Raw genomic sequence first — 114,390 nt, forward strand, 5'->3', positions numbered from 1 at the left:
TGTGGCTGGACCGGCCGAGGACCGTACTCCTGGCGGCGGCCCTGCTGGCCACCGTCGTGTCGCTGCACGCGCTGCCCGCCGTACTGGAGGCCGAACCGCGCTTCCCGACGGCCTGGCAGCACCTCGGCTTCATGGACTACATCGAACGGACCGGCACGGCGGTCCCCGACCTCGACGCGCGCTGGAGCTGGCCCGGCTTCTTCGCCCTGGCCACCTTCGTCGCCGAGGCGTGCGGCGTATCGGACATGTCGTCGGTGATCCGCTGGTGGCCGCTGGCCATGCAACTGCTCTACCTCCCCCCGCTGTTCCTGCTGACGCGTTCGATGCGGGCGAGCTGGCGGGCCAAGTGGGCCGGCGCGTGGATCTTCGTACTGAGCGGCTGGGTCGGCCAGGACTACTTCTCGCCGCAGGGCTTCACGTACGGGATGTACCTCGCCTTCGTCGCGGTCCTGCTGGTCTGGTTCCGTGAGCCACGGGTGCTGTGGACCAAACGGCGCCCGGGCGAGGCCGAGGTCAGGCCGGCCGGGCGGCGCGAGAAGGCGGTGCTGCTGCTGGTCCTGGCCGGGCTCTTCGCCGCGACCGTCCCCGCCCACCAGCTCACGCCGTTCGTGATGCTCGGGGTACTCGCCGTCCTGGTGATGGCGGGCCGCTCGACGCTGCGCGGACTGCCGATGCTGTTCGCCGTACTGGTCGCGGTCTGGATCGGCTTCTTCGCCGAGCCGTACTGGTCGGGGCACTTCGACGAGCTGTTCGGCGGCGTGGGCGGCGTGGGCGGCAATGTGACGTCGTCCGTGTCCGGCCGTATCGACGGCGGCAGCTCGACGCACAAGCTGGTGCTGTACGTCCGGGTGGCGATGGCCGGCGGTGTGATGGCCTTCGCGTGCTGGGGCTGGTGGCGGCGGCGCTTCGCCGGCTACAGCGAGCGCTCGCTGCTGGTGCTGGCGTTCGTGCCCTTCCTGGGCTTCGGCATGCAGTCGTACGGCGGCGAAATGGCCCTGCGCGTCTTCATGTTCGCGCTGCCGGGCGCGGCGTTGCTCGCCGGGTTGGCGCTGTTCCCGCGCACCGGCGCCACGGCCGCCGAGCGGGAGGCGGACCGCAAAAGCCTCGCGCCGCTGGCCGCGCTGGTGACGGGCCTGCTCCTGATGGGCGGCTTCCTGGTCTCGCGCTGGGGCAACGAGTCCTTCGAGCGCACCCGCGGCGGCGAGGTCGCCGCGATGGAGTTCGTGTACGCGCACGACGACCCGTCGGTGCGGCTGCTGTGGATGAGCAACGACCCCGTCAACGAGGTCACGCCCGCGATCCCGTGGGGCGCGCGGGACATGGAGAAGGTCAGCTACCTACCGACGCTCGCACCCGTGGACCCGGTGCTGGTGGCGGGCCTGGTCAAGTCGCTCAAGGACGCGGGCCCGAACTCGTACCTCATGGTCAACCGGAGTCAGTCGACGTACCTTCGGCTCGACGCCGGCTACTCGCCCACCTGGGAGAAGCGCCTGACCGCGAATCTCGACGAACGGCCCGAGCTGAAGAAGGTCCTGGCGAACGCGGACGTGTCGATGTACGCGCTGCGCGAGCAGCCCGACGGCCCGGTCGAGGAACCGTCCCCCGGCCCGACGGGCCCGAAGATCACCTGGACGCCGTGGTCGGTGGTGGGCGCCCTGGCCGCGCTGGCGCTGATCGTGCTGCTGGGGGCGCGGGAGGTCGTACGGGTGGCGGTGGCTCCGGGGGTACGGCAGTTGCAGTGGCTCCAGAGCACGTTCTGGTTCTCGCTGCCGCTGCTGGCCGTGCTGCTGGCCTCGCTGGTGCAGCGCTTCCTGACGATGTCGTGAGGAGGGGAGGGGGCGGAGCGGGGCGGCGCCTCAGCGACGCGCCAGCCACCTCACCTCGTACCCCTCCATGCCGAAGGACTTCCCGTCGATCTCGGCCTTGACGGGCCGGTCGAGGGTGTTCACGACGAGGACGGTCCTGTCGTCGGCGAGGACGCGGACATGGGGTACGCCGTCGGCGGCGACCCGCACCGAATCGTCGTACCGGGTGCCCGGCGGGAACTCCTTCGCGAACCGCGACAGCAGCTTCATCATCGGCAGCGCCCCGCCGCCGTCGGCCAGCTCGGTGGACCGCCACAGGCATCCGGCGCACTCGGCGCCCCTGTTCTGCGGATTCCAGTAGAAGGCGGTGCTCGCGCCGCCCCTGGCCATCGCCATCAGCCCTGCGGCGTGCACGGCGGCGCGGTGCGGCTCGCTCCAGCCGTCGCGGTCGTCATCGTCGTCACCCGGTTCGACGTAGTACTCCGCCCACCAGACCGGCAGCCCCCCGGACCTCTCGCGGACCCACTCGCTCACGGCGGTGAGCTTGTCCGTGGCGCGGAACTCGTCGGGCAGCAGCTCGTCGTCGCGGGTGTAACTGGCGCCGTCGACGACTACGAAGTCGGCGCCCTTCTTGTGCTCGTTCCAGTAGGCGTAGGCGTCCAGGACGCGCTGGTCGACACTCCCCCAGGGCCCCTTGAGCGCGGAGGCGTACGTCGTGTCGCGCGGCTCGTAACTGTCCATGACGAGGTAGGGGCCGCCGACGAGATTATCCTTGCCGACCTTCTTCAGCTCGGCGTGCACGAGGTTGTAGAGCTCGGTGTAGCCCTCGTAGTTCCAGCGTCGGCGGCCGTCGTCGAAGAAGCCCTTGAACTCGTTCCAGACGATGAAGTGCCGCACGTCGGGATAGCGCTTGGCGACGGTGCCGGCGAGCTTCGCGAAGTCCTTGTAGTGCTCGGGGCGGGGAGCGGTCTCCAGGGACCGCTTGCTCCAGTCGGTGTTGTCCGCCCCCGCCTTGCCGCCCTTCATCCAGTCGGGCGCGCAGCACAGGGTGATGACCGGGGTGCCGCCCGTCTTGCGGATCAGGTCGACGCGGCTGTCCAGCGCGTCGAACTGGTACCGGCCGGGAGACGGCTCCGGGTTCTCGGCGCCCCACCCCATGATGTGCTGGATCTGCGGCAGCGACTGCGCGGACAGGGTGCCCTCGGCACGGCGCAGGGCGTCCGCTTCGCCCTCGTCGGCGCTGTACTGCGTGTGCGTGAAGCCCCAGCCGAGCGCGGGCTCCGGTGCGGCGGTCGGCGGCACGGGGGTGCCGTGCACCTTGTCACCGTCGGCGGTGGTGCCCGCGTTGCCGTCGCGGCCGTTCGTGTCGGGAAGAGTCGCGCACATCGTCAGTACGAGGGCGATCACGGCCACGCCCACGCCGATCAGCGCGGTGAACCGCCACCGCCTTGCCCCCGGAGTCCCATCCATGGCGTCCCATCACCGACCAGCGTATCGGCGGGAGTTGCCATTCCGGCAGGTATCGCAGGAACAGGCACGTAACGGCACGCAGCCGCGTGGAAGGGTTGAACGTACGAAACCTGGGTGCACGGGACGGCCGCGTGCCGGATCATGGGCGCCATGTCCGCGAACCCTGAGGCCACTCTGCCGATCCGGCTGAACGTCGACGACAGCGATTCCCCGTCGGACGTCGTCGACGCGCTGTTCCTCGGCCGATTCGCGACGGGCGAGCAGCCGTACTCCCACAGCCGGTCGATCGACCGCGTCAAGCCCGGCGCCACGCTCCTGCCGCCGGCCGCGAAGGTCCTGCGGGCCGCGCGCGACGAGGACCGCAGCGCGACGCTCGCCGAGGGGAACGGCTGGACGCTGCTGATTTCGCGCTGGACGCGCGGCGCGGACGTCACGGTGACGGCCACCACGTCCGAGCTGGCGGAAAAGGTCCTGCAGCAGGCGACGGACGGGGCACAGGACGAACCCGAACCGCAGCCCGAGAACGTCGCGATGGGCTTCTGGTACGTCTCGCCGCGCCGGGGACCGCACCGCACCACCCGGCAGATCGCCGCCGGTACGTGGGACGAGGTGCGGTCCAACTACACCGAGCCGGTGGCCGAGGCCATGGACCGGCTGATGAAGGTGACACCCGACGACATCGCGGGCCGGCTGCTCCTGCTGCACGGCCCGCCGGGCACGGGCAAGACGTCCGCCCTGCGCACGCTGGCCCGCTCGTGGCGGGACTGGTGCCAGGTCGACTGCGTACTGGATCCGGAGCGGCTCTTCAACGACGTCGGCTATCTGATGGACATCGCGATCGGCGAGGACGACGGCTCGGCGAAGGGCCGCTGGCGGCTGCTGCTGCTGGAGGACTGCGACGAGTTGATCAGGGGCGAGGCCAAGCACACGGCGGGCCAGGCGCTTTCCCGACTCCTGAACCTGACGGACGGTCTGCTGGGCCAGGGCCGCAATGTCCTGGTCGGCGTCACCACCAACGAGGACCTGGAGCGCCTGCACCCGGCGGTGGTGCGGCCGGGGCGCTGCATGGCGCGCATCGAGGTGGGGTCGCTCACGCGCGCGGAGGCGGTGAGTTGGCTGGGTACGGAAGAGGGCGTCGGCCGCGACGGGGCGACCCTGGCGGAACTGTACGCGCTGCGGCGCGGCACGGGCCCGGCGTCGGTCCCGGCCCAGCCGGACGGCTCGGACGCGGGGCTGTACCTGTAGCGGCACCTGCGGCGGCGGCTTTTCCCCTACCCGCCCCTACCCGCGGCTGGGGCGGAGCCCCACACGCGGCGCAGCGGCAAGGTGTCACAGCGGGAAGGGGCGGGGTGGGGGAAAGCACCGCAGGCAACGCGCACCGCCCGCGCCGCCCGGCCGCTACCCCCCGTACGCCGCCCGTAGCGCGTCCTGTACCGCCGCCAACGCCTCCGCATGCCCGAGGCCGAGACGCTGGGCGCGCTCCGCGTAACCCTGGGCCGCGGCCGCGGCCTGCCGCTCCGCCGCGTCCCCCGCCGCAGCGACGAACGTCCCGTTCCGCCCCCGCGTCTCGATCACCCCGTCGCTCTCCAGCGCTCGGTACGCCTTCGCGACGGTGTTCGCGGCGAGGCCGAGATCCTCCGCGAGGCCGCGCACAGTGGGGAGCTTGTAGCCCACCGGCAGCGCACCGGCGCGGGCCTGCTCGGCGATCTGGGCGCGCAGTTGCTCGTACGGCGCGATGCCTGCGTCCACGTCAATGTCGATCTTCAAGGTCACGCGCCCGATTGTCCCCCACGGACAGAAAAAAATGGGAGGCGTCGGCACACGGCCTGCCCGTAACGTCCGCCCCATGACGCTGATCGTTCGCGACCTCGTTCCCACCGACCCGGCCGACACAGCGGGCTGGGTCCGAGTGCGTCGCGCCGCCGTTCCCTTCATGGTGACGACCGCGGAGGCCGTGGCCTTCGAACTCAGGACCGCGCACCCGGGCAAGAAGATGCGCATGCTGGTGGCCGAGCGGGACGGCGAGATCATCGGCACCGCCGCCGCCGGTATCGCGTACGACAGCACCGATCCGGGACAGTCGTACGTCACGCCGTACATCCACCCGGATCATCGGGGCCACGGCGGTGGTTCGCTCCTGCTGCGTGCGGCGGAGGAGCATCTCGGCGCGGAGGGCGCCACGGCCGTATACGCGTGGGTGCTGGACGCGCCCGAGTCCCGCGCGTTCGCCGAGAAGCGCGGCTACCGGCCGACCCGCCCCATGTACTTCCAGCGCCTCGACCTCGCGAACAGCGAGCTGCCTCCACGTCAATCGACGCTCCCCGCCGGAGTCGAACTCCGTACCGCCGCCGACTTCCTGGGCGCCCCGAGGCCGGTGTTCGAGGCCGACGCGGAGGCCACCGCCGACGAGCCGAGCGACATCAGCACGGACTTCACGGACTACGACGACTGGATCAACCACACCTGGAACCATCCGCTCCTCGACCACGGCCTCTCCACGGTCGTGGTGGCCGACGGCCGGGTCGCGGCGTACACGGCGGCCCACACGGACGGCCTCACCCGCTACTGGTCCGGCATGACCGGCACCGTACGCGCCCACCGCGGCCGTGGCTTCGCCAAGCTGGCCAAGAACGACTCCCTGCACCGCGCCCGCGCCGCCGGCTACACGGACGCGTACACGAGCAACGACGCGGACAACCAGCCCATGCTCACCGTCAACAGGTGGTTCGGATACCAGATCTGTGCCACGGAGGTACGCCATGTCCGCAAGCTCGGCTGAGTTCAGGAGCGGCGGGAGCGGCAGGAGCGAGGTCGAGATCGCCCTCGTCAAGGCCGGCCGTACGAAGATCCGCTACCCGGCGTCGGTGGTCTGTGACGACGGCACCCACCTGGTGGTCCGCGCGCCGTGGGCGGCCCCGGGGGTGAGGGACTTCGGCTTCGTACGGTTCGAGCCCGGCGACGTGTTCACGGAGCACTACTGGCGGGACCGGTGGTACGCCGTGAAAGAGGTCAAGTCCGGTGACGGCACGCTGAAGGGCTGGTACTGCGACGTCACGCGCCCGGCGGTCGTCGTCGACGGCCGGGTGGAGGTCGAGGACCTGGACCTCGACCTGTGGGTGTCGGCGGACGGCGCCACCGTCCTGCGCCTGGACGAGGACGAGTTCGAGGCGAGCGGCCTGGCGGACCGGGATCCGCAGGCGGCATCCGAAGCCCGCAGGTCCCTCGACGACCTCGAACTGCGCGCCCGTGGCGAGGGCTTCGCCGGCCTGCTCGGCCACTGAGGGAGCTCAGCCGGAAACGCCCACATCGTTGTTGGGGGCTCCGTCCCCCACCGGGGGCAGGTCGCCACGCTCCGGCATCTCGTCGGCCCCGGTTCCTTCAGCGCTCGCCGGGAGCACCTTGTCCAGCTCCTGGTTGTCGGCCCGGTGCGCCTTCTCGGCGGCGCGACGCAGGGTGGCACGGTCCACGGCGTTCGCGTCGCCGCTGATCCGCACCACGTGGCCGTCGTATGCCCGCGCGTACTCATGCGTGGCGGCTGCCGCGCGGTACCAGAGGTCGCCGTCGCGCTCGCACTCGACAGGCTCACCGGGCCCGGAGGAATCCACCGGCTGCTTCGCGCAACTTGCCTCGTTCAGCTTGCCCCGGTCGACCGACAGCCGTATCTGCCCGCCGGTACCCGCGGAGAAGTACGAGGCCGAGAAGCCGTCGTTCCCTATGACGCCGACAGATTGCCCAGCCAGCTCATACCCCGGCGCCTCGGTCACATAGATCAGCTCCATCGCCGACTCCCCGGCGCGTGCCTTGAGTTCCGCCGTCGGCGGGGCGGCAGCGTCGCTCTCCTTCTGGGCGCCGCAGGCACCGAGAAGGACCGGAAGCAAGAGAGCGGCGAGTACACGCGAGACACGAGGCATCCACACATCCTGCCGTACACGCGTCCGCGTTCTCAGGCCGCCGGGTCCGTCGCCGGGAGGTGAATCGCCCGCCGCTCCCGCTTTTCGTCGTAGGCGATCGAATCGCCGTCCTCGTGCCAGTGGACGACGAAGCGCTCCCCCGCCCGGTACGCGTCGAGGCCCGCGCGGCAGTACGCGACCATGTCGGCGGGGAGAGCGCTCAAGGGGTGCCAGACGAGCTCGGAGCACTTGTCCGGTTCCCGGTTGTACGGTTCGCCGCCCGCCCCGTACTCCGCCTCGAAGAACCACCCTGTTCGCGGGTCGCCACCAGGCCCGCGGTGCTGCATGACCAGGGCCACCCGCAGGTCGTCCGGGGCCAGGGAGATGCCGACCTCCTCCCCCGCTTCGCGGATCATCGCCGCCCGGACGTCCTCGCCGTCCTCGACATGTCCCGAGGGTCCGTGCAACAGGCCGTCCGCATACCCCGTACCGGCCCGGCGGGCGAGCAGCACCTCGTCCCCCCGGCGGAGGATGAGGTGCACGTCGACCACTTCGGTGTGGCGGGGACGCGGCGCGAGGCGGGCGACCAGCGCGTACCGGTCGTCGTCGACCGTACGGCCCCACAAAGCCGCGTCGGCGGACAGCGGTTCATGCCGTACGTGCGAGGTGAGCGGGGCCAGCGCTTCCATCACCTCGGCCGCAGGAACGCCCTCGCCCGCCCAGACCCCTTCGACCAGCAGCAGCCGCCCGCCGGGCCTGAGCAGCGAGCACCAGTGGCGCAGCGCGGCGTCCGCGTCCGGCAGGAGCCACAGCACATGGCGGGCCATCACCACATCGAACTTCCGCGCCCCTACCGGCGGCCGGAACGCGTCCCCGACGAGGACCTCGGCCCCCACCTCCGCCAGTTTGATCCGCGCGAGGTCCACCATCCGGGGCGAGCGGTCGAGGCCGGTCACACGGTGCCCCTGCTCCGCGGCGAGCAGCGACAGACTGCCCGTACCGCACCCGAGGTCGAGCACATCGGCCGGCCGCCCGTCTTCCGGGAGCCACGTCCTCATCCTCGCCGCCCACGCCTCGCGCACGGCGGGGTCGAGCAGCCCGTGGTCCGGCTCCTGGTCGAAGGAGTCCGCGGTCGCGTCCCAGTCGATCGTCGTCATGCGTCCGATCGTCGCAGCCGCCACTGACAACGTCATGCCGACACGTTACGGCGAGAGCGCATCACCAGCTTCTTCAGCCAGGGCCAGGCCAGCAGGAGCACGATCACGGCGTAAACCGTCACCGAGAAGGGGGTGTTGACCAGGCCCGTCGCGCTTCCGTCGCTGATCTGGAGCGCCCGCCGCAGCTGCTGCTCCGCCGCCGGGCCGAGGATGACGCCGATCACTGCGGGCAGCACGGGCAGTCCGTAGCGCCGCATGCCGAACCCGATCAGGCCGATGGCCAGCAGGATCACCAGGTCCAGCGCCTCGCCGCCCACCGCGTACGCGCCGACCGCCGCGAAGAAGAGGATTCCCGCGTAGAGGTACGGACGCGGGATGCGCAGCAGTTTGGCCCAGAGCGGCGCGAGCGGCAGGTTGAGCAGGAGCAGCAGCACCATGCCGACGAAGAGGGAGGCGATCAGGCCCCACACCAGGTCGGGTTCGCGCTCGAAGAGGAGGGGGCCCGGCTGGATGCCGTACTGCTGGAAGGCGGCCAGCATGACGGCGGCGACGGCCGTCGTCGGCAGGCCCAGCGTCAGCATCGATACGAGGGTGCCGGCCGCCGAGGCGGAGGCCGCCGACTCCGGGCCGGCCACGCCCTCGATCGCGCCCTTGCCGAACTCCTCCTTGTGCTTGGAGAGCCGCTTCTCGGTGACGTACGACAGGAAGGTCGGGATCTCCGCGCCGCCCGCCGGGATCGCGCCGAACGGGAAGCCGATCAGCGGGCCGCGCAGCCAGGACTTCCAGGTGCGCTTGACGTCGGCCTTGCCGAGCCACGGGCGGCCGACCGGAATGGGCTCGGCCACCGCGCGCCGCAGGTGCGCGGCGACCCACAGTGCCTCGCCGATCGCGAAGAGGCCGACCGCGACGATCACCACGTCGATGCCGTCGGCGAGCTGGAGCGAGCCGAAGGTGAGGCGCTGCTGGCCGGTCATCTGGTCGAGGCCGACCAGGCCGATGGTCAGGCCGATCAACAACGACGCCGCGCCCCTGATGCGGGACGAGCCGAGCACCGACGTCACCGCGATGAACGCCAGCACCATGATGGCGAAGTAGTCGGGCGCGCCGATGTCCACGGCCAGCGAGGCGACGGTCGGGGCCAGCGCGACCAGCAGGATCGTGCCGATCATGCCGCCCGCGAAGTGGCCGATGGCGGCGGCCGCCAGCGCTTGCGCGCCGCGCCCCGCCTTCGCCATCGGGTTGCCTTCGATGGCCGCCACCACCGCCGCGCTCTCGCCCGGGGTGTTGAGCAGGATGGAGGTCGTGGAGCCGCCGAACATCGCGCCGTAGTAGATGCCCGCGAACATGATGAAGGCGCCGGTGGGTTCGAGACCGTACGTCACCGGCAGCAGCAGGGCCACCGCCATCGCCGGGCCGATTCCCGGCAGTACGCCGATGGCCGTGCCGAGCAGGACGCCTATCGCGGCCCAGAGCAGGTTGATCGGGGTGAGGGCCGTACCGAAGCCGTCGACAAGGGAGTTGAGGGAGTCCATGACTCAGAGCACCTCCATCAGGGGGCCACCGGGGAGCGGGACTCCGAGCAGGTTGTTGAAGACGAAGAAGGTGAGGAGGGAGAGACCGGCCGCGATGAGCGGGTCACGGTCGTAGTGGCGGCTGCCCAGCGCGTACGCCGATCCCCAGAAGAGCAGGGCCCCGGAGACGGGGAAGCCGAGCGGGTCGATGAGCACGGCGTTGCCGAGGAAGACTCCGGCGAGGAGCAGGACCGTACGCCAGTCACTGGGCTCGCTGAGATCGATGTCCTCGCCGCCCTCGGCCTCGCCGCGGCCGCCGCGCAGCACGTCGACGGCGAGGAGTACGGCGACGAGCAGCAGGCCGATGCCGACGACGACCGGGACGGTCTTCGGTCCGACGGGGCCGCGCTGGGTGATGTCGACGTCCATGGTGAGGGCGTCGGTGAGGACGAGGACGCCGAGCAGCAACAGCAGCACGCTGACGCCGATCTCGGAGTGCTCGCGCAGCCATCCGCCGCGACGCGCGGGGGCGGGGGTTTCGGTTCCGGTTTCGGTGGTCACAGCCCCAGCTCCTTCAGCACCGAGTCCACGCGCTCGTCCTGCGCGTCGAGGAAGTCGCCGAACTTCTCGCCGGTCAGGAACGCGTCGTCCCAGCCGTTCTTCTTCATCGACTCCTGCCATTCGGGCGAGTCGTGCAGCTTCTCGACGAGCGTGACGAGCTTGTCGCGCTCGGCGTCGGTGAGTCCCGGCGGCGCCACGATGCCGCGCCAGTTGGTGAAGTCCGTGTCGAGGCCCGACTCGCGCAGGGTAGGGGCGTCGAGGCCCTTCACGCGCTTGGGCCCGGTGACCGCGAGCAGGCGCAGCTCGCCCGACTTGATCTGGTCGAGGTACTCACCGACGCCCGAGACGCCGAAGGCGACCTTGTTGCCGAGGATGGAGGCGAGCAGCTCGCCGCCGCCGTCGAACGGGATGTAGTTGACCGACTTCGGCTCGATGCCCGCGGCCTTCGCCATCAGCATCGGGGCGAGGTGGTCGGGCCCGCCGGGTGAGGAGCCGCCGCCGACGGGGAGCTTGGCGGGGTCCTTCTTCCAGGCGGCGAGGAGATCGTCGATGGTCTTGTACGGCGAATCCTTGCCGACGACGACGATGTCCTGCTCCTCGGTGAGCCGGGCGATCGGGGTCGTGTCGCCAAGTGTCTTGGGCGATTTGTTGGTGTGTACGGCGCCGACGACTCCGAGGCCCATCGACATGGCGAGCTTGCCGTTGCCGTGCTCGCCGACGAGCCGGGTGAGGCCGACGGTGCCGCCGGCGCCCGGCAGGTTGTAGACCTCGATGTTGTGGGTGAGCCCGGCGTCCTCGGCGTTCTTCGCGGCCGTACGGGCCGTGATGTCGTAACCGCCGCCGGGTGTGTTGGGAACCATGAAGCGCAGGCCGGGGATCTGCGTGCCGGTGTCGGCGCCGCTGCCTGTCGTGAGCAGCGGCGGCCCCACCAGTACGAGCAGTGCCGCCCCGAGCAGGGCGAGGGGAGTGCGCATGCGCACCTGGGCCACCACCTGTCCGTTTTAACGGGTTGAACTGGGGATTCACGGAAACTTGTGAAGTGGCCCACATGTTGCCCGCGCGTTAACAAGCTGTCTCCCTTCCGCAATCAACGGACGTTGTGGTCGTTGTGGTCGCGCCCTAGCCTTGCGCGGTGACCAAGGTGCTGGTGGTGGACGACGACTTCATGGTCGCCAAGCTGCACAGCCGCTGCGTGTCCGCGATGGACGGATTTACGGTCGTCGGAGTGGCGCACAGCGGCACCGAAGCGCTGCGCGCGGCCGAGCGACTTCGTCCCGATCTGGTCCTGCTCGACGTATATCTGCCCGATATGGACGGGATCAGTGTGCTGCGCGAGTTGCGTGCGGCGGAGGAGCAGGGCGGGGACAAGCACACCGTGGACGCCCTGTTCATCACGGCGGCCAGGGACGCGGGGGTCATCAGGGCCGCCCTGCGGGCCGGCGCCCTGCACTACCTGATCAAGCCGTTCAACCGGGCGGCTCTTCAGGAGCAACTGCGGCACATGGCGTCGATGCGTACCCGCTTCGACGAGCTCGCCGAGCTGGGCGAGGCACGCCAGGCCGATGTCGACCAGATCTTCGGGACCCGCCCGCCGGGCTCGCGCGAACTGCCGAAGGGCCTCGCGGCGCACACGGCCGAGCTGGTGGAGCGCACCTTGCGCGAGCACCCCGCAGGCCTTTCCGCCGCCGAGTGCGCCGAGTCCGGATCGCTGTCACGCGTCAGCGCGCGCCGCTATCTGGAGTACTTCGCGGGTACGGGCCGCGCCGAGGTGACGCTGCGGTACGGCGGGACGGGGCGCCCGGAGCGCCGCTACCGGTGGGTCGGCTGAGCGGTCGGGCGGCCGGCAGGCCAAAGTACCCTCGGTCAGGCGGATCAGCGGGCGGGGGTACCAGAGAAGTCTGTCGTTGTTCTGATCCGAGCGTTCATCGACTCCCACCGGAAATCATGCTGGACGCAAGCCGATTCAGGCGACGGCCGTTGTGCGGGGATCCCAGAATGGCCGCCGCAGCAGCGCGGTCTGCGAGCGGCGCTACGGGAAGAAGCCGAGCTAGTTACAAGGCCCGTGGCCGCACGGGCCGGTGTGCGAGCAGACCGGGCACGACGGAAAGCGCCCGGCTGAGAAATCTCAGCCGGGCGCTTGTCCGGGTCCCGCACTCCACTGACTGCCCATCAGCGATCAGTAGTCACGCGGTGCGATGCCGCGGACCCGGTGCTTCCTGTCCTGCCGCGGCGACCCGCTCACCGGAGGTGTTCAACAGGGGAGAGTGGTCTTGCCGGCAGCGCCGGTGGCGCCGGTGGTGCCGTCCGCGAACATCGTTGCGGCGGTGCCGTTGCCGCCGGGCTTGCCCGGGCACACCGGACTGGCCGCGCCGCCGGCGCCGCCCGTGCCGCCCGTGTGGCCGCCCCCGGCATTGGAGGCGCCGCCGTTGCCGCCCTTGCCACCGGCGATACCGGCACCGGCATTGCCGGCGCCGCCCACCCCGCCCTTGCCGCCGGTGCCGCCGAGCGCGGCGTCACCGCCGAAGCCGCCGCTGCCACCGTTGCCGTTGGCGCCGCCGGCGCCGCCCGTGCCCCCGGCCCCGCCGACGCTCGCGATGCCGGTGGCGTTGCCACCGGCACCTCCGTTGCCTCCGTTGCCGTTGGCACCCGCGGCGCCACCGGTGCCGCCGAGGCCGCCGATACCGCCGAGGATCCCGACGCCGTTGGCGCCGTTACTGCCGGGGGCCCCGACGCCGTTGTGAGTCCGGGCGCTGCCCGTACCGGGCTGGGCTGAGGCGAGGGCGGGAGTGACGGTGAGGCCGGCTACGGCGATCGCGGCGACCAGGAAGGTCCGGGCGGTGGCCGTGGTGCGCATGGAGCGCATGAGGTACTTCCTTCGGTTTGTGCAGGCGGAGAGATTCTCCGCCTGACAGCCCTCAACGTAGGGAAATACGACGCGCTGCGCACTCTGAAGAATGATCAAATGTCTTTAAATAGACTTAATCATCAAGCTTTGGCCGTAAAAGCCGGCCCTTAAGGCCGTGTTCTGCACGATGAGTTTGAGGAGGGAGGGTTGGCGTTCGTGGGGGGCTGAGCCGCCGATAGCCGGTCACCATGACATCGTTCGCTCGATCACCTACCTCCGCAACGTCCGAACTCTTCAATGCCCTCCAGGCCGGCCCGCCTCAGGACTCCCCACGTCTCGCAGACTGTGCGCGAGGCCGAGGATCTCGCCGTCCACGCGCCGCCCCGGGCGACACCGAGTGGCCTCACCTGGGCTCTCCCGGACGGTCGAACTCGGCGTCGCCGCTGGATGCGCTCGTGTGGACCCGTCTTCCTGAGGCCCTTCTTAGCGTCGTCTTAAAGGGACCATAAGGATGGCCATCACCCGCCCTCAGCAGGGGGTTTCGCAGATTTCTGGGGCTAGCGTGCTGATCGCCGGGGCGGAGTTCAGCCCGTCGGCGCCGCTGCATTTCGGGGGGCTGCGCCGCCGGGCCCGATCTTCGCCCCGTATCCCCGCACACGCTTCCCCATCGCAAGGAGAACGTCCCGATGACCGCTCGTCGCACAGCAGCCTCGATCGCCGCCCTCAGCATCGCGCCGCTCGCGCTGACCGCCCTGTCCGCCGCTCCGGCTTCCGCCCACGGTTCGATGACGGACCCCGTCTCCCGTGTGTCGGCCTGCTACGCGCAGGGCCCGGAGAGCCCCGACTCGGCCGCGTGCAAGGCGGCGGTCGCGGCCAGCGGTGTGCAGGCGTTCTACGACTGGAACGCGGTCAACATCGCGAACGCCGCCGGGAACCACAAGCAGCTGATCCCGGACGGCAAGCTGTGCAGCGCCGGCAACGACAAGTACAAGGGTCTGGACCTGCCGCGCGCCGACTGGCCGTCGTCGAAGCTCGCCGCCGGCAAGCACACCTTCCGCTACAAGGGCACCGCCCCGCACAAGGGCTCGTTCGAGCTGTACATCACCAAGGACGGCTACGACCCGACGAAGCCGCTGAAGTGGTCGGACCTGGAGGAGAAGCCCTTCGCCGACGTCACCGACCCGAAGATGGAGAACGGCGACTACGTCTTCGACGGCACGATCCCGAACAAGTCGGGCCGTCACCTCGTCTACAGCGTCTGGCAGCGCTCGGACAGCCCCGAGGCCTTCTACACCTGCTCCGACGTGGTCTTCGGCAAGGACACCGGCGGTTCGGGCACGGCCCCTGCCCCGGTCGCGTCCGCGCCCACCGAGGAGGACATCGCGGACGGCGCGGACGAGTCGTCGGTGGAGCACAACGGCCACGGCGACAGCGACCACGAGACCGGCGCCGAGGCGACTGCCCCGGCCGCCGGTCAGGACGACGCGGCTCAGGACGATGCCGGCGAGGCTGTTGAGAAGCCGGCGGCCACCGAGGAGCCCGCCGCCAACGCGCCGGAGGCGAACAGCGACGGCGCGCAGCCGGTCACCGCTGCCGCCGACGAGAACCTGGCCGAGACCGGTGGCGACAGCACCACCCCGTACATCGCCATCGGCGGCGCCGCCGCGCTCGCCGTCGGCGCCGCCGTGATGTTCGGCTCGCTCCGCCGCAAGGCCGCGCGCCGCTGACGCGCGCCGACAAGACCGCTGCCGCCCTCACCCCGTTTCCCGGGTGGGGGCGGCAGCCCCGTCTGCTCAGCCGACGGCTGACGCGCAGGTGGTCGGGGTGGCCCGGGCCGGGTCGAGCGCGTTGGCCACCTCATGGAACGCGATCCGGTCGATCAGGCCGATCGCCACATGCTCCGAGAGGTCTACGGGGCACAGGTCCTGGAGCAGGACGTTCCGTACGCCGGGACCGTCCAGGAACTGTGAGCGGTACGGGGTCACCACCTGGTCGTACCGCGTGGCGATGACCGTGTAGCGCACCCCCGGAACGGTGTCGCCGCCCTCGTTGAGCCTGGTCAGGAAGGCGGACCCGGCGACCTGGTCGGCGAGGGACGGGGTCTTGGTGGTCAACAGGTGACCGATGCCCGGGAAGTGGGGCAGGAGCTTGGTGAGCCCGAGAAGAGTGGTGCCGTGGTTGTCGGGCGCGATGCCGATGAGGGCGTTCACCTCGTCGGATCCGCCGAGGAACTTGAGGTAGTGGCGCGGCATCATGCCGCCCTGGGAGTGGCCCACCAGATCGGCCTTGGGGGCGCCGGTCGTGGCGAGCACTTTGTCGACGAAGGTGTCGAGCTGGGCCGCCGACTTGTCGATCGGGCCCAGGCCGTGGAAGAACGGCACGTCGGGGAGCTGCCCGTAGTCGAGGGAGAAGACGCAGTACCCGCGCTTGACCAAGTACGGGGCGAGGCCGAGCCAGTTGTCGACGGAGTTGCCGAAGGTGCCGTGGACGAGGACGACCGGGCGGGGGTGGGCGGCGGACGGCTTGCAGGAGTAGTTGTTCCACCCGCTGGTGGGGGCCTGGGTGGTGGCGCTCGCGGTGGCGGTGGGGGTGAGGGTGGCCGCGATCGCCAGGAGCAGGGCGGCGGCAGGTCTGAGTGCGCGTTTCCAGGGCAGCATCGGGGGATCTCCTTGCGGCTCAAGGGGAGTTGCGATGAGGTGCGCCCTGTGATCCGGATCACAAAGATGTCGTGCTCACGCTAAATTACGCGCGAGTAGTCGAAGAGTGAAGTGACGCGCCGGTAAAAACTGACGAAGAGTCAACCGAGCGGTTACGAGTGACTGCCCCCGTCAGGCAGCGGACCCGCCAGGCCGCCCCGTCAGGCAGCCAGCGACCCCGGAAGTACCGCCCGCGGCCCGAATTTCGCCCGCGCCCGGTCCGCCACCGCCTCGATCCGGCGCGCCTTGTCGTCCGCCGGGTCGAACGTCAGCTGGTGCGCGGCCCCTTCCGCCGAAGTCAGCCCCTCCGCGCGCAGCGCGACGGCGCGCACCCTGGCACGCTGCAGCCCGAGCGAGGCGTAGAGCCCGTACGCCGTGGCGGTCAGCGCCGCCGAGTGGGCCGTCGGCTCCGCCACGGTCCGGGTGCGGGTGGTGGTGGAGCGGTCGGCGTACCGCACGGTGAGGGCGAGCGAGCGGCACACCTGCCCTTCGCCGCGCAGCCTGACCCCCACCTCTTCGGAGAGGGAGAGCAGGGCGCGCCGGTGACGCACCGGGTCCAGCTCGTCGCGGTCGAAGCGCCGTTCGGCGGCGAGCGAGCGGGAGGCCGCGTTCGGGACGACCGGCGTACGGTCGATGCCGCGCGCCCTCTCCTGGAGTTCGCGCCCCGCCCGTACGCCGACGATCCGCTGGAGGGTGGCGAGCGGCGCGTCGGCGACCCTGCCGACGCTGTCGAGCCCGTACGAGCACAGGGTGCGGGCCGTCGCGGGCCCGACGCCGTACAGCGAGGCGACCGGTTTGCGTCCGAGGTACGCCGCGACGGCTTCCGGATCACCGGGTACGGCCAGGGTCTTCCCCGGCGGCGCGTCCTGCGCGGCGGCCCTGGCCAGCAGGGGGTTGGCGCCCACGCCGATCGTGCAGTCGGCGCCGCAGTGCGCGAGGGCGCGCACCCGCAGCAGAGCGGCGAGCCCGGCCGCGTCCCGCCCGAAGTACCGCTCTGCGCCCCGGACATCGACGAGCGCCCCGTCGGGCGGGAGCGCCTGGACGGTGGGGGTGATGTCCTCGATCAGCCCGAGCAGGGTGGGAAGCGCGGCCTCGGACAGCTCGGTCCCCGCCGTGTGGAAGCGTACGTAAAGGATCATCCCGCGCTCCCCGGGCTCGAGTGCCACAGCTTGCGGCCGGTCGGTACGCCTTCGCCCGCGGGCTGGAGGTCCGCCCAGGGGTTCATCTCGTAACCGGTGGGAAGGTGGATGCGCCGGCCGTCGACCTCGCCCTGTCCGGGGGCCTCTTCCACCGGCTCGGCGGGAGCCGCCAGCCGCGCCGCGACCGCGTCGAGTCCGCCCGTACGCCGCAACTCCACCAACTCCGCCAGGTTCCAGGCCGCCGAGCCGACCACGCTGAGGCTGCGCGGCCCGCGCCGCTGCACCACTCCGCGCACCAGCAGCAGCCAGGAGTGGAAGACGGTGTGGGCGCACGCCGCGTGGCTGTCGTCGAAGAAGGCGAGGTCGACCAGGCCCGTACCGTCGTCGAGGGTCGTGAAGATGACCCGCCGCCCCGAGCGGACCGGCGGAGTCTGGGTGGCGGCCTTGGCGCCCGCGACCAGGACGGTCTGTCCGTGTCCGGCCATCCGCAGCCGCTTGGCGGAGGTCGCGCCCAGCTCCTTGAGGAAGTCGTAGTGGTCGGCCATCAGGTGGCGGGAGGCGTCCATGCCGAGGACACCGAGTTCGGCGCTGAGCCGTTCCGCCTCACTGAGGTCGGGGAGCCCCGCCGACGCGGCCTTCTGCCCCTCACCGAGGGAGAGCTGGCCGCCGGACGCCCCGGAAGTCCGCTGCCCGGCGCGGAGTTCGGACAGGTGGAGCAGCAGGTCGCGGCGGTTGGCGCCGAACGCGTCCAGCGCGCCCACCTGCGCGAGCCGTTCGGCGACGGGCCGCCCGGGGCGGGCCCGCTGCCACAGGTCGAGCAGCGAGGAGTAGGGCCGGCCCGCCACGATCCGCGCGGTCTCGGCCTCGCTGATGCCGTGGACGTCCGCGAGCCCGAGACGGATGCCCCACGCCCCCTTCGCGCCTTTCATTCCCTTTCCGCCAGACACCAGTTCGATCTGATGAGCGGCCGCCGACCGGTTCACATCCAGCGGCAGCACCGGCACCCCGCGCCGCCGCGCGTCCGCGAGCAGCAGCCGCTTCGGGTACATGCCGGGGTCGTGCGTGAGCAGTCCGGCGTAAAAAGCCGCGGGGTGGTGAGCCTTGAGCCACGCCGACTGGTACGTCGGCACGGCGAAGGCGACCGCGTGCGCCTTGCAGAAGCCGTACGACCCGAACGCCTCGACGATCTCCCAGGTACGGGCGGTCACTTCGGGCGAGTAACCCCGCTGCCGCGTCCGCTCCGCGAACCAGGTCCGGATCTGCCCCTGGATGTCAGGTTCCGAGAGCCCGCGCCGCATCTGGTCCGCCTCGCCCCGGTCGCAGCCGGTCATGATCCGCAGGATCTCGATGATCTGCTCGTGGAAGACGACCACGCCGTACGTCTCCCGCAGCGCGTCCTCCAGGTCCGGGTGCGGGTAGCGGGCGGGCGCGCGACCGTGCCTGGCCTCGATGAAGGGCCGCACCATGTCGGCCGCGACGGGCCCCGGCCGGAACAGCGAGATGTCGACGACCAGATCGCCGAAGGTCGCGGGCTGGAGCCTGCCGACCAGATCGCGCTGGCCCGGCGACTCGATCTGGAAGCAGCCGAGCGTCTCGGTCGAGCGGATCAGTTCGTACGTCGCCGGGTCGCCCTGCGGCACCTGCTCCGGGTCGTCGAGGTCGAGCGTCACGTCCGCCGCCCGCCGCAGCTCCGCGACCGCGTGCGCCATGGCCGACTGCATCCGTACGCCCAGTACGTCGAGCTTGAGCAGCCCGAGCTCCTCCACGTCGTCCTTGTCGAACTGGGACATGGGGAAGCCCTCGCCACTGGTCGGCATGACGGGCGTGCGGCGCAGCAGCGAGGCGTCGGAGAGCAGTACCCCGCACGGGTGCATGGCGACCCCGCGCGGCAGCGCGTCCAGCGCCTCGACGAGCTCCCACATCCGCCCGTGCCGGTCCTTCTCGGCGGCCACCTCGCGCAGTTCGGGCAGCTCCTCCATCGCGGCGCGGGCGTCGCGCGCCCGGATGTGCGGGAACGCCTTGGCGATACGGTCCACCTCGGCCGGGTCCATGGACAGTGCGGCGCCCACGTCCCGTACGGCATGACGCACCCGGTACGTCTCGGGCATCGCGACGGTCGCGACCCGCTCGGCGCCGAAGCGGCCGATGATCGCGCGGTAGACCTCCAGGCGGCGGGCGGACTCGACGTCGATGTCGATGTCGGGCAGCGCGGAGCGCCGTTTGGACAGGAAGCGCTCCATCAGCAGGTGGTGTTCGACGGGGTCGGCGTGCGCGATGCCGATGAGGTGGTTGACGAGGGAGCCGGCGCCGGAGCCGCGCGCGGCGACCCGGATGCCCATGTTCTTCACGTCGTCGACGACCCCGGCGACGGTGAGGAAGTAGGAGGCGAAGCCGTGGTGGGCGACGATGTCCAGCTCGTGGTGCATCCGCTGCCAGTACTCACGGGCCCGCGGCCCGCGGTCGTAGCCGCGCAGCACCATGCCCGCGGCGGCCCGGGACTCCAGTACGCGCTGCGCGGTGCGGCGGCCGGCGCCGACGAGGTGCGGCTCGGGGAAGTGGACGGTGCCGAGCCCGAGGTCGTCCTCTGGGTCGACGCGGCAGGCGGCGGCGGTCTCCTCGGTCAGGGTCAGCAGCCGGTGGGCGACATCACGACGGAACCCGGCGGCCTCCGCGACCAGCTCGGCGATGCGCGCCATCTCCTGCGCGCTCTTGAGCGAGCGCTCCCCGCTGTCGAGGGGCCCGCGCGGATCGATGGGTACGAGTCTGCGAGCGGCATCCAGTACGTCGGCGACCGGACCGAGCCCCGGTTCGGCGTACCGGACGGCATTGGTGAGCACAGGCGGGACACCCTGTTCGGCGGCGAGGCCGAGGGTGCGGGCGGCCAGTCGCAGCGAGCCGGGGCCCGTGCCCGTACGGCCGTGGTGGACGACTTCGAGGCGCAGGGCGTCGCCGTAGATCTCCCGCCAGGGCGCGAGGAGCGTGGCGGCGCGGTCGGGGCGGCCGGCGGCCAGTGCCCGGCCGACGTCGGAGCCGGGGCCGAGGAGCACGGTGAGTCCGTCGCCGTGATTGCGCTCCCGGTCGAGGACGGGGTTGCGCCCGCCGGCTTCGTGGGAGGCGGTGATCAGCCGGCACAGATCGGCCCAGCCGGCGGCGCCGTCCCGGGCGAGGAAGGTGGCGCGGGGCGCGGACTCGTCGACGAAGGCCCCGCCGCGTACCGGCGTGCGCTGCCGCTGCGTACGCCCCTCTTCGCGGCTACGCTCCCCCGGCCCCAGTGCCAGCTCCGCGCCGAAGAGCGGCCGGATGCCCGCCTTCGCGCAGGCCTTGGCGAAGCGGACCGCGCCGGCGACGGTGTCCCGGTCGGTGAGGGCGAGAGCGTCCATGCCGTGCTCGGCGGCGCGCTCGGCCAGCCGCTCGGGGTGAGAGGCGCCGTAGCGCAGGGAGAACCCCGAAACGGTGTGCAGATGCGTGAACGCGGGCATCGCACCTCCTGAGTCCCCTGAATCAATCCTGCTCTCACCTCCCCCATCTCCACCATAGACCAAGTTTCGAACGTGCGTGCGATACCCGTGTCCTCAGCCATTCGGCCCGGCCCCACCTGCGCAAACTCCTCAGGCCGCCGAGCGTGGGGGCATGACTTTCGTCGACGAGGTGAAGAACGCCGTCACGCCACGGGCCGCACTGCTCGTGATCGGTGTGCTGGCGTTGCAGCTGCTGTTCATCGCGTCCTACGTGGGAGCGCTGCACAATCCGAAGCCGAAGGACGTCCCCTTCGCCGTCGTCGCGCCCGAGCAGTCGGCCGCACGGCTCGTCGAGCAGCTCCGGACCCTGCCCGGTGATCCGCTGGATCCCCGTACGGTCGCGGACGAGGCCGCGGCCCGGCGGCAGATCATGAACCGGGACATCGACGGCGCCCTGATCGTCGACCCGGCCTCGAAGACCGACACCCTGCTGGTCGCCTCCGGCGGCGGCACCGTGCTGTCCTCGGCCCTGACCGCGCTCGTCACCAAGGTCGAGGCGTCCCAGCAGCGGGAAGTACGGACCGTGGACGTGGCCCCGGCCTCCGCGCAGGACTTCGACGGGCTCTCCGCGTTCTACCTGGTCGTGGGGTGGTGCGTCGGCGGCTACCTCTGCGCCTCGATCCTGGCGATCAGCGCGGGCTCACGGCCCGCCAACGGACAGCGGGCCGTGATCCGGCTCGGCGTCATGGCGCTGTACTCGATCGCGGGCGGGATCGGCGGAGCGATCGTCGTCGGCCCGATCCTGGGCGCCCTGCCCGGCAGCATCATGGCGCTGTGGGGCCTCGGCGCCCTGGTCGTCTTCGCCGTCGGGGCGATCACGCTCGCACTCCAGGCGCTCACCGGCATCGTGGGCATCGGCCTGGCGGTACTGCTCGTGGTGATCGCGGGCAACCCGAGCGCGGGCGGCGCGTTCCCGCTGCCGATGCTGCCACCGTTCTGGGAGGCGATCGGGCCCGCCCTGCCGCCGGGCGCGGGCACGTGGGCGGCGCGCTCGATCGCGTACTTCAAGGGAAACGCGGTCTTCGGACCTTTCATGGTGCTGGCCGCCTGGGCGGTGGTCGGCAGCGCCGTCACCCTGGTGATGGCCTCCCTGCGCCGCAGCCCGGACGCATCCGATTCCCACCCCGTCGGCACTTGATCCAGCCCACCCGGCGTTTGAGAACCGGGGTTCGGGGCGGAGCCCCGGGATGCGGCGCAGCCGCGAAAGGCCCCGCCCGGCACGCACGCACGCGCACCGAACGGGGCCCCGGTCAGCCGACCGAGCCAGGGCCGGAGCCCGGGCCGGAGCCAGACGCTCAGCCGATCTCCGCCCCCAGCGCAGCAAGTGCCGCCGGCACCGGCTGGAAGAACGTCTCCCCGCCCGACGTGCAGTCACCGCTGCCGCCCGACGTGAGCCCGATCGCCGTGTCACCCGCGAAGAGCGAGCCGCCACTGTCGCCGGGCTCGGCGCAGACCGTGGTCTGGATGAGCCCGTTCACGATGTCGCCGTTGCCGTAGTTGACGGTCGCGTCGAGCGCCGTGACCGCGCCGTCGCTCACCTGCGTGGTGGAGCCGCTGCGCGTCACCGCCATGCCGACGGTCGCCTCGCCCGCCTTGGTGATCGGCTGCGTACTGCCGTTGTAGAGGTTGACCTCGCTCGGGTGCTCGACCCCGTCGTCGTACTTCACGAGCGCGAAGTCGTTGCCTGGGAAGGTGGACGCGGCCATCGTGCCGAGCGCGCCGCCCGTGGAGTCGGTCCACCGGCTGCCGGCCTGCCCGCAGTGACCCGCCGTGATGAAGTGCGGGGCCCCGTCCTTGACCACGTTGAAGCCGAGCGAACACCGCCCGCCGCCACTGAGAATCGCGTCACCGCCCGCGATGAGCGGCTTGAACTCCCCGGCCGACTTCTTCAGTTCCGCCTTCTCGCCAAGCGCGCCGACGACCTTCTCCAGCTTCGCCCACGCGTCGCCCTTGACCGTACGGTCGGCCGTCACGACGACCTTGTTGGTGACCGGGTCGGTGGCCCACGCGGTGCCGGGAATGGTGGCCTTGTCGGTGAGGGTGCTCCGTACGGCCGTCAGCTCGGCCAGCGAGTTCTCGACGATTCTGGCCTTGCCGCCCGCCTTCCGTACGCCCTGGGCGGCCGCCTCGTCCACGACGTTGACCACGAGCGCCTTGGACTTGCTGTCGTAGTACGCCCCTGCCGCGTCGCCGCCCAGGATCGAGTCGAGGTCCGAGGCGAGCCGGCCGGCTCCTGTCGCCGACAGCGTCTTGACGGTGTACTGAGGGGTTTCCTCGCTGGCGTTCGCAGTCTGGAAGGTGACTCCCGCTGCCACCATGGCCGCGATACCCGCTCCCGCGATTGCCACACGCCGCTTGGCTATGCGTCGGTGCTTCACGTAATGACCTCCTGTGGGGGGTTCGGCCCTGCAAAGTGGGGGGCAGGTCCGAGTACGCCCACTATTCCGAGGCTGATCGGTAGCACACAAGGTCGACTTCAGGACGCGCACACGACAACCTCCGCGCGCGCCCCATGTCTTTACAAGCCGGGCACAGCCTGTGCCGGTCACGTTCGCGAACACCGCGTGCGACCACCCGGGCAGCAGCGGGTGAGGACTAGTCCTGTCCGGTATTCGCCCCTGCGGACCGGATTCCGGCGGCACGGGTGCGAATTGCGGCAACTCATGTGGCGCCAGGGGCGGTTGTGGTGCCCGCACGCAACGATGAGTCCCCGCCCGGTCGACCGGGCGGGGACTCGTCTGCTGCTGGCTGCAGTATGCGGGCTCAGGTCCTCCTAATAGACGCTGACGCCGTACGCGCTCAGGGCTTCGGTGACCGGCTGGAAGAAGGTCGTACCGCCGGAGGAGCAGTTGCCGCTGCCGCCCGAGGTCAGACCGATGGCGCGGGTGCCGGAGTAGAGCGGGCCGCCGCTGTCGCCGGGCTCGGCGCAGACGTTGGTGCGGATCATGCCGTAGACGACGTCGCCGCCGCCGTAGTTCACCGTGGCGTTGAGGCCGGTGACGGAACCGCTGCGGGTGCCGGTGGTGGAGCCGCGGCGGGTGACGGACATGCCGACGGTCGCGTTGGCCGCGCTGGTGATGTCCTGGTTGCCGACGGTGCCCGGGTGCGAGAGCGAGGTGTTGCTGTACCGCACGAGGCCGTAGTCGTTGCCCGGGAAGCTGGATCCGGCCGTCGGGCCGATGCTCGTGGTACGGGAGGAGTTGGTGTACCAGGGCGGGTTGCCGTCGGTGCAGTGGCCGGCGGTCACGAAGAAGTACGTACCCGCGCTGTTGCGGACGTTGAAGCCCGCCGAGCAGCGCCAGCTGGTGGCGTATATCGCGTCGCCGCCGGCGAGAAGCTTGGAGAACTTGCCGGGGGTGCGCTCGACGCGGAGGGCGCCTGCGTTCGCCCCGGCTTCGCGCCTGATCTTGGCGATCTCGGCGGCGGAGACCGTGCTGTCGACCGTGACGACCAGGGCGTTCTTCGCCTTGTCGATATGCCAGGCGGTACCGGCGACATCGGCTTCGAGGACCGCGTCACTCGCGGAGGTGAGCTGGTTGGCGCTGTACGTACGGGTCGTGTCGGCGCTCGCGTTCGGTACGGCGAGCGCGGCTGCGGCGACGAACCCTGTCGTGACGGCGATCAGGCGGGATCGTCTCGCGATGCCGCTGCGGGGGGTAGTGCGCTTGATCCTCACTTTTCGTTCCTCCCGAGGGGAAGTAGGGAGCCCGCTCGTGGGGTGAGACGGGCCCGTGAGGCGCAGTCAGTGAACCGGTCCGCATTACGGACACGTTGTGCCCCTGACAAGCGCTGCTCGGGAGTATTGGGGCCGTCAACTGCTCGCGCAAGGGCGCCTTTCGGCCGACGGGCCCCACACGGCACCCGGCCCCGGCGGCGCGGGGCTGCCGGGGCGGGGCGGCGGTCGTAGGTACGCGGCCGGTACGTCGGTATGTCGCCGGTACGTCGCGAGGCCCCCGGGAGGGTCAGCGATCGCCCCCCGCACGGAGGCGCCGCTCCCCCGCCGGAAGCGCGACCGACAGCGTGTTGCCCGGCGGCGGGAACGGACAGATGAAGTGGTCGGCGAAGGCGCACGGCGGCAGCAGCGCCCGGTTGAAGTCGACGGTCACCGTGCCGTCGGCCGCCGGCGCGGGCGGCCGCAGGAAGCGGAAGCGGTACGTACCGTCTCCGCTGCTCGCGTCGGCGAAGACGGCCCAGAGCGAGCCGTCGTCCTCGATGGCGACCTGGAGCGTGTGCTCGCCGCCGTCGATGTCGAAGGCGATCTCCCCGGCGAGACCGAGCCCGCGCTCGCGCCCGTCCGCGTTCTCGATCTGGATGGTCGTGCGCCCTTCGGCGTACGGACGGAAGTGGCCCGGCAGCACCCACTTCGCGTCGTACGGCGTCACTTCCATGCCCGTGAAAGCACGCCGCGCCGGCGACTGGGGGTCGAAGACGCGGACCGCCCACAGTCCTTCGCGGCGCAGCACGACCAGCCGCCGTCCGGCGGCCTCGACGCGGGACTCCGGGATGGGCCCGGTGTCGGCGGTCAGCGGGACCTCGCCGGCCAGGGCCTCCCCGTCGACAGTGATCTTGTCCTCGGGCGAGGCGGACAGGACCACCTCGTCGCCGTCGGCCGTCCACTGGCCCGGCACGTCCGGAATTCGACCTTCCGGGTAGTCGGAGAGCCAGTGGGTGCCGGTGAGCGAGAGCGGACCGTACGGCGCGGAAACCGTCTCGGTGCGCTGCTCGTGCCAGTGCTTCCAGTCCTGCTGAGGATCTGTGCTCATGCGCCCAACCTTTCCACACGGGCGCTACGGGCAGGGGGAGCCCGAGGTGCTCGCGCAGCGCCGGCTTCAGCAGTCGCAGCCGCAGCACTCACAGCACCCGCAGCAGCCTTCACCGCAGCTCCCGCAATCCCCGCAGCATCCGCAGCAGTCCCCACAGCTCTGGAAGGGCGCCTGGCGGTTCTCGCGGGACCACGGGTCCTGATAAGTGCCGCAGCACAGCTGGCACGTACAGGCGAGGCCCAGCCACACAGCGCAGCCGGCGAGAGTGCCGCGCCGGTCACGCCGCGGCGGCTCCGGGGGCGGTGGGCCTTGCGGGCCGGGTCCCCCCGGACCCGGGGCGTACGGATTCGGGGCGTACGGACCAGGCGGGGCGTACGGATTCGGGACGTGCGGGCCGGGCGGGCCGTAGGGCCCCGGCTGGTGGGCGCACGTCGCGCCGAACGCCCGGTCCACGGACCGCCCCAGCTCGTGCGCCAGCAGTACGTGCGCCAGCCTGGCGTCCGTGAATCGCGCGTCCCGCAGCGCCAGCCGCACTCCACGCACCGCGTCGTCGCACAGCCGTCGCGCCTCCACCAGCCCCGTGCCGGTCGCGGTCAGCGGGTTCCACGCACCCGACGCGGCGTCAGCTTCCAGGTCCTCCACGGCATCCAGCAGATGTGCGAGCCGCCCGAAGAGGCGGCCCGCCTCCGCGAGCGGCGCCGCGTTCTCCGGCCGGCCCGCCAGTACGGCGGTGTGCGCGAAGGCAGCGGCGGTCGCCGTCTCGGCCGGCTCGGTGACCGTGAGGACGGAGGTGCCAGGCCCCGCCAGCGCCTCGATCCCGGTCTGCCGGTCCACCGCGTCGACCAGCAGCGCGGTGTCGAAGCCCAGCGAGGCGCCCGTACGCGCGCCCGCCCTGTCCCAGCTCGCGGCGACCCGCCGCGCGGCCGCGGCCACCGGCCTGCGGGCCAACACCCCGTCCCGGTCGGCGACGTGGTCCCGTACCTTCGCCGAGGCCAGTACGAGCGAGACGGCCGCCGCGAGCCTGGCTCCCTCGCCCTGGGCCACGGGAGCGGTGCGCATCGCGCGCAGTGGACAAGGACCGGCGGTGCGCCGCCACCCCGTTGCGCGCTCGGACTGAGCCTCCGTCAGAACCGAGACGATCAGGCCGTCGTAGTTGGTCACGACCCTCGCGAGCTGCCCGTGATCCCCGCGAAGTGCCAGGCAGAGCCCGCACAGATGAGCCATCCACTCGGTCCTGAGCCCCTCTGAGAGCCGATGACTGCAAGGCCTGACTATTCCGAACAAGGCGCTTCTCCAGGAGGCATGAGAGGGTGCGGCCCGCATCGTATCGAGGCGGTTTCGGTGGCCCGCGTTCACCCGTCCGTCCCCCTCGTCACCCGTGTGGCCCGACGGTCGTATTTTTCACTCTGTCAGCAGCCGGACACAGTAGGAACCTTGACGAATCGCCACAACTTCTGCACCAGTACCGTCACGAATCCCCTGCGCGGCGACTATCCACTTGGCGCGGAATCCGCATGATGGACGACCATAGGGGGAGCGGTACACAGACCGACCGCGGTGAAAGGAGGCGTCCCATGGGATCGGTGCGCAAGGCCAGTGCCTGGCTCGGGCTCGTCGAGGACAGCGACGACGACCGCTACTACGACGACGAGTACGCCGAGGGAAACAACGAGAGGGCCGAGCCCTGGGTCACGGACCCGAGGATCAGGGCCGTCTCCGAGCCGGCCGACGACAAGGCCCCCAGGATCGCCACCGTCACCCCGGACGGCTTCCGGGACGCGCGTGGCATCGGCGAACTCTTCCGGGACGGGGTCCCGGTCATCATGAACCTCACGTCCATGGAGCCCTCCGACGCCAAGCGCATCGTCGACTTCGCCGCCGGCCTCACCTTCGGCCTGCGCGGTTCGATCGAGCGCGTCGCGAACCGGGTCTTCCTGCTGAGTCCCGCCGACACCGAGGTCGTCAGCGGTGAGGCCGCGGGCCGCGAGTCGAGCGGCTTCTTCAACCAGAGCTAATGGGCGGGGCCGCTCACCGGAAGGCATCCAGGCCGGTGAGCGCCTTGCCCAGTACGAGCTGATGCATTTCGACGGTCCCCTCGTAGGTGAGCACCGATTCGAGGTTCGTCGCGTGCCGCATCACCGGGTACTCCAGCGAGATCCCGTTCGCGCCGAGAATCGTCCTGCTCGTACGGCAGATCTCGATCGCCTCGCGCACATTGTTGAGCTTGCCGAAGCTGACCTGCTCGGGCCGCAGCCGCCCCGCGTCCATGCGCTGCCCGAGGTGGTGGGCGAGCAGGATGCCCTTGTGGAGTTCGACCGCCATGTCGGCGAGCTTGGCCTGGGTGAGCTGGAAGCCGCCGATCGGCTTTCCGAACTGCTCACGCGTCTTCGAGTAGTCCACCGCCGCCTCGAAGCTGGCGCGGGCGGCGCCCATCGCACCCCACACGATTCCGTACCGCGCGTGACTCAGGCAGCTCAGCGGCCCCTTCAGCCCCGTGACATCCGGCAGTACGGCGTCGGCGGGCAGCCGCACCTCGTCCATGACCAGCTCGCTGGTGACCGAGGCGCGCAGTGACCACTTGTGCTTGATCTCGGGCGCCGAGAAGCCGGGGGCGTCGGTCGGTACGACGAAGCCGCGAATCCCGTCGTCCGTCTGTGCCCAGACGACGGCGACGCCGGCCACCGACCCATTCGTGATCCACATCTTGCGGCCCGTCAGCACCCAGTCGGTGCCGTCCTTCTTCGCGTACGTCCGCATCCCGGCCGGGTCGGAGCCGTGGTCGGGCTCGGTCAGGCCGAAGCAGCCGATGATCTCGCCCGCGGCCATGCCGGGCAGCCAGCGTTGCTTCTGCTCCTCGGAGCCGAAGCGGTGGATCGCGTACATGGCGAGCGAGCCCTGCACGGAGACCAGGGAGCGGATGCCGGAGTCGGCGGCCTCCAGCTCCAGGCAGGCCAGGCCGTACTGCACGGCGGACGCGCCCGCGCAGCCGTAGCCCTCCAGGGACATGCCCAGCGCGCCGATCGAGCCGAGCTCGCGGGCCAGTTCGCGGATGCCGGGGAGTTCGCCGCGCTCGTACCAGTCGGCGATGTGCGGCAGGACGCGGTCGGCGGCCCACGTGCGTACGGTCTCGCGGATCGCGAGGTCTTCGGGCGCCAGCAGATCGTCGATGCCGATCGGGTCGCTGGGGTCGAACGGCGGAAGCTTCGAGGTTGCGGACATTCCTGGCCCTCCGGCGGCTGCTCGGCTCACGATGCGCGGCGATGCGATGCGCGTAAAACTAGCAGTGTTAGTTACTGCTCGCCGCCGACGTTACGGGGTCACCGCGCGGCCCGTCCAGACCCGGCCCGCTCGACGTGCTCCCGGGACGCCGGCACCTTCACCTGCGGCGAAGGCCCCTTCCCCGCTTCCCGTCCCTCTTCCCGTGCTCCGCAGTCCATCAGCCGCGGCAGTCTCAGCGCGGCCAGCGCGCCGAGCAGCAGCAGGCCCGCGCTGACGAAGAGCGTCACATGCAGGCCGTGGACGAATGCGTGCCGCGCGGTGGAGCGCAGCGCGTCGCCGGCGGCTCCGCCGATCCGGTCCGCGACCGTGTACGCCTCGCCGAGCGAGTTCGCCGCGCCCGCGCTCTCGGCCGAGGAGACCCCGGGGATCGCGGCGACCCCGGGCGCGTAGGCGGCGTTCATGACGCTGCCGAGCAGCGCGATGCCCATGCCCGCGCCGAGCTGGTAGGAGGTCTCGCCGATGGCGGCGGCGCCGCCCGCGTGCTCGGCCGGGGCCTCGCTCAGCATCGACTCGTACGCCCCGAAGAGCGTGGTCTGGAGCCCGAAGCCGAGCAGCACGAAGCCGACGGCCAGCAGGGCGGGCCGGTCGTGCTCTCCCATCAGCGTCAGTACGAGCACGGCGGCGGCGGTCAGCGCGAAGCCGCACGACACCATGGTGCGCGGACCCAGACGCTGGAGCGTGTACGAGCCGGTGGCGCCGGCCGCCATCGCGGCGAAGGTCAGCGGCAGCAGCCGCAGCCCGGTCTCCAGCGGGCTCAGTTCGAGCACCAGCTGGAGGTACTGGACGGCGATCAGCTCCAGACCGACCAGCGCCAGCATCGCCAGGACGATGCATCCGACGGAGGTGGAGAAGGCGGCCCTGGCGAACATCGTCACGTCGATGAGCGGATGCGTCCGCGACTTCTGCCGCCGTACGAAGAGGACGAGCAGGGCCGCGCCGACGAGCAGCGGCAGCAGCGTCTTGGCGTCGGCGATGCCCTCGCCGCCGCCGGCCCGCTTCACTCCGAGGACCACGCCGAGCACACCGGCAGCCGCCATCAGCGCGCCGAGTACGTCCCAGGGACCCTGGCCGCTCCCCCGGGATTCGGGCAGCAGCCAGCGGCCGACGGGCAGGATCAGTGCCATCAGCGGGATGTTGATGAGGAAGACCGAGCCCCACCAGAAGTGCTGGATGAGGAAGCCGCCGAGTACCGGCCCGGTGGCCGCGCCTATGGCCGCGACCGCCGTCCAGATGCCGATGGCGACGGCGCGCTCGCGCCGGTCGGGGAAGACCTGGCGGAGGATCGACAGCGTCGCGGGCATGATCATCGCGCCGCCGACGCCGAGCAGGGCGCGGGCCGCGATGAGGACGTGCGGGGAGTCGGCGAAGGCGGCGAGCGCCGACGCGCCGCCGAAGAGTCCGTAACCGAGCAGGAGGACGCGGCGACGCCCGACGCGGTCGCCCAGCGTGCCGAAGAGGATCAGCAGCGAGGCGCAGACCAGCGGATAGGCGTCCACGATCCAGAGCAGTTCCATCGCGCCGGGGCGCAGGTCCTCCGAGACGGCCGGGACGGCGATGTGCAGAATCGTCGCGTCGAGGGCGACCATCAGAAGGCTGACGCACAGGACGACCAGCACGGACCAGCGGTTTCCGGCGACGGCCCGCACGTTCCTCACGTGCGGCCGATGCCCGGGGGCGCCCGCAGACCGCTGTGTTCCGGCCGTGGTCGTCCCTGACATGCACGTCCCTCCCAGTGACATCCCTCGCGCTCGGCGGACCGGCGGGACGGCGTTGTCCAACGTCCCTGCGGGCCCGGCATCGACGGGCGAGTGAGCCGTCAGAGTACGCGAGTTCACACCTGTGCCGCGTGGTGCACCTCTCACCGGGGCGGGCGGCGGGGTGTGGCGTGCGCCACGTGGCCGGGAGCGCGCCGGGGACCTGCCGGGGGGCCACCAGTGATCTTGAGGGCCTCATGAGGGAGCGGGAAATTCCATGTTGAGTTCCGGTGAACACAATTCATCGGCGTACATTCACTCTTACGAGCGGGCCTCCGAATGAATTGCGCACCAGGCCGCCCCGCATTCCCGAACGGCCTGGAATTACCCTCTCGATGAGACACACCCCACATCACATCGTCATCACAAAGATGCCGGATGGGCCGGGCTTGTCACTCACCCGCTGTAACGTCGATTCAGTGCGTACCGACCAAATCTTTGCCCGGCTGGACCGGGAACCGGAGCCGCCGAAGATAGAGATCCCCGGGATGAGCCGTACCCGTACGGCCCTCTTCGGTTCGACGCTGGCGTTCTACATCGCCATCGTCTGGGCCGTGCTGATCACGTCCTGGCTGGTGGCCCTCGACTGGAAGATCATGCTGTTCCGGCCGTACGAGCAGTGGCCGGAGCTCCATGCCTTCCTGGACTACTTCGTGGTGCTCGGGCAGCGCGGACCCACCGCCGTGATGGTGGCGGCGTGGCTCGGCTGGCGCTCCTGGCGTCAGCACACACTGCGCCCGCTGCTGACGCTGGGCGCCTCGCTCCTCCTGCTGAACGTGACGGTGGGCGCGGTCAAGCTGGGCCTCGGCCGCCTGGGCCCGCACTACGCGACGGAGATCGGCTCGGCCGAGATGTTCGCGGGCGGCGATATATTTCCTTCCGGTCACACCGCCAACGCCGTGGTCACCTGGGGCATCCTGGCCTACCTGGCCACCACCCCACGGGCCAGGCGCTGGCTTTCGGTGCTCTCCGCCGTCGTCGCCCTGGGCGTCGGCGCGACGACCGTCTACCTGGGCACGCACTGGGTGAGCGACGTGCTGCTCGGCTGGGCGGCGGGGCTGCTGATCCTGCTGAGCCTGCCCTGGTTCGAGCCGCTGATCGGCCGCACCGAAGCCTGGGTCTTCGCGGTGCGCGAGGCCTGGCGCGCGAGTCGCAGGCTCGGCGCCGCGCGGCCCGCACCGGCCGGCGGCCGGCTGTCCCCGGCTCTCTTCCCGCAGCGCCACCCCACCAGGCAGGGCGACCAGCCGGCCCGCGAGCCGGTGGGCGCGGGCAGCGGCCGCTCCACGAGCAGCACGAGGACCACCGTTCACCTCACCCAGCGGCCCCACCCGGTCCGCTCGGAGCGGACCCCCGTCACCCCGGCCGGCAGCCGCCGCCCGCCGCACGCCGACCGTACGGGCGCGGCGCGCCCCGGCACATCGCCCCGGCCGGTGGCCGGCAGCTGACCGCCCGAAGGACGGCGGGGACGGTACGCACAGGCCTCGCCCCGCACACGAAGGCCCCGGCGGCTCCCATGGAGCGGCCAGGGCCTTCGTCGCGTTCCAGGTCCGGTCCGGGCCGGTTTGGTCGGGTCCGGTCGGGTCCGGGTCAGCCCTTCCAGCAGCGGATGACCCGGTTCTCCTCGACCTCGAAGTTGAGGCGTCCCGTCAGGAACTCCATGGTGATGATCGAGCCCGGCGGAAGCGCCCTGACAGTGGTCCAGCCTCGCTCGCGGGCCAGCCGCTCTGCGCTGGTGGCGTCGAGGCCGACGTACGCCTCCGGGGCGTCGTCGGGCTGTGCGGAAGGAGTCGGTAGGGGTGCCATGAGACTCACCGTAGGCCGCCCGGGACGGGGAAGGAAGCGCGGGGGCCGAGCTGTGTGTCACCGCACCACATACCTCAGCGGTCACACTTGTGTCACAGGATCACGACGGGCGTTTGACATCAACGCCTTCACCCGAAAGGGCAGTCGGGTGCCCGCGGGAGATTAATTGCGGACCTCTGGAATGATCACGCAATAACAGGTTCTGAATTCATTCCCGGCTTCCCGGAGGGCGCTCAGCGACAATTCCCCCGGCGACTCCCCCGGGAGAACTGACGGGCCGTCGCGAATTCACGGTTTCCCCACAGAATCCGCACCGGGCGGAGTGCGCCCCCGGACCCCCGGGGGCGTATCCGGCCGCGTACGCACCCTGTCGGACCGGGGCCCGACGCGAGCATGATGTGTCTCCAGCCTGCTGCCTGAAGCCCGATGGGGGCAAAGCGATGGGGACGGAGACGGACACCGCCGCGGCGGTCGCGGGGCCCGCACGGGAGCGGCGGCGCGGCCGCGTGATCGTGGACTGGCTGACGACCACGGACCACAAGAAAATCGGGCATCTCTACCTGATCACGTCGTTCGTCTTCTTCCTCGTCGCCGGGCTGATGGCGCTGATGATGCGCGCCGAGCTGGCCAGGCCGGGTCTCCAGCTGATGAGCAACAACGAGTTCAACCAGGCCTTCACGATGCACGGCACGATCATGCTGCTGCTCTTCGCGACCCCCACCTTCGCCGGCTTCGCCAACGAGATCATGCCGCTCCAGATCGGCGCGCCCGATGTCGCGTTCCCCCGGCTGAACATGCTCTCGTACTGGCTGTTCCTCTTCGGCGGCCTCATCGTGCTCGGCTCGCTGCTCGTCCCCAGCGGCCCGGCGAACTTCGGCTGGTTCGCGTACGCCCCGCTCAACGGCCTGGAGCGGTCCCCGGGCATCGGCGCCGACCTGTGGATCATGGGCCTGGCGCTCTCCGGCTTCGGCACGATCCTCGGCGCGGTCAACTTCCTGACCACCATCATCGGGATGCGCGCCCCCGGCATGACCATGTTCCGTATGCCGGTCTTCACCTGGAACGTCCTGTTCACCTCGATCCTGGTGCTGGTCGCCTTCCCCGTGCTGGCGGCGGCCCTGCTGGTCCTGGAGGCGGACCGGCGCTTCGGATCGATGGTCTTCGAGGCGGAGTACGGCGGGGCGCTGCTGTGGCAGCACCTCTTCTGGTTCTTCGGCCATCCCGAGGTCTACATCATCGCGCTGCCGTTCTTCGGCATCATCACCGAGATCATCCCGGTCTTCTCCCGCAAGCCGATCTTCGGTTACGTGATGCTGGTCGGCGCGACCATGGCCATCACCGGACTCTCGCTGGTCGTCTGGGCGCACCACATGTTCGCGACGGGCGCGGTGCTGCTGCCCTTCTTCTCCTTCATGTCGTTCCTCATCGCCATCCCGACCGGAGTGAAATTCTTCAACTGGACGGGGACGATGCTCAAGGGCTCGCTCTCCTTCGAGACGCCGATGCTGTGGGCCGTCGGCTTTCTCGTGAGCTTCCTCTTCGGCGGCCTGACCGGTGTCATCCTGGCCTCACCGCCGCTCGACTTCCACGTCACCGACTCGTACTTCGTCGTCGCGCACTTCCACTACGTCGTCTTCGGCACGGTCGTCTTCGCGACCTTCGCGGGCTTCTTCTTCTGGTGGCCGAAGTTCACCGGGAAGATGCTCGACGAGCGGCTCGGCAAGATTCAGTTCTGGACCCTGTTCATCGGCTTCCACACCACGTTCCTGGTCCAGCACTGGCTGGGCGCCGAGGGCATGCCGCGCCGGTACGCCGACTATCTGGCGGCCGACGGCTTCACGGTCCTCAACACCATCTCGTCCATCGGCGCGTTCCTGCTCGGCCTGTCCACGCTGCCGTTCCTCTACAACCTCTGGAAGACGGCGAAGTACGGGACGAAGGTCGACGTGGACGATCCGTGGGGCTACGGCCGTTCGCTGGAGTGGGCGACCTCCTGTCCGCCGCCCCGCCACAACTTCGTCACCCTCCCCCGCATCCGCTCCGAGTCGCCCGCCTTCGACCTGCACCACCCCGAGTTCGCGGCGATCCAACGAGCCGGCCAGGTCACTCCGGCGCCCCTCGATCCAGAGAGCGCGCGAGGAGATCACGGGCCCACCTGATCCGGTCGGTGAGCTCCGGCGGCTCGACCACGTCGAAGTCGAAGCCCGTCAGCATGATGTGAATGATCAGCACATCGAGGCTCGCCGCCCCGGTGCGCAGCAGACAGCTGTGCTCGTCGACCGCTTCGAGCGCACCGGCGCTCGGCGAGACCACCTGCCGCGCCTCGTCCAGAGGCACCCGCAGCCGGACCACGGCCGTCGCGGCGTACGCCCCGGTGGAGATGCCTTCGGAGACGTACGCCGCGAGGTCCTCGGCCGGGGGATCGCGCGGGACGAAGCGCGGCCCGTGCGGGGGCGTCGGGGTGATCCGGTCCGCCCGGAACGTACGCCAGTCAAAGCGGTCCAGGTCCCAGGCGACGAGGTACCAGCGCCGCTCGGTGCACACCAGGCGGTGCGGCTCGACGGTTCTGCGCGACGAACTGCCGCCGTGATCGCGGTACTCGAAGCGCAGCCGCTCGCTGTCCCGGCAGGCGTTGGCCAGCTCGGTGAGCACCGAGGCGTCGACGGTGGACGCTCCCGGGCCGCGCAGCATGGGGACGGTGAAGGCGTTGAGCGCCCCGACGCGGCGGCGCAGCCGGTTCGGCAGCACCTGTTCGAGCTTGGCCAGCGCGCGTACGGACGTCTCGCCGATGCCCTCGATGCCCTGGCCCGCGGCCGTGCGCAGACCGACGGCGACGGCCACCGCCTCCTCGTCGTCGAGCAGCAGCGGCGGCAGTTCGGCGCCCGCGCCGAGCTGGTAGCCGCCGCCCGTGCCGGGGCTGGCGTTGACGGGGTAGCCGAGCTCGCGCAGCCGGTCGACGTCACGGCGCACGGTGCGCGGCGTGACGCCGAGCCGCTCGGCCAGGTCGGGTCCCGACCAGTCGCGGTGGGCCTGGAGCAGCGAGAGCAGGCGCAGCAGACGTGCCGAGGTCTCCAACATGGAGGCGAGTCTGCCAGGGCTTGCGGACAGTCAGTGTCCGCAAGCCCCCGCGCTCCCGTCACTTGGGGGTGTCGAGCCGCACGCTGAGGTCGTTGTCGACGGTGAAGTACGGGCAGGCCGTGGTCGGCCGGGACACCCTCGGGCCCTCGACCGGCAGCACCGGATAGCGGAAGACGGCCTTCTTGTCCCAGACGTCGTCCAGGATGCGCCCGACCCGTATCCCGGCCGCCTGGCCCGGCTCCGCATCGGCCTGGCACAGCCACAGGTCCCACAGCCGCTGCTCGTCGCCGCGCCCCTCGGCCAGCGGCTCGTACGCCAGGGTGAAGGTGAACGTGCCGTCCTCCCGGACCGTCACCGGCGCCCGGTGCACGTCCTTCTTGGCGCCGCGCAGCCTGGCCTCGACGACCGCGCCCCCGCCGAGCCCGGCGCCGTACAGCCGCCCCTCCAGCGTCATCTCACCGTGCGCGAAGGTGATGGCCCCGGCCTCCGCGTGCGGCGCGCGCAGCCAGCTGCGCACGGCGAGCTTGCCGTCGACGGTCGGGTACGGGATGCGTACGGCGACCTGGGCGCGCCCGGGGTCGGGGGCGCGGTCGACGAGCGAGCGCAGGTCCCTGATGCCGGGGACGAGACGCTGTTCCCCGGTCTCGTCGCCGTGGGCGGTGAAGGCGTCCCAGCGGCCCTCGGCCAGCTCGACCGTGCTCGGCAGCACCGCCCGCAGCCGGCCCTCCCCCGTGGGCGTGAGCGGCAGGCGCATGACGTCCGCGGCCGTTTTCCCGCCGCGCCGCCGCAGCACGAGCACCGCGCCCGGCGACGCGTCACCCACGATGTCGAAGGTGACGCCGCCCGCGGAGTCCGCGATGCAGTCGGCGCGCGGCGGCTCCGCGCGGGTCGAGGTGCTGGTCATGCGGTCTGCCCTTTCCGGAGCACGGAGGCGGCCTTGTAGCGGAGGGAGTACGCCCCGTCGAGCACCGCTCCGCGGGAGAGGTACAGCGCGTCGTGGACCCGGCTGCGCGAGCGGCCGTGGGCGCCGCGCGAGACCAGTTCGGTGAACAGCGCCTCGTGGCGCTCGGCGATGTGGCCCGGGTCGAAGCGGGCCGAGCTCTCGAGCGCGGCCGCGCCCATGGCGCGCCGCAGCTCGTCGTCGTTGATGAGGCCGAGGAGCGCGCCGGCGACCGCGTCGGTGTCACCGACCGGCACGAGCCGTCCGTCGGAACCGTCGGTGATGATCTCGCGGGGCCCGTGCGGGCAGTCGGTGGAGACGACCGGCAGGCCGGAGCGCATCGCTTCGACGATGGTCATGCCGAAGGACTCGTGGCTGGAGGTGACCGCGGCGATCGAGCCCTTGACCCACTCGGGTTCGATGGGATTGGCCGGTCCCATCAGGAAGACGTGGTTGTGCAGCCCGAGTTCACCGACGAGGGCGTGCAGGGCGGCCTTCTCGTTGCCGCTCGCGTCGCCGCTGCCGTAGATGCGCAGCCGCCAGTCGGGGCGGGCGGCGACGACCTTCGCGAAGGCCTCGATGAGCAGGTCGTACCGCTTGACCTTGGTCAGCCGGCCGGCCGCGACGACCCACTTGGCGCTGGAGTCGGCCGGCGCGACGAGGGGCGCGGGCACGCTGTTGGGCACGGCCTCGATCCGTACGCCCGGCAGCTTGAGGCGGCTGCGGTAGGCGTGGGCGTCGGCCTCGGTGACGGTCGTGATGGCGTCCAGCAGGCCGTAACGGTGGCTCAGCTCGCGGCGCAGGCGGTAGCTGTGGCCGGCGAGGGTGAGGTGCTCCTGGCCGACGCGCACGGGGCCGCGCCTGGTCTGCCTGGTGATGTGCACGTTGAGTCCGGGACGGGTGCCGACGACGACATCCGCCTCCGTGGACTTCAGATGCGTGGCTATACGCGCATCGGTGAGGCGGCTGTACTGCTTGTGGCGGCCGTCGCCGGCCGGGAAGACTCTGGCCGGGAGGGCGAACCGCTCGTCGTCGCCGTCGTACCCGTGGCTCTTCTTCCGCAGGTCCACCAGGTAGTCCAGCCGTACGTCGGCGGGAGCCCCCATCGCCGGCTCGTCGCGGTGGCGGAAGACCGAGACGATCTCGACATCGTGTTGCTCGGCCAGTGCCTGGGCGAGGTTGAACGTCGTACGGATCGTCCCGCCGATGCCGTACGCGTTGTGGAGCAGGAAAGAGATGTGCATACGCCGACGCCGACCCCCAGATCTTCGGCGGACTGGTCTGCGTCCGCCTGCTTTCAGAAATGGACTGTACTGGGCGGAAACTGATTGGTCTGGGCCGCATCGAATCGTTCCAATACGGTTGTGACATCGATAGCGCGAGCAGGCAACCAAACCGCTGTTCCATGCATCAGGGCATGAACTGCGCGGCGGAGCCGTCGTGTTCAGCGGTCGTGTTCAGTCCGACGGAATCACCAGCATGACACCGGTGCGGATCCGGTCCGGATTACGCCCGATCACCTTCGCGTTTGCCCGGTACAGCGCCTTCCAGCCGCCCTTGACACGGTAGCGGCGGGCGATCGAGGCGAGCGTGTCACCGGCCTTCACCACATGGGCGCGGCCGGCGAGGTGGTAGCGCTTCGAGCAGGCGGGCCACGCCCTCCACCCCTGAGTGGCGAGCACCGCTTCCGCCACCGCGATCTGCTCCGCCCGGGTGGCGAGGTCCGCGCGCGGGGCGTACGCGAGCCCGCCGTGCTCCACCCACGTCGGCTGCCAGAACTGCAGTCCGCCGTAGTAACCGTTCCCCGTGTTGATGTGCCAGTCGCCGCCGCTCTCGCACTCGGCGAGGCAGTTCCAGGGCCACTGAGTGGCAGCGCAGTCGCCCACGGGCGGTGTTCGAGGGCCGGGCGCGGGCGACGGCAGAGCGGCCTGGGCCTCCGCCGGGCCCAGGGCCAGCAGTACGGCGAGCAGGGCGACCGGCACGTAACGGGACTGCGGCAGCTTCGGCATCGCGCCACGCTAAGCAGGCACGTTCGCATCGGCTCACGTGCCGCGCGGCGGACCCCGAAGCCCCACCCGGTCGGCCGACGGGCGTTGACGGGACGCCGCCCCGGCTGGTTGGTTCGATTCCGTTCCCCTCTTCGCGTGACCCCGGCGACAGATCACCCGTTGTCTTCTTGACGAGCCGGGAACCTCCCGGCACCCGCACCGAGTCCGAGGAGTCCCCCGTGCCGCGCATGCTCGACGTCAGCGACGACGTACGCGCCGAGATCGGCAACGAAGAAGCCGACCGCCTGCTCGCCGGCGAGAACGCCCCGGGCAGTTACGACTGCACCTCCTGCCGCACGCAGGGCGACTCCGAACTGGAGCGCACGAGCACCGTCCTGTTCGTCGGAGACGAGACAGCCGTGCTCGCGTTCGCCCACGCCACCTGCATCCCCTCGCAGGTCGTCAAGGTGGCCGAGGATCAGCTCCAGGGCGCCGTACGCAGCATCACCGGCGGCGGCCCCGACCTTCCGAGCGCCGAGGAGTACGGCGGCTCGCCCGGTCAGGCCGTGCTCGGGATCACCAGCGGTCTCGTACTGATCGACGACCAGCTGCACCCGGCTCTGGTGGTCGAGCCGACCGGCCCGGTCGCCCGTCCCGGCTCCAACGGCACCACCGACGAGTTCCTGCCGCTCGTCACCGAGCAGGGGTTCCAGCCGGTCACCGACATGTCCGAGGTGCCCGCCGCGCTGCCCGGCTGGTCGGTCCTGCTCGCCATGGGCCAGCTGCACGCCGTACTCCAGCCCGGGACCGGCGGCGGAAACCCGGTCTCCTGGTGGCAGGCCCACCAGCCGCTCCAGGTCACCGAGGGCTGGCGGACGGCGGCCAACAAGTCGAGCACCGTCCTCGTCTACACCGCCCCCGCCGGCTCGATCGGCCAGCAGCCGCGCGAGGACCTGCTGCGCAACGCGCTGGAGCGGGCCGCCGCCCGTGGTGTGCTGGCCGCCGCCGCCATGCCGCTGGCCGGCACCTGACAGTCACGGGCCGGCACAACGGGCCCACGGGCAGCGCGCACCCCCGCCGAGCAGGGAATTCCCTGCTCGGCCCGCATCCGACGGGCGCTGGGGTCGTTGGCACATACGTGCACTCATACGACCCCTCACGCCATCAGCCGTACCAGAGCCAGATCCCCGCGATGCGTCCCTCGCGGGAGACCCGGACCGAGCCCTCGCACACCCCGATCTACGACGCGCTCTACTCGGAGTACCTCAGGTCGTTCCGGGCACTGCCCGGCGACCGCAGCGGCGAGGAGGAACTGGGGTTCACGGGCTTTGCCCAGGGGGCGCGCCACGGTCAGGGCCCCGGCACCACGAGTCACACCGGTCAGGGAACGCACGGCGGGCACACCGGTTTCTGGCGCGTCACGAGCACCGACAGCAGCAGCACCCCCAACAGCAACGGGCGGCAGCACACCGGGAATCACTTCCCGGCCGCGCTGCCGCCCGCTCCCCGTCGGGGGTTCTAGGCCCGCCTACATGCCGTCCGGCGTCACTTCTTGCGGCCGCGCTTCTCGCGCACCCGCACCGAGATGTGGATCGGCGTGCCCTCGAAGCCGAACTCCTCGCGCAGCCGGCGCTCGATGAACCGCCGGTAGCCGGCCTCCAGGAAGCCGGAGGCGAAGAGCACGAACCGCGGCGGCTTGGCTCCCGCCTGGGTCCCGAAGAGGATGCGGGGCTGCTTGCCGCCGCGGACCGGGTGCGGGTGGGAGGCGACGATCTCACCGAGGAAGGCGTTGAGCCTGCCGGTCGGGATGCGCGTCTCCCAGCCCGCGATCGCCGTCTCGATCGCCGGGACCAGCTTCTCCATGTGACGGCCGGTCTGCGCCGAGACGTTCACCCGGGGCGCCCACGCGACCTGGGCGAGCTCGGTGTCGATCTCGCGCTCCAGGTAGTAGCGGCGCTCCTCGTCGAGGGTGTCCCACTTGTTGTACGCGATGACCAGTGCGCGGCCCGCTTCGACGGCCATCGTGATGATCCGCTGGTCCTGCACGCTGATGGACTCGCTGGCGTCGATCAGTACGACCGCGACCTCGGCCTTCTCGACGGCGGCGGCGGTACGCAGCGAGGCGTAGTAGTCCGCGCCCTCCTGGAGGTGGACGCGGCGGCGGATGCCGGCCGTGTCGATGAACTTCCAGGTGATGCCGCCGAGCTCGATCAGCTCGTCGACCGGGTCGCGGGTGGTGCCCGCGACCTCGTTGACGACGACACGGTCCTCGTTCGCCACCCGGTTGAGCAGCGACGACTTGCCGACGTTCGGACGGCCGATGAGCGCGATACGGCGCGGGCCGCCGATGGCCGTCCCGAAGGACTGGGCCGGGGCTTCCGGCAGGGCCTCCAGGATGGCGTCCAGCATGTCGCCGGTGCCACGGCCGTGCAGCGAGGAGACGGGGTGCGGCTGGCCGAGGCCGAGCGACCACAGGGCGGTCGCGTCCGCCTCGCCGCTCAGACCGTCGACCTTGTTGGCGCACAGCACCACGGGCTTGCCGGCCTTGCGCAGCAGCCGTACGACGGCCTCGTCGGTGTCGGTGGCGCCGACGGTGGAGTCGACGACGAAGACGACCGCGTCGGCGGCCTCGATCGCGTACTCCGCCTGGGCGGCGACGGACGCGTCGATGCCTAGGACGTCCTGCTCCCAGCCGCCGGTGTCGACGATCTTGAAGCGGCGGCCCGCCCACTCGGCCTCGTAGGTGACGCGGTCACGGGTGACGCCCGGCTTGTCCTCGACGACGGCCTCGCGGCGGCCGATGATGCGGTTCACCAGGGTCGACTTGCCGACATTGGGGCGGCCGACGACGGCGAGGACCGGCAGCGGGCCGTGACCGGCTTCACCGATCGCGCCTTCGACCTCTTCGGGGTCGAAGCCCTCCTGCGCGGCGAGCTCCATGAACTCCGCGTACTCGGCGTCGCCAAGTGCTCCGTGCTCGTCGCCGGAGTGATTCTGGTCGTTCATGAAGTCCGTTCCTCGTTCATCATCATCGATGGACCACCCGATTCGCGCGGTCCACTACTCAAGTCTCGCCCGGCGCCCGGTGAAGCGCCTGGCACTTTCCAGGTGGACGGTCAGCCGCTCCTGGATACGTACGGTGGCCTCGTCCAGCGCCTTGCGCGTGCGCCGTCCGCTGCCGTCCCCGGCTTCGAAGGCATCACCGAAGACGACGTCCACGCGGCTGCGCAGTGGCGGCAGCCCCCGTATCAGCCGGCCGCGGCGCTCCGTACTGCCGAGCACCGCCACCGGGACGATCGGCGCCCCGCTGCGTACGGCGAAGTACGAAAGACCGGCGCGCAGCGACGCGAAGTCGCCCTCGCCCCTGGTGCCCTCCGGGAAGATCCCGAGGACACCGCCGTCCGCCAGCACGCCCAGCGCGTTCGAGATCGCCGTACGGTCGGCGGTCGTGCGGTCCACCTTCAGCTGACCGATTCCGCGCAGGAACGGGTCGAGGGGGCCGACGAACGCCTCTTTCTTGATCAGGAAGTGCACCGGACGAGGGGCGGTCCCCATCAGCATGGGGCCGTCGATCATGTGCGAGTGGTTCACGGCCAGGATCACCGGACCGCTCATGGGCACTCGCCAGGCACCCAGCACACGGGGCTTCCACAGCCCGTACATGAGCCCGATGCCGATGCCGCGTCCGACGGCCGCACCACGCAGTGTGGGTGCGGTCACTTCGCGGCCCGCTTCCCCTCGACCAGGGTAACGACACACTCGATGACCTGCTCCAGCGTGAGGTCGCTGGTGTCGACCTCGACCGCGTCGTCCGCCTTGGCGAGCGGCGACGTCTTGCGGCTGGAGTCGGCCGCGTCCCGCTTCAGCAGGGCCTCACGGGTCGCGGACACGTCCGCGCCCTTGAGCTCGCCGCTGCGGCGGGCGGCGCGCGCCTCGGGAGAGGCGGTCAGAAAGATCTTGAGGTCCGCGTCCGGCAGCACGGTCGTACCGATGTCGCGTCCCTCGACGACGATGCCGAGCGCAGCGCCCTTGGCGATGGAGCGCTGGAGGTCGGTGATCAGGGCGCGCACCTCGGCCACCGCGCTCACGGCGCTCACCCTGGAGGTGACCTCCTGGGTGCGGATCGGCCCGGAGGCGTCGATCCCGTCGACCGTGATCGTGGGAGCGGACGGGTCCGTGCCGGAGACGATCACGGGCTTGCCCGCGGCGTCCGCGATGGCGACGGGGTCCGTGACGTCGATGCCGTTGTTCAGCATCCACCAGGTGATCGCCCGGTACTGGGCGCCGGTGTCCAGGTAGCTCAGGCCGAGCTTGGCGGCGACGGCCTTGGAGGTGCTGGACTTGCCCGTGCCGGAGGGGCCGTCGATGGCGACAATCACTGCTGCCGGGGCGGTCCGGGCGGCGGTTTCCACGGTGTAGGACACCTTCCTGGTACACGGGCTGAGGCGGGCGAGGACCCAAGGGACCCCACACAAGGTTACCGAGTCCCCGGGCCCGCCCTCGACGCCCCTACGAAGCCACCACAAACCGGACACCGCATCGGTGCGCGAAGGCCGCTACTGGCGGATCGACCAGCCCCGCTCGCGCAGCGACGCGCTCAGCCCCGGCGCGGTCGCCGGTTCCACCATCAGCTGGACCAGGCCCGCCTGCTGCCCTGTCGCGTGTTCGATGCGTACGTCCTCGATATTGACGCCCGCACGGCCCGCGTCCGCGAAGATCCTGGCCAGCTCGCCGGGACGGTCGCTGATGAGGACCGCGACGATCTCGTACGCCGCCGGGGCGGCCCCGTGCTTGCCCGGTACCCGCTCGCGGCCGGCGTTGCCGCGCCGCAGGACGTCCTCGATGCCGTCGGCTCCGCCCCGCCGCTTGTCGTCGTCGGCGGACTGGAGCGCCCGCAGCGCCTGGACGGTCTCCTCCAGGTCGGCCGCGACCCCGGTGAGCACGTCCGCGACGGGCCCGGGGTTGGCGGAGAGGATCTCGACCCACATGCGGGGGTCGGAGGCGGCGATGCGGGTGACGTCCCTGATGCCCTGACCGCACAGCCGTACCGCCGTCTCGTCCGCGTCCGCGAGCCGCGCCGCGACCATCGAGGAGACGAGCTGCGGGGTGTGCGAGACGAGCGCGACCGCGCGGTCGTGGGCGTCCGCGTCCATGACCACCGGGACGGCCCGGCACAGGGCGACGAGCTCCAGCGCGAGGTTCAGGACCTCGGTGTCGGTGTCGCGGGTGGGGGTGAGGACCCAGGGGCGGCCCTCGAAGAGATCGGCGGTCGCGGCGAGCGGGCCCGAACGTTCCTTGCCGGACATCGGGTGCGTACCGATGTACGCCGTGAGGTCGCAGCCCAGTGCCTCCAGCTCGCGGCGCGGTCCGCCCTTGACGCTGGCGACGTCGATGTACGCGCGGGCGACCCCGCGCCGCATGGCGTCGGCCACCGTGGCGGCAACGAGCGCGGGCGGTACGGCGACGACGGCCAGGTCGACGCGGCCCTCGGGCGCCTCGTCGGTGCCGGCACCGAGGGCCGCGGCGGTGTGGGCTTGCGCCGGGTCGTGGTCGGTGAGGTGGACGGTGACGCCGCGCCCGGCGAGGGCGAGGGCCGCGGAGGTGCCGATGAGGCCGGTTCCGATGACGAGTGCGGTTCTCACTGGGCGATGTCCTTGCGGAGGGCGGCTGCGGCACCGAGGTAGACGTGCGAGACCGCGGACTTGGGCAGGTCCGACTCGACATGCGCGAGAATCCGTACGACACGGGGCATGGCGCCCGCTATGTCCAGTTCCTGTGCGCAGATCAGCGGTACGTCGACGATGCCGAGCTTGCGTGCGGCGGCGGCCGGGAAGTCGCTGTGGAGATCGGGGGTGGCTGTGAACCAGATGCTGATGAGGTCGTCGGGAGTGAGCCCGTTGCGCTCCAGGATGGCCGAGAGCAGCTCACCGACCTGCTCGTTCATGTGCCCGGACTCGTCCCGCTCCAGCTGGACGGCCCCACGCACCGCTCGTACTGCCACGTCGTGCTCCTCGCTCCGTACCTCATCCACCCCTGCATGATTCAGCGTAGTTGGGTCGCGGGGCTGGTCCCCGCCCTCCCCGCCCTTCCCGCTGCGCGGACGGCTGCGCGGGCGGCCGTACGGACTGGGCTGTCAGACGTACAGCCGCCGCGTGATGTGGCATTCGCTCCTCCGGTGCTTCTTCTCCGGGGCTTTCGGCGCGAAGATGCTGCTGCTTCATGGGACGACTTGAGGAGCACGTGATGGGCAAGGGCACGAGCCGCCGGACGGTCCTCGCGGCCGCCACCGCGGTGGCCGCACTGGCCACTGGCTGCGGCGGGAACGGCGACGAGAACGGCGGCGGCGAGGAGACCCCGGCGCCCTCGGAGCCGTCCGCGCCGTCCGCGGATTCACCGACCGCCGAGGAGACGCCGGGCGGCGGGCGGGCGCTCGCCAGTACCTCGGAGATCCCCGTGGGCGGCGGCACGATCTTCAAGGACGAGAAGGTCGTGGTCACGCAGCCGGAGGAGGGGACCTTCAGGGCCTTCTCCGCGGTCTGCACCCACCAGGGGTGCACGGTCGGCAGCGTCGAGGGCGGCACGATCAACTGCCCCTGCCACGGCAGCAAGTTCCGGATCGCGGACGCATCGGTCGCGCAGGGCCCGGCCCGCAAGCCGCTCCCGCCGCGGCAGATCACTGTGGAAAGTGGTTCGATCCGGCTGCCCTGACTGCGGCACAATCCCGAGCATGATCCCGCCGACGCCCGAAGACCTCGTACGCCATCACACGGTGTACTCCTGCGTGATGGGCTCGCGCGCCTTCGGCCTGGCGACGGACGGCAGCGACACGGACCGGCGCGGCGTCTTCGTCGCACCGACACCGCTGTACTGGCGCTTCGAGAAGCCTCCGACGCATGTCGAGGGACCGGCGGACGAACAGTTCTCCTGGGAGCTGGAACGTTTCTGCGAGCTGGCCCTGCGCGCCAATCCCAACATCCTGGAGTGCCTGCACTCCCCGCTGGTCGAGCAGGTGGACCCGACCGGCCGCGAGCTGCTCGCGCTGCGCGACGCGTTCCTCTCCCGCCGGGCCCACCAGACGTTCGCCCGGTACGCCGCCGGCCGGCGCAAGAAGCTGGAGGCGGACGTACGGCAGTACGGCGCCCCGCGCTGGAAGCACGCCATGCACCTGCTGCGGCTGCTCGGCAGCTGCCGCGATCTGCTGCGTACGGGCGAGCTGGTCGTCGACGTCGGCGAGGAGCGCGAGCGGCTGCTGGCGGTGAAGCGCGGCGAGGTGGCGTGGCGGGAGGTCGAGCGCCGGATGGAGGATCTCGCGGCGCAGGCGGAGGCGGCCGAGGCGAAGAGCCCCCTCCCGGCGGAACCGGACCGCCCCCGCGTGGAGGACTTCCTGATCCGCACGCGCCGCGCTTCAGCCTGCTGAGACGGGCACCGGCACGCCCGCGCCGCGCCCGAGCCGCGCCCGTACGACAAGCCGTTCAGCCGCTCGTACGCCACCGCCTCCGCCTTGGCCGCGATCAGCTCAGCCAGGTACGCCGCAGACGCTTCTCGTACGCGCTCATGGATCAAGCGTCCCAGAGCGCGCCGAGGGCCAGCAGCTCATTTCCGTACTCGATGCGCTCCGCCCACTCGGCGGGCCACACCCCGGCGCCCAGGTGCGCTCCCGCGAACGCCCCCGCGAGGCAGGCGATCGAGTCCGAGTCGCCCTTCGTGCACGCGGCCCGCCGCAGCGCGGTGACCGGCTCCTCCGGGAATTGCAGGAAGCACAGGAGGGCGGTCGCGAGGGCCTCCTCCGCGATCCATCCGTCGCCCGTCGCCAGGCACGGATCGGTCTCGGGGGACGGCGAGCGCAGTGCCTCCGCGAGGCGTTCCAGTATGGCCAGGCACTCGTCCCAGCCGCGTGCCATGAACGCCTCCGGTGAGGCGTCGTGGGCGTACGTCCACAGGTCGCCGAGCCAGCGCTCGTGGTACCGGGTGCGGTTCTCGTACGCGTACGAACGGAGCAGCCCCACCAGACCCGTCGGCTCCGCGCCCTGCGCCAGCAGATACACCGCGCGGGCCGTCAGGTCGCTCGCCGCCAGCGCCGTCGGATGCCCGTGCGTGAGCGCCGACTGCAACTGCGCGGCCCCCGCGCGCTGCTCATCGCTGATCCCCGGTACGAGCCCGACCGGCGCGACCCGCATATTGGCCCCGCAACCCTTCGAGCCCAGCTGGCTGGCCTGCTGCCAGGGCAGGTCGCTGTCGAGCAGCCCGCAGGCGACGAGACAGGTGTTGCCGGGGGCCCGGTTGTTCTCCGGCGAGTGGTACCACGCGACGAACTCGTTGCGCACGAGTTGCGCGAACCGCTCCGGACCCGCGACCCCGCGCTCCGAGGTCGCGCGTATCCCGCGTCCGAGCGCGAGCGTCATCTGCGTGTCGTCCGTGACGATCGCGGGGGACGGCAGCTCCATCTCCCGCCACGGGCCGCACTTCGCGAGGATCGAAGGTACGTCGCTGAACTCGGTCGGGAAGCCCATCGCGTCCCCGAGCGCCAGCCCCACGAGGGCACCGGTGGCTGCCTGCTTCATATGGACCGTTCTCCTTCGGGTCGTCGTTCGGGTCGTCGTTCGGGGCGTTCGGGGCGCAGAAGTGGTGGGTGCAGCGCGGCGGCGGTTCCGGCCCGGTAGAGCGCGGCTGGCTTCCCCCGTCCGCCGGTACGCCGGGGCGCCCCTTCCACCGGCTCGACGAAGCCGGGCGAGGCGAGCACCTTGCGCCGGAAGTTCGGCCGGTCGAGCTGCACGCCCCAGACCGTCTCGTACACCTGCTGGAGCTCGCCCAGGGTGAACTCGGGCGGGCAGAAGGCCGTGGCCAGGCACGTGTATTCGAGCTTGGCGCGGATGCGCTCCCCCGCGTCGGAGATGATCCGCGCGTGGTCGAAGGCGAGGTCCGGCACGCCGCCGACGGGCATCCACTGCGCGTGCGCCGCGTCGCCGCCGCCGCGCGGTTCCGGCAGGCCGGGCACGAGCGCTGTGTACGCGACGGAGACGACGCGCATCCGCGGGTCGCGGTCGGGATCGCTGTACGTACGCAGCTGCTCCAGGTGCAGCGCGGCGGCGGACTCCTGCGACAGGCCGGTCTCCTCGGCCAGTTCGCGCCGGGCGGCGTCCTCCGCGCACTCGCGGGGCAGTATGAATCCGCCGGGCAGCGCCCACGCCCCGGCGTACGGGTCCTGTCCGCGCCGGATCAGCAGGACGTGCAGCCGGTTCTCGCGCACGGTGAAGACGGCCAGGTCGACAGTGACGGCGAACGGCTCGAAGGCGTGCGGGTCGTACCTCGGCGTTCGGTTCGTCTCGTGGTTCGTCTCTTCGTTCGTCTCTTCGTTCATCGCTTCTCCGGAAGAGGGTCGGTGAAGCCCCACCCCTCGGCGAGCAGCGCGTCCACGGCGGCGACGGCGGCCGCGAGCCGCTCCTCGTGCGGTCCGCCGAGGGTGAGGAATGTGCGCCCTGTACGGGTGAGTTCCTCGCGGAAGCGTTCCGTCATCCAGGGCCGCAGGTGTTCGCCGTCGCGCAGGCCGTCGTCCTCGAAGGGCACGCCCGCGTGGTCGGTGAGCAGCCACAGGTGCTGCCGTCCCCGGGCGGCGATCCGTGCGACGTCCGTACTGGGGCCACCAAGGTAGCGCTCGTGCCACACCGTGGTGGCGAAGGCGTCGGTGTCGCAGAACACCACGGGCGAGCCCGTCCCGGCTGCCGTGTCCTCGTCGTCGAACTGCCTCTGTGCGATCAGCGGGAAGTCGTCCGTACCGAACGCGACGTCCGTCCAGTCGGCTCCGGGCCGTTGTTCGCGCAGTGCGGCGAGTTTCCGCTCGCTGAACTCCCGGCCGTACTCGGGAACGCACTGTGTCCGTTCCCAGACGCCGCCGCGGCCCCGGTAGTGCTCCGTGAGCGCCCGCGCCATGGTCGTCGTCCCGGTCGACTCGGCCCCCAGGACGACCACGCGCCGCGCGAGTGCGGCTCGTACAGGCGCCTCCAGGTGGCCCCAGTGACGGGCAGGATCGGCGCGTACGGCCGTTCCCGAGACCGGAAAGGCCGCACGGCCCGGGTCGACGCACACGGCCTCCGCACCGAAGCGCCGGCCCAGCTCTTCGCCGTACGCCTCCGAGGTGAAGACGGCGTCGACGGGCTCGGGAACGGCCGCCAGGAAGACGGCCATGTGCGCGTCCCACACGGCGGGGTCGGTGATGTCGACCGGGATGTCGTCCACGGCGCCGACGACATCGGCGTCCGGGTGCACGGCCCTCATCCACGCCACCCTGTCGGCGAGCGGTACGGACTCGACGGACGAGGCGCACACGAGAACGGTGAGCCGTTCGCAGTGTTCCTGTGCGGTGCGCACGAGATGGTGGTGACCCGCGTGCGGCGGATAGAACTTCCCGAGCACGAGTCCGTGCTTGTACGCGGTCATGCCGCGGCCCGCACAACGTGCTGTTCCCTGGAACGCTCGTCACGCCGCCAGTTGAGCAGCCCGAGAACGCACAGTGCCATGAAACCGACGTACAGCAGGGACGTCAGATACAGCTCCTTGTGGGCGTACAGCGGGACGTACACGACGTCGGCCGCGATCCACAGCCACCACGATTCGAGGCGCTTCCTGCACTGTCCGTACGTCGCCATGAGGGACAGCGCTGTCGTCAGGGCGTCCCAGAAGGGAACGGTCGAATCGGTGGCACGGTCGAGCAGCAGCGTGAGGGTGACGGTCCCCACCGCCCCCGCCGCCAGCAGCCAGGTCCACTCGGTGCGGCTCGTGCGCCGTACCGGGAGGGACGAGGAGCCTGGTCCACCCCCGTGGGTCCAGGTCCACCAGCCGTAGGCGGCGAGGGTGATGAAGACGACCTGCAGGCCGGCGTCGGCGTACAGGCCCGCCTGGGTGAACAGGAGGACGAAGAAGAGGTTGTTGGCGATGCCGATCGGCCAGTTGGCGATGTGCTGCCGGGCGACGAGCCAGACACAGAGCGCGCCGCTGCCGAACCCGAGGACTTCCGTCCAGCTCACCGGGGTGTCCAGGACGGTCACCAGTGGCCGCTGCAGGGGTTCGAGTATGTCCGCGAGACTCACGCCCGCCTCCTTTATGGTCATGGTGACTATAAAGGGTTGAAGCCCCGCTCCACAAGCGGCAAAAAGCCCCGGCCGGTTCCTGTGCGTACGGGAACCGGCCGGGGCTTCGGCGAAAACGGGGCGTCGGTTACAGGCCGACTTCCTTCATCAGCATGCCGACCTCGGTGTTGGTTAGGCGGCGCAGCCAGCCGGACTTCTGGTCGCCCAGCGGGATCGGCCCGAAGGACGTCCGCACGAGCCGCTCGACCGGGAAGCCGGCCTCGGCCAGCATGCGGCGGACGATGTGCTTGCGGCCCTCGTGGAGGGTCACCTCGACCAGGTAGTTCTTGCCGGTGTTCTCGACGACCCGGAAGTGGTCGGCGCGGGCGTACCCGTCCTCCAGCGCGATGCCGTCCTTGAGCCGCTTGCCGAGGTCGCGCGGGAGCGGCCCCTGGATGGCGGCGAGGTAGGTCTTCTTCACGCCGTACTTCGGGTGCGTGAGACGGTGGGCCAGCTCGCCGTGGTTGGTGAGCAGGATGATGCCCTCGGTCTCGGTGTCCAGCCGGCCCACGTGGAAGAGACGCGTCTCACGGTTGTTCACGTAGTCGTTGAGGTTCTGGCGGCCGTCCGGGTCGCCCATCGTGGCGACGACACCGGCCGGCTTGTTGAGCGCGAAGAAGAGGTGCGACTGGGTGGCGACCGTCAGGCCGTCGACCTTGACCTCGTCCTTGTGCACGTCCACGCGGCGGCCCTGCTCGGTCACGATCTCGCCGTTGACCTCGACGCGGGCCTGCTCGATCAGCTCCTCGCAGGCACGCCGCGAACCCATGCCGGCACGGGCGAGAACCTTCTGCAGGCGCTCACCCTCCTGCTCGGCTCCCGGGAACGTCTTGGGCGTCTTCACCTGGGGCTTGCTGTGCCGCTCCCGTACGCGCTCCTCGAGCTTGGCGTCGAGCTCGCGCGGCCGGGAAGGGGCACTCTGCGGGCCACGGCGCAGACCGGGGGTCCTGAAGCCGCCCTGCGGGGCCTTGGGGCCGCCCTTGGCGCCACCGCGCGCGGACGCGCCACGGCTGCCGGTACCGGAGGCGCCGCCGGCGCTGCTGCTGCCGCCACGCCCCGCGCCCGCACCGCTGCCACCACGACCGGCTCCGGCGCCACCGCGACCGGCACCCGCACTGCTGCCGCCGCGACCAGCGGGGGCTCCACCACGGCCCGCACCGCCACCACTGCCGCCACGACCGGCGCCGCTGCCACCACGCCCCGCACCCGCACCGCTGCCACCACGGCCGGCGCCGCTGCCGCCGCGACCGCCGCCGCCCGCTCCGCCGCCGTCGCGGGCGCCGGGGGCGTCACGGCCGACGTCGTAACGGCGCTCCTCCGGACGGGGACTGTCCGGACGGTCGGTGCGCTTCTGCTTGTCGTCGCGTCCCTTGCCCGCGCCCCGCTGATTCCGGTCGTTGCCGCTTCCGCTGTTCCTGCCGCTGCTGCTTCGCATCAAAATTCCGTCTTGTCGTCTGCGTTTGTGTCCGAGGCGTACGGGGCGTCCGCATCGAACGACGGCACACCCTCTAGCGTCTCAGCCTCGATCGCGTCCGCCTCCGGGAGGAATGGCGCGAGCTCCGGGAGCTCGTCCAGGCCACGCAGGCCCATCCGCTCCAGAAAGTAGTTCGTCGTCCTGTACAGGATCGCACCTGTTTCAGGTTCCGTGCCCGCCTCCCCGACCAGACCCCGCTGGAGGAGGGTCCGCATCACGCCGTCGCAGTTCACGCCGCGTACGGCCGAGACCCGTGACCGGCTGACCGGCTGGCGGTACGCGACGACCGCGAGGGTCTCCAGGGCGGCCTGAGTGAGACGGGCCTGCTGGCCGTCCAGTACGAAGCTCTCCACCGCCGCCGCGTACTCGGGCCGCGTATAGAAGCGCCATCCCCCGGCCACCAGCCTGAGCTCGAACCCACGCCCCTGTACGGCGTACTCGTCGGCGAGCTCCCGCAGCGCGTCCGCGACGGCTCTGCGGGGCCGCTCCAGCACCTTCGCGAGGTGTTCCTCGGTGGCGGGCTCGTCGACGACCATGAGGACCGCTTCCAGGGCGGGCCTGAGGCCGAGGTCCGCGACCGCACCGGGCTCGCTCACGATGTCTCCTCCACCACTTGATCGAATTCGTCCGTGACGACGGGCTGCGCCGCCTCTCCGCCGGTCCACCGCACCATGAGCTCCCCGAGGGCCTCCTCCTGGTCCAGGACGACGACCTTTTCCCGGTAGAGCTCGAGCAACGCGAGAAAGCGGGCAACCACGGTAAGGGTGTCGGAAACGTCCTCGGTCAACGACTCGAACGTCGCCTCCCCCACCTCGCGCAGCCGCGCGACGACCACCTCGGCCTGTTCCCGTACGGACACGAGAGGCGCGTGGATGTGATCGACGTACACCTGCGGCTCGGCCCTGGGCTGCATGGCCTTCACGGCGAGCTTGGCGAAGCCGTCAGGGCCGATGCTGATGACGACCTCGGGCAGCAGTGCGGCGTGGTGCGGCTCCAGACCGACGGTGCGCGGGTACCGCCGGGCCTCGGTGTCCAGCCGCTCGCTGAAGATGTCGGCGATGCGCTTGTACGCGCGGTACTGCAGCAGCCGCGCGAACAGCAGGTCCCGCGCCTCCAGCAGCGCGAGGTCCCCCTCGTCCTCCACCTCGGCGGCGGGCAGCAGCCGCGCGGCCTTGAGGTCGAGGAGCGTGGCGGCCACCACGAGGAACTCGGTGGTCTGGTCGAGGTCCCAGTCGGGCCCCATGGCGCGGATGTGCGCCATGAACTCGTCGGTGACCTTCGAGAGGGCGACCTCGGTGACGTCGAGCTTGTGCTTCGAGATGAGCTGAAGCAGCAGGTCGAAGGGTCCTTCGAAGTTGACCAGCCGAACGGTGAACCGCCCGTCCCCCGCCGCGACGGCCGCCGCTCCGGAGGAATCGGCGTCCCCGGTGGCCGGGCCGGTCACGGGCGCTGCACCGAAAGGGCCGGCGTCCTGGGTGCCCGGGGGCTTGCCCGGCGCCGATACGGGAACAGCCGTCTCCGGTACGGGGGACGGCCCACCGGACTGCCGCGGCTCCGCCGCGCGGGACGCTCCCGGCCCGCGCCCCAGACGACGGCGTGGGGCGCTGGCGGGCTGGGCGGGGTCGTCAGCGTCGTCGGTGGGGTGCATCGCGGGTCCAGGTACGGAAAGACGAACAGGGGGCAGCGCAGGCTACCCTCCGGACCGGTCAGCGCCCGCGCAGGCGCCGTACGAGAATGCTCGCGTCGCCGCGCGACTCCAGGTCCGCGAGTACGACGGCGACCGCCTCCCGCACGATCCGGCCCCGGTCGACAGCGAGCCCGTGCTCCCCGCGCAGCACCAGCCGCGCGTGTTCGAGGTCCATCAGTTCCTCGGCCGAGACGTAGACCGTGATCTTCTCGTCGTGCCGCTCGCGGCCACTGGGGCGGCGGTTCGCCCCGCGCCCGCCCCGGCGCCGCGGCTGGGCCCCCGTCGCCGGGCCCGCAGAACGCTGCTGGGCGGCCGACTGTGAGGGCGCCTGACCTTCGGGTGCGCGACGGGCCTTGGCGGCGGCAGCGGCCGCCTGGTCGCCCTCCACGGCCCTGCTGCGATGCCCGCCGGCCTCCGCGTCGGCGGCGGCGTGCTCCGTTCCGGCACGGCCTCCGGCGGCTGCACCGTTTACACCGCTGGCGGCCGGCGCACCCTCGGACTGCTCGGCCGCCGCCCCGGAGTCGCCCTCCGACGCCGGCGCCGGTACCCGCGCCTCACCGTTGACGGGCGGGCGCCGCGGGGACGACGACTGCAGCGCCATTCCCCCGGTCGTGCGGAACAGTTCGTCGGCCCCCGGCAGACTCACTCGGCGTGACACCGGGCGAGCACCTCCCTGGCGAGCTGGCGATAAGCGGCCGCACCGACCGAGTTGGAGGCGTACGTCGTGATGGGCTCACCGGCGACCGTGGTCTCCGGGAAGCGGACGGTACGCCCGATCACCGTGTGGTAGACGTGCTCGTCGAAGGCCTCGACGACCCTGGCCAGCACCTCACGGCTGTGCACCGTACGGGAGTCGTACATCGTGGCGAGGATGCCGTCGAGCTCCAGGTCGGGGTTGAGCCGCTCCTGGACCTTCTCGATCGTCTCGGTCAGCAGGGCCACACCGCGCAGCGCGAAGAACTCGCACTCGAGCGGCACGATCACCTTGTGAGCCGCCGTCAGGGCGTTCACGGTGAGCAGACCGAGCGAAGGCTGACAGTCGATCACGATGTAGTCGTAGTCCGCCATCAGCGGCTTGAGCGCCCGCTGAAGTGTCGACTCACGGGCGACCTCGCTGACCAACTGCACTTCTGCCGCCGACAAGTCGATATTGCTCGGCAGCAGGTCCATGTTGGGCACCGCGGTCTTCAGGAGCACCTCGTCGGCCGACATTCCCCGCTCCATGAGCAGGTTGTAGACCGTCAGGTCGAGCTCCATCGGGTTCACGCCGAGACCGACCGACAGGGCTCCCTGCGGGTCGAAGTCGACGAGCAGGACCCGGCGTCCGTACTCCGCGAGAGCCGCACCCAGATTGATGGTCGACGTCGTCTTGCCGACGCCGCCCTTCTGGTTGCACATGGCGATGATCTTCGCGGGGCCGTGATCGGTCAGCGGGCCCGGGATCGGGAAGTACGGCAGCGGCCGTCCGGTCGGGCCGATCCGCTCACGGCGCTGGCGGGCAGCGTCGGGGGCGAGAGTGGCCGCGTACTCGGGGTCGGGCTCGTACTCGGCATCGGGATCGTAGAAGTGCCCCTCGGGCACCTCGTCGAAGTCGGCGAAGCGGGTGGTGGACTTGTCCCCACTCTGGTCGCCGGCCATGGCGTTCACGTGTAGGCCGTCCATGCTCTGGTGGGCTGTCGTCATGTGCTGATGGGTGGCGAAGGTGCGGACAGCGACGGAGCCGACAGCCTCGAGCCCCGATGGGCCCTGGCCCCGTGCAGGCATTCCTGGTTGACCACCCCCGGGAGTAAATGTCGACTCATTCACAAGTCGTCTTACCTCCTTGGACGTGACCAGGAAACTTATCGATAGGTCAGCGTGGCACCATGCCGACGGTTGGCGACTCTATGGCGTGTCACCGGTCCGCAGCAACACAATCGGCCGGACACGGCCCGATGTGTCGGCAACGGAACACCCCTGTGTCAAGGGTGCACGGGCGTAAAACAGAGGCACTGACCGCGCGTTTCACAGGGTCGCGAAACGGTTAAAGGGTTACGTTCGCGGCGAGTTGAACCGGTCCGCGCAAGGGTGCGGACACGCGTCCGGCCGGACCTTGGTCGACAAGGTCCGGCCGGTTGCGTGAGGTTGACGACTTTCGTTGACGCGTCAGCCGAGCAGCGTGCCCAGTTCGACGTGCGGCAGCGCGTGGGCCTCGGCGACCTCGCGGTAAACGACCTGGCCGTCGTGGGTGTTGAGGCCCTTGGCGAGGGCGGCGTCGCGGCGCAGCGCCTCGACCCAGCCGCGGTTCGCGAGCTCGACGATGTACGGCAGCGTGGCGTTCGTCAGCGCGTACGTCGAGGTGTTCGGAACGGCGCCCGGCATGTTGGCGACGCAGTAGAAGACCGAGTTGTGGACGTTGAACGTCGGCTCGGCGTGCGTCGTCGCGTGCGAGTCCTCGAAGCAGCCGCCCTGGTCGATCGCAATGTCGACAAGGACACTTCCGGGCTTCATCTTGGCGACGAGCTCGTTGGTGACGAGCTTCGGGGCCTTGGCGCCGGGGATCAGGACCGCGCCGATGACGAGGTCGGCCTCGGTGACGGCCTTCTCCAGCTCGAAGGAGTTGGAGACGATCGTCTTGACCTTGGTGCCGAAGACCTTGTCGGCCTCGCGCAGCTTGTTGATGTCGCGGTCGAGCAGGGTCACGTGGAAGCCCATGCCGACGGCGATCTGCGTGGCGCTCCAGCCGGAGACGCCGCCGCCGATGACGACGGCCTCGCCGGCCGCCGTACCCGGGACGCCGCCCGGGAGCACACCACGGCCGCCGACCGAGCGCATCAGGTGGTACGCGCCGACCTGCGGGGCCAGCCGGCCCGCGACCTCGGACATCGGGGCGAGCAGCGGCAGGGCGCGGTTCGCGGTCTCCACCGTCTCGTACGCGATCGCCGTGGTGCCGGACTCCAGCAGGGCGTCCGTGCACTCACGGGAAGCGGCCAGGTGCAGGTAAGTGAAGAGCGTCTGGTCCTTGCGGAGGCGGTGGTACTCCTCGGCAATCGGCTCCTTGACCTTCAGCAGCAGGTCAGCGGTGGCCCAGACCTCATCGGCGGTCGCCAGGATCTGCGCACCGGCGGCGACGTACTCACCGTCCGTGATCGAAGATCCGACGCCGGCGTTCTGCTCGACGAAGACCTGGTGGCCGTGGCGCACCAGCTCGTGCACGCCTGCGGGGGTGATGGCCACCCGGAACTCGTTGTTCTTGACCTCGCGGGGGATGCCGACCTTCACGTCGATCACGGTCCTTGGCTCAGGGGGAATAAATGGGTCAATGCCATACATACCCAGGTACGCACGGCACACCCGGGCAACACCGCAGCATGACGCGGCAGAGCCAGTCTAATGAAGGATTTCCCGCTGTCTAGCCTTACAAAGCATCAATCTCTCGGCGAACCACTGCGGATTTCGTAGGCGGAACCCTCGTCTCCCAGCAGTCTTTCCGCAGCGTTCCTGTGCAGCCGGGCCGCCGCCGGGTCCCCCAGCCGGTCGAGTGTGTCCGCGAGCCGCAACTCCAGTGCCGCGTGCAGCCGTACGTCCTCGGCCTGTCGCGCCCACTCCACGGCCTCCCGGCAGGTACGCAGCGATTCCTCGGGCCGCCCCGCGTACTCCTGCACCCTGGCCACTTCGCTCAACGCCCTTGCGTGGCCCGGCAGATCACCGACCCGGCGGTGGCCCGCCGCCGAAGCCCGCCAGTTGCGCAGCGCCTCGCCGTAACGCCCGGCATAGGTGTGTACGGCCCCGAGCCGCCCGTACAGCCGTGCCGCGTCCGCGCGTTCGCCCCGCGACAGCCGCTGTTCCAGCGCCCGGCCGTACCAGTCGGAGGCGCGCTGCCAGTCACCCAGTTCCTGGTACGTACCGCCTACGGATTCCATCGCGCGGCCCGTGGCGTAGGGGTCACCGGCCGCCCGGCCTGCGTCCAGTGCCGCCCGGTAGCGCGTCAGCGCCTCCTCCGCACGCCCGGTCCGCGCGTCCAGATCCGCGAGATTCAGCAGCGCGGCGGCCTTCTCCCGGTGCAGACCGCACCGCTCGGCCACGTCGAGTACGAGCCGGTGCAGCCCGTACAGCTCGGGTGCCGCCGCTTCGGTGCCCCGGTGCGCCGCCAGCGCCCGTACCAGCGCGGCCACCAGCCGCCTCGCCAGGGTGTCGAGCTCACCGTCCTCGACCGCGATCCGGGCCGAGGCGAGGAGCGCGGGCTGCCGGATCCGCAGCCACTCGGCGGCGGCCGGGACGTTCGGGAAGCGCAGGGCGCGAGGCAGTCCCGCCAGGTTTTTCCGGGCCGCGGAGCCGTCGGGCTCGGTGATCGCCCGGCAGGACTGGAGCAGCCGTACGGTCCGCTCCAGCATCCTGGCCCGGGCCAGCTGCACCTCGGCGGGCCGGTCCCGGTCCGCCATCAGCGCCTTCAACATGGGCGCGAGGCAGCCGGGCACCTCGTACTGCCGATCGCCCGCCCTTCGCAGCAGGCCGAGCGCGGCGAAATCGTCCAGTGCCGTCTGGGCCCCGGACACCGAGCAGCCGGCCAGCGCGGACGCGGTGTGCGCGTCCACGACGCCAGCGGGGGCGAGGGCGAGCAGCCGCAGCATCCGTGCCGTGGGCTGCGGCAGCGACTCGTACACGAACCGGAACGTGCGGGCCAGCGGCCTGCCGCCGGTGGGCTGCCCTGGGTCGACGGGCATGTCGTGCAGCCGCTTCGTCACATCGGCGACCGACGCCTTGGGGCTGGCGGAGAGCCAGCCGCCGATCAGCGTCAGCGCGGCGGGCTGCCCCCCGCACTCCTCGGCGAGCGAGTCGGCCGCCGTGGGGTCGACGGTGATCCTTACCGCGCCCGTGAAACGGCCGAGCAGTTCGACGGCCGAGCCTGTGTCCAGGCCGCCGATGGTGCAGGGCCGGACGCCCGGGATGCCGGTGAGGGGGCCGCGGGCCGTGGCCACGACCAGGCAGTCCGGGTTGTCGGGCAGCAGCGGATCGACCTGCTCGGCGTCGGCGGCGTCGTCGAGGACGAGCAGCACGCGCCGTACGCCGAGTGCTGCGCGGACCATCTCGGACAGCTCGTCGTCACCGGCTCCGGGCGGGACCGGGACCGCGAGGTCGTCGAGCAGCGCGCGGGCGGTGCGCTCGGTGGGTACGCGCTCGCCGCCGGGGTCGGTCAGCCGGGCACGGAGCGTGCCGTCGGGGTAGTCGTCGGCGAGGCCCCCGGCGAGTTCGGCGGCGAGGGCGGTACGGCCCGAGCCCGGGCGGCCCGCGATCAGCAGCACGCGGGCCCTGGGGGCCTTGCGGCCGGCGAGGGTGTCGAGGCCGGCCCGCTCGATGTCGTCCCGCAACTCCTTCAGCTCACGCGCTCTGCCGAAGAACTCGCCCGTTGTCCGCTCAGCCGCGGAGCCCGCCGCCGTGCCGCTGGTGTCCACCACCTGATCCGTCACGGGCCACGCTCCCGTCCGCCTGCGCACAAGCCCGCCCGCGACTGCGGTCGGGGCTTCGAGCGTAGTTCACGCTCTGCTACGAACCGTGCGGAGCGCGGCGGGGTCGTCCCCCGATCGGATCAGCTGTTTTTCACTCCCACCCCGCCCCTTCCCGTTGTGACATTGGCGGCTACGCCGCGTGGGGGCGAGCCCCGGACCGGGACGCCGTACGGGCGTGTCCTCACACGCCGGACGGGCTGGACTTTCCCGCTCAGAGGCAGTGCCCCCACAGGACCTCGCCTAGGCCTCGAACGGGCGTGCCGGCCACGGCGCGTCGGCCGGGCGCAGTGCCTCGACCCCTTCACCCGCGAGCACGGCGGTCAGCGCCAGAACCCCCACCACCAGGCAGGTGTTGTGCAGCTCCCCCGCGAGCGCCCCCCGGACGAGCTCCGGAAGCGGCACGCGCGCGTGCTCCATGTCCGCCTCTTCCTCCTCGACCTCGAAACGCTCGCCCTCGACGTCGGAGAGATCGCGGGCGAAGAAGATCCGTACAGCCTCGTCACAGCCCCCCGGTGTCGGGTAGACATCGGCCAGTACGCGCCACTCCTCCGCCTTGACGTGCGCCTCTTCGTACAGCTCCCGCTGAGCCGCGCTCAGCGGATTCTCACCGGGTACGTCGAGCAGGCCGGCCGGGATCTCCCAGAGCTTGTGGCGTACGGGGTGCCGGTACTGGCGGATGACCAGGACACGGTCGTGCTCGTCGAGGGCCAGGACCGCCACGGAGCCGGGGTGCACCTGGTAGTCGCGACGCACCACGCTGCCGTCGGGCATGACCACGTCGTCGGTACGGACGCTCGTCTTGTTGCCCTTGAAGGGAACCGCGGTCGCGGTGACCTGCCACTCCTCGGGGGTGTCCTTGATGGCCATGAAGCGTCCTCCCAAAGCAGAAAGCAGAAAACCGGGGTACCGGCCCCGAAAGGCCCGTACCCCGGCAACCGTATCTCTTGCGACTACTTGCCGGACGTGCCGGTCTTGCGCTCCACAGCCGCCTTGACCAGGCCCGCGAAGAGCGGGTGCGGGCGGGTCGGACGCGACCGCAGCTCCGGGTGCGCCTGGGTGGCGACCAGGTAGGGGTGCACCTCGCGCGGGTACTCGACGTACTCGACGAGCTTGTTGTCGGGGGACGTGCCGGAGAAGACCAGGCCGGCCTTCTTCTCCAGCTCCGCGCGGTAGGCGTTGTTCACCTCGTAGCGGTGGCGGTGGCGCTCGTCGACGTACGGCTGGTCGCCGTAGACCTCACGCACGATGGAGCCCTCGGCGAGCTTCGCCGGGTAGAGGCCCAGGCGCATGGTGCCGCCCAGGTCGCCCGCGCCTTCTACGTACGCGAGCTGCTCCTCCATGGTGGAGATCACCGGGTGGGAGGTCGCCGCGTCGAACTCGGTGGAGTTGGCGTCCTCGATGCCGGCGAGGTTGCGCGCGGCCTCGACGACGATGCACTGGAGGCCGAGGCACAGGCCCAGCAGCGGGATCTTGTTCTCGCGGGCGTACTGGATGGCGCCGACCTTGCCGTTGACGCCGCGCTCGCCGAAACCGCCCGGAATGACGATCGCGTCGACGTCACCGAGCTGCTTCTGGGCGTCCGCCTGCGTCTTGCAGTCGTCCGAGGTGACCCACTTGACCGTGACGCGGGCCTTGTTGGCGAAACCGCCGGCGCGCATGGCCTCGGTCACCGACAGGTAGGCGTCGGGCAGGTCGATGTACTTGCCGACGAGCGCGACCGTGACCTCGTGGTCGGGGTTGTGGACGCGGTCCAGCAGGTCCTCCCACTGGGTCCAGTTCACATCGCGGAACGGCAGGTCCAGCTTGCGGACGACGTACGCGTCCAGACCCTCGGTGTGCAGCACCTTCGGGATGTCGTAGATCGACTTGGCGTCGATCGCGGCGACCACCGCGCCCTCGTCGACATCGCACATCAGCGAGATCTTGCGCTTGATGGACAGCGGCACCTCACGGTCGGCGCGCAGCACGATGGCGTCCGGCTGGATACCGATGCTGCGCAGCGCCGAGACCGAGTGCTGGGTCGGCTTGGTCTTCAGCTCACCGGACGGGCCGATGTAGGGGAGCAGCGAGATGTGTACGACGAAGACGTTGTCGCGGCCGACCTCGTGTCGTACCTGACGGACCGTCTCCAGGAACGGCAGCGACTCGATGTCGCCGACCGTGCCGCCGACCTCGGTGATGACGACGTCGACGTCGTCGGTCGCCATGCGCCGGATGCGGTGCTTGATCTCGTTGGTGATGTGCGGGATGACCTGCACGGTGTCGCCGAGGTACTCGCCGCGCCGCTCCTTGGCGATGACCTGCGAGTAGACCTGGCCGGTGGTGACGTTGGCCGAGCCGTCGAGGTCGACGTCGAGGAAGCGCTCGTAGTGGCCGATGTCCAGGTCGGTCTCGGCGCCGTCGTTGGTGACGAACACCTCACCGTGCTGGAACGGGTTCATCGTGCCGGGGTCGACGTTCAGGTACGGGTCGAGCTTCTGCATCGTGACCCGCAGGCCCCGCGCCTTGAGCAGCGCACCCAGACTGGAGGCCGTCAGGCCCTTACCGAGGGAGGAGGCGACACCCCCGGTGACGAAGATGTGCTTGGTCGTCATGGATTTGGGCGGCATCGCCAAGAGGGGGCTCCCGTGGTCGCGAGGTGAGGTGCGTACCGGCTGCCGGCCCGGAATCCGGGTGGCGCCGTCGCTGCGGTTTCGGGGCGCCTGATCGTCACAGACTGGCCACCGGTCCACGGGGTACCAGGGTATCAGCGACGGGAGGAGGCCGCTTCCGGCCACGCGCCGCGTCTCCCGCCGCACGTGGCGCCCCCGCACCCGCCGTCCCCCTGCCGCTCGTCCGAACCCCACACAGAACTCACCCTTGGCTCACCCGTTCGGCCGACTCGTGTTGCCGGTACCGTCGCGCAGAGCACTTGGCTGCGACGTATCCTGCTCGGATACATCGCTGCGAGCCGGCCGGCGAAGGCACCATCCCCGCCCGCTCCCGGGACCAAGAGCTCGTCGAAAATCCCCTGACCGCAAGTGCCCCAATGGGGCGAACGTGGCCGTTCGACTGGAGATTGCAACGTGGCCGGGCGCATCGAGGACTACGCACTTATCGGAGACATGCAGACCGCGGCACTGGTCTGCAGGGACGGCACGGTCGACTGGCTGTGCCTCCCCCGCTTCGACTCACACGCCGTTTTTGCCGGACTGCTCGGCACCGAGGAACACGGTTTCTGGCGGATCGGCCCCGCTCACGCGGCCGACGCGGGACCACCGGCGGCTGCCCGCCGCCGCTACCGCGGGGACTCCCTCATCCTCGAATCCGAGTGGGACACCCCCCGCGGCACGGTCAAGGTGACCGATTTCATGCCGCCGCGCGACGGCGCGCCCCAGCTGATCCGGATCGTCGAGGGCGTCAGCGGCCGGGTGCGGATGCGCTCCGCACTGCGCATGCGTTTCAGTTACGGACGTGTGGTGCCCTGGGTCCACAAGGTCGACAAGCGCACGGTCGCCGTCGCCGGACCCGACTCGGTCTGGCTCGACACCGACGTCGAGACGTACGGCAAGGACCTGACGACGTACTCCGACTTCACCGTCGCGCCCGGTGACCGGATCGCCTTCACCATCAGCTGGCAGCCCTCGCACAAGGCGGAGCCGCCGCTTCCGGAGCCCGAGGCCTCGCTGGAGGCGACCGCCGAGTTCTGGAGCGACTGGGTCGAACAGTGCACGTACCACGGGCCCTACCGCGAGCCCGTGATCCGCTCACTGATCACCCTGAAGGCGCTGACGTACGCCCCGACGGGCGGCATCGTCGCCGCGCCGACGACGTCACTGCCGGAGGAGATCGGCGGCGTACGCAACTGGGACTACCGCTACACCTGGCTGCGCGACGCCGCGATCACCCTGTCGTCGCTGCTGCGCACCGGCTACCGCGAAGAGGCGCGCGCGTGGCGCGAGTGGCTGCTGCGCGCGGTCGCGGGCGACCCGGAGAACCTGCAGATCATGTACGGGATCGCGGGCGAGCGCGAGCTGGGCGAGGCCGAGCTGGACTGGCTGCCGGGCTACGAGAATTCGACTCCGGTACGGGTCGGGAACGGCGCGGCGCACCAGTTGCAGCTGGACGTGTACGGCGAGGTCACCGAGGCGCTGCACCTGGCCCATATGACCGGCCTGACCCGCAACGACTACGCCTCCCTTCTCCAGCTCAAGCTGATCCGCTACCTGGAGGACCACTGGAACGAGAAGGACGAGGGCATCTGGGAGGTTCGCGGCCCGCGCCGCCACTTCGTGCACTCCAAGGTGATGGCCTGGGTCGCCGTCGACCGGACCATCAAGCTGATCGAGATGGGCGACGCGGACGGTCCGGTCGAGAAGTGGCGCGAGCTGCGCGACGAGATCCACCGCGATGTGTGCGAGAAGGGCTACGACCCGGAGCGCAACACCTTCACGCAGTCGTACGGTTCGAAGGAGCTCGACGCCTCTCTGCTGCTCATTCCGCAGATGGGTTTCCTGCCGCCCGACGACAAGCGGGTCATCGGCACGATCGAGGCGATCCAGCGCGAGCTGTCCACGGAGGACGGTTTCGTACTGCGCTACCCGACGTCGGGCGACGACGCGGGCGTGGACGGCCTGGAGGGCGACGAGGGCGCGTTCCTGGCGTGCTCGTTCTGGCTGGCCGACGACCTGGCGATGATCGGGCGGGTCGACGAGGCACGAAAGCTCTTCGAGAAGCTGCTGGGACTGCGGAACGACCTGGGGCTGCTCGCCGAGGAGTGGGACTCCAGGCTGCAGCGCCAGGTCGGCAACTTCCCGCAGGCCTTCAGCCACGTGCCGCTGATCGACACGGCACTGCGGCTGACGGCGAGTGGTGCGTACGGCGGCTGACTAGGCGATCTTGCCGATCACCTGACGGGCGGCGCGTTCCCCTTCGGTCGCGCCGCCCTCCATGAAGCCCTGGAAGTCGTAACTGCAGTGCTCGCCGCCGATGTGAACGTTCCCCTGTGCGGTGCCTTCGTAGCCGGCGTACCGGTGCAGATAGCCGATGGGCCAGTAGGAGTACGCACCGAGGGCGTACGGGTCGCGGTGCCAGGCGGACAGCTGGGCCTTCCCGGTCCACGTTCTCGACGTTCCCGGGAAGAACGCGTCGACTTCACGGGAACGGCGCGCGGCGAGGTCGCGTACGTACGGGTCGGACTCGGTGGCGAAGGGCGTGCCCGGGACGAGCGCCTTGGCGAGCCGGCCGCTGCCGTACTGGATGAGGATGCCGCCGGTCCCGGGCTGGAGCTTGGTGGTGTCCCAGGTCTGCTGTACGTCGGTGTCGGTGAAGCAGTCGCCCGCCGACACCCCGGGCCAGGCCCCTTCGCCGCGCCACGGGCGCGCCGAGAACTGCATGTTGAGCTTGGTGCAGTTGCCCATCCGGGCATCGCGCACCAGGTTCGTCATGAGCGGGTCGAAGCCGGCGGCGGACAGATCGAGGCGCTGGAGTACGGGCAGCGGCACGCACAGGATCGTGTGGTCCGCGGTGACGGTGGTCGTGGTTCCCGCGTCGGTGAATGTAAGGGTCTGGGTGCCATTGCCGTTGGCCCTTACCGCCGTGAGCTGTTTGCCCATCTGGATCGTGCCCGCCGGCAGGCACTTCGCGATGGCGCGCGGGAGCTGATCGTTGCCGCCGGTGATGTGGTACCGCTCGTTGGACAGCCCCCAGACATTGAAGTGACCGGGGTTCGGCTGGTAGCCCATCAGCAGCACCAGCGCGAGCGCCGACTGTTCGCTGGTCTCGGCGCCGTATTCGACGTTGTAGGCGACGTCGATGAACCGCCCGAGCGGCGAGGAGTGCCCGCCAGGCACACGTGAGTCGATCCACTCATAGATCGACATGTTGTCGAGGGCGGTGCCGACCGGGGTGGTCTGGTTCCACTTCACCTCGCCCGCTTCCTGGAGGTCCCGGTGGAGGGCCTGGAAGACGTCCTTGAAGTCCTCGTCGGCCTGCTTACGCGGGTAGTACGCCCCGTTGAACCAGAGCACCTCCTCCGCGCCGTTCGGCCCGCCGCCCAGGAAGTCCTCCGTCGGGAGACCGAAACGGCGGCACAGTTCGAGGATCTTCTTGTGGCTGGTGTCGATCAGCTCCCCGCCGATCTCGGAGGTCTGGCCGTACGCCCAATGGCTGCGCTGGGTCCACATCCGGCCGCCGACCCGGTCCGGGTTCGCCTCGTAGAGCGTGCAGCCGAGGCCGGCGTCCTTGAGGGTCAGCGCGGCCGTGAGGCCGGCTATGCCCGCGCCGACCACGGCGATTCTGGGCGTCCCCGCGGCCTGTACGGCGGCCCGGGCAGGCGCCGCCCGGGCGGAGACCACGGGACCGGCCAGGACCGTACCGAGGCCGAGAGCGGCGGCCCGGCCGAGCAGCTCACGGCGGCTGGAGCCGCGCACCTCGGCGGCGGGCATGCGCAGCCTGCGGGCGGCGGCGTGCTGCGCGGCGAGTTGCCGCAGTGCGTGCATCATCTGCGTACGGGACATGGGAGAGCTCCTCAGACGGTCGCGGCTGGCTGACTGGTGTGGCTGTCGTCGGTGCGCTCGGCCGCGTCCTCGAGGACGATCCGGCCGATGATCTCGTAGCGTTCGGGCCTCTTGGCCTTGAGGTAGAAGCCGAGTCCGAGGCCGCCGAAGAAGACCAGGCCGACGATCCACGGGATCAGGTCGAAGAAGAGGGAGTCGGCGGCGAGTCCGGCCGCGGTCTCCATGTTGATCACGAGCAGTACGACGACGGCGATCATGCCGATGCCGCCGAGGAGCGGAGCGGTGAAGGTCTTGAACCAGTGCCGGTCCTCCGGGTGGTTCTTGCGGAAGTAGCCGATCACCGCGAAGGAGCACAGCGTCTGGACGATGAGGATCGCCATCGTGCCGAGGATCGCCAGCAGTGTGTACAGGTGGATGTACGGGTCCTCACCGGCGAGCCAGAAGGCGGCCACAAGAAGGGTGGCAATACCTGACTGGACGTACGACGCGATGTACGGCGACCCGTGCGACCGGTGCGTACGCCCGAGGGCGGGGTGCAGGAAGCCCTCGCGGCCGATCGCGTACAGGTAGCGCGACGCGCACTGGTGGAACGCCATGCCGCAGGCGAACGAACCCGTGAGCAGCAGCCACTGGAAGGCGTCGACGGCCCACGCCCCGATGAAGGCCTCCGTGGGATCGAAGAAGAGGTCGAGCGGGGAAGCCGACGACGAGACCTTGACCGAGCCGTCGAGTCCGTTGCCGGCGATGGTCATCCAGGAGACGTAGATGTAGAAGAGGCCCACTCCGACCACCGAGATCAGGGTCGCGCGCGGGATGACGCGCTTCGGGTCGCGGGACTCCTCGCCGTACATCGCCGTCGACTCGAAGCCGACCCACGACCAGAAGGCGAAGAAGAGACCGAGCCCCGCCGACGTGCCGGTGAAGGCGTTCACGGGATTGATCGGTTCCACGGGAATGCCGTCCGGACCGCCGCCCGCGAACAGTACGGCGGTGGCCACAGCGAAAAGAACGGCTATCTCGGCGACGAGCATGATGCCTAGGGCCTTGGCCGTGATGTTGATGTCGAAGTACGCGAGAACGCCCGTCACGGCGAGCATTCCGGCGGCGTACACGATCCACGGAATGTCGACACCGAGCTGGTCGGCGACGGTCGTCTGGCCGAAGTAGGCGAAGATGCCGACGATCGAGGCCTCGAAGACGATGTACGCGAGAACGGCGAGCATCCCGGACGCCATGCCCGCGATGCGGCCGAGGCCGTGCGAGATGTAGCCGTAGAAGGCGCCGGCGGCGGTGATGCGCTTGGCCATGGCGACGTATCCGACCGAGAAGACGGTCAGGACCAGCGTCGCGAAGAGATAACCGGCGGGAGCGCCGGTCCCATTGCCGAAGCCGACGGCGATGGGGAGATTTCCGGTCATCGCGGTGATCGGCGCCGCGGTGGCGACCGCCATGAAGACCACGCCCACCAGTCCGACGGAATTCGCCTTGAGCCGCTGGACTTCACGTGCGGGTTTGTCAGACATGCCGCGCCCTCTCTCTATGTACGGGGGCGACAGTCTTGGTCCGAGTGACGTAGACCACAATCGACATGGGGTCACTCAAAAGCCGTGCAGGGGCGACGACTTGTCGGGCCGCGGGACGACGCGATGTGTCCCGTAACCGCAGGGTGATGTTCCTGGAACGGACACGCGGGTAGCGTCCACCGAATGCGGTGCCTTCCTGGGGCACGGCGGGAACAACGTCACGAGGTACATCGCAGTGGAAACGCAAGGCGGCATCACCGTGCAGCGGGCGCTGGAGCTGCCGGGGCTCCGCGGCGGTCTTCCCGAGGTCGTCGCCTGCGCCGACCGGCTGAACCGCACGGTGCGCTGGGTGCACGCGGGCGAGGTGCCGAACATCGCCTCGCTGCTCAAGGGCGGCGAGCTGCTCCTGACGACCGGCCTAGGCCTCGGTACGCGCCCGGCCGAGCAGCGCGCTTTCGTACGCCGCCTGGCCGACCGGGGCATCGCCGCGCTCGTCGTGGAGCTGGGCCCGCGCTTCAGCCGGCTCCCCTCAACCATCGTGGAGACCGCGCGGGCGGCCGGACTGCCGCTCGTGCAGCTGCACCGCGAGGTGGCGTTCGTATCGGTGACCGAAGAGGTCCACACCGAGATCGTGAACGGCCACTACACACTTCTGCGGCGCGCCGAGGAGGTACACCGGCGCTGTACGGAGGCGCTGCTCGGCGGCGGCGGGATTCCCCAGGTCCTCGGCATCCTCGCGGACTTCACCGCCAACCCGGTCTTCCTGGAGACGGCGGACGGCCAGCTGCTCTACGCGGCGGCGCCCGAGACGGGCGAGGCGTGCGCCGACCCCCTCCAGGTGTGGGAGGGCCTGCGCGGTCAGCGGGAGGCGCGCGAGGAGGGCCCGCCGGCGAACGGCGTGCTGGTGGACGTACCGGGCGGCGGCCACGGCGCAGCCGCCGTACGGGCCAGGATCGCGCTCCTCGCGGTCTCTGCCCCGCTCCTCCCCGTCCACCGGATCGCGGCCGAGCGGGCGGCCGGAATTCTCGCGGTGGTCCTGATGCAGGCACGGCAGGAGGAGGAGCTGGCCGCTCGCGGCCGCGGCGACTTCCTCACCGACCTCGCGGAGGGCCGCATCGCCGCCGAGGACGCACCCGCGCAGGCCAGGGTGCTCGGTTTCAAGCCGGGCGAGGGCCCCCTCCTCCCCGTCGTGATGCGGCTCGCGGCCGAACTGGCACCGGCGGGCAACTGGGCGGTGCTGGCGCGGGCGGTCCTGGAGGAGCTCTCCGCGGTCGGCGTGCCGGTCCTCCTGGGCGTACGCCCCGTAGAGGGCCGGGTGCCCCTCCTCCTGGGCCTGCGCTCCGAATCGGAGCGTACGGCGGTCGCCGACCGCGTGGCAGCGGCCCTGCGCGCAGGTGTCGAACGAGCTGGCCTGGAACGCGCGGGCGCGCATCCTCCCGTGGTCGTCGTAGGCGTAGCCGGCAGCTGGACAGCGGCGTCGGCGGGCCTTCGCCACGCGGCGGAAACCGCAACAGCGGCGCAGGGCCTCACCGACCGCCCCTGGTACGACGCCCGCCGCCTCGACATCGACCTGCTTCTCTGGCGTCTGCGCGAGCACCCGGACCTGGCGGCCTTCGTCGACCGGGCGATCGGCCCCCTCCGCGACCATGACCGCACGTCCCGCCCGCCCCTGCTCCCCACCCTTCAGACGTACCTCGCACACGCGGGCCGCAAGGCGGAAACAGCCCGCGAACTGCACCTCAACCGTCAGACCCTCTACAACCGCCTGGCCCGCATCTCCGAACTCCTCGGCACGGACCTGGACGACCCCCAGACGGTCCTGGCCCTGAGTCTCGCCCTGCGCGCGCGCCGCCACACCACTTAGGAAGTCAACTCGTCGTACACGCTCAGCACCTGCGCCACCGTCTCGTCCTCGGTCGGCCAGGTGGCGGCCTCTGCCCTGCCCGCCTCGGCCAGCCAAGTCCGCCTGGCCGGGTCGCCCAGCAGCCGGACAACGGCGCTCGCGAGCGCCTCACTGTCCCCGTACGGAACCAGCTCGGCCGCGTCACCCACCAGTTCCGGCACCCCACCGACCGCCGTGGCGACAAGCGGAACCCCAACCCGCAGCGCCTCCTGGGCCAGTACAGACCGCCCCTCCCACCGGCTGGCGAGCACCGCGACATCGGCGGCCGCGAGCAGCTCCCCGATGTCCTCACGCCTGCCGATGAGCCGTACGGGCAGCGATTCGGCCTCGATACGCCGCTGCAGGGCGCCCCGCTCGCTCCCTTCACCGGCCACGACCAGCAGGGGCGTAGGAACCAGGTCACGCCATGCCCGAGCCGCGTCGAGGAGGTCCCCGTACCCTCGGCCCCGTACAAGACTCCCGACGGCCATGATCAAAGGTCGGTCCACGGCCCCGAGGTCGGCTCGCGCCTTGCTCTCCGGAGCGTTCACGGGCGGACGCGGGGCGGGCACGGTGACGGGCGCGAGCCGCGCGTCACGCGCACCCCGGCTGCGGGCCCGGTCGACGAGATCGGACGACGTCCCCAGCACCACGGCGGCCGCCCTGGCCGCCCTCCGCTCCAGCAGCCGCACGAGGTGACCGCGCGGACCGTCGTCGTCCGCCCGGGTGTGCCAGGTGACCACGAGCGGAATCCGTCGCCCCCGCAGCGCCAGCGTGCTCCGCACGGCGGCGTGCAGACCATGCGCGTGCACAAGGTCGGCCCCGGAACAGGCCGCGCGCAGCGCCGCCACAGCGGCGGGATCACTGCGCCGGGGTACGGAAACGAAGCGTGCCCCGGAACCACCGAAGTCGTACGCCGGCTCAAGCCCCGCGGGAGCGCAGACACTCACTCGCAACCCACGCGCGACAAGGCCTTCGGCCAGCGACCTGACGTGCGCGCTGCTGCCGGCGCTGCCGCCACCGAGGACTTGGACCACGCTCAGCGGCGACTGGCCGTACGGCGGGACCGGGGTGCTGCTCACGTCGGTCGGAGCTCCTGAGTCGGCGTCGAACGGCGGACGTACTGCGCCGCCCAGAATGCCAGCCCGCACGTGCGTTCCGGCACCACGAAAGGGTCGAACCCCTGGTCGCACTTCACCGCCATCACCCACACGGGTGATTAGGGGTCAATGCTCCCGCGCACGACGTCGGTGACGGAACCACCACTCACGGGAGGAGGCGGGACGCGCAGGGGGCGGTGTTCGGAACGTAAAGCGTGATTTGTGGGCAGGGCGCCGGTTCCTCACCAAACCCCGCGCGGCGCCTGAATCATGCAGTTCCGAACATCGCCCCCGGAGCGGCACGCCCCCGCACGAGCAACACAACCGCAACTCACCGGCCGCACAACCCGCTACGCATCACTCCGAGCCGCGGCCAGCAACTCCTCCGCATGCGCCCGAGCGGTCTCCGAGTCCTCCTGCCCCGCCAGCATCCGCGACAGCTCCCGCACCCGGTCCTCGCCCTCCAGCACGGTCACCCCGCTCCTGGTGACGGACCCGTCATTGGTCTTCTCCACCAGCAACTGCCGGTCGGCGAACGCCGCGACCTGCGGCAAGTGCGTCACGACGACCACCTGCGCCGACTTCGCCAGCTTCGCCAGCCGCCGCCCGACCTCGACCGCCGCCTTGCCGCCCACACCCGCGTCGACCTCGTCGAACAGATAGGTCGGCACCGGATCGGACCCGGCGAAGACAACTTCCACCGCCAGCATCACCCGGGAGAGCTCACCCCCGGAAGCCCCCTTGGCGATCGGCCGGGCCTGGGCGCCAGGATGCGGCGCGAGCAGCAGCTCGACCTCATCGGCCCCGGAGGCCCCGTACGCCACCAGCCGCCCACCGACCTCCACCCCCTCAGGGTCCTCGGTCTGCCGGACATCGATCGTGACCCGCGCATGCGGCATGGCAAGCGACGCCAGCTCACCGGTGACGGCATCGGCGAACCGCTCCGCCGCCTCCGTACGAGCGTCGGTCAATGCCTGCGCCAGCGCCCCCAGTTCGTCCCGCAACCCGTCGCGCTCAGCCGTCAGCTCACCGATGCGGTCGTCGTCACCCTCCAACTCGGTCAGCCGCGCGGCACCGTCCTGGGCCCACGCGAGCACCGCCCCGACGTCCTCGCCGTACTTGCGCGTGAGCTGAGTGAGCGCCGCCCGCCGCTCCTCCACCGCCGCCAGCCGCAGCGGATCGGCGTCGAGGTTGTCGGCGTACCCGGCCAGCTCCCCGGCCACGTCACCCAGCAGGATCCCGATCTCACCGATCCGCTCAGCGAGCACAGCGAGCGCCGGATCATGCGCACGCACCGCGTCCAGCGCCCGGTGCGCCCCGGCGACGAGCGTGTTCGCGTCGAGGCTCTCGAGGTCCTCCGGATTCCCGGCGAGCGCGGCGTGCGCGACGGACGCCGCCGAGGCCAGCGCCTCGGCATGGCCCAGCCGCTCCGCTTCCGCGGCGAGTTCGACGTCCTCGCCCGCCAGCGGTTCGACCGCCGCGATTTCATCCAGCCCGAAACGCAGCAGATCCGCCTCCTGCGCACGCTCACGCGCCCGCGTGGTCAGCTCGTCCAGTTCCACCGCGACCGCCCGCAGCCGCCGGTACGCGGCCGCGTACTTCGCATGAGGGACGGCGACGGCGTCACCCGCGTACCGGTCCAGCGCCTGCCGCTGCCGGGCCGGCCGCAGCAGGCCCTGCTGATCGGTCTGCCCGTGTACGGCGACGAGGTCGTCGGCCAGCTCCGCGAGGAGCCCCACCGGAACCGACCGACCGCCCACATGGGCACGCGAACGCCCCTCGGCCGAGATGGTCCTGCTGACCAGCAGCGCCCCGTCGTCCAGTTCGGCGCCGGCCTCCTGGGCCCGTACGGCGGCCGGCCCGTCTGCCGGGACGGTGATCCGCCCCTCGACGACCGCCGATTTGGCCCCGATCCGTACGAGGGCAGGGTCGGCGCGCCCGCCGAGCAGCAGCCCGAGGCTGGTGACGACCATGGTCTTGCCCGCGCCGGTCTCACCCGTCACCGCCGTGAACCCAGGTGACAGCTCGACGACGGCGTCATCAATGACGCCCAGCGACCGTATCCGCATCTCCTCCAACACGGACACGACCTTACGAGGTCCCGGGCCCCCATTGCGACGGCCCCCGCACCGACACTCCCCCGCACGCCCCCTCACTGCCCCGCGTTTGTCTTCGCCGGGGTGCGGAAAACCCCACCCCAGCCCGGGCGATCACCCCATGGCGCACCACGCGCCCCGCCCTCCGCCATGAATTCATGAATTCCGGATTGACACGATCAGCTTTGCGCGGCGGCGGTGGTGAGCGCGGCCACGATGGGTACGGCGGTGGCCCAGCACCCGGCACCCACGCTCAGTGCGGCGCCCCCCGCCACCCCGACACAGGAAGGGCGAACTTGGCGACGAGCCGGTCGGTGAACGACGCGTGGTGCAACCGCGCCAGCCGTACGGGCACGGCGCCCCGCCGCACCACCACTCGCGCCCCGGCGGGCAGTTCCACGGTCCTGCGGCCGTCGCACCACAGCACGCCGTGCGGCGTGTGCGGCTGCACCTCCACCGCGAGCACCGAATTCGGCGACGTAACCAGCGGCTTGGCGAACAGCGCGTGCGCACTGATCGGCACCATCAGCAGCGCCTCCACCTCCGGCCACACCACGGGCCCGCCGGCCGAGAAGGCGTACGCCGTGGAGCCGGTCGGGGTGGCGCAGACGATGCCGTCGCAGCCGAACCCGGTCACCGGCCGGCCGTCGATCTCCAGGACGACTTCCAGCATCCGCTCCGGCGAGACCTTCTGCACGGCGGCCTCGTTGAGCGCCCAGTCCTCATGCACGATGTCGCCGTTGTTGTGCACGAGGACGTCGAGCGTCATGCGCTCCTCGACCTCGTACGCACGCGTGACGACCCGGTCGACGACCTTGTCGAGGTCGTCCCGCTCCGCCTCCGCGAGGAAGCCGACGCGACCGAGGTTGACGCCGAGCATCGGCACCCCGGAAGCGCGCGCGAACTCGGCGCCGCGCAGCAGCGTCCCGTCCCCCCCGAGGACGATCAGCAGTTCGCAGCCGTCGAGTACGGCGGGCGAGGCTTCCGCCACCGTCTCGACGGACGGTGGCAGCGGCAGATCGGCCGCCTCCGCCGCCAGCACGCGCACGCCGATGCCGCTGCGCAGCAGCCCCTGTACGACCAGTTCCGCGCTGCGGATCGCCGCGGGGCGTCCGGTGTGCGCGAGCAGGAAGACGGTTCGTGCTTCTCCGGAAGACGCGGCAGATCTGTCTGTCGTCGTCGCTGTCGTTGTCGTCGTTGTCAACTCGGCCCCTCCGCCACTGCACGGTCAACATCCGCCGGGTCGAGCTCGGGAGCTCCGGCCCGGAGCCACAGAAAGTACTCGACATTCCCCGAAGGCCCGGGCAGCGGACTGGCGGTGACGCCCCGTACGCCCAGGCCGAGCCCCCAGGCCTGCCCCGCCACGGCCCGTACCGTCTCGGCCCGCAGCTCGGAGCTGCGTACGACGCCGCCGCTGCCCAGGCGGTCCTTTCCCACCTCGAACTGCGGCTTCACCATCATCACGAGATCGGCGTCCGGCGCGGCACACCGCACCAGCGCCGGCAGCACCAGCCCCAAAGGGATGAAGGACAGATCACCGACGATCAGGTCGACCGCCTCCCCGTCAATCGTCTCGAGTGTCATTTCCCGCACGTTGGTACGGTCCTTGACTCTCACGCGTTCATCGGACTGCAGCGACCACGCGAGCTGGCCGTATCCGACGTCGACGGCGACGACCTGCCGGGCCCCGGCGCGCAGCAGCACATCGGTGAATCCACCGGTCGAAGCCCCGGCGTCGAGCGCCCGCCGCCCCTCGACCTTCAGCCCCAGCGGTACGAACGCCTCCAGCGCGCCGGCCAGCTTGTGGCCGCCCCGCGAGACGTAGTCGGGGTCGTTGTCGTCCTTGAGCACCACGACTGCGGCGCTCGTCTCGACCTGCGTGGCGGCCTTGGTCGCGACGGCGCCGCCCACCTTCACCCGCCCTGCGGCGATCAGCTGGCTCGCGTGCTCCCGTGAGCGTGCGAGGTTCCGGCGGACCAGCTCGGCGTCGAGGCGTCGGCGCGCGACTCCTGCCACGATCGGTTCAGCTCCTGTTGTCGTACGAGGAAGGGGGCACCGGGGGTCCCGGTCGTGCGTCCAGCGCGGTCAGCGCTTCGCGCAGTCCCCCGTGTACATCCTCGTACACCTCGATGTGCCCGTCCGCCGGGAGGTGGTCGGCGTCACCCAGCCGCTCGAGCAGCGCGTCGACGTCGGCGTGCCCGGTGGGGGTGCGCTCCACCCCGAGGGGCGCCAAGGCGGCCGGGTCGTGCACCGCGGCGGCAGCGCCCCCCGCCGGCTCCTCGGCGTTGTCCTCGACGTCCTCGACGGCCTGGACGTCCTCGACCTCATGGTTCATGCCCCGACGCTACCCCGAAGCCCTGGGGTACCGTCGATCCCGATGGCAACGATGGAAGAGTGCCGCAGCGCACTCGACAAACTTTCGGACAACCTGGCTCAGGCCGAGGACGGCGTACGCAGTGCCGCCTCGCTCGACCGTTCCCTGAGCTGTCACATCACGGATCTGGACGCCACGTTCACCGGCCGCCTCGCGGACGGCCGGATCGACGTACGGGACACCTTCGACGGGCCCCCGCGCGAGCGCGCCGAGATCCGCCTGGCCATGACCGGCGACGACCTGGTCGCCATGGTGGGCGGCGAGTTGAACTTCGCCAGGGCCTGGGCCTCGGGCCGGGTCGGCCTCGAGGCCGGTTTCCGCGACCTGATCCGCCTCAGGAAGCTGCTGTAGCCGACCGTCCCGTTCCGCCTCGGGGAAGCAGCCGCGGCCGATCCCGCCGCGGGTCCCCGTCCCGCCCCGCCTCAGGAGGCCGGCACGGCCTCGGCCACCGTCCGCCCCCCGCGCGCCTTCCGCGCCGCAGGCACCACCAGCGGCGTCCCCGTCTCCGGGTCCTCGATGACCTGGCAGCGCAGTCCGAAGACCCGCTCCACCAGCTCCGCCGTGACCACCTCGGCCGGCGGCCCCTGCGCGACGATCTCGCCGTCGCGCATGGCGATCAGGTGCGTGGCGTATCGCGCGGCATGGTTCAGGTCGTGCAGTACGGCGACGAGGGTGCGGCCCTGCGTCTCGTGCAGTTCCGCACACAGATCCAGCACGTCGATCTGGTGCTGGATGTCGAGAAACGTCGTCGGCTCGTCGAGCAGCAGCAGCGGCGTCTGCTGGGCCAGCGCCATCGCGATCCACACGCGCTGCCGCTGCCCGCCGGACAGCTCGTCGACGTAACGGTCGGCCAGCTCCCCGACACCCGTCGCGTCCATCGACTCCCCGACGATCCGCTCGTCCTGCGGCGACCACTGCCGCAGCACCCCCTGGTGCGGGTAGCGCCCGCGCGCCACCAGGTCCGCGACCGTGATCCCGTCGGGCGCTATGGACGACTGCGGCAGCAGCCCCAGCGTCCTGGCGACCTTCTTCGCGGGCATGGAGCCGATGGCGTTCCCGTCCAGGAGCACCCGCCCCTGCGTGGGCTTGAGCATCCGTGAGAGAGCGCGCAGCAGCGTCGACTTGCCGCACGCGTTGGGCCCGACGATGACCGCGAACGAGTTGTCCGGTATCTCGACGGACAGATCCTCCGCGATGACTCGCTGGTCGTACGCGAGGGTCACCGATTCCGCACTGAGGCGCTGACGCTGCACTGGCTTGCTCCTGGGATTCTTCTCGGTCGTCATATACGTCCCGCCTTGCGCTCGGTGACCAGCAGCCACAGCAGGTAGCAGCCGCCGAGCACCCCGGTCACCACGCCCACCGGCAGCTGGGTGTCGCCGAAGCCCTGCTGGGCGATCCAGTCGGCGACCACGAGAAGCGTGGCGCCCATGCAGACCGAGGCCCCGAGGTTGGGCCCCGGCGACCGCGTGAGCCTGCGGGCGAGCTGCGGCGCGCTCAGCGCCACGAAGGCGATGGGCCCGGCGGCGGCGGTGGCCACCGCGATGAGCAGTACGGCGGAGAGCATCAGCACCAGCCGCCCGCGTTCGACGCTCACCCCCAGGGCGTACGCCGCGTCGTCGCCCATCTCCATCATGCGCAGCGCCCGCCCGTGCGCCAGTACCAGCGGAATGAAGACGACACACACGCCGAGCAGCGGCCACGCCTGCTCCCAGCCACGCCCGTCGAGCGAGCCCGTCATCCACACCGTGGCCCGGGTCGCGTCGACGATGCTGGCCTTGGTGATCAGGTAGTGGTTGAGGGCCGTCAGCATGGCGGCCGCGCCGATTCCGACGAGCACCAGCCGAAAGCCGTGCACGCCCCGCTTCCACGCGAGGAAGTAGACGGCGGCTCCCGTCAGCAGACAGCCGACGAGCGCACCGGCCGTCACCGCGACGGCGTTCCCCTTGAACAGCACGATCACGGCCAGCGCACCGGCCGTCGCACCCTGCCCGAACCCGATCACGTCCGGACTGCCCAGCGGGTTGCGCGAGATGGACTGGAAGACCGCCCCGGACATCCCGAGCGCCGCACCGACGAGCAGCGCGACGACGGCCCTCGGCATCCGCAGCTCGGTGACGATGAATTCCTGCGACGCGGTGCCGTTTCCGAGGAGGGTACGTACGACATCGCCCGGCGACATGGGGAAGTCGCCACTGCCGATGAGCACGACTCCCACGGCCAGCGCCGCGGCGGTGAGCAGCAGCGTGGCGAGGAGCGCCCTGGGCTCGACACGGAAGGAGAAGCCGCCGCGGGTGCGTATCGCGCGCGAGGTCCGCGTCCGCGAAGGAGTCCTCGATGGAGTCCTCGAAGGTGAAGTAACAGTCACAGTTGAGCCATCTTCCGGCGGCGTACGAGATGGATGAACACGGGCCCGCCGACCAGCGCGGTCACGATGCCCACCTGGAGTTCGGAGGGCCGGGCGACGACCCGCCCGATGACGTCGGAGCCCAGCAGCAGCACCGGCGCGAGCACTGCGGCGTACGGCAGGATCCAGCGCATGTCGGGTCCGGTCAGCGTTCGCACGAGGTGCGGCACCATCAGCCCGATGAAGACGATCGGCCCGCACGCGGCGGTCGCGGCGCCGCACAGCAGCGTCACGGCGACCATCGCGAGGACGCGCGTACGGGTCAGATGCGCGCCCAGCGCCCGCGCCGTGTCCTCGCCCATCTCCATCGCGTTGAGCGGCCGCGCGATCACCAGCGCGAGCACCACTCCGACGGCGATGAACGGCCACACCTTGCCGATGATCTCCATGTCGGCGGAGGCCAGCGAGCCGACGGTCCAGAAGCGGATCTGCTCGAGCGCCGCCGAGTCCATCAGCTGTACGGCGTTGACGTAGCCGTAGAGCGCGGCGGTAGCGGCGGTGCCGGCGAGCGCGAGCCGTACGGGTGTCGCGCCGCGGCTGCCGCCGAGGATGTACACCAGCACGGAGACCACTCCCGCACCGACGAACGAGAACCAGACAAATCCGCTCAGGGAGGTGATGCCGAAGAAACTGATGGCGGAGACGACAGCGGCCGCGGCACCCGCGTTGACCCCGAGGATTCCAGGCTCCGCGAGCGGGTTGCGCGTGAGCCCCTGCATGACCGCGCCCGAGAGCCCGAGCGCCGCACCGACGAGCACGCCCAGGATGGTGCGGGGCACCCGCACGTCCCGGACGATCACGTCATTGCCGGTGCCGGAGGCGTGAAACAGGCCGTGCCACACGTCGCCCAGCGCAAGGGGTTTGGCACCGATCGCGATACTCGCGACGACGACCAGCAGCAGCACGCCGATGGAGACGAACAGTCCCACGGCACGTACGGCATTGCGTTTGGGGGACGCGGGGACCTGCGGGGCCTGCACCGCGCTCTGCTTGGGGGAACTCTCGACCAACACGGAGTTAGGTTAGCCTACCCTCGCATCGCGACAAACGGCCGCTGCCCCCATGGTTTTTACCTGCCGGCGCGGCGGCACGCGCCCTAAAGCCCCACCCTGTCCAGCGCCTTGCTCGCATCCAGCCCGCACGCCCCGTCCCCGGCGTACGTCCAGGCCGCAGCGCACAGCGCCCGGAGCCCGTCCAGCGCCGCGCCCTCCCCGTCGGCCACCAGCTCGCCACCCCGCACGGAAGCGGTCCACCCGCCGCACGCGAACCCGCCGCCGCTCCCGGACACTTCGGTCCCTTCGGCCACTTCCGTCACTTCCGGCTGCCCGGTGAGCAACCCCCGCAGGTCCGCGTCCACATAGGTCGGCCGGTACTTCGGTGCCGCCGCCAGCAGCTGCGCACCGTCCGTCACCCCGGTCAGTACGAGCAGCGAGTCCACGCCGCCCGCGTTCGCACCCTCGATGTCCGTGTCCAGCCGGTCCCCGACGACCAGCGGCCGCTCGGCGCCGGTCCGCAGAATCGTCTCCCGGTGCATCGGCGGCAACGGCTTGCCCGCCACCTGCGGCTCGGCGCCCGTGGCGATCCGTACGACCTCGACCGCCGCGCCGTTGCCCGGCGCGATCCCCCGCGCACTCGGAATCGTCAGATCGGTGTTGGACGCGAACCACGGCAGCCCCCGCGCGACGGCGTACGAAGCCTCCGCGAACCGCCCCCACGCCAGATCGGGCCCGCCGTACCCCTGCACGACGGCCACCGGATCGTCGTCGGCCGACTCCACCGGCACCAGCCCGCGCTCACGCAGCGCGACCCGCAGACCGTCCCCACCCACGACCAACACCCGGGCGCCCGCGGGAACCTGATCGGCGATCAGCCGGGCAACAGCCTGCGCCGACGTAATGACATCGGAAGCCGCCGCCGGCACCCCGAGCTCCGTCAGATGCTCCGCCACCGCACCGGGCGTGCGCAGCGCGTTGTTGGTCACGTACGCGAGGTGCATCCCGCCCTCCCGGGCCACCTCGAGCGCGTCCACCGCGTGCGCGATGGCCTCGCCGCCCGCGTACACCACACCGTCGAGATCCAGCAGAGCCGTGTCGTACGCCTCCCTCAGCGCACGCGCGCTCGCGTCGGGCCGGGTCCTGGTCTGCTGGCTCATTCCGTATCGCTCCTAGATCCGTGCTTGTCCCCCGATCATTGCTCATCGGGCGACCCCACTTACCATGCACCAATGAGTACACCTGGTCGGCCCGAGGAGGACCACGGCCTGCGCCTGGCCCCGTTCCGTGGACTGCGCTACGTCCCCGAGCGAGTGAGCAGCCTGGCCGCTGTCACGTCTCCGCCGTACGACGTGGTCGTGCGGCCCGACGGCCTCCACCACCTGGAATCGGCCGACCCGTACAACATCGTCCGCCTCATCCTCCCGCAGGCCGCCACGCCCGCCACCCGCAACCAGCAGGCCGCCGACACCCTGCACCGCTGGCTGTCGGAAGGCGTGCTCGCCCCGGACCCCGAGCCGGCTCTCTACGTGTACGAGCAGCGCAACGGCGACCTCCTCCAGCGCGGGCTCATCGGAGCCCTCACTCTCACCCCGCCCGCCGAGGGCATCGTTCTCCCCCACGAGGACGTCATGCCCCACGTCGTCGCCGACCGCGCCGCCCTCATGCGCGCGACCGCCGCCAACCTCGAACCGCTCCTGCTGACCTACCGCAGCGGCGGCAACGCGACCGGCGCGACCGCCGTCATCGAACGCGCCATCCACCGCGCCCCGATCCTGGCCACCACCACAGAGGACGGTTTCAGCCATCGCCTGTGGTCCATCACGGACCCCGCCGAGCTGGCCGAAATCACGACCGACCTGTCCCGCCGCCAGGCGCTGATCGCGGACGGCCACCACCGCTGGGCAACGTACCTGCGCCTCCAGGCGGAGCGCCCGGCCACCGGAGCCTGGGACTCCGGCCTGGTCCTCCTCATCGACACGGCCCGCTACCCGCTCCAGGTCCGCGCCATCCACCGCCTGTTGCACCGCCTCCCCGTCGCGGACGCCCTCGCCGCGGTAGCGGACACCTTCCGCATCCGCGAGGTCCCGGGTGCTCTCCCCCAAGCCCTGGACGCCCTCGCCGAGGCGGCCACCGCCGGCAACGCGTTCCTCCTGGCCGGAGACGGCGCGTACCACCTCATCGACCGCCCCGACGAGGCCCTGCTGTCCCGTACGGTCCCGGCGGGCCGCCCCGCGGCATGGCAGACCCTGGACGCGACAGTCCTGCACGCCACTCTCCTCGACCACGTGTGGTCGATCCCCGACGCCCCCGAGGACATCGCGTACATCCACGACACGGAGGCGGCCGTGACCCAGGCGGAACGCCACGGCGGCACGGCGGTCCTGATGCATCCAGTACGTGAAGAAGTCGTCCTGGAGCTGGCCCGCCAGGGCATCACGATGCCCCGCAAATCCACCTCGTTCGGTCCGAAGCCGGCAACCGGCCTGGTGCTGCGCAGCCTCGACCTGAGCTGAGCCGCCCGGAAACGCGAAAGGGCGGCACCCCACCGGGGTGCCGCCCTCATTCACACGGACTCAGTCAGCTCTTGTCGCCGTCACCAGGCTCCACGGAGCCCTGGTCGTCGTCCTCAACCTCGACGTCGTCCGTAACAACAGACTCGGTCTCCTCGGCCGCCGACTCCCCCGACTCCTCGCTGTCCTCGTCGAGGGCATCGACGAAGTCGACACCGTCGAGCTGGGCAAGCCGGTCGGCAGCGTCCGTCAAACCGTCCTTGTCAGCCTCGTTGGCCTTGGCGAACCACTCACGCGCCTCGGCCTCACGCCCGGCGGTCAGCAGTGCGTCGGCGTACGCGTACCGCAGTCGCGCGGTCCACGGCTGCACCGAGTTCGACGCCAGCTCGGGCCCCTGCAGGGTCACGATGGCCGCATCGATCTGCCCCATGTCCCGGCGCGCCCCGGCCGCGACCATACGCATCTCGACCTGGCCGGCCTTGTCGAGCTTCAGCACCTCCGGCTCACCGGCCATCGCCATCGCCCGCTCCGGCCGCCCGAGCCCACGCTCGCAGTCCGCCATGACGGGCCACAGCTCCACGCTCCCGGTCATACGGCGGGCCGCACGGAACTCCGCGAGCGCCTCCGTGTACCGCTGAGTCGCGTACGCCGCGAAGCCCGCGGCCTCACGCACGGCAGCCACTCGCGAGGCGAGCCTCAGCGCGATGCGCGAGTAGGCGTACGCCTCTTCGGGCTCGTCGTCGATGAGGTTCGCGACCATGACGAGGTTCTTGGCAACGTCCTCGGCAAGGGTCTTCGGCAGGCTCTGGAGCTCCTGACGAACGTCCTTGTCGATCTCGTGGCCCGTGACGTCCTCGGGAATGGGAAGCCGCTTGACGGGCTCGCGCTCCCGGTCCTCACGCTGCCCGCGGTACCCCTCGCGGTCGCCACCGCGGTCACCCCGGTCGTCACGACGCGGGGCACGGTCGTCCCGACGAGGCCCACGGTCATCACGACCACCACGGAACCCGCCACCACGCTCGTCATCCCGACGCGGGGCGCTGCTCGGCCGGTCGTCACGACGCGGAGCGCTGCTCGGCCGGTCGTCACGACGCTGGTAGCCACCACCACCACTCGGGCGGTCGTCGCGACGCTGGAACCCACCACCGCCACTGCTGGGACGGTCATCACGACGCTGGAACCCACCACCACCACTGCTGGGACGGTCATCACGACGCTGGAACCCACCACCACCACTGCTGGGACGGTCGTCGCGACGCGGCGCACGGTCATCACGACCACCACGGAACCCACCACGCTCGTCGTCCCGACGCGGGGCGCTGCTCGGCCGATCGTCACGACGCTGGTAGCCACCACCGCCACCGCTCGGACGGTCATCACGACGCTGGAAGCCGCCACCGCCACCGCTCGGACGGTCATCACGACGCTGGAACCCACCGCCGCCACTGCTGGGACGGTCATCACGACGCTGGAAGCCGCCACCACCACCACTACTGCTGGGACGGTCGTCGCGACGCGGCGCACGGTCATCACGACCACCACGGAACCCACCACGCTGGTCATCTCGACGCGGCCCACTGCTCGGCCGATCGTCACGACGCTGGAACCCACCGCCACCACCGCTGGGACGGTCGTCACGACGCTGGAACCCACCACGGTCGTCGTCACGACGAGGCCCGCGATCGTCACGGCCGCCACTGGGGCGGTCGTCACGGCGCTGGAAGCCGCCACCACCGCTGGGACGGTCGTCACGACGCTGATAGCCACCGCCACCACCGCTCGGCCGATCGTCACGACGCTGGAACCCACCGCCACCACTGCTGGGACGGTCGTCACGACGCGGCGCACGGTCATCACGACCACCACGGAACCCACCACGCTCGTCATCTCGACGCGGCCCACTGCTCGGCCGGTCATCACGACGCTGGAAGCCACCGCCACCACCACCGGCCGGACGGCCGCCTCGGCTGTCGTCACGGCGAGGGCCGCTGCTCGGCCGGTCGTCACGACGCTGGTAACCGCCGCCACCGCCACCACCGCTCGGACGCCCGCCTCGGTCATCATCACGGCGAGGCCCGGCGGAGCGGTCGTCACGACCGCCGCGGGGCGCTCCACCGGTGGGGCGGTCGTCACGACGGAACCCACCGCGATCGTTGTCCTGGCGCGGCGCACGGTCGTCGCGACCGCCGCGGTATCCGCCCCTGTCATCGCCGTCTCGCCGGCGCGGCTCGCGCTCCGGACGATCGTCGGAAGAGTTGGTGGACATCGGTTGGCTCCTGTCTTGGGGTAACGCAGTCATTCTCGCGCAGTCGGCCATCCGACGCGCTTCGGAAAAACAAAAAGGACCCTTGGTCCAGCATGAACGCTGGACCAAGGGTCCTGAAAGATTGTTCGGCGGTGTCCTACTCTCCCACAGGGTCCCCCCTGCAGTACCATCGGCGCTGAAAGGCTTAGCTTCCGGGTTCGGAATGTAACCGGGCGTTTCCCTAACGCTATGACCACCGAAACCCTATCGGGCTTAGCGAACAAGCACACTCTTCAATTAAGTAAGTGGATCTGTTCAACCGGTGCGATAACTGTTCGCAACCCGGGAACAACACAGTGGACGCGAGCAACTGAGGACAAGCCCTCGGCCTATTAGTACCAGTCAGCTCCACCCGTTACCGGGCTTCCACATCTGGCCTATCAACCCAGTCGTCTACTGGGAGCCTTAACCCCTCAAAGGGGGTGGGAACACTCATCTCGAAGCAGGCTTCCCGCTTAGATGCTTTCAGCGGTTATCCTTTCCGAACGTAGCCAACCAGCCATGCCCTTGGCAGGACAACTGGCACACCAGAGGTTCGTCCGTCCCGGTCCTCTCGTACTAGGGACAGCCCTTCTCAATATTCCTACGCGCGCAGAGGATAGGGACCGAACTGTCTCACGACGTTCTAAACCCAGCTCGCGTACCGCTTTAATGGGCGAACAGCCCAACCCTTGGGACCGACTCCAGCCCCAGGATGCGACGAGCCGACATCGAGGTGCCAAACCATCCCGTCGATATGGACTCTTGGGGAAGATCAGCCTGTTATCCCCGGGGTACCTTTTATCCGTTGAGCGACAGCGCTTCCACAAGCCACTGCCGGATCACTAGTCCCGACTTTCGTCCCTGCTCGACCCGTCGGTCTCACAGTCAAGCTCCCTTGTGCACTTACACTCAACACCTGATTGCCAACCAGGCTGAGGGAACCTTTGGGCGCCTCCGTTACTCTTTAGGAGGCAACCGCCCCAGTTAAACTACCCATCAGACACTGTCCCTGATCCGGATCACGGACCGAGGTTAGACATCCAGCACGACCAGAGTGGTATTTCAAGATTGACTCCACACACACTGGCGTGCATGCTTCACAGTCTCCCACCTATCCTACACAAGCCGAACCGAACACCAATATCAAACTGTAGTAAAGGTCCCGGGGTCTTTCCGTCCTTCTGCGCGAAACGAGCATCTTTACTCGTAGTGCAATTTCACCGGGCCTATGGTTGAGACAGTCGAGAAGTCGTTACGCCATTCGTGCAGGTCGGAACTTACCCGACAAGGAATTTCGCTACCTTAGGATGGTTATAGTTACCACCGCCGTTTACTGGCGCTTAAGTTCTCAGCTTCGCACGCCCGAAAGCGCACTAACCGGTCCCCTTAACGTTCCAGCACCGGGCAGGCGTCAGTCCGTATACATCGCCTTACGGCTTCGCACGGACCTGTGTTTTTAGTAAACAGTCGCTTCTCGCTGGTCTCTGCGGCCACCCCCAGCTCACCGTGTAAAACGGATCACCAGTGATGGCCCCCCTTCTCCCGAAGTTACGGGGGCATTTTGCCGAGTTCCTTAACCATAGTTCACCCGAACGCCTCGGTATTCTCTACCTGACCACCTGAGTCGGTTTAGGGTACGGGCCGCCATGAAACTCGCTAGAGGCTTTTCTCGACAGCATAGGATCATCCACTTCACCACAATCGGCTCGGCATCAGGTCTCAGCCTCAATGAGGGACGGATTTACCTACCCCTCGGCCTACACCCTTACCCCGGGACTACCACCGCCCGGGCTGGACTACCTTCCTGCGTCACCCCATCGCTTACCTACTACCACCTTGGGCCGGCGGCTCCACCACTTCCCTTTGCCCGAAGGCTCCAGGACGGCTTCACGGCCTTAGCATTAATGGATTCGATACTGGGCGTTTCAAAGCGGGTACCGGAATATCAACCGGTTGTCCATCGACTACGCCTGTCGGCCTCGCCTTAGGTCCCGACTTACCCTGGGCAGATCAGCTTGACCCAGGAACCCTTAGTCAATCGGCGCACACGTTTCTCACGTGTGTATCGCTACTCATGCCTGCATTCTCACTCGTGAACCGTCCACAACTCGCTTCCGCGGCTGCTTCACCCGGCACACGACGCTCCCCTACCCATCCACACGGGCGTTGGCCCTATATGTGTGAATGACACGACTTCGGCGGTACGCTTGAGCCCCGCTACATTGTCGGCGCGGAATCACTTGACCAGTGAGCTATTACGCACTCTTTCAAGGGTGGCTGCTTCTAAGCCAACCTCCTGGTTGTCTCTGCGACTCCACATCCTTTCCCACTTAGCGTACGCTTAGGGGCCTTAGTCGATGCTCTGGGCTGTTTCCCTCTCGACCATGGAGCTTATCCCCCACAGTCTCACTGCCGTGCTCTCACTTACCGGCATTCGGAGTTTGGCTAAGGTCAGTAACCCGGTAGGGCCCATCGCCTATCCAGTGCTCTACCTCCGGCAAGAAACACACGACGCTGCACCTAAATGCATTTCGGGGAGAACCAGCTATCACGGAGTTTGATTGGCCTTTCACCCCTAACCACAGGTCATCCCCCAGGTTTTCAACCCTGGTGGGTTCGGTCCTCCACGACCTCTTACAGCCGCTTCAACCTGCCCATGGCTAGATCACTCCGCTTCGGGTCTAGAGCGTGCAACTCAATCGCCCTATTAGGACTCGCTTTCGCTACGGCTTCCCCACACGGGTTAACCTCGCTACACACCGCTAACTCGCAGGCTCATTCTTCAAAAGGCACGCAGTCACGACGCATTGAGTAAACTCAATGCGCGACGCTCCCACGGCTTGTAGGCACACGGTTTCAGGTACTATTTCACTCCGCTCCCGCGGTACTTTTCACCATTCCCTCACGGTACTATCCGCTATCGGTCACCAGGGAATATTTAGGCTTAACGGGTGGTCCCGCCAGATTCACACGGGATTTCTCGGGCCCCGTGCTACTTGGGTGTCTCTTAAACGAGCCGTATGAATTTCAGCTACGGGGGTCTTACCCTCTACGCCGGACCTTTCGCATGTCCTTCGCCTATCCATACGGTTTCTGACTCGTCTCACAGTCGGCAGACTGTGACAAAGAGATCCCGCAACCCCGTATGCGCAACCCCTGCCGGGTATCACACGCATACGGTTTGGCCTCATCCGGTTTCGCTCGCCACTACTCCCGGAATCACGGTTGTTTTCTCTTCCTGCGGGTACTGAGATGTTTCACTTCCCCGCGTTCCCTCCACATACCCTATGTGTTCAGGTATGGGTGACAGCCCATGACGACTGCCGGGTTTCCCCATTCGGAAACCCCCGGATCAAAGCCTGGTTGACGGCTCCCCGGGGACTATCGTGGCCTCCCACGTCCTTCATCGGTTCCTGGTGCCAAGGCATCCACCGTGCGCCCTTAAAAACTTGCCCACAGATGCTCGCGTCCACTGTGCAGTTCTCAAGCAACGACCAGCCACCCATCACCCCACCCTTACGGGCGAGTGCACTGGGGCCGGCATCGCGAAGATAAGGACCGAAGTCCGTACCCTCAGATACCCAACAGCGTGCCCGACCCGATTTACTGTGCTCACTTTCCACGCCGAAGCAGTACTTGTGAACCCACCAAACCGTGCCGAGTAGTCAACGTTCCACCCATGAGCAACCAGCACCGGACGTTCGCCGATGAACTGGCCTCTGACCCGGCGAACCGAGTAAGAAGTGCTCCTTAGAAAGGAGGTGATCCAGCCGCACCTTCCGGTACGGCTACCTTGTTACGACTTCGTCCCAATCGCCAGTCCCACCTTCGACAGCTCCCTCCCACAAGGGGTTGGGCCACCGGCTTCGGGTGTTACCGACTTTCGTGACGTGACGGGCGGTGTGTACAAGGCCCGGGAACGTATTCACCGCAGCAATGCTGATCTGCGATTACTAGCAACTCCGACTTCATGGGGTCGAGTTGCAGACCCCAATCCGAACTGAGACCGGCTTTTTGAGATTCGCTCCGCCTCGCGGCATCGCAGCTCATTGTACCGGCCATTGTAGCACGTGTGCAGCCCAAGACATAAGGGGCATGATGACTTGACGTCGTCCCCACCTTCCTCCGAGTTGACCCCGGCGGTCTCCTGTGAGTCCCCATCACCCCGAAGGGCATGCTGGCAACACAGGACAAGGGTTGCGCTCGTTGCGGGACTTAACCCAACATCTCACGACACGAGCTGACGACAGCCATGCACCACCTGTATACCGACCACAAGGGGGGCACCATCTCTGATGCTTTCCGGTATATGTCAAGCCTTGGTAAGGTTCTTCGCGTTGCGTCGAATTAAGCCACATGCTCCGCTGCTTGTGCGGGCCCCCGTCAATTCCTTTGAGTTTTAGCCTTGCGGCCGTACTCCCCAGGCGGGGAACTTAATGCGTTAGCTGCGGCACCGACGACGTGGAATGTCGCCAACACCTAGTTCCCAACGTTTACGGCGTGGACTACCAGGGTATCTAATCCTGTTCGCTCCCCACGCTTTCGCTCCTCAGCGTCAGTAATGGCCCAGAGATCCGCCTTCGCCACCGGTGTTCCTCCTGATATCTGCGCATTTCACCGCTACACCAGGAATTCCGATCTCCCCTACCACACTCTAGCCTGCCCGTATCGAATGCAGACCCGGGGTTAAGCCCCGGGCTTTCACATCCGACGTGACAAGCCGCCTACGAGCTCTTTACGCCCAATAATTCCGGACAACGCTTGCGCCCTACGTATTACCGCGGCTGCTGGCACGTAGTTAGCCGGCGCTTCTTCTGCAGGTACCGTCACTTTCGCTTCTTCCCTGCTGAAAGAGGTTTACAACCCGAAGGCCGTCATCCCTCACGCGGCGTCGCTGCATCAGGCTTTCGCCCATTGTGCAATATTCCCCACTGCTGCCTCCCGTAGGAGTCTGGGCCGTGTCTCAGTCCCAGTGTGGCCGGTCGCCCTCTCAGGCCGGCTACCCGTCGTCGCCTTGGTAGGCCATTACCCCACCAACAAGCTGATAGGCCGCGGGCTCATCCTTCACCGCCGGAGCTTTTAACCCCTCCCCATGCAGGGAGGAGTGTTATCCGGTATTAGACCCCGTTTCCAGGGCTTGTCCCAGAGTGAAGGGCAGATTGCCCACGTGTTACTCACCCGTTCGCCACTAATCCACCCCGAAGGGCTTCATCGTTCGACTTGCATGTGTTAAGCACGCCGCCAGCGTTCGTCCTGAGCCAGGATCAAACTCTCCATGAATGTTTGCTCGTAATCGAGCTAGCACCACGAAAGAGCGGAACAGATCGGGCCGGAATATGGCCCGCTGTTCTCAGCGTCCTCGCTGTGTTTGCCTGGACTGCACTATCACTAGGACAGCCAGGTCTTCTTCAAAGGAACCACCAACCCACCGAAGTGGGCCGGGGTATCAACATATCTGGCGTTGACTTTTGGCACGCTGTTGAGTTCTCAAGGAACGGACGCTTCCTTTGTACTCACCCTCTCGGGCTTTCCTCCGGGCTTTCGTTCGGTATTTCGTGTTTCCGACTCTATCAGACTCTTTCGTGTCCGACTTCCTCGGCGCTTTCCAGGTTTTCGCTTTTGCGTTTCCCTTTCCGGCGTGTTCACCACTTTAGCGGATTCCCCTTGCGGCTCATAATCGAGCCGCTGGGCAGGAATTCGGGCATGCCGAAATCGAACCCGTCAGGGAAGTCGTAGGTAGTGGTTGGCCGCTTCGAGGTGCTTCGGCTGGCTCGAAAACCCGTACCGACAGCAGTGCCCGTGTCAAGCGGCTCGGGCCACATTAGGCGTCCGTCGGGGCCGCGTCAAGTTCGTCGGCGGCGCGGTGTGTGGGCCCTGAAGGGGCTCACCGTGGGGTCTCCGTCGATCCAGAATCGCCAGGGGTGGTCCGCGCCCTCCCCGCCTACGCCGGTACGTGGTCCGTTCTGTACCAGGTCAGCGGGTGCCGGTGTGCCGTGCAGTACAGACAGAGGGGAGTCGGGGCCGGCGCAGAGGTCTGTGCTGTCGAGGGTTCGGTCGATGGCGAGTCCCGTGGCGAGGCGGGCGGGGCCTTTGGCCAGTTCCTTGTCACTTCGGGCCGAGAGTCGTCGCTTACGCACCATCTCCTGGCCGCGCATCACCTCTCCCCCGCGCAGGAGCACGCCGCTCGCGGTGTGCTCCGGGCCGCAGACCAGGTTGAGGCTGAACCACATGCCGTAGATGAAGTAGACGTACGCATGACCGGGCGGGCCGAACATCGATGCGTTGCGTTGGGTCTTTCCGCGGTAGGCGTGCGACCCCGGGTCGCCGGAGCCGTTGTAGGCCTCGACCTCGGTGATGCGGAGCTCGATCGGTCCGTCGTCGGTCAGTCGTACAAGAGTGCGCCCCAAAAGGTCGGGGGCGACCTCCAGTACGGGGCGGTCGAAGAACGGCCTGCGGAGCGGCGTGCGGTCGGGGTCGGTGATCATGCCCTCCGAGCGTAGTGGAAGTCGTCCGTTCGGGTAGCTGGCCTTGAGGCGCGCGCTTTGCCAGGGTGAGGGCCGCGGAACCGGGAGCGGTCGTTCCGCGTTTGTACTGGTCAGAGTAAGAACCAAAGTTCTGGGGAGAAGATATGGGCTTCAAGAAGTTGCTTGCGAGCTTGGGCGCGGGTGGCGCTTCGGTGGAGACGGTGCTGACCGAGGCGAACGTCGTACCTGGCGGTGTGGTGCAGGGCGAGGTGCGTATTCAGGGCGGCTCGGTCGATCAGCAGATCGAGGGGCTCTCCGTCGGCCTGCAGGCACGCGTCGAGGTCGAGGGCGGTGACCAGGAGGTCAAGCAGGACATCGAGTTCACGAAGCAGCGGCTCGGTGGTGCCTTCGAGGTGAAGGCCGGCGCGGTGCATGTGGTGCCGTTCGGGCTCGAGATTCCCTGGGAGACGCCGATCACCAGCATTGCCGGCCAGCAGTTGCACGGCATGAACATCGGGGTGACGACCGAGCTTGAGATCGCGCGAGCCGTGGACTCGGGCGACCTGGACCCCATCAACGTGCACCCGCTGCCGGCGCAGCAGGCGCTGCTGGACGCCTTCGTGCAGTTGGGCTTCCGCTTCAAGAGCGCGGACATGGAGCGCGGGCACATCCGGGGAACGCGCCAGCGGCTGCCCTTCTACCAGGAGATCGAGTTCCAGCCGCCGCAGCAGTACCGCGGGCTGAACCAGGTCGAGTTGACCTTCATCGCGGACGACCGCGAGATGGATGTCGTCCTGGAAATGGACAAGAAGCCGGGGCTCTTCAGCGAGAGCAGCGACTCGTACCGGGCCTTCAAGGTCGGGCTGAACGACTTCCAGGGAACCGATTGGGTTGCTTACCTCAACCAGTGGCTCGCCCAGGTCGGCGGCCAGCGCAACTGGCTCTAGGCTCGGGAGCCGTCAGACAGCACAGTGCAAACCGGAGGTTCAGACGTGTCCGAGGCGAAGAGGCCGCCGCTTCCCCATGACTTCCATCCGCCCGTGCCCTCGTTCACTGTGGTGAGTGGGGATGTCGCGGACGGGGCGGTGTTGAAGGACGCCCAGGTGTACGCCGCCGGCAATACGTCGCCGCACTTGCGATGGGAAGGGTTTCCCGCCGAGGCCAAGAGTTTCGCCGTGACGTGCTTCGATCCGGACGCGCCGACCGGCAGCGGGTTCTGGCACTGGACCGTCTTTGACATTCCGGCGTCGGTGACGGAGCTGCCCACGGGGGCGGGCAGCGGGAAGTTCGAGGGGTTGCCGCAGGGCGCCGTTCAGGTTCGTAACGACTACGGGTCGAAGGACTTCGGCGGGGCGGCGCCGCCGGCCGGTGAGAAGCACCGCTATGTGTTCACCGTGTACGCGGTGGACACGGAGAAGCTCGGTCCCGACGCCGACACCTCCCCCGCTGCTGTGGGATTCAACCTGCGGTTCCACACGCTCGGGCGTGCGCAGCTGGTCGCCGAATACGAGGCTCCCGCGGCGAGTTGACCGTTCACTTTCTGTTTGCCCGTCCCTGGTCTTGGAAGAGATCAGGGACGGGCATCTTTTTATTGCGTTGTCCATCTCGGTGTGCCCGGTCAGAGTTGATCCAAGCCCGCCACGGGGTGGGCCGGCGCAAGGAGGGTGGGCGGGATGCGGGACACGCTGGTACTGAACGCGAGCTTCGAGCCGCTGTCTACGGTGACACTGAACCGGGCGGTGGTGCTTGTCCTGACGGACAAGGCCGTCGTCGAACAGGCCCGCCCCGGACTTCTGATGCGTGCGGCCGCCGTGGAGCTTCCGGTGCCGCAGGTGATCAGGCTGTGCCGTTATGTCCGGGTGCCATTCCGAAGACACGCACCGTGGTCGAGGCGCGGTGTGCTGATACGGGACCAGCACCGGTGCGCGTACTGCGGGCGGCGGGCCACCACCGTCGACCATGTGGTGCCGAAGGCGCAGGGCGGCGGGGACGGCTGGCTGAATACGGTGGCGTCGTGCGCGGAGGACAACCACCGCAAAGCGGACCGTACGCCGGACGAGGCGGGGATGCCGCTGCTGCGCCGGCCGTTCGTTCCTTCGCCCGCCGACGCGATGCTGCTGGCGCTGGGAGCGGATGAGAGGTCGGCGCTGCCGGACGGGGTCGCCCCTGCTCGAACGGAGTCGAGAGCGTGGGGGTGGCTGGCGCAGTCCGCCTGACGCCCCTCAGTAGTGAGCCCGCCTTCGTCCGGAGGCGGGCTTCTGTGTGCCGCGTCATCGCATCAGCAGCTGGACGATCGCGACCGTGCCCACGGCCACGATCAGTGCGCGCAGGGCGGTGGGTGGCAGGCGGCGGCCGATCTTGGCGCCGAGCTGGCCGCCGAGGGTGGAGCCGACCGCGATGAGGGCTACGGCCGTCCAGTCGAATTCCGCGGCGAAGAGGAAGAAGGCCGCGGCGACGGTGTTGACGATGGCGGCGAGGACGTTCTTGGCTGCGTTCAGGCGTTGCAGGTGGTCGGTGAGCAGCATGCCCATCAGGGCGACGTAGATGATTCCCTGGGCCGCGGTGAAGTAGCCGCCGTACACGCTGGCGAGCAGGAGGCCGGTGATGAGGAGTGGGCCGCCGTCGGCGTCGGTGCTGGTGCCGTTGCGTTCGCGGCGGCGCTGGACGGCCTTGGTGATTCGGGGTTGCAGGATCACCAGGACGAGGGCGAGGCCGACCAGGACCGGCACGATCGTCTCGAAGGCGGTGGCTGGGAGGGCTAGGAGCAGTACGGCTCCGCAGATGCCTCCGACGGCGGCGGCCGCGCCGAGGCGCAGGATGCGGCGGCGCTGGCCGGCGAGTTCCTTGCGGTAGCCGATGGCGCCGCTGATCGAGCCGGGGATCAGGCCGAGGGCGTTGGAGACGGTCGCGGTTACCGGCGGCAGGCCGGTTGCGAGCAGTACCGGGAAGGTGATGAGGGTTCCGGAACCGACGATGGTGTTGATGGTTCCGGCGCCCACGCCCGCCGCGAAGACTGCGAGCATCTCCCAGATGGTCACGGTGTGCCCTTCGTGCGTGATCGTTGCTTGATGCACCGATCATGCACGACGGCGGGCCCGCGCCCAGGGACGGGGGTCAGGGGTCAGGGGTCAGTCGATGGGGGGATCCTGGCGGCGCTCCGGGCTGCGCTCCTGGCCCGTGTTGAACCCCGGGGCGCCACCGGTGAAGTTGCCGAAGGCGCCGCTGAGGCCCTTGAGCGCGTCACCGATCTCGCTCGGGACGATCCAGAGCTTGTTGGCGTCCCCCTCGGCGATCTTCGGGAGCATCTGGAGGTACTGGTACGAGAGGAGCTTCTGGTCCGGGTCGCCCGCGTGGATGGACTCGAAGACCGTACGGATGGCCTGGGCCTCGCCCTCGGCGCGCAGCGCGGACGCCTTGGCCTCACCCTCGGCGCGCAGGATCGCGGACTGCTTCTCGCCCTCGGCGGTGAGGATCGCGGACTGCCTGATGCCCTCGGCGGTGAGGATCGCGGCGCGCTTGTCGCGGTCGGCGCGCATCTGCTTCTCCATCGAGTCCTGGATGGAGGTGGGCGGCTCGATCGCCTTGAGCTCGACGCGGTTGACGCGGATGCCCCACTTGCCGGTGGCTTCGTCGAGGACACCGCGCAGGGCCGCGTTGATCTCCTCGCGGGAGGTCAGGGTCCGCTCCAGGTCCATGCCGCCGATGATGTTGCGCAGCGTGGTGACAGTGAGCTGCTCGATCGCCTGGATGTAGCTGGCGACTTCGTACGTCGCGGCCCTGGCGTCGGTGACCTGGTAGTAGATGACGGTGTCGATGTTGACGACGAGGTTGTCCTGAGTGATCACCGGCTGGGGCGGGAAGGGCACGACCTGTTCGCGGAGGTCGATCCGGTTGCGGATCGAGTCGATGAACGGGACGACGATGTTCAGGCCGGCGTTGAGGGTGCGCGTGTAGCGGCCGAAGCGCTCCACGATGGCGGCGCTGGCCTGCGGGATGACCTGGATCGTCTTGATGAGGGCGATGAATACCAGCACCACCAGAATGATCAGGACGATGATGACGGATGACATCGCGTTTCCCGTGCCCTTCGTGTTGTGCTTCTCGGGAGACCGGCCGGGCCCGTGGGCCGTGCGCGGACGATCTGATGATCAATCTTCCCAGAACGCCGGTCGGTGTGCGGTGCGTTCGGATTACCTGGCCGGGTTACATCACTACGGCCGTCGCTCCGTCGATCTCGATGACGTCGACCTGCTGGCCGGGTTCGAAGCTCTGGCCCGCGTCGAGGGCGCGTGCGGACCAGACTTCGCCCGCGAGTTTGATGCGGCCGCCGTTGCTGTCGACCCGTTCCAGCACTACTGCCTGACGGCCCCTCAGGGCGTCGACTCCGGTGCGGTGTTCGGGCCGTTCGGAGCGGTGACGGGCGGCTATCGGGCGTACGACCGCGATCAACGCGACCGAGACGGCGGCGAAGACCAGCACCTGGGCGACCATTCCGCCGCCCAGGCTCGCGGTCACGGCGCCGGCGACCGCGCCTGCCGACAGCATTCCGAACTCGGGCATCGCGGTCACCACGAGCGGAATTCCCAGCCCGACAGCGCCGATCAGCCACCACACCCATGCATCGATGTCCACATGGTCATGGTAGGTGCGGGGGGTCTTCGCGGACAGGGCGCGGGCGGCGCGGGAGCGGGGCTCCCGGAATGTCAGGCGAGCGGCAGGCCCTGGGCCGTCCAGCGGTCGGACCTGCGCTCGACGACGAGCGGGAGGCCGAAGCAGAGGGAGAGGTTGCGGGAGGTCAGTTCGGTCTCCACGGGGCCTGCGGCGAGGACCCTGCCCTGACGGATCATCAGGACGTGGGTGAAGCCGGGGGCGATCTCCTCGACATGGTGCGTCACCATGATCATCGAGGGAGCGTACGGGTCGCGGGCGAGGCGGCCGAGACGGCGGACGAGGTCTTCGCGGCCGCCGAGGTCGAGACCGGCGGCGGGCTCGTCGAGGAGCAGCAGTTCGGGGTCGGTCATCATCGCGCGGGCGATCATGGTGCGCTTGCGCTCGCCCTCGGAGAGCGTGCCGAACTTCCGGTCGAGGTACTCGGTCATGCCGAGGCGGTCGAGGAAGGCGCGGGCGCGCTGCTCGTCGACCTCGTCGTAGTTCTCGTGCCAGGTGGCGGTCATGCCGTACGCCGCGGTGAGCACCGTCTCAAGGACGGTCTGGCGCCTGGGCAGCTTGTCGGCCAGCGCGATGCCGGCCATGCCGATGCGGGGGCGGAGCTCGAACACGTCGGTGCCGGGGCTGCCGAGCGTCTCGCCGAGGATCTTGGTGCTGCCGGAGGACGGGAAGAGGTAGCTGGAGGCGATGTTCAGCAGGGTGGTCTTGCCGGCGCCGTTGGGGCCGAGGATCACCCAGCGCTCGCCCTCCTTGACCGACCAGGAGACGTCGTCCACCAGAGCGCGTCCGTCGCGGACCACGGATACGTCCACCAGCTCCAGTACATCGCTCATGAGCGCGTTGTCTCCCCATGCAGTCTCGAGAATGTCGGGTGTGCCTGTAGGCACAGCTCCAGGGGAAAACCTACGCCACCGGTCGAGCGGTCCGGCTGCTAGGTCCATTACCTAGGCTGGGGCCATGCTTTCCGAACCTCGCTCAGGACGACTGGCCGCATGGGGAAATGCCCTGTTGGCCGGAATTGCTTCGCCGGATCACGTCGCGCTCGCCATTGTCGGGGAGGACGCGGTGCACCGGGTGGAAGGTGTGCCCGGGGAGGCGGGGCCTGTCGGGCTCACGCTGGCCCTGGGGCGTCTTCGCGCGCTGGGGGCCACCGGGTTCCGGGTGGCGCTGCCGGCGCCGGGGCATCCGCTCGGGCTCAGCGGGCCGCCGGAGTTCAACGCGCGGGCGCTGGAGGCGGAGGAGGCGGTGGTCTGCTCCGGGGCGGCGCTTGGGTTGGTGCCGGAGGTGTACGAGGTGGGGCCGGCCGGGGACGTGCGGGTCGAGGTGACGTGGCACTGCCTGGCGGTGCGGGAGGCTCCGCCTGCTGATGTGCCTTCGCTCGGGGAGGCCGAGCGGGAGCTCGCGGAGGCGCTTCGGGATGCGACGGCTGTGCTGTCGCGGCTCGATGTGGCGGGGTCGGGGCCGGTCGCCGAGGCGGCGATCGACGCGTACCGGGCGCGGGTGGAGGGGGGCGGCGGTGAGGTGCTGGCTCCCGGGTATCCGCCACGGGCGGTACGGGTGCTGGAGCTGGCGCAGCGGGTGGGGCTGCTGGTCTCTGTGGCGTACGAGAACGGGCACGGGGGCGCGGTCAGTGCCTCGGAGATGGCGGCTCGGGGGGAGGCGCTGCGGCCGGTGGAGCGGGTGGCTCGGCGGGCGCAGGTGGCGGCGTACAACGCGTGGGTGGAGGAGCGGGAGCGGGGGCGCTAGCGCTGAGCGTTCCCCTTGCGCGGGGCCGGCGTTCGTTGCCCTGCGCGGGGCCGGCGTTCGCGGCTTGCTCGGGGCTGAGCGATGGAGGCTGGGTGCGGGTGCGGTGCGGGTGCGGGCAAGCCCCCGGGGCCCCCGGGACGCCCTGCGGGCGTGTCCTCAAACGCCGGACGGGCTTGAAAAACGAGGCGGGGCCACGAATCGGCCTGAAACACGCGGGGCCGGGGGCCTGACGCACGCGGGGCCCGGCGGGCCTGGAGCACGCGGGCCCTGCGGGCCTGCAGCACACGGGGCCGGCAGGCCTGGATATGCGACCGGCCCCCAGGCGGCGGGCGCCTGGGGGCCGGTGGTCACCGCTCGACCGGAGTCGGTCAGTGGTTGATGGCGTGGTTCCCGAAGGCCGGGTTGAGGGCGCCGATGACGTTGACGGTGTTGCCGGAGGCGTTCACCGGGACGTGGACCGGGACCTGGACCAGGTTGCCGGAACCGACGCCCGGCGACTGGACGGCCTTGCCCTGGGCGTGCGCACCGCTGTCGGTGGCGGAGGCGACTCCCGCTCCGGCGGCGATGAGGCCACCCGCGACCATGGTGACGGCAGCGGCCTTCTTCAGGTTCTTCACTTCAGGATCCTCCTAGACGTTGCCGCGGCCAGCCGCCGCAGCACGCCATGAAGAACGGTCACCGGCCGATCAGGATGCGCCATTCGGGGGACATACACCCGACAGTATGAATCTGGGACCGGACGTAGACCGTCCGATTAACCCGTAATCCCATGTCGCACGGCCCAGAGGGCCGCCTGTGTGCGGTCGGAGAGATCCAGTTTCATCAGGATGTTCGAAACATGCGTCTTGACGGTCTTCTCGGAGAGGACCAGGGCGCGGGCGATCTCCCGGTTGGAACGTCCGTCGGCGATCAGGGTCAGGACTTCCCGCTCCCGGTCGGTGAGCGTGCTGCCCCGGCCCGTGCCGCCGTTTCCCTCGTCCTGGGCGAGCAGGGCGCCCGCGACCTCCGGCTGGAGGAGGACATGCCCCGCGTGTACGGAACGGATCGCGCCGGCCAGTGCGTCCGGGTCCACGTCCTTGTAGACATAGCCCGACGCGCCCGCGCGCAGGGCGGGGACGACGGTGCGCTGCTCGGTGAAGCTGGTGACGATCAGCACCCTGGCGGGATTGGCCAGTTCGCGGAGCTTGCGGAGTGCCTCGATGCCGTCCGTACCCGGCATCTTGATGTCCATGAGTACGACGTCGGGGCGCAGCTCCTCGGCGCGGGCCACGCCTTCGGCGCCGTCGCCGGCCTCGCCGACGACCTCGATGTCGTCCTGGATCTCCAGGAAGGTGCGCAGGCCTCGGCGTACCACCTGGTGATCGTCGACGAGCAGTACGCGGATGCCGTTCTTCGCCGGTCGTGCGGCCGCCTCAGCCACCGGGGACCTCCATCTCGATCGTGGCGCCCTTGCCGGGCGCCGATTCCACGGTGAGCGTGCCGCCCGCGCCGCCGGCCCGGTCGCGCATCGACACCAGGCCCAGGTGGCGGCCCGCTCTGCGTACGGTCCTCGGGTCGAAGCCGTTGCCGTCGTCCGTGATCCGCAGCCGGGCGCCCTGGCCGTTCTTTTCCAGTACGACGTCGACGTGGGCCGCGCCGGAGTGGCGCAGTGCGTTGTGCAGTGCCTCCTGGGCCACCCGCAGGAGGGCTTCCTCCTGGGCGGCGGGCAGTGCCCGTACACCGGTGGTGTGGAAGGTGACCCGGGCGGTGTGGGCGCGGTCCATGACCTGGATCTGGGTGCGCAGGGTGGCGATCAGGCCGTCCTCGTCGAGGGCGGCGGGGCGCAGCTCCACCACGGCGTCGCGCAGTTCGTCGGCCGCCTCCGCCGCCAGCGCGGCCACCTGCTGGAGCTCGTCCTTGGCGCGGGCCGGGTCGCGGTCGACGAGGGCGGCGGCGGCCTGGGCGGTCAGGCGCAGGGAGAAGAGCTTCTGGCTCACGGCGTCGTGGAGCTCGTGGGCCAGGCGGGAGCGTTCCTCGGCGATGGTGAGCTCGCGGCTGCGTTCGTACAGGCGGGCGTTGGTGAGGGCGATCGCGGCGTGCTGGGCGAGCATGCCGAGCAGTTCCTCGTCGTCCTCGGTGAAGCCGCAGGCTCCGTCGGGCTTGGGGCAGCGCTTGTTGGCGAGGAAGAGCGCGCCTATGACTTCGTCTCCGTCCCGGATGGGCAGGCCGAGGAAGTCGGACATGTCGGGGTGCGCGGAGGGCCAGCCCTCGAAGCGCGGGTCCTTGCGTACGTCGGCGAGGCGCTCGGTGTCGGCGCCGTGCAGCATCGCGGCCAGGATGCCGTGCTGGCGGGGCAGCGGGCCGATGGCCTTCCACTGTTCGTCGCTGACGCCGTCGACCACGAACTGGGCGAAGCCGCCGTGGTCGTCGGGGACGCCCAGCGCGGCGTACTCGGCGTCGAGGAGCTCACGGGCGGAGGCGACGATCGTCTTGAGGACGTCGCGCACCTCCAGGTGCCGGCTCATGGCGAGCAGTGCGGTGCTCACGGCCGTCAGGCCGGAGCGGGGGGATGTGTTCTCCCCTGCTCGAAGGGTCATGTGATCACCGTACCGGCGGGGTGCGGCGGCCGTATCGGGCCTGAGGAGGCCCCGCTCGGGGCGCAGGACGTAGGTCGAAATACCCGGTGCGGTGGGCGTAGGGCGAAGTGCCCCGGTGCGGTGGGTCGCGTGGCGGGGACGGTTGTCATGCCGGTTGCGATCATCACGGGCGCTTCGAAGGAGCTGGGGCGGGTGCCGGCTGGAGGAGCTTTCGCCGGTGGGACTGCGGGCGGCGCTGGAGACGAATGTGGTGGCGGCGTCCGGGCTCGTACGGGAAGCACTGCCGCTGCTGCGGGAGGTGGAGGCCCGGGACGGGGAGGGCGGCGCGGGCGGGCGGTGAAAGGATCGTCGCCGTGGGGACGACGGCGGTGCGGGCGCTGGAGTCGGCGGCCGGCCCGACGTGGTGGTGCGTGCGGCTGCGGGCTGGACCGGGCTCGTGGTGACGCCGGAGCGCGGTGTGCGCGTCGTGGACGGGCTGCTGACCGGGCTGCACGAGCCGCAGGCGTCGCATCTGCTGATGCTGGAGGCGGTCGCGGGGCGGGCCGCTCTGCGCCGGGAATACGCCGAGGCGCTGAGGCACCTCTACCTCTGGCACGAGTTCGGCGACGTATACCTCATCCTGCCGGAGGAGACCGGAACGGGGCGCTCACTCTGAGCATCGCACGAGCAACTATTGGTGAGTTCGTTACGTGCCCGATGTGAGCCCGCGCATAGGACACACGTCACTTACGAAGGGCCGTAGTTGTTGCATAAGGGCCGTCTGGGCTGGGTATCGCCCCGCGCCAGGCACTCAGGCGGAGGGCCACGTCCACTACCGGGGATCGTACGTCACACCTTTGCCACAGGATTTTGCGGACGCTAACAATGGCTGCCGTCGCGGACTCCGCGGCTTCCGCTATTCGAAGAGGTACGTCTGCATGTCCGCGTCTCGCACCCCTGGCTATAGCCGCCTGAACAAGAACCACAAGTTCTCGATCGCTGGTGTCGCCGCCCTCGGCGCCGCCGCCCTCACGTTCTCGCTCGTCCCGGACAACGCGTCGGCCGAGGCCGACACGAAGTCCGTGGCCGCCGCCGCCCCGGTGGTGTGGTCGGCAGCAGCCGACAGCGCCCAGGCCAAGACAGTGCACACGAGCATCACGCAGCAGCAGGTCGGCGCCGACAAGGTGGCCAAGGCTGTGGCCGAGGCTCGCGCGAAGGCCGATGCCAAGGCCGAGGCAGCCGTCAAGGCGAAGGCCGAGGCAGCCGCGAAGGCCAAGGCGGAGGCGAAGGCCAAGGCCGACGCCAAGAAGCGCGCCGACGAGCGCGCGGCCGCGAGCCGCGCCGCCGCGCGCAAGCCGGTCTACGCCAACAACCTGGACGGCTGGATCCGTGAGTCCCTGGCCATCATGAAGGAGAAGGGCATCCCCGGTTCGTACGAGGGGCTGCACCGCAACATCATCCGCGAGTCCTCCGGTGACCCGCGCGCGATAAACAACTGGGACATCAACGCCCAGAACGGCATCCCGTCGAAGGGCCTGCTCCAGGTCATCAAGCCGACCTTCGACGCGTACCACGTCCCCGGTACGCCGCACGACCAGTACCACCCGGTCGCCAACATCACGGCCGCTGCCAACTACGCGGCCGACCGGTACGGCTCGATCGACAACGTAGACAGCGCCTACTGAGTCGGGTCCCGGTCCGACAGAGGCTGAGCACGCGAAAGGGCGGCACCCGCACGGGTGCCGCCCTTTCGCGTCGTGGCCGGTTCGCGGCGTCGTGCCGTCGCGCGGGGTTACTTGCGCATGACTTCCGGCTCGTGGCGGCGCAGCAGGCGCACCACCACGAAGCCGCAGAGGACGCCGATGCCGAGCAGCACGCTCATGTCGAGGATCCACGTGCCGGCGGTGTGGTCCCACAGCCCGTCGAGGTTCAGCGGGTCCCACGGCATCGTGACGTTGAGCTGCGCGGTGGTGCCCAGGGCCGCGACGGCCCAGCGCGACGGCATCAGCCAGGCGACCTGCTCGATGCCAGGGCTGTCGTGGAGCTGGAACAGGACACCGGTGAAGACGACCTGGACGATCGCGAACATCACCAGCAGCGGCATCGTCTTCTCGGCGGTCTTCACCAGTGCGGAGATGATCAGACCGAACATCATCGAGGTGAAGCCGAGCGCGCTGATGACGATCGTCATCTCGACGACCGGGTACTCCTCGAAGAGGACGCCCTCGGCCGGCAGCTTCGAGCGGGCGCCGAAACCGATGGCGGCGATGATCACGCCCTGCAGCGCGGTGATGAATCCGAGGACGATCACCTTGGACATGAGGTACGCCGAGCGGGACAGGCCGGTGGCCCTTTCCCGCTCGTAGATGACCCGTTCCTTGATCAGCTCACGGACCGAGTTGGCGGCGCCGGAGAAGCACGCGCCGACCGCGAGGATCAGCAGGATCGTACCGACGTCCTTGTTGACGAGGCGGCTCTTCTCGGGGCCGAAGCCCAGGCCGCTGTCCGCCGGGATGACGGTGCTGACGATGCCGAGGACGGCGGGGAGGATCAGCATGAGGCCGATGAAGCCCTTGTCGGACACGAGTACCGACACATAGCGGCGGATCAGGGTCCACAGCTGTGAGCCCCAGCTCTGCGGCTTGGGCGGGCGCATCTGCTGCGCGGGCGGCATGTGTACCGACTGTGCGGCTACGGCGTCGATGTCCGCGGCGTACATCTGGTAGTGCTGAGAGCCGCGCCAGCGGCCCGCCCAGTCGTAGTCGCGGTAGTTCTCGAAGGCGGAGAAGACGTCGGCCCAGGTGCTGTAGCCGAAGAAGTTGAGGGCCTCCTCCGGCGGACCGAAGTAGGCGACCGATCCGCCGGGCGCCATGACGAGGAGCTTGTCGCAGATCGCGAGCTCGGCCACGGAGTGCGTGACGACCAGGACCGTACGGCCGTCGTCGGCGAGGCCGCGCAGCAGCTGCATGACGTCGCGGTCCATGCCCGGGTCGAGACCGGAGGTCGGCTCGTCGAGGAAGATCAGCGACGGCTTGGTCAGCAGCTCCAGGGCCACCGAGACGCGCTTGCGCTGGCCACCGGAGAGGGAGGTGACCTTCTTCTCCTTGTGGATGTCCAGCTTGAGCTCGCCGAGGACCTCGTTGATGCGCTGCTCGCGCTCGGCCTCCGTGGTGTCCGCGGGGAAGCGGAGCTTGGCGGCGTACTTGAGGGCCTTCTTTACGGTCAGCTCCTTGTGCAGGATGTCGTCCTGCGGGACCAGACCGATGCGCTGGCGGAGCTCGGCGAACTGCTTGTACAGGTTGCGGTTGTCGTAGAGGACGTCGCCCTGGTTGGCGGGCCGGTAGCCGGTGAGCGCCTTGAGCAGGGTGGACTTGCCGGAACCGGACGGGCCGATGACCGCGATGAGCGACTTCTCCGGTACGCCGAAGGAGACGTCCTTGAGGATCTGCTTGCCGCCGTCGACGGTGACGGTGAGGTGGCGGGCGGAGAACGAGACCTCGCCGGTGTCGACGAACTCTTCGAGGCGGTCCCCGACGAGGCGGAACGTCGAGTGGCCGACGCCGACGATGTCGCTGGGGCCGAGCAGCGCGGTGCCGGACTTCGGGATCGGCTGACCGTTGACGTACGTGCCGTTGTGGCTGCCGAGGTCGCTGATCTGGAAGCGGCCGTCGGGTGTGGCGGTGAATTCGGCGTGGAGGCGGGAGACCTGGAGGTCGGAGACGACCAGTTCGTTCTCGAGCGCGCGGCCGATCCGCATCACGCGGCCCATGGCCACCTGATGGAACGTCGTCGGGCTGCGGTCGCCGTACACCGGCGGAGCCCCCGCGACACCGCCGGACGGACCGCCCTGCTGGTGGGGCACCTGCGCCTGGGGCGCCGGCTGCCATGCCTGCTGGGGCTGCTGCTGCTTGTGTGCGTCTTGGGGCTGGGGCTGGTGGGGCTGGTGCGGCGCCTGGGCCGCCCAGCCCGGGGCACCCTGCTGGTGCTGTGCCTGCTGGGGCTGAGGTGTCTGCTGCTGGGCCATGGCGCCCTGTCCGCTGGGCACGCCCGCGCCGGACAGACTCAGCCGCGGGCCGTCGGTGGCGTTGCCCAGGTGCACGGCGGATCCGGGGCCGATCTCCATCTGGTGAATCCGCTGGCCCTGCACGTACGTGCCGTTGGTGCTGCCATGGTCCTCGATGACCCAACTGCGGCCACCCCAGCTGACGGTGGCATGCCGCCACGAGACCCTGGCGTCGTCGATCACCAGATCACCCTGCGGATCGCGCCCGAGGGTGTACGACCTGGACGGATCGAGCGTCCAGGTCCTTCCATTCAATTCCAGTACGAGTTCCGGCACTCCGCGCCCCACTAGTTGTCCCCCGAGTTACCCCCGTCGCAGGGAGTCTAGGGATGCTGAACATCGGGAGGAACTATTTCAGGCCCGGTCCCGAATTAGAAAGTCGAGCTCTGTGAAGACCGCGCGCGGGCTGCCCGTTGACGCGGGAGAAATACCTCCGGAGAGTGGTAAGCACGCATGAGTGCGTACGGATCATGCGCGAATAGAACAACCTAGGACAGTTCGGCACGGATCGGGGGGCCCTGATGAGTGCGAGCGGCGGTAGCGGCGTGCGGTGGGGGGATGTACTGCTTGCCTCGATTGCCGCGGTGAGCTGGGCGTTGGTGGGCATGGCCGGCGTGGCGGCTCTCGGACTTCACCTGCTGGGCGCCGATTCGGCGGGATCACTCGGGCCGATGACTGCGGCTGTGGTGGTCCTGGGGGCGGGTGGTTCGGTCAGCCCGTCCGGCAACGTCTCGGTGTTCGGTCTCGAGGGCGCCGAGGCGACGACCGCCGTCGACATCACGCCACTTGGGGTGGGGCTCGTCGGCGCCCTTGTTCTCTCCTTCTTCTTTCTGCGGTCCCTGCGCGGTGCGGGCAGAGTGATCTCCGGGGGTGAACTGGCCGCCAGGGTGGTCTCGGTGGCCGTGCTTTTCGTCGCCACGATGGGCGGACTCGCCTGGGCGGGTCACGACGTCATCACGATCGACGGCGATGAGCTCGGGCTCGACCTCGGCCAGGTGCCGACCGACGATCTGCCCGGCGGAGTCGGAGATGTGCTGCCCGACGGACTCGGGGACATCGGCGGTCTCCTGCCCGACCGGCTGACGGACCTGGCGAACGCGAAGGCGTCGGTCGGTTTCACCGTCAATACCGGGGAGTCGTTGGTGGGCGGGGCGTGCTGGGTGCTGGGGGTGCTCGTCGTCGCGCTGCTGGCGTCGCGTCGTACGCCGCTGCCGCGCGGGTGGGACGCGGTGCACCGGGTCGTACGGCCGGCCGCGTCCGCGGTGGTCACGGTGGGACTGGTCGCGGTTCTCGCCGGGCTCGCCGCGGCGGCGTACGCGGCGATCGGCGACGACAACCCGAAGCGGATCGCGGGGGCTGCGCTGCTGGGGGCGCCGAACGGAGTGTGGCTCGGGATCCCGCTCGGGTTGCTCGTGCCGTGGCAGGGCGAGGCGACGGGTGGCCTGGCGAAATCGCTGCCGGACCCGCTGGACGAGCTGCTGCGGGTGAACCCCGACGAGCCGGTGACGCTGGTGGGGCTCGCCGGGCTGGACGGGCGGGTGTGGCTGCTGGGCGTCGCGGCGGCGCTGATGATGTTGTACGCCGGGGTGCTCACGGCGGCGCGGACGCCTCGGTCGGCCCGGTCGGCCGAATCGCCTCGGCGTGAGCTGTCGGTGGTGGGGTTCTCGGGGCGGTGCGCGGTGCGGCTGGGGGCGGCGGCGGGGGTCGCGCTGCCGCTGCTGGTGTGGCTGGCGGACGTGTCCGCCGACGCGTCCCTTTCGGTGCTCGGGGTCGACGTGGTCGACGCGGGGGTCGAGCTGCACGGGAACGTGCCGGTGGCGCTGCTGCTGGGCGCGGTGTGGGGGGCGGGCGCGGGGGGCTTGGGGGCGCTGGTGGCGTGTGCGGCTGGGGCGGCGGGGAGTCGGGGGGCCGCGCTCGCGGTCGGTGGCGGGACGGGTGGGCGGACGTACCCGGATCCGGCGTACGTACCGGGGCCGTACCGGCCTTCGCCCGCGTATCGGCCGTCGCACCGGGACACGAATCCTTACCTGCGGGCGCCGGAGGATGTGCATGGGGCGCCGACTGTGGTGGGGCCGGTGGTTCCGCCGCCGGTGCGATGGCCGCAGGCGGGATGGCCTGCTCCTGCGGCCCCGCCGGGGCGGCCGGGGCCGCCGGGGCCGCCGGGGCCGCCCGAGGATGGCCCGCCTCCCCCGGGCCCGCCGGGCGCACCTGGGCGGCGGCGCTGACGGAGCCCGGCGGGGCTTTCCCCTCCCCCGCCGCCACCTTCCGGAGCAGGCCGGTGGAACCGGTGTCCGGTCCTCGGGACGGGAGGTGAGCGTGGGGTGGGGGCCCGATACGGTAGAGGCATCATGAGCGCATCTCAGCCCAGTCAGCCCAGCCAGTCCACTGACGCTGCACCCACCCTTCTCGTCAAGATCTTCGGGAAGGACCGGCCCGGAATCACCGCCGGGCTCTTCGACACGCTTGCCGCCTACTCCGTCGACGTCGTCGACATCGAGCAGGTCGTCACCCGTGGCCGCATCGTCCTGTGCGCCCTCGTCACCGAGCCGGCCGTGAGCACCTCCGGTGAGCTGCGTGCCACCGTGCACAGCTGGGCCGACTCCCTCAGGCTCCAGGCCGAGATCATCTCCGGTACGGGCGACAACCGGCCGCGCGGCAGCGGACGTTCGCATGTCACCGTGCTCGGGCATCCCCTCACCGCGGAGTCGACCGCCGCCATAGCGGCCACGATCACCGGAACCGGCGGCAACATCGACCGTATCTTCCGGCTCGCCAAGTACCCGGTCACCGCAGTGGAGTTCGCGGTTTCCGGTACGGAGACCGAGCCCCTGCGCACCGCGCTCGCGCTGGAGGCCGCCGAGCTGGGGATCGATGTGGCCGTGGTGTCGGCGGGGCTGCACCGGCGCGCCCAGCGGTTGGTCGTGATGGACGTGGATTCCACGCTCATTCAGGACGAGGTCATCGAGCTGTTCGCGGCCCACGCGGGCTGCGAGGACAAGGTCGCCGAGGTGACCGACCGGGCGATGCGCGGCGAGCTGGACTTCGAGCAGTCGCTGCATGCCCGCGTCGCGCTGCTCGCCGGACTCGACGCGGACGTCGTGGACAAGGTGCGGCAGGAAGTGCGGCTCACTCCCGGCGCCCGCACCCTGATCCGTACGCTCAAGCGGCTCGGCTATCAAGTGGGCGTCGTGTCGGGTGGGTTCACGCAGGTCACCGACGACCTCAAGGAGCGGCTCGGGCTGGACTTCGCGTCCGCCAACACGCTGGAGATCGTGGACGGAAAGCTCACCGGCCGCGTCGTCGGCGAGATCGTGGACCGTGCGGGCAAGGCCCGGCTGCTGCGCCGTTTCGCCGCCGAGGCGGGCGTACCGCTGTCCCAGACCGTCGCCATCGGCGACGGCGCGAACGACCTCGACATGCTGAACGCGGCGGGGCTGGGTGTCGCCTTCAACGCCAAGCCCGTCGTGCGCAAGGCCGCCGACACCGCCGTGAACGTGCCCTTCCTGGACACCGTGCTGTATCTGCTCGGCATCACCCGTGAAGAGGTGGAGGCCGCCGACGGCCTCGCGGAGTGAGCAGGCGAAAGGCCCCGGTGCGGATTCCGATTCGTCGGATTCGGATTCGCGCCGGGGCCTCGTTCGTACGTAACGGAAAAGGGAGTCGGCCTCAGTCGTGCGGGGCCCAGTAGTCCAGCAGCGTGCCCACGCCGTGCTCCACGGACTTCCAGGAGCCGGTGAAGCCGATGACCGCGAACGACGCGGTCGGGAAGCCGCTCTTGGTCATGCGGGCCATCGCATTGCCCTCGCTGCTGCCGGCGAGCGCGTCGGCGGCCGCGTGCATGCTGGGGTTGTGCCCGATCACGAGGAGGTCGTTCACCTCGTCCGGAGTCTCGTTCAGGAGCGCGAGGAGGTCGCCGAGGGTGACTTCGTACAGCCGCTCCTCGTAGACGGTCTTGGGACGCTGCGGCAGTTCGTGCACGGCCAGCTTCCAGGTCTCGCGGGTCCTGGTCGCGGTCGAGCACAGAGCCAGGTCGAAGGTGATGCCCGTGTCCGCCAGCCGGTGGCCTGCGACCGGGGCGTCCGTCCGGCCTCGGTCGGCGAGCGGCCGATCGTGGTCGGACACCTGCGGCCAGTCGGCCTTCGCATGCCGGAGTAGGACGATCCTGCGGGGTGTATCGACGCTCATGCATCCCAGCTTCGCACGGATCGCGCCACGAGGCGCAGGGTGTTGACGGGCTGCCCCAGCACGGGTGAACGACGTTCCCGCGACTAGTGGGACAAGGTCTGCTGGATGCGCTCCACGAGGTGCGCGACCGCCGCGTCGCCGGTCGCAGCGTGCGCCTCGCCCGGCCCGGCGATCAGGAGCAGCAGGACGGCGAAGGCGAGTGCGGGGAGGGCTATGGCCCACCACGGGAGGCGGGTGTCGATGCCGGAGTCCGGGTGGTTGGTCCGGGTGTGTGCGCGGGCCGCCATGACCGCCTCCGTTTTCGCTGTTCGGCTGTTGTACGTCGAACCTACGGAGTGCGCGCGCAGGAACCCATCCGGTGACCCACCCACTTCACCCTGACCCTGGCCCCCTAGGGGATGGTGGGGGCAACCCCACCATCGGGGCCTACGGCGAGGCCAGCGAGGCGATGATCCCGATGATCACCGCGATGCCGAGCATCGTGCCGAGCACGAGCAGCAGCTTCTTCTGGCCGTTCTGGGGATTGGGGTCGAGTACTGGCATACGGCCAGTCTCGCACCCGTTGTACGCCCGTGTACGCCCGGCCCCGGCCGGGTCAGCCGAGCTCGTCCTCGATCGTACGGTTGCGGCCGGCCAGCACACCGACCACGATCTGCGGCAGCATCAGGCCCGCCATGAGGCCGATCGGCAGGCCCCAGCTGCCGCTGTGCTGGTACAGCACGCCGACCAGCAGCGGCCCGGGGATCGAGATCAGGTAGCCGGTGCTCTGGGCGAAGGCGGAGAGGCGCACGACGCCCGCACCGCTCTTCGCGCGCATGCCGATCATGGTCAGGGCGAGCGGGAAGGCGCAGTTGGAGACGCCGAGCAGCAGGGCCCACGCCCAGGCGCCGGAGGCCGGGGCGAGGTAGAGGCCGGCGTAACCCATGAGGCCGCAGAGGCCGAGGGCCACGACGATCGGGCCCTGGTTGCGCATGCGGGAGGCGAGGCGCGGGATGACGAAGGCGAGCGGAATGCCCATCGCCATGGTGACGGCGAGCAGCACACCGGCCGTGCCGGCCGAGACGCCCGCGTCTCGGAAGATCTGCGGCATCCAGCCCATGGTGATGTACGCGGCGGTGGCCTGGAGGCCGAAGAAGCAGGCGAGCGCCCATGCCGTACGGCTGCGGGTGATGCTCAGGGCGGGCGCGTCGCTCTGCTGGTGGGCGGCGGCGCTGTCCGCCTTCGGCGCCCGGGTGCTGGGGTGGCGTGTCAGGACGAGCCAGGGCAGTACGGCGACGACGGCCAGGGTGCCCCACACGGCGAGGCCGGTCTGCCAACTGCCGCCCAGCGCCCGGGTCAAGGGGACGGTGGCCGCGGCGGCGAGTGCGGTGCCGAGTGCGAGCGCCATCGAGTAGAGGCCGGTCATCTGGCCGACGCGGTCGGGGAACCAGCGCTTGACGATGACCGGCATCAGGATGTTGCTCACCGCGATGCCCATGAGGGCGAGTGCGCTGGCGGCGAGGAAGCCCGCCGTACCGCCCAGGTAAGGGCGGATCAGCAGGCCGGTCGCGATGGCCGCCATGCCCGCGCAGACGATCGCGCCGGGGCCGAAGCGGCGGGCGAGCCGGGGGGCGGTGAGGCCGAAGACCGCGAAACACAGCGGTGGTACGGAGGTCAGGAGGCCGGCGACGCTGCCGCTCATGCCGAGCCCGGCGCGGACCTCTTCGAGGAGTGGGCCGAGGCTGGTGATGGCCGGGCGGAGGTTGAGCGCGGCGAGGACGAGTCCCAGGACCACGAGCCGGGTGACCCAGACCGACCGCGACTGCGCCCCCGACTGTCCCCCGTCCTTCTCCTGCTGTACGGGCTGTACGGCGGCTGCGGGGGCGGGGCTCAGGGTTCGGGTCTCGTCGCGGGACATGGAAACCATCATAGAATCATGGGATGATTGGTTGTCCAATCCTGAACGAGGAGCACGAGCACCATGGCGCTGACCTCACCCCGGCGTTCGGCTCTCGCCGACCAGGTGATCACCGAGCTGCGGACCCAGATCACCACGGGCGAGTGGCCCGTGGGGTCACGCATTCCGACCGAGCCCGAGCTGGTCGAGCAGCTGGGCGTGGCCCGCAACACCGTCCGGGAGGCGGTGCGCGCGCTGGCGCACAACGGGCTGCTGGACATCCGGCAGGGCTCCGGTACGTACGTCATCGCCACCAGCGAGCTGGCCGGCGTCATGCACCGCCGGTTCGCGGACGCCGATCCACGCCACATCGCGGAGCTGCGTTCGACGCTGGAGTCCTCGGCGGCCCGGCTGGCGGCCGAGCGGCGTACCGAGCGTGATGTGCGGCAGCTGGACGCGGTGCTCGTACGGCGCGAGGAGGCGTGGGCCTCGGGCGACGCGGAGCTGTTCGTCCGCGCGGACGCGACGCTGCACCTGGCCGTGGTCGCCGCCTCGCACAACGACGTACTGATCGGGCTGTACGCCGACCTCGGCGACCTGCTGCGCGACTGGCTTCGCGACGACGTGGGGCAGGAGCTGCGCCCCGAGGACCACATGGACCACGGGCGGCTGATCGAGGCGATCCGCGCGCGGGACGCGGAGACGGCGGCCACGGAGGCGGCGGGTTACTCGCTCAAGTGCCTCGGGGACCGGGCGTAGGAGGCCGCGCGGAAGGCGGCCGCCTCGCGCGGGCGACTACATCCGGTGGTGGCTGACCCAGGCCGCGCGGACTCCCTTCCAGCAGCGGTCGGTGAGCCGCACCGTCTGCGCGGGGCCGACCTCGACGGGCGAGCCGTCCCCGTCGATGTCCCACCAGCGGTCGCACTCGGTGTGCAGCCGCACCAGGTCGGTCTCGGGGTACGGGTTGTGGCAGTACGCGACGACACGTGAGCCCTCGACGGCCGTCCGGCAGGTGGAGCCGAAGGGCACGACCTTGTCGGCGGTCTTCTTCGCGGGCTTCCGCCCGGAATCCGCCGCACGCTCGGCGACGGCTGGGGCGGCCAGTCCGGACACGGCGGCCAACGCCAGCAGGCCGGCTGCCGCTCGACGGTTCGACGGGCGCACATGCGCCACCTCCTCCCCACAGAGCGCCGGGTATGTCCCGGTTTCCTCAGTCTGCGGGGAGTCGCCCGTCTTTTCGACTTGAGGACGGGATCACGCGCGGAGTCCTGACCGTCGAGACCGTTCTGCGGCGGCGCGACGCGGTCCTGCTGGACGAGGAGCACGACGTCCCGAACGGCGCTCGACGCGACCGGGGGTCCGGACTTCGACGGCGTACGCATCCGGATCGACCCGGGAGCGCACGGAAGCCGCGCGCCGTCTGCTGGACGGTCGCGCGGCTTCGTGAGAGCTGGAGCTGCGTGCTTACGCGCCGACCGCGTGCAGGCCGCCGTCGACGTGGACGATCTCGCCGGTCGTCATCGGGAACCAGTCGGAGAGCAGCGCGACGACGCCGCGGCCGGCCGGCTCCGGGTCCGCCATGTTCCACTTCAGCGGGGAGCGGTCGTCCCAGACGCCCGCCAGCTCGGCGAAGCCGGGGATGGACTTGGCGGCCATGGAGCCGATCGGTCCGGCGGAGATGAGGTTGCACCGGATGTTGTCCGGGCCCAGGTCACGGGCGAGGTAGCGGGAGGTGGCCTCCAGCGCGGCCTTGGCCGGGCCCATCCAGTCGTACTGCGGCCAGGCGAACTGGGCGTCGAAGGTGAGGCCGACGACCGAGCTGCCGCTGCCCATCAGCGGGCGGCAGGCCATGGTGAGCGACTTCAGCGAGAACGCCGAGACGTGCATCGCGGTGGCGACGGACTCGAAGGGCGTGTTGAGGAAGTTGCCGCCGAGCGCGTCCTGCGGCGCGAAGCCGATGGAGTGGACGACGCCGTCGAGGCCGCCGAGCTCCTCACGTACCAGGCCTTCGAGCCGGTCCATGTGCTCGGTGTTGGTGACGTCCAGCTCGATGACCTTGGCCGGCTTCGGCAGCTTCCGCGCGATGCGCTCGGTCAGCGTGGGGCGGGGAAAGGCGGTCAGGATGACTTCGGCACCCTGCTCCTGGGCCATCTTGGCGGTGTGGAAGGCGATGGAGGACTCCATCAGCACACCCGTGATGAGGATGCGCTTGCCGTCGAGGATTCCACTCATGTGATCAGTGACCCATGCCCAATCCGCCGTCAACCGGGATGACGGCTCCAGTGATGTACGACGCGTCGTCGGAGGAGAGGAAGCGCACGGCGGCGGCGATCTCCTCCGGCTGCGCGTAACGGCCGAGCGGCACCTGGGCGACGATGCCCTTGCGCTGCTCGTCCGTGAGCACCTCGGTCATGTCGGTGTCGACAAACCCGGGCGCGACGACGTTGAAGGTGATGTTGCGCGAGCCCAGCTCACGGGCGAGCGAGCGCGCGAAGCCGACCAGACCGGCCTTGGAGGCGGCGTAGTTCGCCTGCCCCGCCGAGCCGAGGAGCCCGACGACCGAGGAGATCAGTACGACCCTCCCCTTCTTGGCGCGCAGCATGCCGCGATTGGCGCGCTTGACGACCCGGAAGGTGCCGGTGAGGTTGGTGTCGAGTACGGACGTGAAGTCCTCCTCGGACATGCGCATCAGGAGCTGGTCCTTGGTGACGCCGGCGTTGGCCACCAGCACCTCCACGGGACCGTGCTTCTCCTCGATCTCCTTGTAGGCCTGCTCCACCTGCTCGGTGTCGGTGATGTCGCACTTGACAGCGAGGCAGCCGAGGTCGGTGAGGGCGGCCGGCGGTTCGCCGGAGCGGTACGTGAACGCGACCTTGTCGCCGGCGTCGGCGAAAGCGCGGGCGATGGCGAGGCCGATGCCCCGGTTTCCTCCGGTGACGAGAACCGAGCGGCTCAACGGATCACCCTTTCGATAGCGGTCTGGTACTGACCGAAACTATCGGTACCGGGCCACGTACGGAGAATCGGCCCCTGACAGCGCCGCGCGGAAGTCGCTGTCGGGTCCCTACAGAAAGTGGTGGGCAAGGGAGCTGTGGGCGCGACATGATCTGAGGGACCGGTCTCTGACGACAGGAGTCATCTGTGCCTCATTCCATCGACGAAGCGTTCACAGCGCTGCCGCTGCGCGCGCTCGCCGACGCGGCGCTCGCGCGTGCCCGTGCGCTGGGCGCCGATCATGCCGATTTCCGCTTCGAGCGGGTGCGCAGCGCGGCCTGGCGGCTGCGCGACGCCAAGCCGTCGGGTTCCTCCGACACCACGGACCTCGGGTATGCGGTACGGGTGGTGCACGGCGGCAGCTGGGGGTTCGCGTCCGGCGTGGACCTGAGCATGGACGCCGCCGCGCGGGTCGCGGGGCAGGCCGTGGCCATGGCCAAGCTGTCGGCGAAGGTGATCAAGGCGGCGGGGTCCGACGAGCGGGTGGAGCTGGCCGACGAGCCCGTGCACGCGGACCGGACGTGGGTCTCGTCGTACGACATCAGTCCCTTTGATGTGGCCGACGAGGAGAAGACGGGGCTGCTCGCCGACTGGAGCGCGCGGCTGCTGGCGGCCGACGGGGTCGCGCACGTGGACGCGTCGCTGCTGACCGTGCAGGAGAACAAGTTCTACGCGGACACGGCCGGCACCGTCACCACTCAACAGCGGGTGCGGCTGCATCCGCAGTTCACGGCGGTCGCGGTGGACGCGACGAGTGGTGAATTCGACTCGATGCGTACCATCGCGCCGCCGGTCGGGCGGGGGTGGGAGTACCTGCTCGGGACCGGGTGGAACTGGGACTCCGAGCTGGAGCAAATGCCCTCGCTGCTCGCCGAGAAGATGCGCGCGCCGAGTGTCGAGTCGGGGACGTACGACCTGGTGGTGGACCCCTCGAATCTGTGGCTGACCATCCACGAGTCGATCGGGCACGCGACCGAGCTGGACCGCGCGCTGGGCTACGAGGCGGCGTACGCCGGGACCTCCTTCGCCACCTTCGACCAGCTCGGGAAGCTGGCGTACGGGTCGTCGGTCATGAACGTGACGGGCGACAGGACCGCCGAGCACGGGCTCGCCACGGTGGGGTACGACGACGAGGGCGTCGAGGCGCAGTCCTGGGACCTGATCAAGAACGGGACGCTCACCGGCTACCAGCTGGACCGGCGCATCGCGAAGCTGACCGGGCTCGGGCGGTCGAACGGCTGCGCCTACGCCGACTCCCCCGGCCATGTGCCCGTGCAGCGCATGGCGAATGTGTCGCTCCAGCCGGATCCGGGCGGGCTCTCGACCGAGGATCTGATCGGGGGTGTCGAGCGCGGGATTTATGTGGTCGGGGACCGGTCGTGGTCCATCGACATGCAGCGCTACAACTTCCAGTTCACCGGGCAGCGCTTCTTCCGGATCGAGAACGGGCGGCTCGCGGGGCAGCTGCGCGATGTGGCGTACCAGGCGACGACCACCGACTTCTGGGGCTCGATGACGGCGGTCGGCGGCCCGCAGACGTACGTCCTGGGCGGCGCCTTCAACTGCGGCAAGGCCCAGCCGGGCCAGGTCGCGTCGGTCTCGCACGGGTGCCCGTCGGCCCTCTTCCGGGGCGTGAACATCCTCAACACGACGCAGGAGGCGGGCCGATGAATCCGCAGCCCTCCCGCACGGCCTCCGGCCGGGGGTCCGGGGGTCGCCCCCCGGGTAAGCACAGTCTCAACACGACGCAGGAGGCGGGCCGATGAGCCGCACAGCCAAGCCGTACGAGATCGTCGAGCGGGCTCTGGAGCTGTCCACGGCCGACGGCTGCGTCGTCATCGCCGACGAGACTTCGTCCGCCAATCTGCGCTGGGCCGGCAACGCGCTGACGACCAACGGCGTCACTCGCGGACGCACCCTCACCGTCATCGCGACCGTCGACGGTGCCGAGGGGACCGCGTCCGGTGTCGTGTCGCGGTCCGGCGTCACCGCCGGCGATCTGGAGCCGCTGGTACGGGCCGCCGAGGCCGCCGCGCGTGGCGCCGGGCCCGCCGAGGACGCTCAGCCACTGGTCTCGGGGGTGCTCGCGTCCCCCGACTTCACGGACGCACCGGCCGAGACCTCGTCCGGCGTCTTCGCCGACTTCGCGCCCGCGCTCGGCGAGGCCTTCGCCCGTGCCAGGGCCGGCGGCCGCGAGCTGTACGGCTTCGCGAACCACGAGATGAGCTCCACCTATCTCGGTACGTCGACGGGTCTGCGCCTGCGGCACGATCAGCCCAACGGCACGCTGGAGCTCAACGCCAAGTCGCCGGACCGTACGCGCTCCGCCTGGGCCGGCCACTCCACGCGGGACTTCAAGGACGTGGACCCGGCGGCCGTCGACGCCGAGCTGGCCGAGCGCCTCCGCTGGGCCGAGCGCCGGATCGACCTCCCGGCCGGGCGGTACGAGACGCTGCTGCCGCCCACCGCCGTCGCCGACCTGCTGATCTACCAGCTGTGGTCGTCGGCGGCCAGGGACGCGGCGGAGGGCCGGACGGTGTTCAGCAAGCCCGGTGGAGGGACTCGGGTCGGCGAGACGTTGTCCGAGCTGCCCCTGACACTGCGCAGCGACCCGAACGCGCCCGGCCTGGAGTCGGCGCCCTTCGTCGTCGCGCACGCCTCGGGCGACGACTCTTCCGTCTTCGACAACGGGCTGCCGCTGGCCCCGACCGACTGGGTGCGGGAGGGAAAGCTCGAGCACCTGGTCTCCACTCGGCACAGCGCGGGGCTGACCGGGCTGCCGGTGGCCCCGGCGATCGGCAACCTCGTCCTGGACGGCGGCGGGGAGCGTTCGCCGGCGGAGATGGTCGCCGCGACCGAGCGCGGGCTGCTGCTCACCTGCCTCTGGTACATCCGCGAGGTCGACCCGGCGACGCTGCTGCTGACCGGGCTGACCCGGGACGGCGTCTATCTCGTCGAGAACGGCGAGGTGGTCGGCGCGGTGAACAACTTCCGGTTCAACGAGTCGCCGGTCGACCTGCTGTCGCGGGCCGCCGAGGCCGGACGTACCGAGAAAACGCTGCCGCGCGAGTGGGGCGACTGGTTCACCCGGGCCGCGATGCCGGCGCTGCGCATCCCTGACTTCAACATGAGTTCGGTCAGCCAGGGCGTATGACGCCCATAGACTGGCCGGGAACAATCCACAGCCTTCAAGAATCGTTCAAGGAGAGTCAAGACCGTGACGGACATCGTCGACGAGCTGAAGTGGCGCGGGCTGTTCGCCCAGTCCACTGACGAGGACGCACTGCGCAAGGCGCTCGCGGACGGTCCGGTCACGTTCTATTGCGGCTTCGACCCGACGGCGGCCAGCCTGCACGTGGGGCACCTCGTGCAGGTCCTCACCGTCCGCAGGCTCCAGCAGGCCGGACACCGGCCGCTCGCCCTGGTGGGCGGGGCCACCGGCCAGATCGGTGACCCGCGGCCGACCGCCGAGCGCACGCTGAACGACCCGGAGACGGTCGCGAACTGGGTGGCGCGGCTGCGCGCCCAGATCGAGCCCTTCCTGTCCTTCGAGGGCCCGAACGCGGCCACCATGGTCAACAACCTGGACTGGACCGCGGGGCTGTCCGCGATCGAGTTCCTGCGGGACATCGGCAAGCACTTCCGGGTCAGCAAGATGCTCGCGAAGGACTCGGTCGCCCGCCGGCTGGAGTCCGACCAGGGCATCAGCTACACGGAGTTCAGCTACCAGCTGCTCCAGGGCATGGACTTCCTGGAGCTGTACCGGCGCTACGGCTGCACGCTCCAGCAGGGCGGCAGCGACCAGTGGGGCAACCTCACGGCGGGTCTCGACCTGATCCACCGCCTGGAGCCGCACGCCAACGTGCACGCGCTGGCCACGCCGCTGATGGTCAAGGCGGACGGCACGAAGTTCGGCAAGTCCGAGAGCGGCGCCGTCTGGCTCGACCCGGAGATGACCACGCCGTACGCGTTCTACCAGTTCTGGCTGAACGTGGACGACCGGGACGTCTCTCCGTACATGCGCATCCTCAGCTTCAAGAGCCGCACCGAGCTCGAAGAGCTGGAGAAGCTCACCGAGGAGCGGCCGCAGGCGCGCGCCGCCCAGCGCGCGCTGGCCGAGGAGCTGACGACGCTGGTGCACGGCGCCGAGCAGTGCGCGGCGGTCGTCGCGGCGTCGAAGGCGCTGTTCGGGCAGGGTGAG

98 protein-coding genes, 3 rRNA genes and 3 pseudogenes (2 of these 104 running past the window's edge) are annotated in these 114,390 nt (G+C 70.0%); 32 read left to right on the plus strand and 72 right to left on the minus strand.

All coding sequences use genetic code 11. The annotated features are described in order from the left end of the window. Positions 1-1,826, plus strand: partial view of a lipopolysaccharide biosynthesis protein gene (locus AC1P0E_RS06095; protein WP_482741119.1) — the 3' portion only. It extends 2,140 nt beyond the left edge of the window; only the last 1,826 of its 3,966 coding nucleotides appear in the window; the start codon falls outside the window, past its left edge; it ends in the stop codon at positions 1,824-1,826. Between the two features lie 30 nt (positions 1,827-1,856). Here AC1P0E_RS06095 and AC1P0E_RS06100 read toward each other — a convergent pair. After that, a pseudogene (locus AC1P0E_RS06100) lies at positions 1,857-3,285 on the minus strand (xylan 1,4-beta-xylosidase). A 140-nt stretch (positions 3,286-3,425) separates the two neighbouring features. Here AC1P0E_RS06100 and AC1P0E_RS06105 point away from each other — a divergent pair. After that, positions 3,426-4,520 carry a DUF5925 domain-containing protein gene (locus AC1P0E_RS06105; protein ID WP_482741120.1) on the plus strand — a complete coding sequence of 365 codons (1,095 nt, stop codon included), beginning with the start codon at positions 3,426-3,428 and terminating at the stop codon, positions 4,518-4,520. A gap of 153 nt (positions 4,521-4,673) precedes the next feature. Here AC1P0E_RS06105 and AC1P0E_RS06110 read toward each other — a convergent pair whose 3' ends face one another. Continuing rightward, positions 4,674-5,048: a GntR family transcriptional regulator gene (locus tag AC1P0E_RS06110; protein WP_482741121.1), complete on the minus strand. Its 375-nt coding sequence runs from the start codon at positions 5,046-5,048 to the stop codon at positions 4,674-4,676. A 73-nt stretch (positions 5,049-5,121) separates the two neighbouring features. On the opposite strand from AC1P0E_RS06110, the gene AC1P0E_RS06115 reads away from it, so the two are divergent. Next, on the plus strand, positions 5,122-6,054 hold the full coding sequence (locus AC1P0E_RS06115; RefSeq protein WP_482741122.1) for a GNAT family N-acetyltransferase: 933 nt from the start codon (positions 5,122-5,124) through the stop codon (positions 6,052-6,054). Continuing rightward, positions 6,035-6,556 carry a ribonuclease FAU-1 family protein gene (locus AC1P0E_RS06120; protein WP_482741123.1) on the plus strand — a complete coding sequence of 174 codons (522 nt, stop codon included), beginning with the start codon at positions 6,035-6,037 and terminating at the stop codon, positions 6,554-6,556. The genes AC1P0E_RS06115 and AC1P0E_RS06120 overlap by 20 nt, the downstream gene beginning before the upstream one ends. A gap of 6 nt (positions 6,557-6,562) precedes the next feature. Here the strand turns inward: AC1P0E_RS06120 and AC1P0E_RS06125 are convergent, their stop codons facing one another. From AC1P0E_RS06125 to AC1P0E_RS06145, 5 genes are read right to left on the minus strand one after another with little or no spacing between them, the layout of a single operon-like run. Further along, positions 6,563-7,186, minus strand: coding sequence for a hypothetical protein (locus AC1P0E_RS06125; RefSeq protein ID WP_482741124.1), 624 nt, complete (start codon positions 7,184-7,186; stop codon positions 6,563-6,565). A gap of 32 nt (positions 7,187-7,218) precedes the next feature. Continuing rightward, complete coding sequence (locus tag AC1P0E_RS06130; protein WP_482745665.1) at positions 7,219-8,322, minus strand: methyltransferase domain-containing protein; 1,104 nt, start codon at positions 8,320-8,322, stop codon at positions 7,219-7,221. A gap of 32 nt (positions 8,323-8,354) precedes the next feature. Next, positions 8,355-9,854 (minus strand): tripartite tricarboxylate transporter permease, encoded by a 1,500-nt coding sequence (locus tag AC1P0E_RS06135; RefSeq protein WP_482741125.1) that lies wholly within the window; start codon positions 9,852-9,854, stop codon positions 8,355-8,357. A gap of 3 nt (positions 9,855-9,857) precedes the next feature. Next, positions 9,858-10,394, minus strand: coding sequence for a tripartite tricarboxylate transporter TctB family protein (locus tag AC1P0E_RS06140; protein WP_482741126.1), 537 nt, complete (start codon positions 10,392-10,394; stop codon positions 9,858-9,860). Then, entirely contained in the window at positions 10,391-11,374 is a 984-nt protein-coding gene (locus tag AC1P0E_RS06145) for a Bug family tripartite tricarboxylate transporter substrate binding protein (protein WP_482741127.1), read from the minus strand. Before AC1P0E_RS06145 ends, AC1P0E_RS06140 begins: the two co-directional genes overlap by 4 nt. A 152-nt stretch (positions 11,375-11,526) precedes the next feature. Between AC1P0E_RS06145 and AC1P0E_RS06150 the strand changes: the two genes are divergently transcribed. Continuing rightward, the gene (locus AC1P0E_RS06150) at positions 11,527-12,222 is read left to right on the plus strand and encodes a response regulator (protein ID WP_482741128.1); all 696 of its coding nucleotides are present in this window, start codon (positions 11,527-11,529) and stop codon (positions 12,220-12,222) included. A gap of 423 nt (positions 12,223-12,645) precedes the next feature. On the opposite strand, the gene AC1P0E_RS06155 is transcribed toward AC1P0E_RS06150, so the two are convergent. Next, entirely contained in the window at positions 12,646-13,257 is a 612-nt protein-coding gene (locus tag AC1P0E_RS06155; RefSeq protein ID WP_482741129.1) for a hypothetical protein, read from the minus strand. Positions 13,258-13,925: 668 nt separating this feature from the next. Here AC1P0E_RS06155 and AC1P0E_RS06160 point away from each other — a divergent pair. Further along, the gene (locus AC1P0E_RS06160; protein WP_482741130.1) at positions 13,926-14,966 is read left to right on the plus strand and encodes a lytic polysaccharide monooxygenase auxiliary activity family 9 protein; all 1,041 of its coding nucleotides are present in this window, start codon (positions 13,926-13,928) and stop codon (positions 14,964-14,966) included. A 66-nt stretch (positions 14,967-15,032) separates the two neighbouring features. Here AC1P0E_RS06160 and AC1P0E_RS06165 read toward each other — a convergent pair whose 3' ends face one another. From AC1P0E_RS06165 to AC1P0E_RS06175, 3 genes are all read right to left on the minus strand, one after another. Continuing rightward, the gene (locus AC1P0E_RS06165; protein ID WP_482741131.1) at positions 15,033-15,896 is read right to left on the minus strand and encodes an esterase/lipase family protein; all 864 of its coding nucleotides are present in this window, start codon (positions 15,894-15,896) and stop codon (positions 15,033-15,035) included. A gap of 200 nt (positions 15,897-16,096) precedes the next feature. Further along, a complete protein-coding gene (locus AC1P0E_RS06170; RefSeq protein ID WP_482741132.1) occupies positions 16,097-17,074 on the minus strand; it encodes a DNA polymerase Y family protein in 978 nt (325 codons plus the stop codon). After that, positions 17,071-20,553 (minus strand): DNA polymerase III subunit alpha, encoded by a 3,483-nt coding sequence (locus AC1P0E_RS06175; RefSeq protein ID WP_482741133.1) that lies wholly within the window; start codon positions 20,551-20,553, stop codon positions 17,071-17,073. Before AC1P0E_RS06175 ends, AC1P0E_RS06170 begins: the two co-directional genes overlap by 4 nt. Before the next feature lie 151 nt (positions 20,554-20,704). Between AC1P0E_RS06175 and AC1P0E_RS06180 the strand changes: the two genes are divergently transcribed. Next, the gene (locus AC1P0E_RS06180; protein WP_482741134.1) at positions 20,705-21,730 is read left to right on the plus strand and encodes a DUF3533 domain-containing protein; all 1,026 of its coding nucleotides are present in this window, start codon (positions 20,705-20,707) and stop codon (positions 21,728-21,730) included. A gap of 157 nt (positions 21,731-21,887) precedes the next feature. Here AC1P0E_RS06180 and AC1P0E_RS06185 read toward each other — a convergent pair whose 3' ends face one another. The 4 genes from AC1P0E_RS06185 to AC1P0E_RS06200 form a co-directional block, all read right to left on the minus strand. Further along, positions 21,888-22,970 carry a S1 family peptidase gene (locus tag AC1P0E_RS06185; protein WP_482741135.1) on the minus strand — a complete coding sequence of 361 codons (1,083 nt, stop codon included), beginning with the start codon at positions 22,968-22,970 and terminating at the stop codon, positions 21,888-21,890. A gap of 395 nt (positions 22,971-23,365) precedes the next feature. Next, a complete protein-coding gene (locus tag AC1P0E_RS06190; RefSeq protein ID WP_482741136.1) occupies positions 23,366-24,268 on the minus strand; it encodes a S1 family peptidase in 903 nt (300 codons plus the stop codon). 286 nt (positions 24,269-24,554) lie between these two features. After that, a complete protein-coding gene (locus AC1P0E_RS06195) occupies positions 24,555-25,355 on the minus strand; it encodes a DUF1684 domain-containing protein (protein ID WP_482741137.1) in 801 nt (266 codons plus the stop codon). Positions 25,356-25,421: 66 nt separating this feature from the next. Next, complete coding sequence (locus AC1P0E_RS06200; RefSeq protein WP_482741138.1) at positions 25,422-26,639, minus strand: DUF5685 family protein; 1,218 nt, start codon at positions 26,637-26,639, stop codon at positions 25,422-25,424. 290 nt (positions 26,640-26,929) lie between these two features. Between AC1P0E_RS06200 and AC1P0E_RS06205 the strand changes: the two genes are divergently transcribed. Then, positions 26,930-27,370 (plus strand): cell division protein SepF, encoded by a 441-nt coding sequence (locus tag AC1P0E_RS06205; protein ID WP_482741139.1) that lies wholly within the window; start codon positions 26,930-26,932, stop codon positions 27,368-27,370. A gap of 13 nt (positions 27,371-27,383) precedes the next feature. Here AC1P0E_RS06205 and AC1P0E_RS06210 read toward each other — a convergent pair whose 3' ends face one another. Both AC1P0E_RS06210 and AC1P0E_RS06215 read right to left on the minus strand, forming a co-directional pair. Beyond that, on the minus strand, positions 27,384-28,574 hold the full coding sequence (locus AC1P0E_RS06210) for an acyl-CoA dehydrogenase family protein (protein WP_482741140.1): 1,191 nt from the start codon (positions 28,572-28,574) through the stop codon (positions 27,384-27,386). Positions 28,575-28,672: 98 nt separating this feature from the next. After that, positions 28,673-30,352: an MFS transporter gene (locus AC1P0E_RS06215; protein ID WP_482741141.1), complete on the minus strand. Its 1,680-nt coding sequence runs from the start codon at positions 30,350-30,352 to the stop codon at positions 28,673-28,675. Between the two features lie 455 nt (positions 30,353-30,807). On the opposite strand from AC1P0E_RS06215, the gene AC1P0E_RS06220 reads away from it, so the two are divergent. Next, positions 30,808-31,833 carry a phosphatase PAP2 family protein gene (locus AC1P0E_RS06220; RefSeq protein ID WP_482741142.1) on the plus strand — a complete coding sequence of 342 codons (1,026 nt, stop codon included), beginning with the start codon at positions 30,808-30,810 and terminating at the stop codon, positions 31,831-31,833. A gap of 142 nt (positions 31,834-31,975) precedes the next feature. On the opposite strand, the gene AC1P0E_RS06225 is transcribed toward AC1P0E_RS06220, so the two are convergent. Beyond that, positions 31,976-32,191, minus strand: coding sequence for an I78 family peptidase inhibitor (locus AC1P0E_RS06225; RefSeq protein ID WP_482741143.1), 216 nt, complete (start codon positions 32,189-32,191; stop codon positions 31,976-31,978). Positions 32,192-32,631: 440 nt separating this feature from the next. Here AC1P0E_RS06225 and ctaD point away from each other — a divergent pair, with 440 nt between their 5' ends. Then, complete coding sequence (ctaD, locus tag AC1P0E_RS06230) at positions 32,632-34,350, plus strand: aa3-type cytochrome oxidase subunit I (RefSeq protein WP_482741144.1); 1,719 nt, start codon at positions 32,632-32,634, stop codon at positions 34,348-34,350. Here the strand turns inward: ctaD and AC1P0E_RS06235 are convergent. From AC1P0E_RS06235 to AC1P0E_RS06250, 4 genes are all read right to left on the minus strand, one after another. After that, positions 34,295-35,269, minus strand: coding sequence for a helix-turn-helix transcriptional regulator (locus tag AC1P0E_RS06235; protein ID WP_482741145.1), 975 nt, complete (start codon positions 35,267-35,269; stop codon positions 34,295-34,297). The genes ctaD and AC1P0E_RS06235 overlap by 56 nt on opposite strands. 58 nt (positions 35,270-35,327) lie before the next feature. Further along, complete coding sequence (locus AC1P0E_RS06240) at positions 35,328-36,173, minus strand: hypothetical protein (RefSeq protein WP_482741146.1); 846 nt, start codon at positions 36,171-36,173, stop codon at positions 35,328-35,330. Further along, positions 36,170-37,453 carry a glycosyltransferase family 4 protein gene (locus AC1P0E_RS06245; RefSeq protein ID WP_482741147.1) on the minus strand — a complete coding sequence of 428 codons (1,284 nt, stop codon included), beginning with the start codon at positions 37,451-37,453 and terminating at the stop codon, positions 36,170-36,172. The genes AC1P0E_RS06240 and AC1P0E_RS06245 overlap by 4 nt, the downstream gene beginning before the upstream one ends. Positions 37,454-37,666: 213 nt before the next feature. Further along, complete coding sequence (locus AC1P0E_RS06250) at positions 37,667-38,218, minus strand: LysM peptidoglycan-binding domain-containing protein (protein WP_482741148.1); 552 nt, start codon at positions 38,216-38,218, stop codon at positions 37,667-37,669. A 218-nt stretch (positions 38,219-38,436) separates the two neighbouring features. Between AC1P0E_RS06250 and AC1P0E_RS06255 the strand changes: the two genes are divergently transcribed. Both AC1P0E_RS06255 and AC1P0E_RS06260 read left to right on the plus strand, forming a co-directional pair. Then, on the plus strand, positions 38,437-39,228 hold the full coding sequence (locus AC1P0E_RS06255) for a hypothetical protein (RefSeq protein WP_482741149.1): 792 nt from the start codon (positions 38,437-38,439) through the stop codon (positions 39,226-39,228). 161 nt (positions 39,229-39,389) lie between these two features. Beyond that, positions 39,390-39,719 carry a hypothetical protein gene (locus AC1P0E_RS06260; RefSeq protein WP_482741150.1) on the plus strand — a complete coding sequence of 110 codons (330 nt, stop codon included), beginning with the start codon at positions 39,390-39,392 and terminating at the stop codon, positions 39,717-39,719. Positions 39,720-39,742: 23 nt separating this feature from the next. Here the strand turns inward: AC1P0E_RS06260 and der are convergent, their stop codons facing one another. The 5 genes from der to aroH all read right to left on the minus strand — a co-directional run bounded on the left by der (position 39,743) and on the right by aroH (position 44,198). Further along, positions 39,743-41,203, minus strand: a complete 1,461-nt coding sequence (gene der, locus AC1P0E_RS06265) for a ribosome biogenesis GTPase Der (RefSeq protein WP_482741151.1) — start codon at positions 41,201-41,203, stop codon at positions 39,743-39,745. Between the two features lie 54 nt (positions 41,204-41,257). After that, entirely contained in the window at positions 41,258-41,860 is a 603-nt protein-coding gene (locus AC1P0E_RS06270) for a lysophospholipid acyltransferase family protein (protein WP_482745666.1), read from the minus strand. Between the two features lie 53 nt (positions 41,861-41,913). Then, entirely contained in the window at positions 41,914-42,621 is a 708-nt protein-coding gene (gene cmk / locus AC1P0E_RS06275) for a (d)CMP kinase (RefSeq protein ID WP_482741152.1), read from the minus strand. A 132-nt stretch (positions 42,622-42,753) separates the two neighbouring features. Further along, positions 42,754-43,839 (minus strand): prephenate dehydrogenase, encoded by a 1,086-nt coding sequence (locus tag AC1P0E_RS06280; RefSeq protein WP_482741153.1) that lies wholly within the window; start codon positions 43,837-43,839, stop codon positions 42,754-42,756. Beyond that, a complete protein-coding gene (gene aroH / locus AC1P0E_RS06285) occupies positions 43,836-44,198 on the minus strand; it encodes a chorismate mutase (protein ID WP_482741154.1) in 363 nt (120 codons plus the stop codon). Before aroH ends, AC1P0E_RS06280 begins: the two co-directional genes overlap by 4 nt. A 154-nt stretch (positions 44,199-44,352) precedes the next feature. Between aroH and AC1P0E_RS06290 the strand changes: the two genes are divergently transcribed. The 3 genes from AC1P0E_RS06290 to AC1P0E_RS06300 are packed head-to-tail and all read left to right on the plus strand — an operon-like array spanning position 44,353 to position 45,614. Continuing rightward, positions 44,353-44,430: a DUF6529 family protein gene (locus tag AC1P0E_RS06290; protein ID WP_482745667.1), complete on the plus strand. Its 78-nt coding sequence runs from the start codon at positions 44,353-44,355 to the stop codon at positions 44,428-44,430. Further along, positions 44,417-44,905 carry a Rieske (2Fe-2S) protein gene (locus AC1P0E_RS06295; RefSeq protein WP_482741155.1) on the plus strand — a complete coding sequence of 163 codons (489 nt, stop codon included), beginning with the start codon at positions 44,417-44,419 and terminating at the stop codon, positions 44,903-44,905. The genes AC1P0E_RS06290 and AC1P0E_RS06295 overlap by 14 nt, the downstream gene beginning before the upstream one ends. 19 nt (positions 44,906-44,924) lie before the next feature. Continuing rightward, complete coding sequence (locus AC1P0E_RS06300; protein WP_482741156.1) at positions 44,925-45,614, plus strand: nucleotidyltransferase domain-containing protein; 690 nt, start codon at positions 44,925-44,927, stop codon at positions 45,612-45,614. 142 nt (positions 45,615-45,756) lie between these two features. On the opposite strand, the gene AC1P0E_RS06305 is transcribed toward AC1P0E_RS06300, so the two are convergent. From AC1P0E_RS06305 to AC1P0E_RS06365, 13 genes are all read right to left on the minus strand, one after another. Continuing rightward, on the minus strand, positions 45,757-46,758 hold the full coding sequence (locus AC1P0E_RS06305) for an ADP-ribosylglycohydrolase family protein (RefSeq protein ID WP_482741157.1): 1,002 nt from the start codon (positions 46,756-46,758) through the stop codon (positions 45,757-45,759). Then, positions 46,755-47,555, minus strand: a complete 801-nt coding sequence (locus AC1P0E_RS06310) for an NUDIX hydrolase (RefSeq protein WP_482741158.1) — start codon at positions 47,553-47,555, stop codon at positions 46,755-46,757. Before AC1P0E_RS06310 ends, AC1P0E_RS06305 begins: the two co-directional genes overlap by 4 nt. Further along, positions 47,552-48,631, minus strand: coding sequence for an AAA family ATPase (locus AC1P0E_RS06315; protein WP_482741159.1), 1,080 nt, complete (start codon positions 48,629-48,631; stop codon positions 47,552-47,554). Before AC1P0E_RS06315 ends, AC1P0E_RS06310 begins: the two co-directional genes overlap by 4 nt. Then, on the minus strand, positions 48,628-49,281 hold the full coding sequence (pnuC, locus tag AC1P0E_RS06320; protein ID WP_482741160.1) for a nicotinamide riboside transporter PnuC: 654 nt from the start codon (positions 49,279-49,281) through the stop codon (positions 48,628-48,630). The genes AC1P0E_RS06315 and pnuC overlap by 4 nt, the downstream gene beginning before the upstream one ends. 127 nt (positions 49,282-49,408) lie before the next feature. Further along, positions 49,409-50,755, minus strand: coding sequence for a pseudouridine synthase (locus AC1P0E_RS06325; RefSeq protein WP_482741161.1), 1,347 nt, complete (start codon positions 50,753-50,755; stop codon positions 49,409-49,411). Continuing rightward, positions 50,755-51,393 (minus strand): SMC-Scp complex subunit ScpB, encoded by a 639-nt coding sequence (scpB, locus tag AC1P0E_RS06330; protein WP_482745668.1) that lies wholly within the window; start codon positions 51,391-51,393, stop codon positions 50,755-50,757. The genes AC1P0E_RS06325 and scpB overlap by 1 nt, the downstream gene beginning before the upstream one ends. Then, positions 51,387-52,442, minus strand: coding sequence for a segregation and condensation protein A (locus AC1P0E_RS06335; RefSeq protein ID WP_482741162.1), 1,056 nt, complete (start codon positions 52,440-52,442; stop codon positions 51,387-51,389). Before AC1P0E_RS06335 ends, scpB begins: the two co-directional genes overlap by 7 nt. A 58-nt stretch (positions 52,443-52,500) precedes the next feature. Continuing rightward, positions 52,501-53,139 (minus strand): hypothetical protein, encoded by a 639-nt coding sequence (locus tag AC1P0E_RS06340; protein ID WP_482741163.1) that lies wholly within the window; start codon positions 53,137-53,139, stop codon positions 52,501-52,503. Beyond that, a complete protein-coding gene (locus tag AC1P0E_RS06345) occupies positions 53,124-54,245 on the minus strand; it encodes a ParA family protein (RefSeq protein ID WP_215132641.1) in 1,122 nt (373 codons plus the stop codon). Before AC1P0E_RS06345 ends, AC1P0E_RS06340 begins: the two co-directional genes overlap by 16 nt. Before the next feature lie 381 nt (positions 54,246-54,626). Beyond that, positions 54,627-55,742 carry an alanine dehydrogenase gene (gene ald, locus AC1P0E_RS06350; protein WP_482745669.1) on the minus strand — a complete coding sequence of 372 codons (1,116 nt, stop codon included), beginning with the start codon at positions 55,740-55,742 and terminating at the stop codon, positions 54,627-54,629. Positions 55,743-55,888: 146 nt separating this feature from the next. Next, on the minus strand, positions 55,889-57,928 hold the full coding sequence (locus AC1P0E_RS06355) for a tetratricopeptide repeat protein (protein WP_482741164.1): 2,040 nt from the start codon (positions 57,926-57,928) through the stop codon (positions 55,889-55,891). A gap of 279 nt (positions 57,929-58,207) precedes the next feature. After that, positions 58,208-58,834 carry an NUDIX domain-containing protein gene (locus AC1P0E_RS06360; RefSeq protein ID WP_482741165.1) on the minus strand — a complete coding sequence of 209 codons (627 nt, stop codon included), beginning with the start codon at positions 58,832-58,834 and terminating at the stop codon, positions 58,208-58,210. Between the two features lie 83 nt (positions 58,835-58,917). Continuing rightward, the gene (locus AC1P0E_RS06365; RefSeq protein ID WP_482741166.1) at positions 58,918-60,576 is read right to left on the minus strand and encodes a CTP synthase; all 1,659 of its coding nucleotides are present in this window, start codon (positions 60,574-60,576) and stop codon (positions 58,918-58,920) included. A 456-nt stretch (positions 60,577-61,032) separates the two neighbouring features. On the opposite strand from AC1P0E_RS06365, the gene AC1P0E_RS06370 reads away from it, so the two are divergent. Then, entirely contained in the window at positions 61,033-62,835 is a 1,803-nt protein-coding gene (locus tag AC1P0E_RS06370) for a glycoside hydrolase family 15 protein (protein ID WP_482741167.1), read from the plus strand. On the opposite strand, the gene AC1P0E_RS06375 is transcribed toward AC1P0E_RS06370, so the two are convergent. After that, entirely contained in the window at positions 62,836-64,464 is a 1,629-nt protein-coding gene (locus AC1P0E_RS06375; RefSeq protein WP_482741168.1) for a flavin monoamine oxidase family protein, read from the minus strand. Between the two features lie 11 nt (positions 64,465-64,475). Continuing rightward, entirely contained in the window at positions 64,476-65,987 is a 1,512-nt protein-coding gene (locus AC1P0E_RS06380; RefSeq protein WP_482741169.1) for an APC family permease, read from the minus strand. A 235-nt stretch (positions 65,988-66,222) separates the two neighbouring features. On the opposite strand from AC1P0E_RS06380, the gene AC1P0E_RS06385 reads away from it, so the two are divergent. Then, a complete protein-coding gene (locus AC1P0E_RS06385; protein WP_482741170.1) occupies positions 66,223-67,851 on the plus strand; it encodes a PucR family transcriptional regulator in 1,629 nt (542 codons plus the stop codon). Here AC1P0E_RS06385 and AC1P0E_RS06390 read toward each other — a convergent pair. The 5 genes from AC1P0E_RS06390 to AC1P0E_RS06410 all read right to left on the minus strand — a co-directional run bounded on the left by AC1P0E_RS06390 (position 67,848) and on the right by AC1P0E_RS06410 (position 73,400). Continuing rightward, positions 67,848-68,951, minus strand: coding sequence for a glycosyltransferase family 4 protein (locus tag AC1P0E_RS06390; RefSeq protein ID WP_482741171.1), 1,104 nt, complete (start codon positions 68,949-68,951; stop codon positions 67,848-67,850). The genes AC1P0E_RS06385 and AC1P0E_RS06390 overlap by 4 nt on opposite strands. A 368-nt stretch (positions 68,952-69,319) precedes the next feature. After that, positions 69,320-71,038, minus strand: coding sequence for a DNA repair protein RecN (gene recN / locus AC1P0E_RS06395; protein ID WP_482745670.1), 1,719 nt, complete (start codon positions 71,036-71,038; stop codon positions 69,320-69,322). Positions 71,039-71,318: 280 nt separating this feature from the next. Then, a complete protein-coding gene (locus tag AC1P0E_RS06400; RefSeq protein ID WP_482741172.1) occupies positions 71,319-72,269 on the minus strand; it encodes an NAD kinase in 951 nt (316 codons plus the stop codon). Next, positions 72,266-73,081, minus strand: a complete 816-nt coding sequence (locus tag AC1P0E_RS06405; protein ID WP_482741173.1) for a TlyA family RNA methyltransferase — start codon at positions 73,079-73,081, stop codon at positions 72,266-72,268. The genes AC1P0E_RS06400 and AC1P0E_RS06405 overlap by 4 nt, the downstream gene beginning before the upstream one ends. 7 nt (positions 73,082-73,088) lie before the next feature. Continuing rightward, the gene (locus AC1P0E_RS06410; protein ID WP_482741174.1) at positions 73,089-73,400 is read right to left on the minus strand and encodes a hypothetical protein; all 312 of its coding nucleotides are present in this window, start codon (positions 73,398-73,400) and stop codon (positions 73,089-73,091) included. A gap of 42 nt (positions 73,401-73,442) precedes the next feature. Between AC1P0E_RS06410 and AC1P0E_RS06415 the strand changes: the two genes are divergently transcribed. Next, a complete protein-coding gene (locus tag AC1P0E_RS06415) occupies positions 73,443-73,790 on the plus strand; it encodes a sterol-binding protein (RefSeq protein WP_482741175.1) in 348 nt (115 codons plus the stop codon). Between the two features lie 71 nt (positions 73,791-73,861). Here the strand turns inward: AC1P0E_RS06415 and AC1P0E_RS06420 are convergent, their stop codons facing one another. From AC1P0E_RS06420 to AC1P0E_RS06435, 4 genes are all read right to left on the minus strand, one after another. Next, positions 73,862-74,725, minus strand: a complete 864-nt coding sequence (locus AC1P0E_RS06420; RefSeq protein ID WP_482741176.1) for an ABC transporter ATP-binding protein — start codon at positions 74,723-74,725, stop codon at positions 73,862-73,864. Continuing rightward, positions 74,722-75,807 carry a FecCD family ABC transporter permease gene (locus AC1P0E_RS06425; protein WP_482741177.1) on the minus strand — a complete coding sequence of 362 codons (1,086 nt, stop codon included), beginning with the start codon at positions 75,805-75,807 and terminating at the stop codon, positions 74,722-74,724. Before AC1P0E_RS06425 ends, AC1P0E_RS06420 begins: the two co-directional genes overlap by 4 nt. Beyond that, entirely contained in the window at positions 75,804-76,775 is a 972-nt protein-coding gene (locus AC1P0E_RS06430; protein WP_482745671.1) for a FecCD family ABC transporter permease, read from the minus strand. The genes AC1P0E_RS06425 and AC1P0E_RS06430 overlap by 4 nt, the downstream gene beginning before the upstream one ends. A gap of 167 nt (positions 76,776-76,942) precedes the next feature. Beyond that, positions 76,943-77,998 (minus strand): HAD-IIA family hydrolase, encoded by a 1,056-nt coding sequence (locus AC1P0E_RS06435; protein ID WP_482741178.1) that lies wholly within the window; start codon positions 77,996-77,998, stop codon positions 76,943-76,945. 72 nt (positions 77,999-78,070) lie between these two features. Between AC1P0E_RS06435 and AC1P0E_RS06440 the strand changes: the two genes are divergently transcribed. Beyond that, entirely contained in the window at positions 78,071-79,354 is a 1,284-nt protein-coding gene (locus AC1P0E_RS06440; protein WP_482741179.1) for a DUF1015 family protein, read from the plus strand. A gap of 64 nt (positions 79,355-79,418) precedes the next feature. Here the strand turns inward: AC1P0E_RS06440 and AC1P0E_RS06445 are convergent, their stop codons facing one another. The 6 genes and pseudogenes from AC1P0E_RS06445 to AC1P0E_RS06470 form a co-directional block, all read right to left on the minus strand. Next, positions 79,419-80,111 (minus strand): hypothetical protein, encoded by a 693-nt coding sequence (locus tag AC1P0E_RS06445; RefSeq protein ID WP_482745672.1) that lies wholly within the window; start codon positions 80,109-80,111, stop codon positions 79,419-79,421. 456 nt (positions 80,112-80,567) lie between these two features. After that, positions 80,568-81,668: pseudogene (locus tag AC1P0E_RS06450) on the minus strand (hypothetical protein); the annotation flags it as partial. Positions 81,669-81,740: 72 nt separating this feature from the next. Continuing rightward, positions 81,741-81,857: ribosomal RNA gene (gene rrf / locus AC1P0E_RS06455) — 5S ribosomal RNA — on the minus strand. 111 nt (positions 81,858-81,968) lie between these two features. Further along, positions 81,969-85,093, minus strand: a 23S ribosomal RNA gene (locus AC1P0E_RS06460). 299 nt (positions 85,094-85,392) lie between these two features. Further along, positions 85,393-86,918 (minus strand): 16S ribosomal RNA (locus AC1P0E_RS06465). Together the 16S, 23S and 5S rRNA genes form the textbook arrangement of a ribosomal RNA operon. A 563-nt stretch (positions 86,919-87,481) precedes the next feature. Continuing rightward, entirely contained in the window at positions 87,482-88,123 is a 642-nt protein-coding gene (locus tag AC1P0E_RS06470) for a DNA-3-methyladenine glycosylase (protein ID WP_482741180.1), read from the minus strand. A gap of 143 nt (positions 88,124-88,266) precedes the next feature. Between AC1P0E_RS06470 and AC1P0E_RS06475 the strand changes: the two genes are divergently transcribed. From AC1P0E_RS06475 to AC1P0E_RS06485, 3 genes are all read left to right on the plus strand, one after another. Next, positions 88,267-89,049, plus strand: a complete 783-nt coding sequence (locus AC1P0E_RS06475; RefSeq protein WP_482741181.1) for a sporulation protein — start codon at positions 88,267-88,269, stop codon at positions 89,047-89,049. A 45-nt stretch (positions 89,050-89,094) separates the two neighbouring features. After that, the gene (locus AC1P0E_RS06480) at positions 89,095-89,631 is read left to right on the plus strand and encodes a YbhB/YbcL family Raf kinase inhibitor-like protein (RefSeq protein ID WP_482741182.1); all 537 of its coding nucleotides are present in this window, start codon (positions 89,095-89,097) and stop codon (positions 89,629-89,631) included. A gap of 144 nt (positions 89,632-89,775) precedes the next feature. After that, positions 89,776-90,318, plus strand: coding sequence for an HNH endonuclease (locus tag AC1P0E_RS06485; protein ID WP_482741183.1), 543 nt, complete (start codon positions 89,776-89,778; stop codon positions 90,316-90,318). 54 nt (positions 90,319-90,372) lie between these two features. Here the strand turns inward: AC1P0E_RS06485 and AC1P0E_RS06490 are convergent, their stop codons facing one another. The 4 genes from AC1P0E_RS06490 to AC1P0E_RS06505 form a co-directional block, all read right to left on the minus strand. Next, complete coding sequence (locus AC1P0E_RS06490; RefSeq protein ID WP_482741184.1) at positions 90,373-91,140, minus strand: sulfite exporter TauE/SafE family protein; 768 nt, start codon at positions 91,138-91,140, stop codon at positions 90,373-90,375. Positions 91,141-91,230: 90 nt separating this feature from the next. Beyond that, positions 91,231-92,172, minus strand: coding sequence for an SPFH domain-containing protein (locus AC1P0E_RS06495; RefSeq protein WP_482741185.1), 942 nt, complete (start codon positions 92,170-92,172; stop codon positions 91,231-91,233). Between the two features lie 133 nt (positions 92,173-92,305). Then, positions 92,306-92,734: an NfeD family protein gene (locus AC1P0E_RS06500; protein ID WP_482741186.1), complete on the minus strand. Its 429-nt coding sequence runs from the start codon at positions 92,732-92,734 to the stop codon at positions 92,306-92,308. Positions 92,735-92,805: 71 nt separating this feature from the next. Continuing rightward, a complete protein-coding gene (locus AC1P0E_RS06505) occupies positions 92,806-93,603 on the minus strand; it encodes an ABC transporter ATP-binding protein (protein ID WP_482741187.1) in 798 nt (265 codons plus the stop codon). A 124-nt stretch (positions 93,604-93,727) separates the two neighbouring features. Here AC1P0E_RS06505 and AC1P0E_RS06510 point away from each other — a divergent pair, with 124 nt between their 5' ends. Further along, complete coding sequence (locus AC1P0E_RS06510; protein WP_482741188.1) at positions 93,728-94,516, plus strand: hypothetical protein; 789 nt, start codon at positions 93,728-93,730, stop codon at positions 94,514-94,516. 368 nt (positions 94,517-94,884) lie between these two features. Here the strand turns inward: AC1P0E_RS06510 and AC1P0E_RS06515 are convergent, their stop codons facing one another. The 3 genes from AC1P0E_RS06515 to AC1P0E_RS06525 form a co-directional block, all read right to left on the minus strand. Further along, on the minus strand, positions 94,885-95,133 hold the full coding sequence (locus AC1P0E_RS06515) for a chaplin (protein WP_482741189.1): 249 nt from the start codon (positions 95,131-95,133) through the stop codon (positions 94,885-94,887). A gap of 137 nt (positions 95,134-95,270) precedes the next feature. Further along, on the minus strand, positions 95,271-95,936 hold the full coding sequence (locus AC1P0E_RS06520) for a response regulator (protein ID WP_482741190.1): 666 nt from the start codon (positions 95,934-95,936) through the stop codon (positions 95,271-95,273). Continuing rightward, on the minus strand, positions 95,929-97,092 hold the full coding sequence (locus AC1P0E_RS06525; RefSeq protein ID WP_482741191.1) for a GAF domain-containing sensor histidine kinase: 1,164 nt from the start codon (positions 97,090-97,092) through the stop codon (positions 95,929-95,931). Before AC1P0E_RS06525 ends, AC1P0E_RS06520 begins: the two co-directional genes overlap by 8 nt. Positions 97,093-97,309: 217 nt before the next feature. On the opposite strand from AC1P0E_RS06525, the gene AC1P0E_RS06530 reads away from it, so the two are divergent. The 3 genes and pseudogenes from AC1P0E_RS06530 to AC1P0E_RS06540 all read left to right on the plus strand — a co-directional run bounded on the left by AC1P0E_RS06530 (position 97,310) and on the right by AC1P0E_RS06540 (position 98,756). After that, complete coding sequence (locus tag AC1P0E_RS06530) at positions 97,310-97,432, plus strand: hypothetical protein (protein WP_482745976.1); 123 nt, start codon at positions 97,310-97,312, stop codon at positions 97,430-97,432. After that, a pseudogene (locus tag AC1P0E_RS06535) lies at positions 97,413-97,747 on the plus strand (S-adenosylmethionine:tRNA ribosyltransferase-isomerase); the annotation flags it as partial. The gene AC1P0E_RS06530 and the pseudogene AC1P0E_RS06535, both read left to right, overlap by 20 nt. A 262-nt stretch (positions 97,748-98,009) precedes the next feature. Beyond that, the gene (locus AC1P0E_RS06540; RefSeq protein WP_482741192.1) at positions 98,010-98,756 is read left to right on the plus strand and encodes a transglycosylase SLT domain-containing protein; all 747 of its coding nucleotides are present in this window, start codon (positions 98,010-98,012) and stop codon (positions 98,754-98,756) included. A gap of 107 nt (positions 98,757-98,863) precedes the next feature. Here the strand turns inward: AC1P0E_RS06540 and AC1P0E_RS06545 are convergent, their stop codons facing one another. Beyond that, the gene (locus AC1P0E_RS06545) at positions 98,864-101,410 is read right to left on the minus strand and encodes an ABC transporter ATP-binding protein/permease (protein ID WP_482741193.1); all 2,547 of its coding nucleotides are present in this window, start codon (positions 101,408-101,410) and stop codon (positions 98,864-98,866) included. 308 nt (positions 101,411-101,718) lie between these two features. On the opposite strand from AC1P0E_RS06545, the gene AC1P0E_RS06550 reads away from it, so the two are divergent. Further along, a complete protein-coding gene (locus tag AC1P0E_RS06550; protein ID WP_482741194.1) occupies positions 101,719-103,359 on the plus strand; it encodes a streptophobe family protein in 1,641 nt (546 codons plus the stop codon). A 123-nt stretch (positions 103,360-103,482) separates the two neighbouring features. Further along, complete coding sequence (serB, locus tag AC1P0E_RS06555) at positions 103,483-104,709, plus strand: phosphoserine phosphatase SerB (RefSeq protein ID WP_482741195.1); 1,227 nt, start codon at positions 103,483-103,485, stop codon at positions 104,707-104,709. A gap of 91 nt (positions 104,710-104,800) precedes the next feature. Here serB and AC1P0E_RS06560 read toward each other — a convergent pair whose 3' ends face one another. The 4 genes from AC1P0E_RS06560 to AC1P0E_RS06575 form a co-directional block, all read right to left on the minus strand. Next, positions 104,801-105,319 (minus strand): SixA phosphatase family protein, encoded by a 519-nt coding sequence (locus AC1P0E_RS06560; RefSeq protein ID WP_482741196.1) that lies wholly within the window; start codon positions 105,317-105,319, stop codon positions 104,801-104,803. Positions 105,320-105,402: 83 nt separating this feature from the next. Next, positions 105,403-105,606 carry a hypothetical protein gene (locus tag AC1P0E_RS06565; RefSeq protein ID WP_482741197.1) on the minus strand — a complete coding sequence of 68 codons (204 nt, stop codon included), beginning with the start codon at positions 105,604-105,606 and terminating at the stop codon, positions 105,403-105,405. A 139-nt stretch (positions 105,607-105,745) separates the two neighbouring features. Then, positions 105,746-105,862 (minus strand): SGM_5486 family transporter-associated protein, encoded by a 117-nt coding sequence (locus tag AC1P0E_RS06570; RefSeq protein WP_482741198.1) that lies wholly within the window; start codon positions 105,860-105,862, stop codon positions 105,746-105,748. A gap of 52 nt (positions 105,863-105,914) precedes the next feature. Beyond that, positions 105,915-107,216: a CynX/NimT family MFS transporter gene (locus tag AC1P0E_RS06575; protein ID WP_482741199.1), complete on the minus strand. Its 1,302-nt coding sequence runs from the start codon at positions 107,214-107,216 to the stop codon at positions 105,915-105,917. Positions 107,217-107,279: 63 nt separating this feature from the next. Here AC1P0E_RS06575 and AC1P0E_RS06580 point away from each other — a divergent pair, with 63 nt between their 5' ends. Next, positions 107,280-107,954: a FadR/GntR family transcriptional regulator gene (locus tag AC1P0E_RS06580; protein ID WP_482741200.1), complete on the plus strand. Its 675-nt coding sequence runs from the start codon at positions 107,280-107,282 to the stop codon at positions 107,952-107,954. Positions 107,955-107,990: 36 nt separating this feature from the next. On the opposite strand, the gene AC1P0E_RS06585 is transcribed toward AC1P0E_RS06580, so the two are convergent. The 3 genes from AC1P0E_RS06585 to fabG form a co-directional block, all read right to left on the minus strand. Then, the gene (locus tag AC1P0E_RS06585) at positions 107,991-108,359 is read right to left on the minus strand and encodes a hypothetical protein (protein ID WP_482741201.1); all 369 of its coding nucleotides are present in this window, start codon (positions 108,357-108,359) and stop codon (positions 107,991-107,993) included. 300 nt (positions 108,360-108,659) lie between these two features. Then, positions 108,660-109,427, minus strand: coding sequence for an enoyl-ACP reductase FabI (fabI, locus tag AC1P0E_RS06590; protein ID WP_482741202.1), 768 nt, complete (start codon positions 109,425-109,427; stop codon positions 108,660-108,662). 4 nt (positions 109,428-109,431) lie between these two features. Next, complete coding sequence (gene fabG, locus AC1P0E_RS06595; RefSeq protein WP_482741203.1) at positions 109,432-110,151, minus strand: 3-oxoacyl-[acyl-carrier-protein] reductase; 720 nt, start codon at positions 110,149-110,151, stop codon at positions 109,432-109,434. A gap of 185 nt (positions 110,152-110,336) precedes the next feature. On the opposite strand from fabG, the gene AC1P0E_RS06600 reads away from it, so the two are divergent. The 3 genes from AC1P0E_RS06600 to tyrS all read left to right on the plus strand — a co-directional run. Further along, positions 110,337-111,860, plus strand: coding sequence for a TldD/PmbA family protein (locus AC1P0E_RS06600; RefSeq protein ID WP_482741204.1), 1,524 nt, complete (start codon positions 110,337-110,339; stop codon positions 111,858-111,860). 91 nt (positions 111,861-111,951) lie between these two features. Beyond that, positions 111,952-113,343, plus strand: coding sequence for a metallopeptidase TldD-related protein (locus AC1P0E_RS06605; RefSeq protein WP_482741205.1), 1,392 nt, complete (start codon positions 111,952-111,954; stop codon positions 113,341-113,343). A 63-nt stretch (positions 113,344-113,406) separates the two neighbouring features. Beyond that, positions 113,407-114,390, plus strand: the 5' portion of a protein-coding gene (tyrS, locus tag AC1P0E_RS06610) for a tyrosine--tRNA ligase (RefSeq protein WP_482741206.1). The gene runs 285 nt beyond the window's last position; 984 of the gene's 1,269 nt are visible here — the first part of the coding sequence; its start codon is at positions 113,407-113,409; its stop codon lies beyond the right edge, outside the window.

This window comes from Streptomyces sp. TRD_SC_5 (genome assembly GCF_056836825.1).

Bases quoted from the DNA above. Each gene is read 5' to 3' on its own strand.
- AC1P0E_RS06105 (WP_482741120.1), top strand. From the start codon at position 3,426: ATGTCCGCGAACCCTGAGGCCACTCTGCCGATCCGGCTGAACGTCGAC.
- AC1P0E_RS06115 (WP_482741122.1), top strand. From the start codon at position 5,122: ATGACGCTGATCGTTCGCGACCTCGTTCCCACCGACCCGGCCGACACA.
- AC1P0E_RS06120 (WP_482741123.1), top strand. From the start codon at position 6,035: ATGTCCGCAAGCTCGGCTGAGTTCAGGAGCGGCGGGAGCGGCAGGAGC.
- AC1P0E_RS06125 (WP_482741124.1), bottom strand. From the start codon at position 7,186: ATGCCTCGTGTCTCGCGTGTACTCGCCGCTCTCTTGCTTCCGGTCCTT.
- AC1P0E_RS06130 (WP_482745665.1), bottom strand. From the start codon at position 8,322: ATGACGACGATCGACTGGGACGCGACCGCGGACTCCTTCGACCAGGAG.
- AC1P0E_RS06135 (WP_482741125.1), bottom strand. From the start codon at position 9,854: ATGGACTCCCTCAACTCCCTTGTCGACGGCTTCGGTACGGCCCTCACC.
- AC1P0E_RS06155 (WP_482741129.1), bottom strand. From the start codon at position 13,257: ATGCGCTCCATGCGCACCACGGCCACCGCCCGGACCTTCCTGGTCGCC.
- AC1P0E_RS06160 (WP_482741130.1), top strand. From the start codon at position 13,926: ATGACCGCTCGTCGCACAGCAGCCTCGATCGCCGCCCTCAGCATCGCG.
- AC1P0E_RS06165 (WP_482741131.1), bottom strand. From the start codon at position 15,896: ATGCTGCCCTGGAAACGCGCACTCAGACCTGCCGCCGCCCTGCTCCTG.
- AC1P0E_RS06170 (WP_482741132.1), bottom strand. From the start codon at position 17,074: ATGATCCTTTACGTACGCTTCCACACGGCGGGGACCGAGCTGTCCGAG.
- AC1P0E_RS06175 (WP_482741133.1), bottom strand. From the start codon at position 20,553: ATGCCCGCGTTCACGCATCTGCACACCGTTTCGGGGTTCTCCCTGCGC.
- AC1P0E_RS06180 (WP_482741134.1), top strand. From the start codon at position 20,705: ATGACTTTCGTCGACGAGGTGAAGAACGCCGTCACGCCACGGGCCGCA.
- AC1P0E_RS06195 (WP_482741137.1), bottom strand. From the start codon at position 25,355: ATGAGCACAGATCCTCAGCAGGACTGGAAGCACTGGCACGAGCAGCGC.
- AC1P0E_RS06205 (WP_482741139.1), top strand. From the start codon at position 26,930: ATGGGATCGGTGCGCAAGGCCAGTGCCTGGCTCGGGCTCGTCGAGGAC.
- AC1P0E_RS06210 (WP_482741140.1), bottom strand. From the start codon at position 28,574: ATGTCCGCAACCTCGAAGCTTCCGCCGTTCGACCCCAGCGACCCGATC.
- AC1P0E_RS06215 (WP_482741141.1), bottom strand. From the start codon at position 30,352: ATGTCAGGGACGACCACGGCCGGAACACAGCGGTCTGCGGGCGCCCCC.
- AC1P0E_RS06225 (WP_482741143.1), bottom strand. From the start codon at position 32,191: ATGGCACCCCTACCGACTCCTTCCGCACAGCCCGACGACGCCCCGGAG.
- ctaD (WP_482741144.1), top strand. From the start codon at position 32,632: ATGGGGACGGAGACGGACACCGCCGCGGCGGTCGCGGGGCCCGCACGG.
- AC1P0E_RS06235 (WP_482741145.1), bottom strand. From the start codon at position 35,269: ATGTTGGAGACCTCGGCACGTCTGCTGCGCCTGCTCTCGCTGCTCCAG.
- AC1P0E_RS06240 (WP_482741146.1), bottom strand. From the start codon at position 36,173: ATGACCAGCACCTCGACCCGCGCGGAGCCGCCGCGCGCCGACTGCATC.
- AC1P0E_RS06245 (WP_482741147.1), bottom strand. From the start codon at position 37,453: ATGCACATCTCTTTCCTGCTCCACAACGCGTACGGCATCGGCGGGACG.
- AC1P0E_RS06250 (WP_482741148.1), bottom strand. From the start codon at position 38,218: ATGCCGAAGCTGCCGCAGTCCCGTTACGTGCCGGTCGCCCTGCTCGCC.
- AC1P0E_RS06260 (WP_482741150.1), top strand. From the start codon at position 39,390: ATGCGTCCCTCGCGGGAGACCCGGACCGAGCCCTCGCACACCCCGATC.
- der (WP_482741151.1), bottom strand. From the start codon at position 41,203: ATGAACGACCAGAATCACTCCGGCGACGAGCACGGAGCACTTGGCGAC.
- AC1P0E_RS06270 (WP_482745666.1), bottom strand. From the start codon at position 41,860: ATGTACGGGCTGTGGAAGCCCCGTGTGCTGGGTGCCTGGCGAGTGCCC.
- AC1P0E_RS06290 (WP_482745667.1), top strand. From the start codon at position 44,353: ATGTGGCATTCGCTCCTCCGGTGCTTCTTCTCCGGGGCTTTCGGCGCG.
- AC1P0E_RS06295 (WP_482741155.1), top strand. From the start codon at position 44,417: ATGGGACGACTTGAGGAGCACGTGATGGGCAAGGGCACGAGCCGCCGG.
- AC1P0E_RS06300 (WP_482741156.1), top strand. From the start codon at position 44,925: ATGATCCCGCCGACGCCCGAAGACCTCGTACGCCATCACACGGTGTAC.
- AC1P0E_RS06305 (WP_482741157.1), bottom strand. From the start codon at position 46,758: ATGAAGCAGGCAGCCACCGGTGCCCTCGTGGGGCTGGCGCTCGGGGAC.
- AC1P0E_RS06310 (WP_482741158.1), bottom strand. From the start codon at position 47,555: ATGAACGAAGAGACGAACGAAGAGACGAACCACGAGACGAACCGAACG.
- AC1P0E_RS06315 (WP_482741159.1), bottom strand. From the start codon at position 48,631: ATGACCGCGTACAAGCACGGACTCGTGCTCGGGAAGTTCTATCCGCCG.
- AC1P0E_RS06325 (WP_482741161.1), bottom strand. From the start codon at position 50,755: ATGCGAAGCAGCAGCGGCAGGAACAGCGGAAGCGGCAACGACCGGAAT.
- AC1P0E_RS06335 (WP_482741162.1), bottom strand. From the start codon at position 52,442: ATGCACCCCACCGACGACGCTGACGACCCCGCCCAGCCCGCCAGCGCC.
- AC1P0E_RS06345 (WP_215132641.1), bottom strand. From the start codon at position 54,245: ATGCCTGCACGGGGCCAGGGCCCATCGGGGCTCGAGGCTGTCGGCTCC.
- AC1P0E_RS06360 (WP_482741165.1), bottom strand. From the start codon at position 58,834: ATGGCCATCAAGGACACCCCCGAGGAGTGGCAGGTCACCGCGACCGCG.
- AC1P0E_RS06365 (WP_482741166.1), bottom strand. From the start codon at position 60,576: ATGCCGCCCAAATCCATGACGACCAAGCACATCTTCGTCACCGGGGGT.
- AC1P0E_RS06375 (WP_482741168.1), bottom strand. From the start codon at position 64,464: ATGTCCCGTACGCAGATGATGCACGCACTGCGGCAACTCGCCGCGCAG.
- AC1P0E_RS06380 (WP_482741169.1), bottom strand. From the start codon at position 65,987: ATGTCTGACAAACCCGCACGTGAAGTCCAGCGGCTCAAGGCGAATTCC.
- recN (WP_482745670.1), bottom strand. From the start codon at position 71,038: ATGCGGATACGGTCGCTGGGCGTCATTGATGACGCCGTCGTCGAGCTG.
- AC1P0E_RS06410 (WP_482741174.1), bottom strand. From the start codon at position 73,400: ATGAACCATGAGGTCGAGGACGTCCAGGCCGTCGAGGACGTCGAGGAC.
- AC1P0E_RS06415 (WP_482741175.1), top strand. From the start codon at position 73,443: ATGGCAACGATGGAAGAGTGCCGCAGCGCACTCGACAAACTTTCGGAC.
- AC1P0E_RS06420 (WP_482741176.1), bottom strand. From the start codon at position 74,725: ATGACGACCGAGAAGAATCCCAGGAGCAAGCCAGTGCAGCGTCAGCGC.
- AC1P0E_RS06435 (WP_482741178.1), bottom strand. From the start codon at position 77,998: ATGAGCCAGCAGACCAGGACCCGGCCCGACGCGAGCGCGCGTGCGCTG.
- AC1P0E_RS06440 (WP_482741179.1), top strand. From the start codon at position 78,071: ATGAGTACACCTGGTCGGCCCGAGGAGGACCACGGCCTGCGCCTGGCC.
- AC1P0E_RS06445 (WP_482745672.1), bottom strand. From the start codon at position 80,111: ATGGTCGCGAACCTCATCGACGACGAGCCCGAAGAGGCGTACGCCTAC.
- AC1P0E_RS06470 (WP_482741180.1), bottom strand. From the start codon at position 88,123: ATGATCACCGACCCCGACCGCACGCCGCTCCGCAGGCCGTTCTTCGAC.
- AC1P0E_RS06475 (WP_482741181.1), top strand. From the start codon at position 88,267: ATGGGCTTCAAGAAGTTGCTTGCGAGCTTGGGCGCGGGTGGCGCTTCG.
- AC1P0E_RS06485 (WP_482741183.1), top strand. From the start codon at position 89,776: ATGCGGGACACGCTGGTACTGAACGCGAGCTTCGAGCCGCTGTCTACG.
- AC1P0E_RS06495 (WP_482741185.1), bottom strand. From the start codon at position 92,172: ATGTCATCCGTCATCATCGTCCTGATCATTCTGGTGGTGCTGGTATTC.
- AC1P0E_RS06505 (WP_482741187.1), bottom strand. From the start codon at position 93,603: ATGAGCGATGTACTGGAGCTGGTGGACGTATCCGTGGTCCGCGACGGA.
- AC1P0E_RS06510 (WP_482741188.1), top strand. From the start codon at position 93,728: ATGCTTTCCGAACCTCGCTCAGGACGACTGGCCGCATGGGGAAATGCC.
- AC1P0E_RS06525 (WP_482741191.1), bottom strand. From the start codon at position 97,092: ATGACCCTTCGAGCAGGGGAGAACACATCCCCCCGCTCCGGCCTGACG.
- AC1P0E_RS06540 (WP_482741192.1), top strand. From the start codon at position 98,010: ATGTCCGCGTCTCGCACCCCTGGCTATAGCCGCCTGAACAAGAACCAC.
- serB (WP_482741195.1), top strand. From the start codon at position 103,483: ATGAGCGCATCTCAGCCCAGTCAGCCCAGCCAGTCCACTGACGCTGCA.
- AC1P0E_RS06560 (WP_482741196.1), bottom strand. From the start codon at position 105,319: ATGAGCGTCGATACACCCCGCAGGATCGTCCTACTCCGGCATGCGAAG.
- AC1P0E_RS06565 (WP_482741197.1), bottom strand. From the start codon at position 105,606: ATGGCGGCCCGCGCACACACCCGGACCAACCACCCGGACTCCGGCATC.
- AC1P0E_RS06570 (WP_482741198.1), bottom strand. From the start codon at position 105,862: ATGCCAGTACTCGACCCCAATCCCCAGAACGGCCAGAAGAAGCTGCTG.
- AC1P0E_RS06575 (WP_482741199.1), bottom strand. From the start codon at position 107,216: ATGTCCCGCGACGAGACCCGAACCCTGAGCCCCGCCCCCGCAGCCGCC.
- AC1P0E_RS06580 (WP_482741200.1), top strand. From the start codon at position 107,280: ATGGCGCTGACCTCACCCCGGCGTTCGGCTCTCGCCGACCAGGTGATC.
- fabI (WP_482741202.1), bottom strand. From the start codon at position 109,427: ATGAGTGGAATCCTCGACGGCAAGCGCATCCTCATCACGGGTGTGCTG.
- AC1P0E_RS06605 (WP_482741205.1), top strand. From the start codon at position 111,952: ATGAGCCGCACAGCCAAGCCGTACGAGATCGTCGAGCGGGCTCTGGAG.